General features: G+C 39.2%; 85 protein-coding genes, 7 tRNA genes, 1 pseudogene and 1 riboswitch. Of the genes and pseudogenes, 52 read left to right on the top strand and 41 right to left on the bottom strand.

Going from position 1 to position 102,744, the window contains the following annotated elements; translation table 11 throughout:
* Positions 1 to 377: 377 nt before the first annotated feature.
* From H6A61_RS02135 to H6A61_RS02115, 5 genes are all read right to left on the bottom strand, one after another.
* Entirely contained in the window at positions 378 to 686 is a 309-nt protein-coding gene (locus tag H6A61_RS02135) for a hypothetical protein (RefSeq protein ID WP_154043262.1), read from the bottom strand.
* Positions 687 to 958: 272 nt separating this feature from the next.
* The gene (locus tag H6A61_RS02130; protein ID WP_204390584.1) at positions 959 to 2,527 is read right to left on the bottom strand and encodes a peptide chain release factor 3; all 1,569 of its coding nucleotides are present in this window, start codon (positions 2,525 to 2,527) and stop codon (positions 959 to 961) included.
* Positions 2,528 to 2,612: 85 nt separating this feature from the next.
* Positions 2,613 to 3,470 carry a dTDP-4-dehydrorhamnose reductase gene (gene rfbD / locus H6A61_RS02125; RefSeq protein WP_204390583.1) on the bottom strand — a complete coding sequence of 286 codons (858 nt, stop codon included), beginning with the start codon at positions 3,468 to 3,470 and terminating at the stop codon, positions 2,613 to 2,615.
* Positions 3,467 to 4,009: a DUF4924 family protein gene (locus H6A61_RS02120; protein WP_154043259.1), complete on the bottom strand. Its 543-nt coding sequence runs from the start codon at positions 4,007 to 4,009 to the stop codon at positions 3,467 to 3,469. Before H6A61_RS02120 ends, rfbD begins: the two co-directional genes overlap by 4 nt.
* A gap of 3 nt (positions 4,010 to 4,012) precedes the next feature.
* Complete coding sequence (locus H6A61_RS02115) at positions 4,013 to 4,672, bottom strand: LysE family translocator (RefSeq protein ID WP_204390582.1); 660 nt, start codon at positions 4,670 to 4,672, stop codon at positions 4,013 to 4,015.
* Between the two features lie 158 nt (positions 4,673 to 4,830).
* Here H6A61_RS02115 and purL point away from each other — a divergent pair, with 158 nt between their 5' ends.
* From purL to H6A61_RS02070, 9 genes are all read left to right on the top strand, one after another.
* On the top strand, positions 4,831 to 8,535 hold the full coding sequence (purL, locus tag H6A61_RS02110) for a phosphoribosylformylglycinamidine synthase (protein WP_154043257.1): 3,705 nt from the start codon (positions 4,831 to 4,833) through the stop codon (positions 8,533 to 8,535).
* A gap of 213 nt (positions 8,536 to 8,748) precedes the next feature.
* Positions 8,749 to 12,711, top strand: a complete 3,963-nt coding sequence (locus H6A61_RS02105; RefSeq protein WP_239469061.1) for a hybrid sensor histidine kinase/response regulator transcription factor — start codon at positions 8,749 to 8,751, stop codon at positions 12,709 to 12,711.
* A gap of 34 nt (positions 12,712 to 12,745) precedes the next feature.
* Entirely contained in the window at positions 12,746 to 13,297 is a 552-nt protein-coding gene (locus H6A61_RS02100; RefSeq protein ID WP_154043255.1) for a chromate transporter, read from the top strand.
* Between the two features lie 71 nt (positions 13,298 to 13,368).
* The gene (locus H6A61_RS02095; RefSeq protein WP_154043254.1) at positions 13,369 to 13,932 is read left to right on the top strand and encodes a chromate transporter; all 564 of its coding nucleotides are present in this window, start codon (positions 13,369 to 13,371) and stop codon (positions 13,930 to 13,932) included.
* A gap of 96 nt (positions 13,933 to 14,028) precedes the next feature.
* Positions 14,029 to 14,236, top strand: a riboswitch (cobalamin riboswitch).
* Positions 14,237 to 14,303: 67 nt separating this feature from the next.
* Complete coding sequence (locus H6A61_RS02090; RefSeq protein WP_204390580.1) at positions 14,304 to 16,316, top strand: TonB-dependent receptor domain-containing protein; 2,013 nt, start codon at positions 14,304 to 14,306, stop codon at positions 16,314 to 16,316.
* 64 nt (positions 16,317 to 16,380) lie between these two features.
* Positions 16,381 to 17,463: a YncE family protein gene (locus H6A61_RS02085; protein WP_204390579.1), complete on the top strand. Its 1,083-nt coding sequence runs from the start codon at positions 16,381 to 16,383 to the stop codon at positions 17,461 to 17,463.
* Between the two features lie 35 nt (positions 17,464 to 17,498).
* On the top strand, positions 17,499 to 18,641 hold the full coding sequence (locus H6A61_RS02080; protein ID WP_154043251.1) for an ABC transporter substrate-binding protein: 1,143 nt from the start codon (positions 17,499 to 17,501) through the stop codon (positions 18,639 to 18,641).
* A 39-nt stretch (positions 18,642 to 18,680) separates the two neighbouring features.
* Positions 18,681 to 19,712 (top strand): iron ABC transporter permease, encoded by a 1,032-nt coding sequence (locus H6A61_RS02075; protein ID WP_204390578.1) that lies wholly within the window; start codon positions 18,681 to 18,683, stop codon positions 19,710 to 19,712.
* Positions 19,712 to 20,725, top strand: a complete 1,014-nt coding sequence (locus H6A61_RS02070; RefSeq protein ID WP_204390577.1) for an ABC transporter ATP-binding protein — start codon at positions 19,712 to 19,714, stop codon at positions 20,723 to 20,725. Before H6A61_RS02075 ends, H6A61_RS02070 begins: the two co-directional genes overlap by 1 nt.
* A gap of 6 nt (positions 20,726 to 20,731) precedes the next feature.
* On the opposite strand, the gene H6A61_RS02065 is transcribed toward H6A61_RS02070, so the two are convergent.
* Together H6A61_RS02065 and H6A61_RS02060 are read right to left on the bottom strand one after the other, a co-directional pair.
* Positions 20,732 to 21,241 carry a nitroreductase family protein gene (locus tag H6A61_RS02065; RefSeq protein WP_154043248.1) on the bottom strand — a complete coding sequence of 170 codons (510 nt, stop codon included), beginning with the start codon at positions 21,239 to 21,241 and terminating at the stop codon, positions 20,732 to 20,734.
* A gap of 53 nt (positions 21,242 to 21,294) precedes the next feature.
* The gene (locus H6A61_RS02060; RefSeq protein ID WP_204390576.1) at positions 21,295 to 21,954 is read right to left on the bottom strand and encodes a DUF2490 domain-containing protein; all 660 of its coding nucleotides are present in this window, start codon (positions 21,952 to 21,954) and stop codon (positions 21,295 to 21,297) included.
* Between the two features lie 112 nt (positions 21,955 to 22,066).
* On the opposite strand from H6A61_RS02060, the gene H6A61_RS02055 reads away from it, so the two are divergent.
* Positions 22,067 to 22,720, top strand: coding sequence for an HAD family hydrolase (locus H6A61_RS02055; RefSeq protein WP_204390575.1), 654 nt, complete (start codon positions 22,067 to 22,069; stop codon positions 22,718 to 22,720).
* 159 nt (positions 22,721 to 22,879) lie between these two features.
* Here H6A61_RS02055 and H6A61_RS02050 read toward each other — a convergent pair whose 3' ends face one another.
* From H6A61_RS02050 to H6A61_RS02035, 4 genes are all read right to left on the bottom strand, one after another.
* A complete protein-coding gene (locus tag H6A61_RS02050) occupies positions 22,880 to 25,063 on the bottom strand; it encodes a glutamine synthetase III (RefSeq protein WP_239469060.1) in 2,184 nt (727 codons plus the stop codon).
* A gap of 119 nt (positions 25,064 to 25,182) precedes the next feature.
* On the bottom strand, positions 25,183 to 26,487 hold the full coding sequence (locus H6A61_RS02045; protein ID WP_239469063.1) for an ammonium transporter: 1,305 nt from the start codon (positions 26,485 to 26,487) through the stop codon (positions 25,183 to 25,185).
* Between the two features lie 115 nt (positions 26,488 to 26,602).
* Positions 26,603 to 26,959, bottom strand: a complete 357-nt coding sequence (locus H6A61_RS02040) for a P-II family nitrogen regulator (RefSeq protein WP_204390573.1) — start codon at positions 26,957 to 26,959, stop codon at positions 26,603 to 26,605.
* A gap of 66 nt (positions 26,960 to 27,025) precedes the next feature.
* The gene (locus H6A61_RS02035) at positions 27,026 to 27,730 is read right to left on the bottom strand and encodes a hypothetical protein (RefSeq protein ID WP_375338106.1); all 705 of its coding nucleotides are present in this window, start codon (positions 27,728 to 27,730) and stop codon (positions 27,026 to 27,028) included.
* A 399-nt stretch (positions 27,731 to 28,129) separates the two neighbouring features.
* Here H6A61_RS02035 and H6A61_RS02030 point away from each other — a divergent pair, with 399 nt between their 5' ends.
* Positions 28,130 to 28,702, top strand: a complete 573-nt coding sequence (locus H6A61_RS02030; protein WP_204390572.1) for a superoxide dismutase — start codon at positions 28,130 to 28,132, stop codon at positions 28,700 to 28,702.
* Between the two features lie 76 nt (positions 28,703 to 28,778).
* On the opposite strand, the gene H6A61_RS02025 is transcribed toward H6A61_RS02030, so the two are convergent.
* Complete coding sequence (locus H6A61_RS02025) at positions 28,779 to 29,603, bottom strand: hypothetical protein (protein WP_204390571.1); 825 nt, start codon at positions 29,601 to 29,603, stop codon at positions 28,779 to 28,781.
* A gap of 265 nt (positions 29,604 to 29,868) precedes the next feature.
* On the opposite strand from H6A61_RS02025, the gene H6A61_RS02020 reads away from it, so the two are divergent.
* Positions 29,869 to 29,941: transfer RNA gene (locus H6A61_RS02020), tRNA-Lys, on the top strand.
* Positions 29,942 to 30,497: 556 nt separating this feature from the next.
* On the opposite strand, the gene H6A61_RS02015 is transcribed toward H6A61_RS02020, so the two are convergent.
* The 12 genes from H6A61_RS02015 to H6A61_RS01960 form a co-directional block, all read right to left on the bottom strand.
* Positions 30,498 to 31,955 (bottom strand): glycoside hydrolase family 125 protein, encoded by a 1,458-nt coding sequence (locus H6A61_RS02015; protein WP_204390570.1) that lies wholly within the window; start codon positions 31,953 to 31,955, stop codon positions 30,498 to 30,500.
* A 74-nt stretch (positions 31,956 to 32,029) separates the two neighbouring features.
* Positions 32,030 to 34,318, bottom strand: a complete 2,289-nt coding sequence (locus tag H6A61_RS02010) for a GH92 family glycosyl hydrolase (protein WP_204390569.1) — start codon at positions 34,316 to 34,318, stop codon at positions 32,030 to 32,032.
* A gap of 94 nt (positions 34,319 to 34,412) precedes the next feature.
* Positions 34,413 to 36,917: a glutaminase domain-containing protein gene (locus H6A61_RS02005; protein ID WP_204390568.1), complete on the bottom strand. Its 2,505-nt coding sequence runs from the start codon at positions 36,915 to 36,917 to the stop codon at positions 34,413 to 34,415.
* Positions 36,918 to 36,954: 37 nt separating this feature from the next.
* Positions 36,955 to 39,126: a hypothetical protein gene (locus H6A61_RS02000; protein WP_204390567.1), complete on the bottom strand. Its 2,172-nt coding sequence runs from the start codon at positions 39,124 to 39,126 to the stop codon at positions 36,955 to 36,957.
* A gap of 89 nt (positions 39,127 to 39,215) precedes the next feature.
* Entirely contained in the window at positions 39,216 to 40,031 is an 816-nt protein-coding gene (locus tag H6A61_RS01995; protein WP_204390566.1) for a DUF3823 domain-containing protein, read from the bottom strand.
* Positions 40,032 to 40,059: 28 nt separating this feature from the next.
* Positions 40,060 to 42,117 (bottom strand): RagB/SusD family nutrient uptake outer membrane protein, encoded by a 2,058-nt coding sequence (locus H6A61_RS01990; RefSeq protein WP_204390565.1) that lies wholly within the window; start codon positions 42,115 to 42,117, stop codon positions 40,060 to 40,062.
* 29 nt (positions 42,118 to 42,146) lie between these two features.
* Positions 42,147 to 45,317, bottom strand: a complete 3,171-nt coding sequence (locus H6A61_RS01985) for a SusC/RagA family TonB-linked outer membrane protein (protein WP_204390564.1) — start codon at positions 45,315 to 45,317, stop codon at positions 42,147 to 42,149.
* Between the two features lie 7 nt (positions 45,318 to 45,324).
* Entirely contained in the window at positions 45,325 to 46,758 is a 1,434-nt protein-coding gene (locus tag H6A61_RS01980; protein ID WP_239469059.1) for a glycoside hydrolase family 76 protein, read from the bottom strand.
* Between the two features lie 79 nt (positions 46,759 to 46,837).
* On the bottom strand, positions 46,838 to 48,679 hold the full coding sequence (locus H6A61_RS01975; protein ID WP_204390563.1) for a carboxypeptidase-like regulatory domain-containing protein: 1,842 nt from the start codon (positions 48,677 to 48,679) through the stop codon (positions 46,838 to 46,840).
* Between the two features lie 233 nt (positions 48,680 to 48,912).
* Positions 48,913 to 51,462, bottom strand: a complete 2,550-nt coding sequence (locus tag H6A61_RS01970; protein WP_204390562.1) for a hypothetical protein — start codon at positions 51,460 to 51,462, stop codon at positions 48,913 to 48,915.
* Between the two features lie 394 nt (positions 51,463 to 51,856).
* Positions 51,857 to 52,291: a nucleoside deaminase gene (locus H6A61_RS01965; RefSeq protein ID WP_204390561.1), complete on the bottom strand. Its 435-nt coding sequence runs from the start codon at positions 52,289 to 52,291 to the stop codon at positions 51,857 to 51,859.
* A 3-nt stretch (positions 52,292 to 52,294) separates the two neighbouring features.
* A complete protein-coding gene (locus H6A61_RS01960; RefSeq protein WP_154043236.1) occupies positions 52,295 to 52,528 on the bottom strand; it encodes a hypothetical protein in 234 nt (77 codons plus the stop codon).
* 73 nt (positions 52,529 to 52,601) lie between these two features.
* Here H6A61_RS01960 and H6A61_RS01955 point away from each other — a divergent pair, with 73 nt between their 5' ends.
* From H6A61_RS01955 to H6A61_RS01945, 3 genes are read left to right on the top strand one after another with little or no spacing between them, the layout of a single operon-like run.
* Complete coding sequence (locus H6A61_RS01955; RefSeq protein WP_204390560.1) at positions 52,602 to 52,967, top strand: YraN family protein; 366 nt, start codon at positions 52,602 to 52,604, stop codon at positions 52,965 to 52,967.
* A gap of 27 nt (positions 52,968 to 52,994) precedes the next feature.
* Positions 52,995 to 53,732 carry a biotin--[acetyl-CoA-carboxylase] ligase gene (locus H6A61_RS01950; protein ID WP_204390559.1) on the top strand — a complete coding sequence of 246 codons (738 nt, stop codon included), beginning with the start codon at positions 52,995 to 52,997 and terminating at the stop codon, positions 53,730 to 53,732.
* An 18-nt stretch (positions 53,733 to 53,750) separates the two neighbouring features.
* Positions 53,751 to 55,064 carry an MATE family efflux transporter gene (locus H6A61_RS01945; protein ID WP_204390558.1) on the top strand — a complete coding sequence of 438 codons (1,314 nt, stop codon included), beginning with the start codon at positions 53,751 to 53,753 and terminating at the stop codon, positions 55,062 to 55,064.
* Here the strand turns inward: H6A61_RS01945 and H6A61_RS01940 are convergent.
* Positions 55,036 to 56,454 (bottom strand): ATP-dependent DNA helicase, encoded by a 1,419-nt coding sequence (locus H6A61_RS01940; RefSeq protein WP_204390557.1) that lies wholly within the window; start codon positions 56,452 to 56,454, stop codon positions 55,036 to 55,038. The two genes, H6A61_RS01945 and H6A61_RS01940, sit on opposite strands and share 29 nt — an antisense overlap.
* A gap of 94 nt (positions 56,455 to 56,548) precedes the next feature.
* On the opposite strand from H6A61_RS01940, the gene H6A61_RS01935 reads away from it, so the two are divergent.
* From H6A61_RS01935 to H6A61_RS01925, 3 genes are read left to right on the top strand one after another with little or no spacing between them, the layout of a single operon-like run.
* Complete coding sequence (locus tag H6A61_RS01935) at positions 56,549 to 57,235, top strand: hypothetical protein (protein WP_154043231.1); 687 nt, start codon at positions 56,549 to 56,551, stop codon at positions 57,233 to 57,235.
* Between the two features lie 10 nt (positions 57,236 to 57,245).
* Entirely contained in the window at positions 57,246 to 58,064 is an 819-nt protein-coding gene (locus H6A61_RS01930) for a DUF3822 family protein (protein ID WP_204390556.1), read from the top strand.
* The gene (locus H6A61_RS01925) at positions 58,055 to 58,654 is read left to right on the top strand and encodes an RsmD family RNA methyltransferase (RefSeq protein ID WP_204390555.1); all 600 of its coding nucleotides are present in this window, start codon (positions 58,055 to 58,057) and stop codon (positions 58,652 to 58,654) included. Before H6A61_RS01930 ends, H6A61_RS01925 begins: the two co-directional genes overlap by 10 nt.
* On the opposite strand, the gene cls is transcribed toward H6A61_RS01925, so the two are convergent.
* From cls to H6A61_RS01910, 3 genes are all read right to left on the bottom strand, one after another.
* Complete coding sequence (cls, locus tag H6A61_RS01920; RefSeq protein WP_204390554.1) at positions 58,626 to 60,062, bottom strand: cardiolipin synthase; 1,437 nt, start codon at positions 60,060 to 60,062, stop codon at positions 58,626 to 58,628. The two genes, H6A61_RS01925 and cls, sit on opposite strands and share 29 nt — an antisense overlap.
* A 129-nt stretch (positions 60,063 to 60,191) precedes the next feature.
* Positions 60,192 to 63,068, bottom strand: coding sequence for a TonB-dependent receptor (locus H6A61_RS01915; RefSeq protein WP_154043227.1), 2,877 nt, complete (start codon positions 63,066 to 63,068; stop codon positions 60,192 to 60,194).
* 94 nt (positions 63,069 to 63,162) lie between these two features.
* On the bottom strand, positions 63,163 to 63,576 hold the full coding sequence (locus tag H6A61_RS01910; RefSeq protein ID WP_204390553.1) for a hypothetical protein: 414 nt from the start codon (positions 63,574 to 63,576) through the stop codon (positions 63,163 to 63,165).
* Between the two features lie 109 nt (positions 63,577 to 63,685).
* On the opposite strand from H6A61_RS01910, the gene aroB reads away from it, so the two are divergent.
* The 26 genes and pseudogenes from aroB to H6A61_RS01780 all read left to right on the top strand — a co-directional run bounded on the left by aroB (position 63,686) and on the right by H6A61_RS01780 (position 85,647).
* The gene (gene aroB / locus H6A61_RS01905; protein WP_204390552.1) at positions 63,686 to 64,750 is read left to right on the top strand and encodes a 3-dehydroquinate synthase; all 1,065 of its coding nucleotides are present in this window, start codon (positions 63,686 to 63,688) and stop codon (positions 64,748 to 64,750) included.
* A gap of 90 nt (positions 64,751 to 64,840) precedes the next feature.
* A tRNA-Pro gene (locus H6A61_RS01900) sits at positions 64,841 to 64,915 on the top strand.
* A 315-nt stretch (positions 64,916 to 65,230) separates the two neighbouring features.
* Complete coding sequence (nagA, locus tag H6A61_RS01895; RefSeq protein ID WP_154043224.1) at positions 65,231 to 66,397, top strand: N-acetylglucosamine-6-phosphate deacetylase; 1,167 nt, start codon at positions 65,231 to 65,233, stop codon at positions 66,395 to 66,397.
* A gap of 27 nt (positions 66,398 to 66,424) precedes the next feature.
* Positions 66,425 to 67,588, top strand: coding sequence for an N-acetylglucosamine-6-phosphate deacetylase (gene nagA, locus H6A61_RS01890; RefSeq protein WP_154043223.1), 1,164 nt, complete (start codon positions 66,425 to 66,427; stop codon positions 67,586 to 67,588).
* Positions 67,589 to 67,798: 210 nt separating this feature from the next.
* Positions 67,799 to 67,871 (top strand) — tRNA-Lys (locus H6A61_RS01885).
* A 244-nt stretch (positions 67,872 to 68,115) separates the two neighbouring features.
* A complete protein-coding gene (locus H6A61_RS01880) occupies positions 68,116 to 69,336 on the top strand; it encodes a site-specific integrase (RefSeq protein ID WP_204390551.1) in 1,221 nt (406 codons plus the stop codon).
* 225 nt (positions 69,337 to 69,561) lie between these two features.
* Positions 69,562 to 70,731: a hypothetical protein gene (locus tag H6A61_RS01875; RefSeq protein ID WP_204390550.1), complete on the top strand. Its 1,170-nt coding sequence runs from the start codon at positions 69,562 to 69,564 to the stop codon at positions 70,729 to 70,731.
* Between the two features lie 3 nt (positions 70,732 to 70,734).
* On the top strand, positions 70,735 to 71,625 hold the full coding sequence (locus tag H6A61_RS01870) for a hypothetical protein (RefSeq protein ID WP_204390549.1): 891 nt from the start codon (positions 70,735 to 70,737) through the stop codon (positions 71,623 to 71,625).
* Between the two features lie 58 nt (positions 71,626 to 71,683).
* Entirely contained in the window at positions 71,684 to 72,301 is a 618-nt protein-coding gene (locus H6A61_RS01865) for a DUF4313 domain-containing protein (RefSeq protein WP_239469058.1), read from the top strand.
* A 15-nt stretch (positions 72,302 to 72,316) separates the two neighbouring features.
* Positions 72,317 to 72,472, top strand: a complete 156-nt coding sequence (locus H6A61_RS01860; RefSeq protein WP_204390547.1) for a hypothetical protein — start codon at positions 72,317 to 72,319, stop codon at positions 72,470 to 72,472.
* A gap of 15 nt (positions 72,473 to 72,487) precedes the next feature.
* Positions 72,488 to 72,832, top strand: coding sequence for a hypothetical protein (locus H6A61_RS01855; protein ID WP_204390546.1), 345 nt, complete (start codon positions 72,488 to 72,490; stop codon positions 72,830 to 72,832).
* An 18-nt stretch (positions 72,833 to 72,850) separates the two neighbouring features.
* Positions 72,851 to 73,828, top strand: coding sequence for a hypothetical protein (locus H6A61_RS01850; RefSeq protein WP_204390545.1), 978 nt, complete (start codon positions 72,851 to 72,853; stop codon positions 73,826 to 73,828).
* Positions 73,829 to 73,861: 33 nt separating this feature from the next.
* Positions 73,862 to 74,155: a DUF4120 family protein gene (locus H6A61_RS01845; protein ID WP_071150656.1), complete on the top strand. Its 294-nt coding sequence runs from the start codon at positions 73,862 to 73,864 to the stop codon at positions 74,153 to 74,155.
* A gap of 570 nt (positions 74,156 to 74,725) precedes the next feature.
* A complete protein-coding gene (locus H6A61_RS01840; RefSeq protein ID WP_204390544.1) occupies positions 74,726 to 75,097 on the top strand; it encodes a hypothetical protein in 372 nt (123 codons plus the stop codon).
* 151 nt (positions 75,098 to 75,248) lie between these two features.
* Positions 75,249 to 76,055 (top strand): annotated as a pseudogene (locus H6A61_RS01835) (MotA/TolQ/ExbB proton channel family protein).
* Between the two features lie 63 nt (positions 76,056 to 76,118).
* Positions 76,119 to 76,724 (top strand): ExbD/TolR family protein, encoded by a 606-nt coding sequence (locus H6A61_RS01830; RefSeq protein ID WP_071150658.1) that lies wholly within the window; start codon positions 76,119 to 76,121, stop codon positions 76,722 to 76,724.
* Positions 76,725 to 76,736: 12 nt separating this feature from the next.
* Positions 76,737 to 77,396 carry an ExbD/TolR family protein gene (locus tag H6A61_RS01825; RefSeq protein WP_204390543.1) on the top strand — a complete coding sequence of 220 codons (660 nt, stop codon included), beginning with the start codon at positions 76,737 to 76,739 and terminating at the stop codon, positions 77,394 to 77,396.
* Between the two features lie 17 nt (positions 77,397 to 77,413).
* The gene (locus tag H6A61_RS01820; protein ID WP_022054408.1) at positions 77,414 to 78,232 is read left to right on the top strand and encodes an energy transducer TonB; all 819 of its coding nucleotides are present in this window, start codon (positions 77,414 to 77,416) and stop codon (positions 78,230 to 78,232) included.
* Positions 78,233 to 78,243: 11 nt separating this feature from the next.
* A complete protein-coding gene (locus tag H6A61_RS01815; RefSeq protein WP_204390542.1) occupies positions 78,244 to 79,185 on the top strand; it encodes a PstS family phosphate ABC transporter substrate-binding protein in 942 nt (313 codons plus the stop codon).
* A 15-nt stretch (positions 79,186 to 79,200) separates the two neighbouring features.
* Complete coding sequence (locus H6A61_RS01810) at positions 79,201 to 80,646, top strand: tetratricopeptide repeat protein (protein WP_239469057.1); 1,446 nt, start codon at positions 79,201 to 79,203, stop codon at positions 80,644 to 80,646.
* Positions 80,647 to 80,682: 36 nt separating this feature from the next.
* A complete protein-coding gene (locus H6A61_RS01805) occupies positions 80,683 to 81,204 on the top strand; it encodes a hypothetical protein (protein ID WP_204390541.1) in 522 nt (173 codons plus the stop codon).
* Positions 81,188 to 81,832: a DedA family protein gene (locus tag H6A61_RS01800; protein WP_071150660.1), complete on the top strand. Its 645-nt coding sequence runs from the start codon at positions 81,188 to 81,190 to the stop codon at positions 81,830 to 81,832. The genes H6A61_RS01805 and H6A61_RS01800 overlap by 17 nt, the downstream gene beginning before the upstream one ends.
* Positions 81,829 to 82,476: a DUF47 domain-containing protein gene (locus tag H6A61_RS01795; RefSeq protein WP_071150661.1), complete on the top strand. Its 648-nt coding sequence runs from the start codon at positions 81,829 to 81,831 to the stop codon at positions 82,474 to 82,476. Before H6A61_RS01800 ends, H6A61_RS01795 begins: the two co-directional genes overlap by 4 nt.
* Before the next feature lie 15 nt (positions 82,477 to 82,491).
* Positions 82,492 to 83,508 carry an inorganic phosphate transporter gene (locus tag H6A61_RS01790; RefSeq protein ID WP_071150662.1) on the top strand — a complete coding sequence of 339 codons (1,017 nt, stop codon included), beginning with the start codon at positions 82,492 to 82,494 and terminating at the stop codon, positions 83,506 to 83,508.
* Between the two features lie 860 nt (positions 83,509 to 84,368).
* Positions 84,369 to 84,668, top strand: a complete 300-nt coding sequence (locus tag H6A61_RS01785) for an ISAon1 family transposase N-terminal region protein (protein ID WP_204390586.1) — start codon at positions 84,369 to 84,371, stop codon at positions 84,666 to 84,668.
* A gap of 25 nt (positions 84,669 to 84,693) precedes the next feature.
* A complete protein-coding gene (locus tag H6A61_RS01780) occupies positions 84,694 to 85,647 on the top strand; it encodes an ISAon1 family transposase (protein WP_239469056.1) in 954 nt (317 codons plus the stop codon).
* A 117-nt stretch (positions 85,648 to 85,764) separates the two neighbouring features.
* On the opposite strand, the gene H6A61_RS01775 is transcribed toward H6A61_RS01780, so the two are convergent.
* The 13 genes from H6A61_RS01775 to cmk form a co-directional block, all read right to left on the bottom strand.
* A tRNA-Leu gene (locus H6A61_RS01775) sits at positions 85,765 to 85,846 on the bottom strand.
* Positions 85,847 to 85,910: 64 nt separating this feature from the next.
* Complete coding sequence (locus H6A61_RS01770) at positions 85,911 to 86,942, bottom strand: S41 family peptidase (RefSeq protein WP_204390540.1); 1,032 nt, start codon at positions 86,940 to 86,942, stop codon at positions 85,911 to 85,913.
* Between the two features lie 16 nt (positions 86,943 to 86,958).
* Positions 86,959 to 87,813 (bottom strand): DUF3316 domain-containing protein, encoded by an 855-nt coding sequence (locus H6A61_RS01765; protein ID WP_204390539.1) that lies wholly within the window; start codon positions 87,811 to 87,813, stop codon positions 86,959 to 86,961.
* A gap of 4 nt (positions 87,814 to 87,817) precedes the next feature.
* On the bottom strand, positions 87,818 to 90,451 hold the full coding sequence (locus tag H6A61_RS01760) for a DNA gyrase/topoisomerase IV subunit A (protein ID WP_204390538.1): 2,634 nt from the start codon (positions 90,449 to 90,451) through the stop codon (positions 87,818 to 87,820).
* A gap of 109 nt (positions 90,452 to 90,560) precedes the next feature.
* Positions 90,561 to 92,114 carry a peptide MFS transporter gene (locus H6A61_RS01755; protein WP_204390537.1) on the bottom strand — a complete coding sequence of 518 codons (1,554 nt, stop codon included), beginning with the start codon at positions 92,112 to 92,114 and terminating at the stop codon, positions 90,561 to 90,563.
* Positions 92,115 to 92,283: 169 nt separating this feature from the next.
* A tRNA-Met gene (locus tag H6A61_RS01750) sits at positions 92,284 to 92,356 on the bottom strand.
* Positions 92,357 to 92,371: 15 nt separating this feature from the next.
* Positions 92,372 to 92,444: transfer RNA gene (locus H6A61_RS01745), tRNA-Met, on the bottom strand.
* 228 nt (positions 92,445 to 92,672) lie between these two features.
* Positions 92,673 to 92,924, bottom strand: a complete 252-nt coding sequence (locus H6A61_RS01740) for a DUF4834 family protein (protein WP_204390536.1) — start codon at positions 92,922 to 92,924, stop codon at positions 92,673 to 92,675.
* Between the two features lie 53 nt (positions 92,925 to 92,977).
* Positions 92,978 to 93,688 carry a CDP-diacylglycerol--serine O-phosphatidyltransferase gene (gene pssA, locus H6A61_RS01735; RefSeq protein WP_204390535.1) on the bottom strand — a complete coding sequence of 237 codons (711 nt, stop codon included), beginning with the start codon at positions 93,686 to 93,688 and terminating at the stop codon, positions 92,978 to 92,980.
* An 11-nt stretch (positions 93,689 to 93,699) separates the two neighbouring features.
* Positions 93,700 to 94,386 carry a phosphatidylserine decarboxylase family protein gene (locus tag H6A61_RS01730; RefSeq protein ID WP_204390534.1) on the bottom strand — a complete coding sequence of 229 codons (687 nt, stop codon included), beginning with the start codon at positions 94,384 to 94,386 and terminating at the stop codon, positions 93,700 to 93,702.
* Between the two features lie 234 nt (positions 94,387 to 94,620).
* Positions 94,621 to 95,601: a 6-phosphofructokinase gene (gene pfkA, locus H6A61_RS01725; RefSeq protein ID WP_204390533.1), complete on the bottom strand. Its 981-nt coding sequence runs from the start codon at positions 95,599 to 95,601 to the stop codon at positions 94,621 to 94,623.
* 106 nt (positions 95,602 to 95,707) lie between these two features.
* On the bottom strand, positions 95,708 to 96,574 hold the full coding sequence (locus H6A61_RS01720; RefSeq protein ID WP_204390532.1) for a 4-hydroxy-3-methylbut-2-enyl diphosphate reductase: 867 nt from the start codon (positions 96,572 to 96,574) through the stop codon (positions 95,708 to 95,710).
* On the bottom strand, positions 96,567 to 97,259 hold the full coding sequence (gene cmk / locus H6A61_RS01715; RefSeq protein WP_154043357.1) for a (d)CMP kinase: 693 nt from the start codon (positions 97,257 to 97,259) through the stop codon (positions 96,567 to 96,569). Before cmk ends, H6A61_RS01720 begins: the two co-directional genes overlap by 8 nt.
* A 195-nt stretch (positions 97,260 to 97,454) precedes the next feature.
* On the opposite strand from cmk, the gene H6A61_RS01710 reads away from it, so the two are divergent.
* From H6A61_RS01710 to H6A61_RS01675, 8 genes are all read left to right on the top strand, one after another.
* Complete coding sequence (locus H6A61_RS01710) at positions 97,455 to 98,141, top strand: energy transducer TonB (protein ID WP_204390531.1); 687 nt, start codon at positions 97,455 to 97,457, stop codon at positions 98,139 to 98,141.
* Positions 98,142 to 98,215: 74 nt separating this feature from the next.
* The gene (locus tag H6A61_RS01705; RefSeq protein WP_204390530.1) at positions 98,216 to 99,199 is read left to right on the top strand and encodes a polyprenyl synthetase family protein; all 984 of its coding nucleotides are present in this window, start codon (positions 98,216 to 98,218) and stop codon (positions 99,197 to 99,199) included.
* On the top strand, positions 99,196 to 99,975 hold the full coding sequence (locus tag H6A61_RS01700) for a TatD family hydrolase (RefSeq protein WP_204390529.1): 780 nt from the start codon (positions 99,196 to 99,198) through the stop codon (positions 99,973 to 99,975). The genes H6A61_RS01705 and H6A61_RS01700 overlap by 4 nt, the downstream gene beginning before the upstream one ends.
* 159 nt (positions 99,976 to 100,134) lie before the next feature.
* A tRNA-Ser gene (locus H6A61_RS01695) sits at positions 100,135 to 100,222 on the top strand.
* Between the two features lie 80 nt (positions 100,223 to 100,302).
* Positions 100,303 to 101,058, top strand: coding sequence for a MotA/TolQ/ExbB proton channel family protein (locus tag H6A61_RS01690; RefSeq protein ID WP_204390528.1), 756 nt, complete (start codon positions 100,303 to 100,305; stop codon positions 101,056 to 101,058).
* An 8-nt stretch (positions 101,059 to 101,066) separates the two neighbouring features.
* Positions 101,067 to 101,534, top strand: a complete 468-nt coding sequence (locus tag H6A61_RS01685) for a hypothetical protein (protein WP_154043202.1) — start codon at positions 101,067 to 101,069, stop codon at positions 101,532 to 101,534.
* 30 nt (positions 101,535 to 101,564) lie between these two features.
* Positions 101,565 to 102,155, top strand: a complete 591-nt coding sequence (locus tag H6A61_RS01680) for an ExbD/TolR family protein (RefSeq protein WP_154043201.1) — start codon at positions 101,565 to 101,567, stop codon at positions 102,153 to 102,155.
* Between the two features lie 2 nt (positions 102,156 to 102,157).
* The gene (locus H6A61_RS01675; RefSeq protein ID WP_204390527.1) at positions 102,158 to 102,622 is read left to right on the top strand and encodes an ExbD/TolR family protein; all 465 of its coding nucleotides are present in this window, start codon (positions 102,158 to 102,160) and stop codon (positions 102,620 to 102,622) included.
* The last annotated feature ends 122 nt before the right edge of the window (positions 102,623 to 102,744 follow it).

The raw sequence follows: 102,744 nt of genomic DNA, 5'->3' as shown, positions 1-102,744 counted from the left end.
TTGTTGTACTTTTGCATAACTGACAACCTTGTTAGGAATATAATGTTTAACCAGTCAACTTGGTCAGGAGTTACAACACAAACTGACAACCAAATTCAGTACACTTCAGCTACCCAAAAAGCATATTTTCAAGCGTGCGCACGTTTCACTTAAAACGGGCGTTCATTCGAAACAAAACGTGCGCACGTTTTAGATCAAATGTGCGCACGTTTTTTTCAGTGCTTTCTAAAAGGAAATAAACAGCAAAAAAAAATAAGTACAAAAAATGAAAATGGCGACGCAGTTACGCATCGCCATTCTATTAATAAAGATGAGACAATTTAATTCACATCATAAAAAAGTTCATCAATCAAAACTGATTTATAACTCTACCAAGGTTATTCAAGTACTTCTCCTTTTTCATTGAACAAAACAACACCTTCTTCACCTTCGGCATCAACCAAAGTTACCTGATAAACAGCTGTTCCGTCTTCTGAAACTTCAACTGCTGCAGATTTAACAGTAAAGTCCTTATAACTTTTTGCCAATACTTCCTGAACTGCTTTAGGAAGATCCTTGATTTCTATAGGTTTAAAATCGTTTACATTTGTTACTACAGTAACTTCAGGTGATGAAAAACTTGAAGCGAATGCAACTGTTGTTCCTAATCCCATTACCAATGCTAATGCAAAAAATACTTTTTTCATAATTCAATAGTTTTAAATGTTAGACAATTAGTTTAGTTTTCGTAGAATTAAGTGCAAAGTGCATGCCACAAAGTTTACACCATACATAACCGGTTAATAATCAATATATTAAATCAAAATCCAGATTTTCAGATTTTAAACCGGAATAAATATAGATGTGTAATTTTATACACAATATTGTGGAATAGGATTGTTTATGGGTAAAAATTACTCACAAGAACAGATATAAAAAAAGCCGCTTCAAAAGCGGCTTTTCCATATTAGAATCTTAATCAGAATTCAGAAGTAAAGTGGAACTTGATGTGTTTGAAATCCATCTGTGCCATCTGCAGTACATATCCACTGTCTGCCAGGAACACATCTCTTCCATCACGGTCTTTTGCCATATACTGGTATTTACGTTTCTTGAATGCTTCAAGCTCTTCCGGATCATCACTTTCTATCCAGCAAGCCTTATAAAGACTTACAGGCTCCCAACGACATTTGGCATTATATTCATTTTCCAAACGATACTGGATTACCTCAAACTGCAACTGACCTACAGTACCAATAATCTTGCGGCCGTTGAACTGGTTGACAAAAAGCTGTGCCACACCTTCGTCCATAAGCTGGTCGATACCCTTGTTGAGCTGTTTTGTCTTCATCGGATCGGCATTCTCTATATATTTGAACATCTCAGGAGAGAAGCTTGGGAGACCTTTGAAATGAAGGTTTTCACCTTCAGTCAGTGTGTCACCAATCTTGAATGTTCCGTTGTCCGGCAAACCAATGATATCTCCTGCCCAAGCCTCATCCACTGTAGTCTTACGCTGTGCCATGAACTGTGTAGGCGAAGAGAAACGCATTGTCTTGTTGTGACGTACATGCAGATAAGGGGTGTTACGGGTAAACTTGCCTGAACATACCTTACAGAATGCCACACAAGAACGGTGGTTAGGGTCGATATTGGCCGTTATCTTGAAAATAAATCCTGTAAACTTAGGCTCATCCGGATTTACAGTACGTTCTACAGCTGTAACAGGACGAGGACTAGGAGCAATCTCTACGAAGCAGTCGAGCAATTCCTGAACACCGAAGTTGTTGAGTGCAGAACCGAAGAACACAGGAGCTACATCACCTTTAAGATATTCTTCTACATTGAATTCAGGATATACTCCATCAATCAGTTCAAGCTCGCCGCGGAGTTTGTCTGCAAGATCATGACCTATATGATTGTCCAGTTCCTCTGTATTGATATCTACCTCTACCTTCTCTGTTACAACCTGCTTTGAAGGCTGGAAAAGGTTCAGTTTCTGTTCATATATATTATATACACCGCGGAAACGTGGTCCACTCTCGATAGGCCATGTAAGAGGACGTACCTGGATAACAAGTTCTTCTTCAAGCTCGTCAAGCAAATCGAACGGGTCCTTGGCTTCGCGGTCCATCTTGTTGACAAAGATGATAACCGGAGTGTTACGCATACGGCACACTTCCATCAGTTTTCTTGTCTGGGTTTCCACACCTTTCGCACCATCAACAACGATGATTACACTATCCACAGCAGTAAGTGTACGGTAAGTGTCTTCGGCAAAGTCCTGGTGACCCGGAGTATCAAGGATATTAACCTTATAGTCGTTATAGTCGAACTCCATCACAGATGTGGTAACGGAAATACCACGCTGCTTTTCGATGTCCATCCAGTCGGATGTAGCTGTTTTCTTGATTTTGTTTGATTTTACCGCACCGGCTACCTGAATCTGACCTCCGAAAAGCAAGAGTTTTTCTGTCAACGATGTCTTTCCGGCATCAGGATGGGCGATAATGGCAAACGTACGTCTTCTTTCTATTTCCTGATTCATATATTATTTAGTTGTTAGTCGTTGGTTGTCAGTTGTTAGATCTAAAAACTAAGAACTAATATCTAACAACTCGTCTTTTAAATCTTTATTTCATTAATATCTCCATACATTCCTTGAGACTGTCCATCCAGTATGGTATCTCTATTCCGTAAGTCTCCTTAATCTTGGTCTTGTCAAGCACAGAATAATGAGGACGTGTAGCCTTTGTAGGATAATCCTCTGTATGAAGCGGTTTAACATTGCATCCCTGAATGCCTGCAATAGCATGAATTGCCTTGGTAAAATCATACCATGAGCATACACCTTCGTTGCTGAAATGATACACTCCAGGAACGATTCCCTTGTTTATGGCTGCAAATATTGCCACAGCTAGGTCGCGGGCATATGTAGGAGTTCCTATCTGGTCGAATATAACGCCCAGTGTATCTCTTTCTCTTCCCAAACGCATCATTGTCTTTACGAAATTATTGCCGAAAGAAGAATACAGCCATGCGGTCCTTATAACCATTGTTTCAGGACAATACTTGAATGCTTCCTGTTCTCCGCCGAGTTTGGTCACACCGTAAACAGAGTTCGGGCATGTCTCTTCATCCTCACGGTATGGGATATGTGCCGTTCCGTCGAATACATAATCGGTTGACACCTGAATAAGGTATCCGTTTCTTGCTTTTGCAGCCTTGGCAAGGAAGCCCGGAGCCTGCTGGTTAAGCATCTTGCAAAGTTCAACATTATCTTCTGCCTTATCCACTGCAGTATATGCCGCACAATTGACAATGATATCTATATTGTTCGACATTGCATAATTCATTACAGCCTGCTCATTGCAAATGTCAAGTTCTGCCACATCAGTGAAAAAGTATCTGTACTGTGGATATGATTCCGACAGGATACGCATTTCATTTCCAAGCTGACCGTTGGCGCCTGTCACGAGTATATTTTTCATAACTCCAATTCTCCTTTCTTATCTTTTATATAATAATCGGCAAGAATAGCCAGAAGGTCGCTTATCACTTTAATGGCTTTCTGTGTTTCCTCGCTTATTTCCTTTTTCTGAAGTTTCAGCATAAGTACGCCATACATGGCATCAAAACATGTTTCCAGCTCCGGAACATCCTTATCCGCACCTTTTGCCCTAAGTTCTACAATAAAAGGAAGGGCCTTATAATATGCTGCACTATAATATGGATATTTAGGAGAGCGGAGCAATTGCAAATGCAGGTCTGTAAGCCAGACTATTATATTCTTGTTTATCTGGACATGACCTTTCTCCATCACACCCTCGTCGTGCATCATGTTTGCAAGATCCTTATACCATTGGAACAGTGTCGCTTTCTGTTCTTCCGACACAGGATATGGATCGACTATATCCTTCTTTATCCTGTCCATATCAAAATGATACGCACGAAGCAAATCTTCTATCTGCCACATATAAAGCAGATATTCAGCTATATTCTGCTGTTTTAACTGTTGAGATATATACATATATCAATATAATGAATTTCCTAATAATGCCAAAACCAAGCCCACTATAGAGGCTACTATTACAATGATACCAATAACACGGTTTAAAATCCAAATGCCACGGACATTGAAATGATTACGAACTTTATTAACGAAATATGTAATGCTGAACCACCATGTCAGAGCACCTAACACGATAGCCAGATATCCAACCAACTGAAAACCGACAGGACTTCCTGGCATGACAAATGAAAATCTTGCAAAAAGACCTACAAAAAGAAATATAATCAGAGGATTGGATAATGTAACAAAAAATGCTGTGATGAAATTATGAAGATATGAACCGCGTTTACCGGAAACCGGACGCAAAGCTTTTACAGGGTTACTTCTGAATGTATAGATACCGAAAGCCAGAAGCATTATACTACCTACTATCTGCAACAAAGTCTGGTGCTTGATAATAAGATCATCCATAAAGCTCATGCCGTAACCCGTTATCAATGAATAGCCTATATCGCTCAATGCAGCGCCAAGACCAGTTACAAAACCGAACCAACGTCCCTTATTCAGTGTTCGCTGAATACAAAGAACGCCAACGGGTCCGAGTGGTGCCGAAACCACTACCCCAATAACAAAACCCTTTACCAATAAATCCAGTATAGTAACTTGCTCTAACCAATTCATAGTGCAAAGATGTGACTTTTTTGCGAAAGTACCTATAATTCATGTAGATTTTCTTTCGTAAAAACAGGCTTTTATGTACCTTTGCAACATATTATATATGTTTTTTATTTGTTTTACAATTACAGAATGTCTTTAAACTCAAAAACAATATAAATGTTATGATTCTATTTTTCAGAACCCCTAGTAAAAGCGTGATTGCTACTTCATGCAGTCAGGAATTGAATGCTGAAGACATCAAAAAGTTATGCTGGCTTTACAGTGACGCAACTGTAGAGACTGAAGATAACCTGAAAGGATGCTTCATCGGTCCACGCCGAGAAATGATTACTCCATGGAGTACGAATGCCGTAGAGATCACTCAGAACATGGGTATAAGCGGAATACGCCGTATAGAGGAATATTTCCCTGTAAAAGATGAAAACGCTGAATACGACCCTATGCTTCAGCGTATGTACAAAGGCTTGAATCAGGAAATATTTGATGTGAATATCAAACCGCAACCTATTATTTACATAGAAAACCTGGAAGAATATAACGAGCAGGAAGGTCTGGCTCTCTCACGCGAGGAAATGGACTATCTGCTTAAAGTGGAAAAAGACCTGGGACGCAAGCTTACCGACTCAGAGGTGTTCGGTTTCGCACAAATCAACTCAGAACACTGCCGTCACAAAATATTCGGTGGTACTTTCATCATCGACGGACAGGAAATGGAATCATCACTCTTCCAGATGATCAAGAAAACAACAAACGAAAATCCTAACAAGATTATTTCAGCATATAAGGATAATGTAGCATTCGCTGAAGGTCCTGTTGTGGAACAGTTCGCTCCGAAAGATCACTCTACTTCTGATTATTTCGTAATCAAAGATATCAAGACTGTTATCTCACTGAAAGCTGAGACTCATAACTTCCCTACTACTGTAGAACCGTTCAACGGTGCATCAACTGGTACAGGTGGTGAAATCCGCGACCGTATGGGTGGTGGTAAAGGTTCATGGCCTATCGCCGGTACAGCCGTTTACATGACTTCTTATCCTCGTTCGGAAGAAGGACGCGAATGGGAAAACATTCTTCCTGTACGCCAGTGGTTGTATCAGACTCCGGAACAGATTCTTATCAAGGCTTCAAACGGTGCTTCTGACTTCGGTAACAAGTTCGGTCAGCCGCTTATCTGTGGTTCTGTACTTACATTCGAACATCAGGAAAACAACGAAAAGTATGCTTACGACAAGGTTATCATGCTTGCCGGTGGTGTAGGTTACGGTACTCAGCGTGACTGCTTGAAGGGTAGCCCTGAAGCTGGTAACGAAGTTGTGGTTCTTGGTGGTGACAACTATCGTATCGGTCTTGGTGGTGGTTCTGTATCTTCTGTTGAGACAGGACGTTATTCTTCTGGAATCGAGCTTAACGCCGTACAGCGTGCAAACGCGGAAATGCAGAAACGTGCTTACAACGTGGTTCGTTCACTTTGTGAAGAAGATGAAAACCCTATCGTTTCTATCCACGACCACGGTTCGGCAGGTCACGTGAACTGTCTGTCTGAGCTTGTAGAAGATTGCGGTGGTCTTATCCACATGGACAAGCTTCCTATCGGTGACGAAACTCTTTCTGCTAAGGAAATCATCGCAAACGAATCTCAGGAACGTATGGGATTGCTTATCGATGAAAAGGCTATTGACCACGTAAGAAAGATTGCTGAACGCGAACGTGCTCCTATGTACGTTGTAGGTGAAACTACAGGCGACCACCGTTTCGTATTCGAACAGGCTGACGGCGTCCGTCCATTCGACCTGGCTGTTGACCAAATGTTCGGTTCTTCTCCTAAGACATATATGGTTGACAAGACCGTAGAACGTAAATATGAAAATGTATCATACGATGCGGCAAAACTGAACGAATACGTTAGAACTGTTCTTCAGCTTGAAGCTGTAGCTTGTAAGGACTGGTTGACAAATAAGGTTGACCGTTCGGTAACAGGTAAGATTGCACGTCAGCAGTGTCAGGGTGAACTTCAGTTGCCATTGAGTGACTGTGGTGTGGTAGCTCTCGACTATCGTGGAAATGCCGGTATCGCAACAGCTATCGGTCACGCTCCTCAGGCTGCACTTGCAGATCCTGCTGCAGGTTCTGTTCTTGCCGTTTCTGAAGCTCTGACAAACCTTGTATGGGCTCCTTTGGCAGACGGTATGGACAGCATTTCTCTTTCTGCCAACTGGATGTGGCCTTGCCGCTCACAGGAAGGTGAAGATGCAAGACTTTATACAGCAGTGAAGGCTTTATCTGACTTCTGCTGCTCACTTCAGATAAACGTTCCTACAGGTAAGGACTCATTGTCAATGACTCAAAAATATCCTAACGGAGAAAAGATTATCAGCCCGGGAACAGTAATCGTTTCTGCAGGTGGTGAAGTAAGCGACGTCAAGAAGGTGGTTTCTCCTGTTATGGTTAATAAGGAAAAATCTACATTCTATCATATAGACTTCAGTTTCGACCAGTTGCGTCTTGGAGGTTCTGCTTTTGCTCAAAGCCTCAACAAGGTAGGTAGCGATGTTCCTACAGTACAGAACCCAGAATACTTCCGCGATGCATTCCTCGCAGTTCAGGAACTTATCAACAAGGGACTGATTCTTGCAGGTCACGATATTTCTGCCGGTGGTCTTATCACTACATTGCTTGAAATGTGTTTCGCTAACACAGAAGGCGGTATGGAAATCGAACTTGACAAGATTAAATGTGATGATATTGTCAAGATTCTGTTTGCAGAAAATCCGGGTATCGTTATACAGGTAGCAGATAAGAACAAAGCTGAAGTCAAGAAGATTCTTGAAGATGCAGGCGTTGGTTTCGTGAAACTTGGTAAACCGACAGAAGAACGTCATATCCTCGTTTCTAAGGATGGTGCAACTTACCAGTTCGGTATCGACTATCTGCGCGACGTATGGTATTCTACTTCATACCTGATGGATCGTCATCAGAGCATGAACGGATGTGCCAAGAAGCGTTTCGAAAACTACAAACAGCAGCCTGTTGAATTTGCATTCAACCCTTCATTCACAGGTAAGCTTTCTCAGTTCGGACTTGATCCTGACCGTCGTACTCCAAGCGGTATCAAGGCTGCTATCATCCGCGAGAAAGGTACTAACGGTGAACGTGAAATGGCATACATGCTTTACCTTGCAGGATTCGACGTTAAGGACGTTACAATGACTGACCTTGTAAGTGGTCGCGAAACATTGGAAGACATCAACATGATTGTATTCTGCGGTGGTTTCTCTAACTCTGACGTTCTTGGTTCTGCTAAGGGATGGGCCGGTAGCTTCCTGTTCAATCCTAAAGCTAAAGCAGCTCTTGACAACTTCTACGCACGCCAGGATACATTGTCACTCGGTGTATGTAACGGTTGCCAGCTGATGATGGAACTCGGACTTATCACTCCTGAAGACAAGAAGAAAGGCAAGATGCTTCATAACGACTCACACAAGTTTGAATCTAACTTCCTTGGCGTGACAGTTCCTATGAACCGCAGCGTAATGTTCGGCTCATTGAGCGGTTCTAAGCTCGGTATCTGGGTAGCTCACGGAGAAGGTAAGTTCTCATTGCCTTATCCTGAAGACCACTATAATGTAGTTCTGAAGTATTCATACGATGAATATCCTGGTAATCCTAACGGTTCAGACTACAGCGTAGCAGGTATCGCTTCACAGGACGGACGTCATCTTGCAATGATGCCACACCTTGAAAGAGCTTGCTTCCCATGGGAAAATGCTTATTATCCAGCAGAACGTCTTGGTGAAGACCAGATTACTCCATGGATGGAGGCATTCGTAAATGCTCGCAAATGGGTTGAAGCAAACAAGAAATAATACGTAACATTTTGTTATTAATAATATCAAAAAGGTTTTCCCGGGTAAAATCGGGAAAACCTTTTTTTCGTTTTATTTTGATTTCCAATCATTTTTAGCGACATTTGCAATGTATAACTTCATAATGCCATGTTTTATAGAATTGTCCTTACATTTATCATATTATTCTCATGTATATTAAATTCATACACTCAAATATACAAATACATTGACATGAAAGACGGCCTCAGCAGCCGACGTGTCCTATCTATATGCCAAGGAAATCAGGGATATATGTGGATTCTGACACACAAAGGTGTGGACAGATTCGACGGAAAGAATTTCAAGCACTACCAACTGACGAGAAATAACAATACAGTAAACTTCTATCCAAACCTTAATCAACTTGCCACCGACGCCGAGAACAAACTATGGGAAGCGGGAAAAGATGGATACATATATAAATACGAGGAGATGAGAGATTCATTTCGTCTTGTATTCGACATGAAACAGACATATCCGCAATACAAGGATCTACCCGTATCTGCCATATATTTTGGTCATAATGAAATATTAATGACTTGCGATAAAGATATTGTTATTTACAATACGGAGAAAGACAGCACTTCATGTATTACCAATCTGCTAAATGAGGATATTTCATACATAGCACAGGATGAAAATCCCGGTGAATACTTTCTGGCATCAAAAAGACATATTTACAAAATCAAGAGAACACTTTCCGGCACATATTCTAAAGAAAACTATGGCTTGGATGAGGTTGGATTGATAGATTACATTTATTACCACAAAGAAACCGGATATCTGATTATAAACTCCCTTATAAATGGATTATACCTTTATGATACGGATAAAGCCATTCTACATAATGTAGGTAAAGTATTGACAGACGTAAGCATAAATACAATAAAGCCGTATGGCAATTCAGGATGCGAGGTTCTGATAGCAACAGACGGAGACGGAGTTTATAAGCTGAACCTGAAGGACAGAACTTTCGCCAGCTTCCTTACAGAGGACTATTCCAGACAGAATAGAATGAATGGAAGCATTGTCAAGGACTTATGCATTGATCATGACGGACGTATATGGAATGTAATTTACCCTACCGGTATCACTGTATATACAGAAAAATATCAGCCATACGAATGGATCAGACACTCCAAAGACAATAGTAATTCACTAATAGACAACAGAATTAATGCCATTATGACCGATTCGGATGGCGATGTATGGTTTGCTACCAGCAATGGTATAAGCTGTTTTGACCGCTCGGCAAAGAAATGGATAAACTATCTGTCATCATTTGCTAAAGATTCGAAGAATGATAACCATATATTTACGTCTTTATGCGAATACAAAACGGGAGAGATACTGGCTGGAGGATATATGTCTGGAATATACCGCATAAACAAAAATAGCCAAACAGCCAACTATGCAATCAGACTTGCACCAGATAATGATGAAACACCTGACAAATATATAAGAAGCATAATCCGCGACTCTGACAATATACTTTGGGGAGGAGGCTTCCAAAGCTTAAGGATGTATGATCCCCAAAATAAACGTACAAGCATCTATCCATCAACATATCCGATAACATGCATAAAGGAAAAAGACAAAAAATCATTATGGATAGGAACAATAGACGGACTGTACATTTTCAGTAAGCCTGAAGAAAAGCTGGAAAAATTCAGAACTGAAGAAGAAACCGGGTGTGTAAATTCCATATGCATTACTCGGGATGGGAGCTATACATTCGTAGGAACGTACGGCAACGGACTTTTCATCATAGACAATATTTCAGGAGAGGTAAAACATTATACTACTGCAAACTGTAGCCTTATTACAAACAACATTTACAGTCTGGTAGAAAACAAATATGGCGACATAGTTCTGGGAACAGAAAACGGAATTTCCCTATTCAGCATCAAGGACAAAATGTTTACAAACTGGACAGGGGAACAGGGCCTTTCAGCATATAACTTCAACCAAGGGGCTGCCGTAAATACTGGATATGGAGAGATTATATTAGGTAGTAATGACGGAGCAATTGTACTTGCTGACAGTATGAAACTGCCTGAGAAATTTTCTTCTCATATGGTTCTTGACAACCTTAGCATAATGTACAAGCCTGCATACCCGGGCGAAAAAGGTTCGCCATTGAAAAAACTGCTTGACGAGACATCGATCCTGGAGTTGGAATTCAATCAGAATACCTTCTCCATAAACGTATCTTCTGTCAACTACGACAATCCGTCAAATATATATTATACTTGGAAACTGGAAGGCTTCTTCGACGAGTGGAGCAGTCCCAGTGAAGATGGAATGATAAGATATACTAACATATCACCGGGAGAATACAGACTAAGAATAAGAGCAATACTTCTGGACAACAACCAATTGCTGGAAGAGAGAAACATCAGTATTATCATCAAAAGTCCTATATGGCTTACTTCATGGGCCATAATGCTTTATATAGTATTAATATTCGGAGCGGCATTTTCACTTTACAGATATAAGATGATAAAGAAAGACAGACGTATATCGCAGGAGAAAATAAATTTCTTTATACATACGGCTCACGACATACGTACACCACTTACACTTATAAAAGCGCCTTTGGGAGAAATTCTGAAAAAAGAGAAGCTTTCGTCCGAAAGTACCATGAACATAAACCTGGCTCTACAAAACACTGACAACCTTTCGGAACTGGCGAACAAACTGATGAACTTCCAGAAAGAAGAGCTTTACAGTCCGCAAGTCAGCGTAAAAAAATATGAACTTAATTCATATCTTAAAGAATATCTTCAACAGTTCAAAAACTATGCTGAGCAACAGGAGGTTACTTTGAAATACGAAAGCGATTTCAATGAGCTGGAAGTGTGGATAGACCGTAACAAAATGGATTCGATATTAAGGAATCTTATATCGAACGCCATTAAATATACTCCCAAGGGTGGATATGTGGATATAAACGCATCACATAATAAAAAGAACTGGAATATCGACATAACCGACACCGGTATAGGAATACCTAAAAAAGACAGGAAGAAGATGTTCAGATATATGTTCAGAGGACAGAACGCAACAAACCAGCTTATCACCGGTTCAGGTATCGGAATGCTTCTGACATGGAGGCTAATACGCAACCATGAAGGACGCATATCGTTCACCAGTGAAGAGAATTCCGGTACAAGCTTCCATTTGTCGTTCCCTATCAGAAGCAGAAAATATATATACCGTGATGAAAATCCGGAAGAATGGAATGAAGCAAACATACAGGAAGGATGGGCATACACCATAGCTTCACAAGAAGACCAGCAGACAGAATCCACTGTCACACAAACGGAGAATAACATCCCGGAAAATGCTCCACACATTCTAATTGTAGAAGATAACGATGTGTTGAGAAACTTCCTGATGCAATCGTTGGCAGACACATACCACACATTCGGTGCAGAGAACGGAAAAGAGGCCCTTGACACAATAAGAAAGAAACAACCGGATCTGATTATATCGGATGTAATGATGCCTATAATGAACGGATACGAACTATGTAAAGCCGTAAAAGGTAATATGGCAACCAGTCATATACCGTTTATTATGCTTACTGCCCTTGGCGAAAAGAAGGATATTATTGACGGTCTGAAGACTAAAGCAGACCTGTATATAGTAAAACCGTTCGACATAACCCTTCTTAAAGCCAATATCAGCAATGTTCTTGAAAACAGAGACCTGATAAGGAAAAGGCTTCAGGAACTTATAGTATCCCTGCCACAACAAAAAGAAGATACGGACGAGAATTCTATATCATCAGAAGAAAATGACGTGCCGGAAATGATCTCCACACTTGACGAAGAGTTTATCCGTAAAGTGACCGGACTTATAAAAGAAGGACTTGGAAAAGGTCTGAATGTGGATACCTTATGTGCAGCCGTAAACATGAGCCGTACAAGTTTCTACAACAAGATCAAAGCACTTACAGGTGAACCTCCAGCCGAGCTTATCAGGAACATACGTATGCAGGAAGCTGCCATATTACTGAAAACAAAGGAATATACCGTATCAGAGGTTTCAGACATGCTCGGATTTGCCGACCCGAAATATTTTGCAGATACATTCAAAAAATATTACGGTGTTCCTCCTAGAGATTATATGAAATCAGTTAATAACTAAAAACAGAGAAAGAAGCTAGTTCTTAATTAACGACATGATATATCTAAATTATTTTACAATATTCTTCCGAATAGGACTATTCACTATAGGAGGCGGTTATGCCATGGTTCCACTTATTGAAGCGGAAATAGTTGATAAAAGGAAATGGATAAAAAAAGAAGAATTCCTTGACCTCATGGCATTGTCGCAAACAGTTCCGGGAATATTCGCCGTCAACATCGCAATCTTCATAGGATATAAACTGCGTAAATTCTGGGGAGCATTCTTCATGGCTTTAGGAACAATCATGCCATCATTTCTGATAATACTGGCCATTGCACTCTTCTTCAGGCAGTTCCAGCATCTGGAACCTGTTGAAAGAGTATTCAAGGGCATACGTCCCGGAGTAGTGGCATTAATTGCAGCACCTACTTTCAAAATGGCTAAAACCGCACGTATCAACAGATACAATATATGGATTCCGGCAGTATCTGCACTGCTTATATGGCTGCTCGGCTTCTCGCCTATCTACGTAATTATTCTGTCAGGACTTGGCGGATATATTTACGGGCGATATAAAAGAAAAACTGAGGATAAAAGCAAATGACAGAGAGTTGAAAGTCAGTAAAAGCCACACCCAAATTCTTAATTATTAACTTTTAATTTTTAATTTACAACATGATATTCCTACAACTATTCTATACATTCTTCAAGATAGGTCTCTTCGGATTCGGCGGAGGCTATGCAATGTTGTCCATGATACAAGGTGAAGTTGTGACACGTCATGACTGGCTCAGTTCTTCTGAATTCACAGATATAGTTGCCATCAGCCAGATGACACCCGGTCCTATCGGTATAAACTCTGCAACATACGTTGGTTATACAGCTGTAGTTAATGCCGGCTACTCTCATGGAATAGGCGTTTTAGGTTCTGCCATAGCAACATGTTCTGTAGTCTTGCCTTCATTCATCCTGATGATATTGATAAGCAAATTCTTTTTGAAATATCAGAAACACCCTGTAGTGGCTTCTGTATTCGACGGGCTACGCCCAGGAGTAGTGGGACTTTTAGCATCTGCTGCCCTTGTACTGATGAATACCGAGAATTTTGGTTCGGACACTTACAGCATAATAACGAGCATAGCGATTTTCGCTTCAGTGTTCATTGCTTCACACAAATATAAAGTCAATCCTATACTTCTTATCATACTCTGCGGCATCGCCGGATTTATATTATATTGACACATCATCTAATTACTCATAGTATCTGAAGATTGCATTTCATATATAGTAAAAATGCGAAAATAAAATAAATGATTTTCAATTTTCCGTTTTTTTCATATATTTGCAATGTTTTGTTCCAATATGCCTATTTACAGGATGAGGATGAAAAGGGAATCGGGTGAAAATCCCGGACAGTCCCGCTGCTGTAATCTCCACAGAATAAGGATAGCTTAATATCTGTTTAACCACTGTCAAACTTGATGACGGGAAGGTAAAGCCATCCGGAGTAAGTCAGAAGACCTGCAAAACAAGAAATCATACCACAGCATTCTCGAGGAAAGAATGATGCGGATACATGTAATTTTTGTAAGACACTTATTGAGTAAGAAATGGGCAAACTGAATTATGTTGTCCACAGGTACGCTGTAACTGTACTGTTTTTATGTCCGATAATGGTATCTATGGCACAGAAGAACAACACAGACAGCATCACCGGTAGGATACACCAAATTCCGGACGTTACTATCAGTGCGAGAAAGACTCCATCAGCCTTAATGGCAACGTCACCGCTTCAGATACTGAAAAAATCAGAGCTGGAGCGTATGGGAGTGTATGATGTAGCCGAAGCCGTAAAACACTTTTCGGGAGTTAATGTAAAAGACTACGGAGGTATAGGAGGACTGAAAACTGTTTCCATAAGAAGTATGGGAGCACAGCATACAGGAGTTATATACGATGGAGTAAGCATAAGCGACTGCCAGTCTGGACAAGTTGATATTTCAAGGTACTCTCTGAGTAATGTATCAGAACTTTCTCTTACAATTGGTCAGACTGATGATATATATCAAAGTGCAAAAGCTTTTGCCTCGGCAGGAGTTATCAACATAAAGACTATAACACCTGACATAGAAAAAGGTAAATACAGTATTAACGCTTCCTTCAAAACCGGCTCATATGGTTTGATTAATCCCTCTGTAATGTATAGCCATAAAATAACCAATAAAACTGGTCTTTCATTTTATGGAGATTATCTGCAAGCCGACGGTAACTACAGATTTAAATTATGGAACGGAAACCAACTGATTGATGCAAAAAGGAACAACAGCGACATACGTTCTTACAGAGCAGAAGCAAATCTGTACTCATCCATTACCTCCAAACAAGACCTACAAGTAAAAGCATACCTATTTGACTCTGAAAGAGGACTGCCGGGAAGTGTGGTTTACGACAATCCTTATTCTGCTGAAAGACTGTACGATAGAAACTACTTCGGACAAGTGCGTTACGAAAACAGATGGAATAAACGGTTGAAAATGCAGGTACTTGGAAAATTCAACTACAGTTGGAACAGAGACTATAACGACAAGTCATCCGGAATAACAGACGACCGATACAGACAGACAGAGACCTATCTGTCAGCCACTGTAATGGGCAGTCCGGTAAAGAATCTTTCTTTCTCATTTGCACAGGATTTTGCATATAATTATCTGCACACCAACCTGAGAGACTGCCAGTTTCCCGAAAGATTTACTGTACTCAGTGCTTTAGCTGCCAGATATGAACGGACTAATTTCTCAGCTTCGGCTTCACTGCTCAACACATACATAACAGAGAATGTGAAGATAGGGAAAGCTGCAGATGACAGGAAACGTCTGTCTCCTGCCGTCAGTATATCGTGGAAACCTTTACGTCAGCACGGATTAAGGATAAGAGCCTCGTATAAGGATATATTCAGAACTCCTACATTCAACGACCTGTATTATCTCCTTATAGGGAATACCAATCTTCGTCCGGAAACCACACGACAGGGAAACTTCGGAGTGACATACAATAGATCGGACTCTAACAGACGATTCAGATTCCTTAGCCTTTCAGCTGATGTATATTATAATAAGGTCAACGACAAGATTGTTGCAGTTCCCACCATGTTTGTGTGGAAAATGATGAATGTCGGTAAAGTTGAGACTATAGGAACAGACATAAACATATCGTCGGAATACAGTCTGACAGACAAAATAAACCTTTATCTCACAGCTAACTATAACTTTATCCAGGCAGAGGATATAACCGACCCTGAATCAAAAACATGGAGAAACCAGATTATATATACTCCAAAACATTCAGGAGGAGGAAGTCTCACAATAGAGAACCCATGGGTGAATATTACATATAATGTAACCTTTGCTTCTGAGAGATATACTCTGGCACAAAACCTTCCTTCGTACCGTATTGAGCCATATTCCGATCATAGCTTATCGGCATACAGATTTTTTTCCTGGAAAAAGCACAAATTCAAGATTCAGCTGGATGCATTAAACCTGAGCGGAAAAAACTATGAGGTCATAAGATTTTATCCTATGCCGGGAAGAAACTATAAAGTATCACTGAGTTATATTCTATAACAGATAAAACTCTATGAATAAGAATATTAAATCATTAAACAACAACAAATAAAAACAGAACATTATGAAATTGAAATTCATTTATCTTACAGCAACTATGTTTCTTATCACTGCAATGACATCATGTAATAACGATGAACCGGGAATTGATGGTGGAACAGAAAAACCTGTAATCACCACAGGAGCATACATAATTAACACTGGCAACTGGGGTGCCAATGACGGTTCAATACAATGGTACGATATAGACAAAGGCACAGCGTCATCTGATATTTATGCAGCAAGTAACGGCAAAGGAATAGGTGACCTTCAGGACTTATGTGTTTATGGCTCTAAACTATATGCAGTAAGCACCACTTCTTCAAAAATAGAGATACTGGACAAGGAAGGAAAAATAATAAAAAGCATGCCACTTACAACGTCCGACAATAAACCTCTGCAACCAAGATTTGCCACAGCAGGCGACGGATTTGTATTCTTTACTGCATACGACGGTACTGTTTCCAAACTTGATACCCTGTCTCAAGAAATAGTTTCTTCTGTAAATGTAGGGGATTATCCGGAGGGATTGTCATACACCAAGGGAAAAATCTTCGTAAATATCTCCGGATATGGTATGGGAAATACAGTTGCGGTAGTAGATGCAAAGACCATGACCAAAGTCGAGGATATTACAGTTTTGCTTAATCCTTATACGCAAAGCATTGTGGGTAGCGACGGATTTGTGTATATTGTATCAAATGGTAACTATGCCGGATCTGAAGGACTAGAAGAGGAGGATTATATCTACGGAACTATGCAACGTATAAATCCAGATACATATCAGGTTGAGGAACTATGCAACGCTTCATACATAGCCAACAATGGCGACAAGATGTATATTCTCTACTCTGAGTACCATCTGCCGGAAAGAGCAAAGTGTTTCGTATATGATATCAAGACCAGTAAAGAGACAGAATTCGTAAAATTCAGCGACATACCAAACCCAGGCGGTATAGCTGTTGACCCTGAGACAGAAGATGTGTACATAATAAACCAGCCATACGGAGCGTTGAACGACGTATATGTGTACGACAAAAACGGCAACAAAAAATCTCAATTTGAAGCCGGTCAATACACTACAGGAATACGTTTTGTAACAGAATAACAGCCAAAAGAAGAAATATCTGCATCATTATTATAATGAAGAAATCATTTTTACTATCTGCCAATATAGTAACATTAGTCCTGCTTCTCTCTGCATGCAGCGGAGGAAGCAGGACTTCCTCGCATTCTGAAACTCCTGTCGATACAGTAAAATTCAGTTATGCGGAAAACATCAGAATTCTGAAATTCAAGGATTATACCAAAGTGGAACTGCGCAATCCATGGGATACACTGAAAACTCTGCATACGTACATACTGACAGACAGAGACAATACCAACACCGGCAATCTGCCCGAAGGAACTATAGTTCGTACTCCTTTAAATAATGCCATTGTTTACTCATCTGTTCACAACTCCCTCTTGGCCGAAACAGGAGCTATCAAATCCATAGCCGGAGTGTGCGACATTCAGTATATCAAGCATCCACAGATAAAGGAGATGTACGAAGGTGGCTTCATAGCCGACTGCGGCTCTTCAATGAGTCCCGACATAGAAAAGATTATCGACCTCAATGCCGATGCGGTACTGCTCTCTCCTTTTGAGAATAGCGGCGGGTACGGAAGAATAGAAAGTATAGGAATACCCATCATAGAATGTGCCGACTATATGGAGACATCTCCCCTAGGCAGAGCAGAATGGATGAAGTTTTATGGACTCCTTACAGGTAAAGAGGAAGAGACTGACTCACTGTTCAGAAAAATAGAGAAACAATATCTCACTCTGAAACATATGACAAAAGATGTCCACGACCGCCCTACTGTGATTACTGAATTGAAATATTCATCTGCATGGTATGTTCCCGGAGGAAGAAGCACCATGGCCAGGATGATAAACGATGCCGGAGGAGACTACATATTCAGCTATACAAAGGAAAGCGGCTCAGTGCCTATGTCGTTTGAGACAGTTCTGGACAAAGGTCAGAAAGCTGACTTCTGGCTCATAAAGTATAATCAGAAACAGGATAAGACATACTCCGAACTGAAAAACGACTACTCTCCATATACCAATTTTGACGCGTGGAAAAATAAACGTATCTTTGGATGCAATACCTCGTACGTAAACTTCTACGAAGAGACGCCTTTTCATCCGGAGACTCTGCTCAGAGACCTGATTATAATCTTCCATCCGGAAATTATGAAAAATGAAAAGACACAGTATTATACAGAATTGAAGTTTTAACTGTTGATTTTGATTACTCGTCTATTAAAGAATAAAATTTTGAGAAACAAGAATACCATATATATCGCACTGCTTGCCATCCTGACTGTAACCCTTGCCGCCATAAGTCTGTATTATGGTTCAGTCAGTATTCCGGCATCTGTGGTTACCGATATACTTTCAGGTGGAGAGGCGGAAAAAGCCAGCTGGACTTACATTGTCCTACAGTCGCGTGTGCCACAGACCATTACAGCTATACTAACCGGAGCCGCACTTGCCGTGTCCGGACTTATGCTGCAGACTGTATTCAACAATCCTCTGGCAGATTCCTCCATACTGGGAATAAGTTCCGGCTCCAGTCTCGGAGCCGCACTGGTAATACTTGGTATGGGAGGAAGCATAACGGTATCTACCATCAGTCTCGGCGGATTTCTGTCCGTCATCGCTGGAGCCATGGCAGGCGCATTCGCCATAATGGCATTCATACTGTTTCTATCCACACTGATAAAGAACAACGTCATGCTTCTGATAGCCGGAATTATGACAGGGTACGTCACTTCATCGGCAATATCACTTCTAAACTTCTTCTCTACAGCCGAAGGAGTACACTCCTACGTCACATGGGGAATGGGAAATTTCGGAGGTGTATCGCTCACTCAACTTCCCGCCTTCTCTTCAATGATACTAATAGGGCTGGCAATATCCGTAATGCTCATAAAGCCTATGAATGCTCTTTTGCTGGGAACTAGATATGCGGAAAATCTTGGCGTAAATATCCGCCGAACAAGGAATATGCTCCTGCTGTCAACAGGAATACTGACTGCCGTAACAACTGCGTTCTGCGGACCGATTTCGTTTATCGGGCTGGCTGTACCTCATATTGCACGGCTTCTGCTAGGAACATCAAACCATAACTCACTTCTCCCCACAACCGCACTCTGTGGAGCAGCAATGGCTCTGTTATGTTCGATAGTGAGCATACTTCCGGGAGAGAATGGTATCATACCGATAAATGCCGTAACACCGGTACTCGGAGCTCCGGTAATAATATATGTAATTATAAACCAGAAGAAAATACAATACTTTAACTGATGGAAAACAACGATGTGATTACAGCTTCCAATCTGAGTATCGGCTACCACACGAAAAACAGGAAAACTACCGTACAGTCCAACCTCAACTTCACACTGAAGGGAGGCAACCTGACATGTCTGCTTGGTCCGAACGGTGCGGGAAAGTCAACTCTCCTGCGCACAATCTCCGCATCGCAACCTATATTGGACGGTAGCCTCAACATTATGGACAAACCTGTAGAAAGATATTCAGAAAAGGAACTGTCGCGCACCATCGGACTTGTACTGACGGAAAGGATTTTTGCAGGAGCATTGACGGTACGACAGCTTGTAGCCCTTGGACGCCAGCCGCACACCGGTTTCTTCGGACGCTTGTCTGCTTACGACAAAGAAATAATAGACCATGCGCTGCATCTTACAGGAATAAGCCATAAAGCAGAAACTTATACGGCTAACCTCTCTGACGGAGAACGCCAAAAGGCCATGATAGCCAAAGCCATAGTACAGGAATGTCCGATAATACTTCTTGATGAACCGACCGCATTCCTTGATGCAGTAAGTAGAATAGAAATACTCACATTGCTCCACCGGCTGGCGCATGAAGAAAACAAAGCCATATTACTCTCCACCCACGACATAGAGCAGGCACTGGTTACAGCCGACTATCTATGGCTACTCACTCCTAAAAACGGAATACATTCCGGAGTGACGGAAGACATAATATTATCCGGACTGATGGACAGGCTTTTTCCTGAAGCAGAAATTAAATTCGACCTTATGCACGGAGGATACTCCCCTACCGTGAAAGCCGACCGTTCCATCATACTATATACAGACGACCAGATACTTAAACACTGGACACAGAACGCACTGAACCGCCACGGATTTCTGTGTCTGGACAAACAGGCAGCACAGGAAGACAAAAAACTGCCGGAACTTAAAGTTCTGTCATCATCAGAAATGCAATTACATATTGATGAAAAGAACTATAGTTGCGGCAGTTTCGGCGAGCTTATATCTATACTAAGTTAAGATATATCAGATATATACACAGATTTCATCCATATCCTTTCTTTTCTTCTCCGGTATTTCAGTATCAGGTGTATAGCCCACAGGAATTAGAGCAACCGGCTCCATCTCCTCAGGCAAGGACATCAACTGATGGCAGAGTGCAGCATCGAAATTACATACCCAGCAAGTACCTAGCCCCTGTTCCGCAGCAGCAAGACACAGATGCTCGATAGCTATTGCCAGATCAATATCTGCATGATCCTTATTGTCCGAGCGACGATGCCATGACTCATCATGTTTGGCACATGCCACAATAATACATGGAGCAGACATTATCCATTCACGCTTATAAGTTGATTTTATATCATTCAGCTTATCTTTGTCCGTTACAATATAGAATTTCCACGGCTGGAAATTCACAGCTGACGGAGCCATACGAACACATTCCATGATATAATCTATCTTCTCTTTCTCAATCTGACGTTCTTCGTATGAACGTACAGAATAACGCTTATTTACCAAATCAAGAAAACTCATAAATTAAAGTATTATTTTAGTTGTTAGTATGATACTAAATGTTTTTTAATCTATCACAAATTGATTATAAACTCCACACCGGCAATATTGGTCTTTGTGGAAATATCATCCTGCCTGCAATAAAAAACCGATAATGAATACATATCAGTAAGATTCATCCTTAATCCCGGCATATAGCGGATTCTTTCAGCTTTGAAAGCATCATTATTCTCCAAATCATTGAAGGTCTCAATTGAAAAATACGGGACCAATATAGTTGATGGTATATTATAGTCAAACATCAGTCTGGAACGAATTATCATCTCATCATCGCCTAAAGCGAATGTATGTTGAAACCTCTCCCTCCAGCGGATTCTGAAATCGCCCTTCTTCCAGAATGCTTCCGAGCCCAGATGATACCTGTAGGCATTGAAGTTACCCTTCGAAGCACTACTCCTGCGATGATAGGCAAAGACACCTTTCAGTTCCCATTTAGGCAGAACCTTGTAACCCAATCCGGCATTTATAAAAAATCTCTCAAAAGCACTGAAATTATCCCTTGACCTGACTTGCACTTTCGACATAAGTCTAAGATTCTTATTAAACTTATGATTTACAGCTACAGATGTCCATGAACTCCAGTCAGCCCCGTCCTGCGCCATCAATGGAAAATTTCCCAATGCAAGAAGCCCACAAATTACCAACAATAATATACCCGACCTATGTGTTTTCATAATTTTATAACTTTTTACAGTCACAAAGATATAACAAATCAAACGATTTAACTAAGTTTGCAGTCGATTTATAAACTATAGGATAATCAAACAAAAAGAAAATTCTTTATTCATGAAACTTGTAATATTCGATTTAGACGGCACATTACTGAACACAATAGCCGACCTGGCTGCGGCTACCAACTATGCACTTGAGCAATATGGACTTCCTACACATAATGAAGAGGAATATAAGTTTTTCGTAGGAAACGGAATAAACAAGCTATTCGAACGTGCATTGCCGGAAGATAAGAAAAACGATGAATATGTTATGAAAATACGCTCTGAGTTTGTGCCTTATTACGATGCGCACAATTCAGATCTGAGCAAACCTTATCCTGGAATGAACAGTCTTCTGGCAGATTTGCAGAAAAACAACATACAGATAGCAGTAGCTTCAAATAAATATCAGGCAGCAGCCGTAAAGCTGGTAAGACAGTATTTTCCTGACATAAACTTCTGCGAAATACTCGGGCAGCGTGATGGAGTTCCATCAAAACCGGACCCAACAATAGTAAATGAGATATCAGAACATGCAGGCATATGCAAAGAAGAAATCGTGTACGTTGGCGATTCATGCGTTGACATGGAAACTGGTAAAAATGCAGGAGTAAAAACTGTTGGAGTAAGCTGGGGATTCCGTCCTAGAACAGAACTTGAAGCATACCAACCGGATTTCATTGCCGATGATGCGAATGAGTTGAAAAGTTTCTTATTGGAACAATAAATAAAACAGTAAAGGAGATAAAGAAGTTAAAGGAGATAAAGCTCAACACTTTATCTCCTTTAATACTTTTATATATCATAACAACAGAGCCGATACACCATCACGGCGTACCGGCTCTTTCTCTGAATTAAACAACCAATAAATAGAGAATCGTATATGTTATCGTATGAACAATAACTCACGATACTTAGGTAAAGTCCACATCTGGTCATCGACAATCAGTTCCAACTTATCTATATGATAACGGATAAGTTCAAGCATTGGAGCGATGTTATCGTGATAAGCTATGGCTTTCTCGCGTTCGGAAGTAATCTTATTAGCCACCTTACGAGCCTCTACCATAGAGTCAACGTGTTCTTTTATATATGCAGTGCGTTCTGAAATTTCCTTAATGATAGCCACATTTCCAGCAGACAGTCTTTCTGCTTCTTCAGCTGGGAACAAACTTTTCATCTTGAATACATTATCAATAAGTTTTGTCTGATAGCTGATAGCTACAGGCACTACATGATTCATAACCAAGTCTCCCAGAACACGTGCCTCAATTTGAATTTTCTTGGTATAAGTCTCCCATTTTACCTCATTGCGTGCTTCAAGTTCCTTACGTGTCATTACGCCTGTTGACTCAAACATCGCTACACTTTCAGGTTTCAGATAGTTATCGAAGATAACCGGACAGCTGGTTTCGCAGTCCAATCCACGCTTGAGAGCTTCTTCTTTCCATTCGTCACTGTAACCATTACCGTCGAAACGGATAGGTTTACTTTCTTTTATGTATTTACGCAATACCTGTAACAAAGCAGAAACTTTCGGTTCGCCTTTTTCAATCAGGTCATCCACTTCTTTCTTGAATATGACAAGCTGTTCTGCAACTGCTGTATTCAATGCAATCATGGCACTTGCACAGTTGGCTTCAGAACCTACTGCACGGAATTCAAATCTGTTTCCGGTAAACGCAAATGGTGAAGTACGGTTACGGTCTGTATTATCAATCAGCAATTCCGGAATCTGAGGTATGTCAAGTTTCATTCCTTGCTTTCCTCCCAATGATACTAAATCTTCATTGGCATTTTCCTCTATATGGTCAAGAACTTTGCTTAACTGTGAGCCAAGGAAAGAAGAAATGATTGCTGGAGGTGCCTCGTTTGCTCCCAGACGATGAGCGTTAGTAGCACTCATGATAGAAGCCTTAAGCAGTCCGTTATGTCTGTAAACAGCCATCAATGTATTGACTACGAATGTAACGAAACGCAAGTTTTCTTCTGTTGTCTTTCCTGGAGCCATCAGTAGAACGCCGGTATCAGTTCCTAAAGACCAGTTGTTATGCTTACCGGAACCATTAACACCCTTAAAAGGTTTTTCGTGAAGCAACACTCTGAAACCATGTGCACGTGCCACTTTACGCATAAGTGACATAACCAGCATATTATGGTCAACAGCCAGATTACATTCCTCATATATCGGAGCAAGCTCAAACTGGTTAGGAGCAACTTCATTATGACGTGTCTTTACAGGAATACCAAGTTCAAGTGCCTGTATCTCCAAATCCTTCATAAATGCTGCGACTCTGGTAGGAATTGCTCCGAAATAATGGTCTTCAAGCTGCTGGTTTTTAGAAGCCTCATGTCCCATCAGTGTACGTCCTGTAAGCAACAGGTCCGGACGAGCTGCATACAAACCTTCGTCAACAAGGAAATATTCTTGTTCCCATCCCAAGAAAGCTGTAACCTTCTTTACGTTAGTGTCAAAATAATGACATACAGCCACCGCCGCTTTATCTACTGCACTAAGAGCCTTAAGCAGTGGAGCCTTATAGTCAAGCGACTCGCCTGTATATGCTATAAACACAGTAGGAATGCACAATGTATCGTCAACGACAAATACAGGAGACGAAGGATCCCATGCGCTATATCCACGAGCCTCGAATGTATTTCTTATACCTCCGTTTGGAAAAGATGACGCATCAGGTTCCTGCTGTACAAGAAGTTTACCGGAGAATTCTTCCATCATGCCACCTTTACCATCATGTTCCACAAACGCATCATGCTTCTCGGCTGTTCCTTCCGTCAGAGGCTGGAACCAGTGTGTATAATGTGTTGCACCAAGTTCGCTTGCCCAACGTTTCATACCTGCTGCCACTTCGTCTGCAGTCTGTCTGTCAAGTGTCGCTCCATGATCCATCGCATCTACCAACTTTGCATAAACCGTACTTGGAAGATACTTGAACATTTTCTCCCTGTTGAATACATATTTGCCAAAATACTCACTCGGACGGCAGCTCGGAACGCTTACCTCCATAGGCTTTGTCTGGAAAGCCTTTTCCACTACATTAAAACGAATCATATTTATTTAGTTGTTAGGTTATTCAATGAATAATTAATAATTAAAAACGAGTTGATGTCTTCATTATTCACTATTAATTATTCATTGTTCATTATCAATTATTAATTGTTAATTATTAATTATCTGTTGTATGCCGATTCACCATGTTCATAGATATCAAGTCCTTCTTCTTCCACGCGCTTGTCAACACGCAAGCCAACAGTCGCGTCAGCAATCTTGAACAGGATAAAAGTAACTACCGCACTATATACAATAGAAACTACCGTAGCCAGAATCTGTATCCACAACTGATGCCAGTCTCCATACAAAGCACCCTGCACGCCGTCCTCTCCGGAAATAAAACGCGTAGCAAACACACCTGTCAGGACAGAACCAATTATACCACCCACTCCATGCACTCCAAAAGCGTCGAGGGCATCATCGTATTTAAACTTAGGCTTTACAGCGGCAACCATGAAAAAGCATACCACGGAAGTAATGACGCCGATACACAATGCGCCAAGCAAATCAACCGTGCCGGCTGCGGGAGTGATAGCCACAAGTCCGGCCACAGCTCCTGTACACGAGCCGATAATGGTAGGTTTCTTATTGCAAAACCAATCTATCACCATCCATGTTATGGCAGCGGCGGCTGTGGCAATATGCGTCACCATAAAAGCGTTCGCCGCCAGTCCGTCGGCCGCCAGCCCACTTCCGGCATTGAATCCGAACCAGCCTAACCACAAGAAAGAAGTTCCCATAAAAACGAAAGTCACGTTGTGTGGCGTAATGGGGTGTCCTACCCTATAATCCATTCGCTTGCCAAGCATGATAGCCATAACCAATGCGGAAATTCCGGCGTTAATATGCACGACCGTACCTCCGGCAAAGTCGATAGCACCCATTTCCTGCAGGAATCCTCCACCCCACACCCAATGGGCCATAGGGAAATAAGCTACAATCACCCACAAAGTAATAAACAATACATATCCGGAAAACTTTATACGCTCGGCAAAAGCACCGAGTATCAATGCCGGCGTAATAATTGCGAACATGCATTGAAACATCGCAAAAAGCAGTTCGGGAATATCGCCTGCTGTAAGGGTGCCGATGCTGATGCCGTGAAGGAAAGCCTTGTCGAAGCCTCCTATTATACACGCCAGCGGATTGCCTGTTTCGGCAAAACTGGTATCGAACGCCCAACTATAGCCGAACGCCACCCACAAAATACTGACTACACCAACAATAAACAGCGTCTGCATGATGACACTCAACACATTTTTCCGTCGAACTAGACCGCCATAAAATAAAGCGATACCGGGAATACTCATAAACAACACCAATATTGAGGCAACCAACAGCCAAGCCGTATTGCCGGAATTCAAAACCGGCTCGGTTACAACAGTTTCTTCACTCGCACACACATCAGGCACCCAACAAAACATAATCAGAAGCATTACGGCATACCGCAACATACACATGCCGCCTTTTATATATTTGTCCATAATTTATCTCGTTTATTTAGTTATTTTATTATATATTAAGGAATGACGAACAAGGTTATTTCTCCTGTTCCGCATTATAGAGTGCGATGTCTCCACGTTCTCCGGTACGAATGCGGACAGCATCTTCCACCGGGATTACGAAAATACGCCCGTCGCCTATCTCGCCTGTATGCGCAGCCTTCATCACGGCTTCTACAGTTTTATCCACATTCTTGTTTCTCACAACAATAGATATCAGAATGCGCTCTATGGAACTGGTATCATATACCACTCCTCGGTATATGCGTCCCTCGCGTGTCTTCCCGACCCCTCTCACATCGTAATAAGAAAACCATTCTATATCGGCTTTCAGAAGAGCCTCCTTTACATCGTCGAACTTCGTCCGGCGAATAATAGCTTCAATCTTTTTCATAATCTCATTCGTTATTGTATTTGTATATTGTATGTATATTGTATTTGTATATGCTATACCCGGATATCAGAAACTTATTCCGGCTACGAAGTATGCGCCTTTTGTTGTAGGATTCCAGATAGCCTGTGCCCAAAGCGGAAGAGAAAAACTGTCTGTTATCTTTATCTCTTTTGATGCCTGAAGACTTATGGCAGAAACTTTAAAACCGTTGGAATAACCATTATAGAAATCATTAGCCCAAGGAGTGGCTCCAATCTCTGCTGTCCAATCAATGCCTCCCAATGAGAAAGGTGCCGAAACAGAAAAATATGAAGCATATGCATCTTTACCATCTTCGTTTACACCTACCGAACCAGCAAAATTAGTAAACCAATTGACCGCTACAGGTCCGAAATCGTAACCCAAGGCAACTTCAAATGTATGAGCATCCTTATAATCGGAATAACGTGCAGGCGAATCCGCACTTGTAAACCAATAGTCGGTCACTCCGACACTAAAACCACCATACTCATATCCCAGTGTCAAATCAAGTTCTTTAGTATCTGTGCCTTCAAAACCTACAGAACCCCAGGCCGACAAAGAGAAACCTTTGTAAGAAAGTCCTGCTCCCGGCTGAATGCTTACACCACCCAGATCCTGACCACGCCAGATGTAACCACTGACCAAGTCAGCTCCTACCGACGCTTCAACCTTGTCCTGCGCCTTAACACCCGATGCTGATGCCAATCCAATAATAGCAAAAAGCAACATCATTTTTCTACCTTTAATCATTTTCATATCTCTTTACCTTTTTAAAATGAACTTTTGTCTTATTTAAACCAATATCCATGGATTATTGCTATCTATTAGAAAGTATTAAAGTTATATTTATATCTTTATGTCTTTCTTTACTGCAAAAGTACAGCTTTTTGAAAGAAAAAATTCAATTTACCTATACTTTGTGTAAATCAAAATACATATATAACAATCCCAAAGAAAATAAGATATTTTTAATTACAGTTTTTAATTATTATCCACTTCATTTTTACTATTTAATACATCGCTAAAATGTAAGAGAAAAATATATACCGGATTTATGCCATACAACATATAAATAACTTCTTCTTTTGACAACATATAATACTAAAGTTTATAACTTTGCAATATAATGATTTTAAAAACATTTTTACTATGATTCACGAAATGCCAAAGCTTCCCTACGACATGGAAGCATTAGCTCCTAAAATGAGCAAAGAAACTTTTGATTACCACTATGGCAAGCATCTGCAAACCTATGTGAACAATTTGAACAAGTTTATAGCAGGTACAGAATTTGAGAACATGAACCTGGAAGACATCATCCGTAACGCCCAAGGACCAACATTCAACAATGCTGCACAGACATGGAACCATACATTTTTCTTTATGTCGCTCACTCCTGAACAAAAAGAAATACCATCAACATTATCCGACAAAATAAACTCCACATTTGGTTCCATAGAAAAATTCAAAGAAGAATTTACCAAATCAGCATTAGGTGTATTCGGCTCAGGATGGACTTGGCTAGTAAAAGATAATGAAAACAATCTGAAAATAATGAATACTGCCAATGCCGGCAACCCTATCACCGAAGGTTTTACACCACTTATGGTTATAGACGTTTGGGAACACGCCTATTACATTGACTATAGAAACAACCGTGCAGCTTTCATTCATGCTTTCTGGTCAATTGTCAACTGGAATAAAGTGGCAGAAAGATTATAAACTCCCAATACCCATAAAAAAACGCTTCGATGTTTTACAAAGCATTCTTATCTAAAACATCGAAGCGTTTTTATTTTTACTCTATCACAGTTTCAGCTATCTTCTTATTAAGGAACTGCATCTTTAAATTAGCCTCTTTCTGTTCCTTTCTTATTTTTTCCATCGAAGCCAATACCTGAGCCAGTTTGCTAACCTCTACTATTGCCTTGATGTCCGGCGAGTACATAACAGTTCTGTAAGTTCTATCACCAATAAATTCAAGCTTCAATGACTTGGCATCCTTATTCGCTATTATAAACCCAACGACACCACCGTCTGCACCAACCTTATAATCTGCCTTTTCAATCTTTCGTCCCAAGTCCGAAGTGACATACATATCTGGCGATTCAGGTGTTTGAGCAAAAGCATCAGCAGAACTAACCTTTACAGATGTATGATTTAAAGAACCGCCTGCACAATAAATGGAAGTAAGTGACATTTCTCCCTTTTCACTTACACAAGCCCTCAAAAATGTTCTTCCTATATTTTTTTCAACAACTTGCGACGGATAAAAGTAATTTCCTATTTCCTGATATGCCGTATCTTTTTCAAGTACAAATGCAACTTTCATGGAATCCAAAACAGCCTGCTTTACCGCCATCATACTGTCAAGATATTCTAGGGATGTTTTCTGTTCTTCCAATTCAACCTGCTGCATAAGTCTTACAGCTTTCTTGCGGACTTCAAACACTTTAGGATATAAATTCCTTATACTATCTATCTGAAGTTTAGCCTCACTATAATTAGCCGACTTAAAAGACTCCTCTGCTCTATTGAACAGCTCTGTGGCTTTTTTTTCTTCCTGCCCACATGAAGCAAGAAATAAAATCATAAATGGAACAAGAAATTTTCTGACTTTCATATATACATTATTATATTATAATAGTACGACAAAAATACATAATATTACATCAAACATATCTATGTTATACGAAAAAAAATAATTTTTGCTCCCGGTTATGTAGAGTTTATCACACAACCCATTTAATTTTATCATTTTTTTCATCCTGATTTACAGGACTTTTTAAAATTTCATTATAAAAAAATCATTCAAATATTTTGCAGTTTCAAAAATAAGTCATACCTTTGCACTCGCAATCGGGAAATAACGATAGCAAAACAGGATTGATTCGCTAGCTCAGCAGGTAGAGCACAACACTTTTAATGTTGGGGTCTTGGGTTCGAGCCCCAAGCGGATCACTCAAAAAGAATACCGCTGATAACTAATCGTTATCGGCGGTTTCTTTTTTATCAATACTGAAAATTGGAACAGAATACGGAGTTCGGATGAAACCGCCAAAATATTGTGCACACGTTCAACTTTAAACGTGCGCACATTCAATACAAAACGTGCGCACGTTTTAGATAAAATGTGCGCACGTTTTTTTCGGACTATTAGAAAGGTGGAAATTCATACAACAGCGGTCACACTGTCAATTCTATATATTTCCATTTGTTTACACCTCAAATATCTTACGATTCAGCCCAAGTAGTTCTTTTTTCCTTTTATTGTCATTTGTTTTGCAAGCCAGTTTGCAGGCATTCATAACCATATTCCAATATATTGATTGATACCATATTGCTGCCGTACCATTCTATCTGTCCTTAGCTTCTGTATAAGATGTGTTCGTTTTATAGATATACTTGTTCCTGTCAATAGAATCATTGTTTTTATGTAAACAACAAATCATAAACATTATAGCAGTAAAACGCATCAATATTTTTACCTACACCTTATTATTCAATAAGATACAGACTACTTTATACTATTCAAAAGCTTCAATTTACCTTCATCAACCATTTTTATTATAAGTTCTCCAAAAAGAGAATTTTGCCAAGCAAACCATGCTCTAGTGAAATTAGATGCATCGTCCTTATGAAAAGATTCATGAATGAAACCTGTTCCGGCGTCAGTATTCATAAGCATTTCTATACAATCTTTTATTTCATCATCATCTGTACTAGTAAAAGCTTTCATCATTATACTCATAGGCCATACCATGTCATAACCTATATGAGGACCTCCAATACCTTCTCCTGCCTTACCTTTAAAAAAGTACGGATTATCCTCACTCCAAACAAAACGGCGTGTATTCTGATAAATTGGATCATCAAGCTTTACATCTCCTAAATAAGGCATTGCCAAAAGACTTGGAACATTGGCATCATCCATAAGCATATGATTACCAAAGCCATCAACCTCAAAAGCATATATTTTACCATATTTAGGATGATTATAAATAGCGTATTTATTTAATGCTTCTTCTACCTCATTGGCCAAAACCTTACATTTTTTAGACAAAATCTTTTCATCGTTTACCTTATCCAGTATCTCTGCAGCCTTACGAAGTGATGAAACAGCAAAGAAATTTGAAGGTACAAGAAACTGGAAAGTAGTTGCATCGTCTGAAGGTCTAAATGATGACGCTATAAGGCCTATTGGCTTAACAGGATTACCAAGGCCATTATTTGTCATTGTATCCAATGCTCTTTCTGTTTTACGCTGAAATTTATATGAGCCTTTTCCATCTGTTCTTTGCTGATCTCTGAATGTCTCAATAATCTTCTCCACAGCGCTTAACCATTTATCACCAAATACACTCGTATCACCTGTGATTTTCCAATAATGATAGGCCAAACGAATTGGATAGCATAAAGAATCAATCTCCCATTTTCTTTCATGTACATCAGGACACATATCAGTATTGTCACTCATCCATTCCCCACCTGTAGGACCATCATTAAATGCATTGGCATAAGGGTCAATACATATACATTCCATCTGCCTGTTTATAACTCCGGCTATAAGCTCTTTCAGTTTTGGATCTTCATTTGCAAATTGGACATAAGGCCACACTTGTGCACCAGAATCCCTTAACCACATTGCATGTATGTCACCTGTATATACAAAGGTATCAGGTCTGCCATCATCAAAATATCTAAAATGAACTGTTGTATCTAGAGTATTTGGAAAACAATTAGTAAACATCCAAGCAAGTTTGGTATTTGCCAAAAGTTTCTGCATTTGCTTTATCTTATTCTCTATAACCTGCGACGTAAAAAGTCTTTGACCGACTTCGGGACGGTTATCCTTATATATAGCATCATTTAAACATACATATCCTGATGATACAGTTTCAAAAGCAGATGTATCAGCAATAGCATAACCTCCTAAACTTAACAAAAATGAAGTTATAAATACTTTGTGTTTCATGATCTTATTTTTACTTCTAAATTACATTATATCTTACAAATATACAATAAAGAATAAACATCTTTATTAAAATCTTATTTTTCTAAACTCTTAGAGAAAGAATATGGGGCGTCTTCTATATCTATACCTCTAAGTTTATTAGGAGTTTCACTCATTTTAAATTCAAGCATAGCACCTTCTTGCAGTTGCTCATGAGTAACGTAATTATGATTATATTCATTTCCATCAATATATAACTTCTGTACATATTTTGAGGAATGAGTATTTTCTGGAGCAGATATCGTTACAGTTTTACCATTCTCCAAATGTAATTTTATTGAACGGAATAGTGGAGAACCTAAAACATATTGGTTTGAACCAGGACAAACCGGATAGAAGCCCATTGCAGAGAATACATACCAAGCAGAAGTCTGACCATTATCTTCGTCTCCACAATATCCATCTGGATTTGCATTATACATTCTATCCATAACCTCACGTACCCAATATTGAGATTTCCATGGCTGCGCTGAATAATTATAAAGATATATCATGTGTTGTATAGGCTGATTACCATGTGCATAATTTCCCATATTCATTATCTGCATTTCACGTATTTCATGAATAACGCTACCATAATAGCTATCATCAAAGACAGGAGGTAAAATAAATACGGAATCCAGCATTTCATTGAATGCATCTTTTCCTCCCATAAGATCAATCAAGCCTTGAGGGTCATGGAAAACAGACCAGGTATAATGCCAACTGTTTCCTTCGGTAAACGCATCTCCCCATTTCAAAGGATTAAAAGGAGTTTGAAACTTACCATCCTCATTTTTTCCACGCATAAGTTTATGTTCTTTATCAAACAAATTTCTATAATTCAATGCTCTTTTTGCAAATGGTTCCAATTCTTTCTTTGATTTTCCTAAAGACAACCCTAACTGATAAATACACCAATCATCATAAGAATACTCTAATGTGCGGGCTGCATTTTCATTAATCCCGACATTATAAGGGACATATCCTAATTTATTATAGTATTCATATCCCAAACGTCCTGTAGAAGGAACATCCGGATGAACATTTACAGCACCATGCTTAACGGCTTCCCACAAAGTTTCTATATCATATCCACGTAGGCCTTTTATCCATGCATCAGAAACTACAGAAGCTGAATTATTTCCTACCATGCAGCCACGATGTCCTGGACTTGCCCACTCAGGCAAGAAACCACTCTCTTTATATGCATTAACAAGACCTTCCTGAATTTTTAAATTCATCGAAGGATACATAAGGTTAAGAAAAGGGAACAAACAACGGAAAGTATCCCAAAAGCCAGTATCAGTAAACATATAGCCTGGTAGCACCTTACCATTGTAAGGACTATAATGCACTATGTCACCTTTTGAATCAATCTCATAGAAACTTCTTGGGAACAATACCGAACGATAAAGACATGAATAGAAAGTACGTAGTTTGTCTATATTATTATCTTTCACCTCAATACGACCCAATACTTTATTCCATTCTTCCTTGGCATCTTGAGAAACCTGTTCCAAGGTACGGTTTCCAATCTCTCTCAGGTTCAACTCAGCCTGTTCAAAACTGATAAACGATGATGCCACTTTTACATTAACATGCTCTCCGCGGACAGTTTCAAATCCAATAATTCCACCTGCATGATTGGTTGTCTGCTCTGTATTCTGGGTATCAATCACTCCATCCTTAACCGTAGCAACATAGCTGAAAGGCTTGTCAAACTTTAAAACAAAATAGTTTTTAAAATTCTCTGGCACCCCTCCACTATTTTTAGTAGTATAGCCTATAATCTTATTTTCGGATGGAATTACCTTGATATACGAACCATTATCAAAAGCATCTATAACTACATAAGAATCTTTTGATTCAGGAAACGTGAAACGAAATATTGCAGCACGTTCCGTAGGAGAAAACTCCGCCGTTACATCATGATCAGCCAAATATACTTTATAATAATATGGAGTAGCAATTTCTGCTTTATGAGAAAACCAACTTGCACGTTCATCCTGATTAAAGACAACAGCACCGGTAACCGGCATAATTGAAAATTGTCCATAATCATTAATCCACGGACTAGGCTGATGAGTCTGTTTGAATCCCCTTATTTTATCTGAATCATAAGTATAAGCCCAGCCATCGCCCATTACACCTGTCTGTGGCGACCAGAAGTTCATTCCCCAAGGTAATGCAACCGCCGGATAAGTATTACCCGTAGAAAGTGAATGCTTAGACTTTGTTCCAACAAGAGTATTTACATAATCAACAGGAGTAAGACTCTCCCCCAACACAATCAAACTATTTAACGCAAGAACAGTCGTAAAAAATATTTGTTTAATTCCCATGATAATATTAAATGTTAAAAATATTAGAAATAAAAAGCATTCTTCCTGTCCATATAACTTCTGAACAGGAAGAACTGCTTATATTTTACTCAAATCAGTTGTTATCTTTCGTTTTGCCAAGCAGTCTGTTCTCAAGCATTCTCATATAGTATCCACCTACCACTGAACGAGCTTTAAAACCTCTATAATTTGGTTTATCAGTAAATACCCAGTCAGACATAGGAACTCTGTCTATGGTTTCGTTCATAAACTTATACATAGGTGTTATGAACTTGCGGAAGGTGGACTGATCATTAGATAAAGCTGCTGTCCACATAACCCAGTCTGTCTTGGTATAAGTTTCACGACTGTCAAGTGGCAAGCCATACACATTCATTTTATTCAGATAATAAGCGACTTCTGTTTCGGCTATTTGAGGATTGAAGATTCCAAGCTTCAATATTTTATCCCATACCAGATTGTACTTCTGGCTCCACGTTCCAGATTTGTCAAAAGTAAGCTTATAATGGTCACCATCATTAGCCATTTTTTCCCACTCGCCAGCCATCTCGCGTGCTTTTGCCATATAATGTTTTGCAATATCATTTTTACCAAGCATTTCAGCCAAACGTCCATAAGAAGCAATACCCAAAATAGCCTTAATAGACAGATTTGCATTATGAGCAAAGTGTCCGGCAAAATCATCAGTACAAAGTTGATTCTCAGGGTCCAGACCTTTTTCTACCAAATAATCAGTCCAAGTAGTCAATACATCCCAGTGTTTAGCTGCATAATCAGCATTTCCTTCTACAGCAGCTATTGCTGCAGCTACAATAAGCATATTTCCGCTCTCTTCTACAGGCATGTCACCGCCATATACCTGACCGTTGGCCAAAGGATAAGTTCCCAAATCATGAGCCGCAAAAGGTTTTTGATGTTTTCCGCTTTCACTATAATAAAAAATGCCATTCATCATACCCTTCATCAAGTCCGGATTATAAATAAGGAATAATGGTGCAGACGGATAAGTCAAGTCAACAGTATTTATACATCCGTTACTGTTATTTTCTTTTGAAAGCCACAACAAATCACCATTCGGTGCTTCAACAAGTTTATGAGCAGCAATTGACTGACGGTAAGCTAATGCACAAAGTTCAGCATACTCTTTTCCTCCTACATTTGCTGCTTCTTCAATCAACTCTTTATCAAAAGCGTAACAACGTGAAATCAGTTTATCATAATCTCTGAAAGCGGCCAGGAACTCAGATTCAATTTTTTTATCACCTTTTTTATTCCAATAAGGGCGAAGATTGGTATTAAAATACTGTATAGAGTAAATATCATCATATCCAATCATAATCTTGTCTGCCACTTCCTTTACCTTTCCATAATCACGTACCAAAGCCATATTAGCCATATTGCCTTCACCTGAAGCACTAGTCTGAGCAAAAGTACCGTCTGCAAAACTCTGTCGTAAAGCGTCTGTATTTCCAATATTATATATTGTATTTTTCTTGTCACCAACAAGATAGAAATAGCCCCAATCTATACGCAAGTCATCACCGGATTTTGCAAGAATATTTTGCTCCTTACTGCCACTCTTAATAAAAATCAGTCCGTCCTGTTCATATACGTTGCTTACAGAAGGTTGGTGAGGCTGGTCCAAAGCCCAACGAGGCGATGCCTCAAAATATATATCTATATCATGTTCTTTTCCATCTAAAGATGTAACATTATATGTAATATAATTTACAGGACGGCTCACTAATGATAAATCTTCCAAAAACAATGGTGCTGCAAATGATAGCTTTAAGTCAACATTGCCACAATTAAAAGAATAATGAGTCTGAGTAGCTTGCACATCAACAGAAGTCTGAACAGCAGTCTGAGCAAACGAAGTTTTAAGATCTTTAGGAATAAGTAATCCGAAATCCAACAATCCATTACCAACCGGATTTACACATTCTGCAGCAATAATATTTAATCCAGGTTTCAACGCCGATTTTGCTTCTTCCGACAATTTTATCTGTTTATTCTTATAACATGTAGAACCTGTACTATGAACTTTTACTCCATTTATATAGAAAACAGCATCATCATCATTCGAAAATTCCAAATATACAGGATAGTCATCAAGGTCACGTTCTATATTTACAGAACGACGTACCCAAATATTTTTTGTTCCCCATTGTGTCTTGGCTGTAGGTTCATACTCCATAGTACCGAATGCACCTTTATCAACTTTCCAGCTAGAATCATTGAAGTTCTCTGAAGTCCAATCCCCTTTTGGTCTTTCAGTGGTATAACGACCACTCCAATCTCCCTGCAAGGAAGTTGGTACAACAGGTATCATCTCTTTATCTTCTGTTCCCATAAATCTATATGATACACCATCTACCTTGATTACTCCGACAAAAGGAAAACTTTTGCCTGTCCAGTGACATACAGGGCTATCATATAAATTATCGCTCATTGACCATGCACTGGTATAAGGATCTATTGTTACCAACGGATAGGCAGGAGCACGTAAATCATTTTTTACAATCTCATAATTAGCTTTTTCAATGCTGCACGAAATGAAAAATGGAGCAAGCAAAGCTGACAATAAAATTTTTTTCATAAATATTTTTATAAAGCAAAGAATTAAATATTAAAAATCACCATTCAAATGTCACATTGACTCCGTCAGGATTATTCTCGAACGCAATCAAATAAGTACTGCTTTGCTTGTCCCAATTTCGCAAATCGATTTTTTCCTTACCATCAATCTTTACACTTTTTGGACATGCAGGCAGCAGGACACGAGATATATTCGATGTTTCGGAAGGAGATTTTGCTACGTACGAATAATATCTTTTACCACGCTCTTCATTTTCCTCACGACTTGCAGATGCCAATACTTGAGGTAACTTTTTATTAGCTATTCGATTTACATCGAGCAAAAAAGCTTGTTCTCCAGTATTTACCTTCTTATTGGTTATAACCGGTAAACTAGGATCAAAAAGATCTATCAAACAACCTTTTACAACATAAGAATCACTACTTACGCTTTCATCAAGAACAGCTACCAAATCGTATGCCCCACGTTCCAGATAAAAATTATTCTTAAACTCAAGTTCTCCAGCCTTAGCATTCTGTCGGTACATACGTGAAAGCAATTTCAGGAATTCCTTATCGCCGTTTTTGTTTAATATATAATCTTTAGGATCTGTACGTAAAACACATACCGTACCTTTTCCACAACGATACTCACCCTGGGCAGAATCCGGAATATCTAGTAACTCAAATAAATGAGCTGACGGAGTTGCATATTTCTTTTCACCTGTATTCCACCATTCTCTAACGCTTTGGAAAGGATCCTTATCTGTTCCACTATATATCAAAATGCCACCATCTTTTACCCATTGAGCCAAATATCTGTGCGCTTCCGGTTCCAATGGTTTCATATTCGAATAAGTCATCAATAATATCTTAGTATCAGCCAAAGTTTCTTTATACCCCAAATTCTCAATATGAGCTGTTTTTACAGGAACTCCACGTTTCAGTAAAGGCAATGCCAGGCCATAAAAATTAGCCAACTGAGGATCTTCATATCCATCATGCGTAGGGAAACGCTGGAACATGAGAGAATTTGACATCAATACACTGATTCCGTGGCTGCCATTCAATTTATTCTCAGACAAAGGCATTTTATTCAGAGTATTTATCATGACCTGCATTTGAGTAGAATAAAACCGGGGAATACGTTCTTTTTTGTCACTGTTCGCACTAGTGCGATAAAGTCCTTCATAGATTCGTTCCGGCCAAGGCATTACTTCAAAATCAGCGATATTAGGATATAACAGCTGAGCTGTAAAAGTAGCCTGATAATTCTTCTTATAATCAGCCCAGTCACGAGGCCAATCCTCAATAGGGTCAGTCAAAAAAAACATTTTACGCCCCGTAGGTGCTGTCATCGACTCCATAGAGCCATATTCCAGATAAGCGTTTTCAAAAACACGTTCACGCTTAATACCATCAAAATAATTTGGTTCACGTGATGTTCCAGTCCATACCTGAGCTATGTAGCCATCCACACATGGCAATGAAGCCAAACTAGCCTCAGGACTTACAATCTGCCATTGCGAATAATTAACCAAAGAATGGGTAGGTACATAACATTTTACATCCATTCCCTTGCTTTTACCATATTCCTTAGCATAAGTAAAGACTTCATTAAGAGCTCTGTAGTACAAATGGTATTTCAGTTTATTTGCTAGATAAGTATTCTCTGGAGATTCATGTTGAGGTCTCCAGTCGAACCCATAATACTCTTTCCATTCTTTCTTGAAAGCATCACTATATCCAGCTCTTGCCCAAAATTCAGGTTCTTCCATAAAAATAGCATCAATTCCGGCATCAATAACTCTTTTCACATGTTTTTCCTTCATGTACTTCAGAAAGTTATTTGATGGAACTATATATGGAACCAAATGTCCATGCCAAATTGTATCCCCCGCCATTGTAACCTGACCTTCGTCAAGATGAGATTTTCCATCCCATGCTCCAGTAAAATAGTCTTGATATTCCCCCCAGGCAATACCTGTCATAAAATGTACGGTATAACCTTTTTCTCTCCATGACCGTACTCTGTCTTCAAATGAAAGTTTTTTAGAATTATCAGATGGATTACCGCCTACCCCATATACCATAACAGCGTCAGCGCGATTGTCTATTGTTGACTTCCATTCTCTTGAAGTTTGAAAAGTTGTTTTAACATTCTTGTTTGTCTGAGCCATAACTGGAATACTCATGGCAAGAATGCTTATTAGAAAATAATTGCGTTTCATAATTAAAAATTATTTTTCAGGTATTAAATCCAATAAATTTATCGGCAAGAAGATATATTATAAGACTATATTTTCTTGCCGACAAAAAATTATGGTATAAGAACCTCTACAGGTTCACTATAATTCCAACGACGAGTTCCACTACCAACAGGAGTGTCATAATTTATACGAGCTGCAGCACGAATAAATACTTTTCTTCCTGAAGGGATATTACCAATTGAACTTATTTGAACAGGTTGACCTAAAAGTTCATTAAATTCATCCCCAGAATACTCTATCTTATTCGACCAGCGATCATCACGGGCACGATATCCAACCGTACTTGAATAACTTACAAACAGTTGTATATCTGTAACATTTAAATATTCATCTTTCCAATTACCCATTGGCTCAATTTTTTCACGAAATATTTCATTCGTAACTCCTCGTGTAACCTTAACCTTTGCACTTATTACACCATTACTAACTTGCGGATCGCCCACAAACTCTACATTAAGAAAAGGCTGTACCTCAAATTTCACTTTAGTAGTACCACTTATCCTTGTATTTTGAGAACCATCGAATAATAATGTGCCATCAGTATTTTCACGCACTAACGGAATAAAAGGACCATCGATACGAATATTATAATCACCTTCAAAAATTTTTGTATTGCGGAAAGTACCGTCAAGCATACAATAGAAATCAGGGTTATGCTGAACATTTTCTCCCCAACTTAACTCAGTAAGGCGTACTCTTATTCCTTCACTTCCTTGATCTGTAAGAACTCTTTTACCTGTTGCCTCATCAACGACCTCTCCCCAAATTGTTTCACTTGGTTCATCATAATTATCCATCTCAAACATTTGGCACGATGTCATAAGAAATACTGCACAAAGCAAGCTGTAAAATTTTATTTTTTTCATATCGTTTACTTTTTTATGATTTTATTTTTTATCTATTAGGTTGCTGATCTATTACAAGACTCTTAGAAACCTCACCACTAGGTATTTCAAAATAATAATCCAAAGGAGTATATCCAAATGTTTTTTCACTTACATATTGGAAACGAACATCAAAGAACCATTTTTTATCCTTAGTTGAATAAAACGGATAAATACCACGGAAACGATAGTTAACGTTATTACTGAAAAGGTTCTTATCACGCTTAATACCCCAAAAACCATCTCTACCTTCATCATGATTAACACGCCAACGACGCAAATCCCATTTGGTCTTATTTTCAAACGCCAATTCTTTTCTACGCTCTTTACGAACGATATCACGGCTCTCATTTGATGCAGTTAAATTTCCATTAAGAGGTTCCGCACCGGCACGTTCACGAATATCCTTTATAGCTTGAGTAGCAACAGCCAACATATCTGTACCGTCAGGTGATGGAACACCAGCCAAAGATAGTTCTACAGCTGCTTCTGCCGCATTAAGCAGAACTTCGGCATATCTCATCAAGACAAATGGCTGCGCACTATTACCTTCACGAGGTTCAAATGACGGATCAGGATTAAGCCATTTACGCAATAATAAACCTGTTAGAGCAGAACCACCTTCATCATAAAATGGACCATTAAATCCAGAAGCAGTCATTGTTGTTCCGTCCTCCAGTTGTACTATTTCCTGGCTACCTTCAGGCTTTGGACTTAACCAAAGTGTCTTTGGAGTATCCTTATAAGCTGACAAATGTTGATATTTTGTTGTTCCTGTTGCATAAGAATAGTCATCGAAAAGAGGTTTAATTGGAGTATTACCTGTATAAACTCCTGCATAAATTTCTATAGTCTGACCTTTAAAAACATCACCAGGGAAAATAACATAAGCACGTAAACGTGGTTCGGCATTCTTAAAATAATCCATTGGCTTATCATACATAATATAATTGCCATCTGCATTAGAATTACCATCAGTAACCTTCAGTGTACCGTCAGCATAATGTTCAAAGCCATCAAACAACTCTACAAAATCTGCAGTCGGACAAGTTCCACAGTTTAATGGAGCCTTAAATGTACGTGGCAAATTATATGAGTCAAAAGCGTGTGTACTAGTTGGATATGAATATTCTTTCACATAGATATTTTCCGGATTATCAAGATCTGAGAACATATCAACCATATTCTGATATTGTGCTTCAGGATCATTTGCAAGCCATTTCTTCTTATATAGTTCATATCCACCGTCTTTTATAACTTCTGAAGCGGCTTTGTAAGCTTCTGTAAAATATTTCTTCGACGCTTCTTGCCAACGGTCCTCAGCAAAACCAATAACACGTACACCAGTCTTCGCACCCAGACCAGTAAGTCTACCACTTACAGTTTCATTATACTTAGCAACGCAACCTGCATACAACATTGCTTCTGACTTAAATGCCAATGCAACATACCTGTTACTGTATCCGCTTTTAGGACTTGTAGGCATCATTAGTTCTATTGCTGTATCATAATCAGACAATATCTGGTCCCACGTTTCTTCTTCGCTAGCTCTAGGAACTTCGAGATTATCATTTCCAGGATACTGCAATACTTTTGTAACCAATGGTACTCCACCAAACCTACGAGCCATTGCATAAAAAACAGTAGCTCGTACATAATAAGCTTCTCCCAGATAATGATTGTAAGTAACACTAGCGAAAGAATCTTTGTACTTAGGAAGATTCTCAATCAAATAATTTGCATCGCGTATCAATTCAAATGCCTTTCCCCAATATGGATTATCTTCACCTGTAAAGGATTTACAAATACCATCTCGGTTCAAAGCTTCACCGGTACCATCAATACCTACCGCATTTAACCATCCATTAAAATTTATACCCCATTGACCTAAATACTTGAAATCCTCCCATGGCATATTACTATACATACGAGCCATGTATATATCCATACCGGACTCATTGGATATCAAAGATTCAGAAGTAATAATATTTTTAGGATCAATATCTAAATCCAAGCACGAAGTAGCAAGTGTCAAACACAATGCTGCGGATATCAATTTATGTTTCATATCAATCGTTTTTATTTTTACACTACTTATTAAAATGAAAGTGACAGACCAACTGTGTATGTCTTATTCAAAGGATACATACGTCCAAGTTCATCATCAGGATGTTCAGGATCTACAAATTTTACTCCTGTAAATGTTAACAGATTATATGCATTTGCATAAACTCTTAAGCTTGCATTAGGTATTTGTTTTAACTTAGGGAATGTATAACCTAATTCAATACTCTTAAGGCGAAGATATGCAGTACTTACACGATTAAAAGAAGAATTATTCTTAGTCCATCGTCCTGTATATGCATAATATCCAGAAACCCACTCAGCAGAAGGATCATATGGATCTATTTTTGGATCAACTGGATGCCAACGATCGAGGAACTGCTCTAGGGCACCTCCACCATTCTTACCCCATATTTCATGTAATGGTTCCTTATATTCCATTGATCCAAGTGCAGAACCCTGGAACAACATACTGAAATCAATGTTCTTCCACTGTATTCCTGCATTCAAACTGAACTGAACCCATGGTGTTTGGTCAAAAGCATATGGATGTTCATCCTGACTGTTTATCTCACCGTCACCATTCCAGTCTTCATATTTGTAATCACCTGGCAAGATGTCTCTTTCCTTAAAGATCTGATAACTCCAAATATCTTCCCAACCTGTATATCGTCCTGCAGATGTATAACCGAACTGCACACCTTGATAGCGGTTTGTCAGGTTATCATTTCTCCAACGGTCATAAGAATTAGCCCATGGTCCTTTTTCTGATGCTGTAAGATATTTCCTACGTGTTATTGTTGCAATACCTTTTAAGTTATAGGCTACATCACCAATTCTATTGCGATGAGAAAGTTCCAACTCCATACCAAACTGTCGGTCACTATCCAGATTTTCACGTGGAGCAGTAGCACCAACTACAGTAGGTAAAGCTCCTGTACGACGAGCGAACAAACCTGAACGACGTCTATCAAAATAATCGAATGAAGCTCCAAGTTTACCGTCCCATGCTTCAAAATCAAAACCTATATCAAAAGTCTTAGATTTAAACCAAGTAATACTTTCGTTTGGCAAAGCCATTGGAGTTGCTGCTGATATAAATTTACCTCCAAATATATATCCTGGAGAATACTGATTATAGTCTCCATTTGCCATATTACCACTAGTAGCCGGATAAGTATATCCCATAGCCCAATCATAGTTCAAATCTCCGTCATCTCCTAATACTCCATAACTTGCACGAAGTTTTAACATATTTACAAACTTCAGCCAATCAGTGTTCTTAAAGAAAGGTTCTTCAGACATTCTCCATCCGGCTGAAACAGAAGGGAAGAATCCCCATTGATGACCTTTAGCGAACTTACTTGAACCATCATATCTGAATTGTGCTTCAAACAGATAACGATCAGCATAAGAGTAGTTTACACGTCCGATCAAAGCCTCGCTAGCTTGTTCATAAAGATCATTACTTCCTGTATTCATACCACCAATCTGACCTTCATCTACTCCTGCCAATAGATATGGTATTGAAAATGCCAAATCCCTATAAGCATAGAAATTGTCACCGTTGCGTTTTTGCAACTCCCATCCTATCATGGCACCAACATTATGTACCTCTTTAAATGTACGATTATAATTTAATACAAATTGACCCAATGCTTGTGATTTGTCATAAAATTCACGACGCATACTACTTGGAGAGCTTTCGCTATATATTACCTGACTGTACGAGTCTGTTGTCTTATCATAAGCATACAAAGAATATTCTTTACGAAAAGCTTCATTATTGTCTGAACGATAATCATAGCTGAACATAGCCTTAGCAGTCAATCCCTCCAAAACGGATGTATATTTACCAAAATCTACAGATAAAGTTGCTGATGACTGGAAATATTTCTGTTTGTATTTCTTATAACCAGAAATATCAGATGTCATCATTGCAACAGTATTTCTTTGCATATCAAGACCCTCATAGTTCAACATTGTATTTTCCGGATCAGCATATGCAGGGAAAAGTACACCTTGACTCCAATAGTTCTTAATAATTTCTTGCGAGTTTGTATAAGGAGTATTTCTCTCATCAGAAACACCGCTGAGATTAAGTTCAAATTTAACACCCTTTGCTACTTCAGTTGAAATATTTGAACGTACATTGAATTTATTATAGTTCAAATCTCCAGATTTAAAAATACCTTCTTGATAAAAATAACCCATACTGATATAGTATTTGGTTTTATCATTTCCTCCAGAGATGCTAATATCATGCTGTGTCTGTGGAGCAGTTTTAGCAATAATCAAATCATTCCAATCTGTTGTCCTACGTGAGCCATTGCGGAAAGCCTCAAAATCATCCTCATTATAGACCCAATTACCACCATTGATATTATTCATGGCCATTTCGTTATAGAGAGTCATTGTTTCATAAGGATCTGCAAGCTTTGGCATACGAGATGGCTGCTGCACTGTATAAGAGCCATTATAAGTAACCTCAGTTTTTCCAGAGTTTCCTTTTTTAGTTGTTACCAGAACAACACCATTAGCAGCACGTACACCATATATTGCAGCCGAAGCATCCTTCAATACGGAAATATCTTCGATATCTGTTGCATTCAAACGTTGAAACTCTTCAACACTACGTGGAATACCATCGATAACAACCAAAGGACTACCCATACCACGAACATCAAAGCTATTGCTATATGTACCTGGCTCTGAACTTTTTTGCCATACACGCAATCCTGGGATACGTCCGGTAAGCATGTTTTGAGGGTTCTCACTCTTTGTCTTAATTAAATCCTGTCCTTTAACTCCTGATACAGCACCAGTCAATGACCCTCTACGTTGTGTACCATATCCAACAACAACGACTTCATCAATCATCTTTGCATCAGTCATCATGGTAACATTCACAGTGGTACGTCCATTGACTTTTTCTTCTACACTTTTAAGACCTACATAGCTAAAACAAAGTATAGCATCATCAGCTGCATTGATTATATAACGTCCATCAATGTCTGTTATAACTCCAGTGTCCGTGTTTTTAACTTGTACGGCTGCACCGATAATCGGATCATTATTTTCATCAATGACTACTCCCGATACTGAAATTGTTTTCTGAGCAAACATATCAACAGGAATCAGCACTAACAGAAATGCTAAAGCCAAATAAGATAAGTTGCATTGTAATTTACCTAAATTCTTCATAGTTCATTTATTTGTTTTTAAAGTTCCATTCTATATTTGCTAATACAGCATATTCAGCCGCAAATGCAAAAGTGAACATGCCTTCTACATTATTCTTTGTCGTTTCTGACTTATTCCAACCTACTAGCAAATTAGTAGGAAGCATATGTTCATAGTTAAAATTCTCGTAAGCATAATCCAGATTATCTTGAAATGCATTAAGATAATCTGCTGCTTTAGGATAACTAGCTCTTACATCAGCATAACCTCTCATAAGGACACCGTTAAACCAATTGTTGAAACCACTTATTTCAAAATAATAGTACCCTTTGACAACAGCGTCAAGCTTTGCAAAATAAGAAAAACTATTGTCGGACAATGAAATCATGTCATCACTATAAACTTTATCACCAGTTACTCTATATAAATCTGACGCACCAGAAAGCATTGTACCGGAATTATATGAAATAGCTGGTCCTACACGGTCTGGCAGAGGCGTATTATCACGATATCTTTCACCGTCAACTATTATATACTTTATTTCATCTCCTCCACCCATCATATCATCATAAACACCTATTCCTGGATTCATAAGATGTCCCTTCTGATAATCATATACTGCTTTTGCGAAATTCAAGTAATAATCAGCCTTTTTCTCCGTCTTAACTTTGCGGCTGTTATTCTCAGCTACATATCCATATGTTACTTCATCTGCTTTGCCTTTATATATCTCATGCAACCAGACCAAAGGGCTTACCAAAGGACCGTTACTACAAGAATGCTTAGTGAAATACCCAGGTCCCCATGTAATACCTCCATTTTGCTTTCCGCTATTATCTAAAGTACAATCCCATCCATCCAAGACATATGAAGTTAAGTATTCGGCTTTTTCCAAATACTTTTGCTCGCCAGTCAGATGATAAGACTCTATCAGCTCACGTATAAGCCACATCTGGTCATCATAGACATTAAGAACTCCTTCTACGTCGGCTGCTCCCTTGTCCCTACCTCTGTTCACTCCATACACAGTCCATTCCTTTGTTTGGGTATAAGAAGTTAAAGTATAAGTTCCGGCATAATACTCAAGATTATCATATAACGTCTTCAAGAGCTCCTTGTAACGCTCGAAGTTTTCGTCATATAAAGACGCTGAACCGTTATCTTTCCCAGTTTTCATAGCTTTCATGGCCGCATTTACTGCCTCTATAGAACTGGTATACATCCATACACTAGCTATTTCTGTAGAATTCGTTTTTGTGTAAGGATTATAATAGCGAGTCATACTCGTTCCAGATTCCGGGAAATAACATTTTATTGCATTATCTATAATTTCAATAGCACGGGCAGTGTTCTGTTCAGCTACATTTTCAATAAAAATTCCTCCATCTTTGTCAGGAGTATTCACTTCTTCGGAATTACATGCACATGTAACAAGTGTCAACATCGAACTTGTCACTAACATAAAAAACGTTTTCATCATATTGTGGATTTGATTTTGTTTCTGCATTCCATTTAAGGAATACAGAAACAAGTTTCTTTAATTATTCTAAGGTTAAACTGTGAAGAACTAACTTATTCTCATCACCATTAGACTCACCTTTATAAACACCTATTGCAATCAGAACATTTTGTCCGTTAAATTCAGACAAATCATATTCAAAAGTAGCATACTTGTCCGGGCTTCCGGCTCCACCATCCTGATGTACAAACTTCCAGCATCCATCATTATCAGAAGAAGCACTATTGGCTATATGAGATACAGGTGACAAATGTTTGATATTTATATCTTCAGTAATAGCTGTAATTTTAAAGAATGTAGGATTATCACTAAAATTGCGTGTACTAAACTTCAGTTTATTCGAACCATCAGCAATAGAGAATTTGGCATAGAAATATGACTGAGGTTTTGTAGTACTTACTTGAGCATCAGATCCTTTTGTCTTTATCAAATAACCTTCACTAGGGAATACTTCCGGGTCCTTTTGTACAGGCATAAAAGACCATTCTGCAGCAAAATGTCCTGTTCCACGCCATGCTCTATAAGCATCAACATAATTATCACGATCGCCAGTAACACTGCTTATTCCTGTAAATGAAGATTTTGTTTGAGGCATTGTAGAACGTACCATTTCCTCGGTCATTTCCCAACCGTCCAACGCGGCTATTTTTGTACCAGGGAGCCAACCCCAACCTTCTACCTTTTCTTTTGCAAAAGCTATTCTACGCAAAACCAACTGTTTCCAATAATCTCCTGTCTGCGCACGGAAAGTACCTATTGCAATGATTACTTCCTTACCTATATATGCACTTAAATCAAAATCAAACGAAACATAGTCCTCAGATGCAAGAGTCTTTATGCCACCTATCAATTGTGCCATCGGAGTAGATTCAGACAAATCAACTACCTGAACACCAAATGTTGTTGGAGAATCATTATCTGCATTATGAGTACGAACCTGAAGTGTCATGATATTATTGTCAGAGGTTATCAGCTTACTACCGAAAACAAATGAATCAAACATCTCCAGATCTGCAGGATTTTGCCTGTCGCTTTCATCATTTCGTATTCTGAGTGTTGTACCTTCGTTCTGTTCTTCCCAATCTCCGCGGAAATCTAATGTGCACATATAATCACAAGCCCAGTCCCAATGAGGATATTGTTCTGAATTACGGCCTCCTCTATACTCATTGTAATACCATTTTTCAGCATTCTGCAAATCCTCAGCAGTTAACCCACGTAAAATTTCGGTTGCTCCCATTCGTGCATCAGCCACAGCAATACCGTCATTAAAATCAGCTATAGTTACATTTTTAGTAATTGAAGTAAAACCGTCCTTAGCAAAAGTAACCGTATAATCTGATAAAGGCAAATTATCTATTACGTATGTACCATTATCATCTGTCAATACAGAGACAGTAGGACTTATACTTACTTTAACACCCGACAATGGAGAATCTGCATTCGAAGCATCAGTAACTGTTCCACGAATTTCTGCTGCAGCATATTGCATAACTGCTGAAATATTTGCAACATTTTCACTATTAAACTTGCCAGGCACTACAGTAATACTTACTGTCTGATAATCATTTTTCTTAAATGTAATTATATGTGTACCTATTGAAACATTTTCGAGTATAAACTCTCCCTTAGAATCTGTAACGGCTGTTGGACCACCTTCAGTTGCGTTCAACCCTGATTCATCAACAACCACAGCAACCCCTTCTATCGGCATAGAAGAAACATCCGTTACTACACCTTTCACCTTACCATAAAACATAGATTCATTGTCGGAAACATCATCCGTACAAGAACCAAACATAAACACCATACATAAAAGTACAGCTATAAAACTGAAAAAAGTCCGCATTTTTGTAAGTTCCATAGTTTAAATTTGATTAATAATAAATGAATAATCACATTAACGAACAAGCGCGCCACTTAATCATTAAGCTGACACAAAGTTTAGAAATTAGGGTTAAATTTAGGGTTAAAATCAGGTTAGAAGATACATAAAAGTTCTAATCTACAGCAAATTAACCCTTAATTTAATAATTCTAATATGGAAACTTAGAAAAATGGGATTAGTTATACTAGTTACTATGCAAAAACAAAAGATCAACACCAGAAATCGGTAAACGGACGTGGATATTCTTCTCCTGTTCCTTTTAAATATTCTGCCATAAATCTCTGATATTCTACTATCGCCAGGTTTTCGCGTTTTAGATTAAAATACGATTTAATGCAGCATGACAAAGCCTCTTCATTTATAGGATCAATATTAAACTCAGACTTAGCAAAATTTATTGTCATATGATAATCATTATTATTAAAAGCACTTCTCATCTGCTCCAATATTACAACCTCAAGCTTACATTCTACGTCATCTTTAAAATGATCGAATAATGGATTGTCCAAAAAGGTCATAAACTTACCACGACTTATTATTTTAATAAATTCTTCTCTAAAGGGATTTTCTAATTTATTGGAAATAAGTTCCATGCAGCGTAAATAATCACAATAAAAAGTATCACTCAATACAAATCTAAAAAAACCTTTTTCATATACCAACATGATACCATCCAATTCATTAAGCAAAGACCTTAAATGATTTAATGCTACACCTCTTGAGTTTTTCACCTTATCTTTAGGCTTGTCAGGCCATAGTCTGTCGCTCAGTTCTTTCGAAGAAATACCTTCAAAAGAACTATAATATAATATCAGAAAAAAACATTGTTTTATCTGTAAAGAAAACATATAAGAAATATCACGTCCCTTATTGTCGTACACTGTAAAGTTTCCAAAAATATATATAGCATTAGTTCTACGAGCCTCTTTTTCTTCTATTTCTTTTTTCACAACAGACTTTGAGGATTTCAATTCGTCGATACAGCTTTCCTCATTCAAATATTTTTTGGGTTTTCTTTTATTCCTTATTATATAGCCTAAACCAAATACACAGAGAATACCCAAAGCCCCTCCAATTAAAGTATAAGGAAGATTATTTCTACTTTTTACCTTTTCATATGTCGAATAGGAGACTGGGGGATAAAGTAATGAATAAATTGTAAACGTTGATGAAATATCATCAAAAGATTCCTGAACTGTGGCAAAAAAGCGTTTTCTTCGTTCATTATAATACAGATGAGCATTTGTTGTAATTTTATCAGAAATTATAGGAATAGAATCTCCTAAAACATTATAAATACCATCATTAATAGAAAATTTATATAAATGCAAATGTGAACGTGAAACACTTTCACGATATTGAAGAACATAAAAGACAGAATCCGCCAATATTGTCATGCCATGTGCGGGAACAATATTAGGTTCGCCATTGAGTTCCCATAATTTATTTATTTGATTATCTTTTAAATTAACCCTATACAAATCATGTAAATAGCGTTTCCCAACAATCTGCTCACCAGTTTCATTTCCCATCCCCCCAAAAATATAAATAGAATTATTCTCTGGAGAATACCCTACAGATGAAAAATAACGTGGACATATTCTATCACCCGACAAACCGGTTATTTCATTCCATTTTAAATTTAAAGAGCTATCCCTAACACCTGTTCTTAAATTATAGAACCTGTTACTGTAATACATATTTCCGAATCCGCCAAAAATGGTATAAGAACCATTCTGTACATCATAATAGGAATCATGATGATGCAACTGCATATCCAGATGATGCATTCCTTCTATCTTCCACTCTAAAGTTTTTAAATCCAGACTAACTATAGAAGGGTTATTATCATATGGTGGTTCATGATAAACCTCATACACATATAATTTTTCATTAACCGAGTCAAAAAAGCCACTAGCAAGAAACAATTTCATAGGGCAACTTCCATTTGTTTTCTTAACTTCATAGCTACCGTTCTCTATATTATAGGAAAAAATAGAATCTCTATTAAAATAATATATAATACTATTATTTTCATCATAGCAAGAACCAGCCTCAGACGATGAGCTGAATATATATTCTTTTTTCCAGTGAAAAGCCTCGTTTATAAGCCATTCCGGATTTTCAACTTTTCCATAACTCTTACCTACAGAATCATATACAGATTCACCTTCTGCCTCATTCAATGGGAAAATATATTTTTTATCTCCATTAACAGATAAACTGTTTATGGCAAAAGAAGGTATATCTATAATATGCTCACTTCTGCCAAAAACGATAGAGGGCTTGAAACTATTGGACAAATAAACACCCGAACAAGTTTTTTCACGGTTATGTATTTTTAATGTAACCTCATTATGCTTTAAATCAAATGCAATCTTAACTTTAAACCAGTGGTTCTTTGTCATATCTTCTTTATTGACCGGCAAAGCTATTAAAACACTTTTACCTTCCTGATTCAAACGAAACAACACATCTTCTCCACGTATATCAAAAAAAAGATTAAATGCCTGCTCATTATAATCACCTCTTATATCTACAATATAACCTATTTCAACGGCAGGATATAATGCCATATCAAACTGTACATCAAAATAATCATTATAAACAGGCACCTTTTTATCAAAAACACGATACGATGTTCTTTTATCAATAGGATAGTTTGATCCTTTAAATCTCAGTCCATAAGAATAGGAAGAAACTGGAAATAAAAAAAAGTAAGTGAGTAAAAATATATATTTTTTGTATACGGACATCATAAATTCAAACTTAAGCTTTAATCTTCATTGTGCATAATTATGGCAAAAATAATTATTTTTCTACATAAAACAAATTAAGGTAAAACTTTAGATATGCTATCAATTAAAGAACTAAGAGTAAAATAACGGATTGCTCAACATATTTATTAAAAATCTTTAGTTGACAACATCTATTTATTTCATGTTATCAGATAGAAAAATATATGTTTTAAAAGCGGGCGCACGTTCCACTTTAAACGGGCGCACATCCAATTCCAAACGTGCGCACGTTTTAGATGAAATGTGCGCACGCTTTTTTCTGACCATTAGAAAGGTTGAAATCCGTACAACAGCGGTCACTTTTTACTATATTAAAAGAATTTGCGCTAATCGCTAAATCAAATAAAGAAACGAATTATCTGCGTTTTTTAAAGAAATCCTTCATCAACTGCCCACACTCATCAGCCATAACGCCTGAAAGAAGAACAGTCTTGGGATGAAGAGCATCAGGAGCATATTTCATGAAACCACGCTTATCGTCAGAAGCTCCATAAACCAATTTTCCGAGTTGCGACCATGCTATAGCACCGGCACACATCACACACGGTTCAACAGTGACATACAGTGTACAGTCATTCAGATACTTTGCTCCCAAAGCATTCTCTGCAGCCGTTATAGCCTGCATCTCGGCATGAGCAGTAACATCATTCAGTGTTTCAGTCAAGTTATGCGCACGGGCTATTATACGGTCACGACAAACCACTACGGCTCCCACCGGAACCTCTCCCCTCTCTGCCGCGCGTTCAGCCTCAGCAAGGGCCTGCTTCATATAGAATTTATCGTCTGCCATATACTATCTGCGCATTTCGTGTTCATTGAAAAGAGTAGGATAATCATCGTCCAACTGCTGATGGATATGAGACAATACGGTCTCACGAAGCCATCTCGCCTTGTTTGTTATCTTATATTTCTTGAGATAACAATCTACTATGCGGATTTCTTCTTCACTCATCAGACATACCATACGCTGCTTGCGTGGTGGAACAGATGACGGGACTCTCTTTCTTGTTTTACCTTTTGCTATCATTCAATGTGCAAAATTAATCTACTTCCGGTTAATTAAGAAAAAATAAATAAGTATTTTTGCAAAAAATGACAAAATGGCTCAACATAATATTTTAGGAAAAACAGGAGAAGACATAGCATGCCATTTCCTTCAGGAAAAAGGATATGAAATATTGGAAAGAAACTGGACATGGAGAAAACTGGAACTGGACATAATAGCCAGAAAAGACAACTGCCTGATTATTGCTGAAATAAGGACAAGAAGTACCGATGCCTATGGTGAGCCTGAATATACAGTGTCCGACAAAAAGATAAGGAGAATCATCAATGCCGCGGATGTGTATATAAAGAAGAATATGATTGACCTTAATGTAAGGTTCGACATTATATCCATAACCGGACAAGACGGAAATTTCAAGATAAAACATATTGAGGACGCCTTTATTTCTCCTGTATGGTAAAAACAATACATTAATTAAAGATTTAAAATGAATTATCCTAAACCTATATATATACCACAGACGATTTCTACTAATGTAAGCCTGGCTGATATTTGTTCAAAAGGTTACACAGAAGACCTTACATCTGTATATTCATCTTTTCAGACCGACGGCAGGGGACAGCGAGGGAACAAGTGGGAATCGGAAGACGGAAAGAATCTGCTGTTCAGCTTTGTGGTTTTCCCGAAGGAACTGCCTGCCAGAGAACATTTCATACTGCTGCAGATTACCGCTCTTGCGTTGTTCGACACTCTGTCGGAATTCACTGACGGAATAAGCATAAAATGGCCCAACGACATTTATTGGATGGACAAGAAGATTTGCGGAACATTAATAGAAAACGACTTGAGCGGTATGAACATAGAACGATCCATTTCGGGAACAGGTGTAAATCTGAATCAGAAAATTTTCAGAAGTGACGCCCCTAATCCTGTCTCTCTATCACAGATTACAGGACAGGAATATGATATTGAGGCCGTGCTTCACAAAATAATGAATTCGGCAAGCGGTTACTATCATATGTACGAGAATGGAGAAAGTGATATTATCCGAAAAAAATATTTTGATGCCATATACAGAAAAGACGGTTTCCATAAATATAAAGATGACAACGGAACATTTGACGCTACCATAGAGGATATAGAGAAAGACGGACGCTTCGTACTTAAAGACAGAGAAGGAAACGTTAGGAAATATCTGTTTAAGGAAGTGTCATATATTATATAATATACCAAACACAGGAACATGAACCAGACAAACAAGGAAATTCTGCAGATAGCCATACCATCAATTATCTCGAACATCACAGTACCGCTGCTGGGACTGGTAGATGTAACCATAACCGGGCATTTGGGTGATGTGGCATACATAGGTGCCATAGCCGTGGGAGGTATGCTGTTCAATATGATTTACTGGATTTTCGGATTTCTGAGAATGGGAACCGGAGGCATGACTTCACAGGCATATGGAAGCAGGAATGATAATGAATGCCGTAATATACTGCTGCGTTCGATGGGGATAAGCGTTCTGCTGGCATCCATACTTATTATGCTACAAACACTCATTGTCAGCATAGCATTTCTTTTTATCGACACCAGCACTGAGGTAAAGACATATGCGTCGGAATATTTCCATATATGTATCTGGGGAGCTCCGGCTGTATTGGGACTATACAGTTTCACAGGATGGTTTCTTGGAATGCAGAACTCCAAGTACCCAATGTTCATAGCCATAACACAGAACATCATAAACATTGCAGCAAGTCTTTTCTTTGTAAAAGAAATGGGAATGAAAATTGAGGGTGTGGCATACGGAACACTGATTGCCCAATATGCCGGATTGTTGATGGCTATACTCTTGGGATTAAAATACACTCAAAAATATACATGGAACATATCTCCAGCCAATGTATTCAACAGGAAGAGCATGTCGGTTTTCTTTAAAGTAAACAGAGATATATTTTTCCGAACATTATGCATAGTGGCTGTTACAGTATTTTTCACATCGTCCGGAGCGGCATACGGAGATACTACTCTGGCAGTAAACACTCTGCAGATGCAGCTGTTTACAATTTTCTCGTACATAATGGACGGATTTGCATATGCAGGAGAAGCTTTGGTAGGCAAGCATGTAGGCAGCCGCAACAACGCACTTCTACGACAGACTATAAAACACCTAATTTACTGGGGAACAGGTGTTGCAGTATTCTTTACATTATTATATAGTATAGGTGGAAAAGATTTCCTGCAGCTACTCACTGACGACACGGATGTAATAAAAAACTCATCCGAATATTACTATTGGGTACTGGCAATACCTTTTGCCGGATTTATGGCGTTCATCCTCGACGGTATATGTATAGGAGCCACGGCAACAGGCATAATGCTGCGCTCTATATTCGTGGCTTCCGTTGCATTTTTCTCTACTTATTATATATCGGACAGTACGCTTGGAAATCATTCACTATGGATGGCATTCATATTATATCTGTTCGTAAGAGGAAGCGTGCAGGCAGCACTCACCTACCGTCTTATTCAGTCTGACTTTCGGGCCAGTTGACAAGATAAAGCTTCTCACTTGCTCTGGTCAAGGCTGTATATAGCCAACGGTAATAATCGGGGGTAAAAGTATCTTCGGTGATATATCCCTGGTCGATAAAGATTCTTTTCCACTGTCCACCCTGCGCCTTATGACATGTCACGGCATAAGCATATTTCACCTGAAGAGCATTATAGAAACTGTCTTCTTTGAGTTTCTTCATACGTTCCTTCTTGTTGGTTATGTCCGAATAATCTTCCATTACGGCATTGAACAGACGGTCACTGTCTTCTTTCGACAGCGACGGATAGTCCGAATGAAGTGTGTCAAGCAATATCTTCAGCTCGAACTCTATATCATTATGATCTGGGAAAGAGAGTACTACATCGGCAAACCTGAACCCGTACATTTCTTGAGTCCTGCGTACGCGGCGCACAACGGCTATATCTCCATTTGCAATGAAGTCCATCTCCTTACAGTCCGCAGTCCAGTGATAATTATTCTTGGCTATCATAAGTATATCGCCTGTACTTAGTTCTTCTTCTCTATAAAGAATGGTATTCCTTATTCCTTTATTATAAAGATAAGCCCTCTTGTTTGAACGACATATTACCATAGTTTCATCCATACCTACTTCATTATAGGATGAGTTTATAGCCTCAATCAGTTCACTGCCTGGTATGGAAGAAATATCTTCGTATCCCTTAAGCGTAAGCACCGGAAGATCGTAAATATCATCGGCTGCCATTCTTTCGCGAAGCATGGTTGCGTTTGACAGAATACCGTTTCTGCCAGAATATCGGATTACTTCCGTCAGGATACATTCCGTAACGTCAAGTCCGTATCCGCTCAACACTTCGGCAGATAAAGCCGGACTTTCATCTTCACCAACTGGCGGCAGCTGGGCATCATCACCTATTATAAGAAGGCGGCATCCCTGTCCGGCATATACATATTCTATCAGGTCATCTAGAAGCCTTCCGCTTCCAAAAGATGCTCCCGTCAGCCCGTCATTAGAAATCATGGAAGCCTCATCCACTATGAACAGTGTATTCTTGTGAAGATTGTCATTCAAAGAAAAATTATCAAGATCATTGGAAAAGGATTTCTGACGATATATTTTCTTGTGTATTGTATAAGCTGAAAATCCCGAATAACGGGAAAAGACCTTGGCGGCCCTTCCGGTAGAAGCCATAAGTACATAGCCGGCCCGCATCTCGGACAAAGTCCTGACGACAGCCCCAATCAGAGTTGTCTTACCGGTTCCTGCATATCCTTTCAGTAATAACAAAGTATCATTTTCAGGCTTAAACAAGAAATCTGCTATACATTCTATAGCTTTTTCTTGCTCTTCTGTTGGTTGGTAACAAAAATTTCGCTTAATTTGTTGCGTTAAATAGTTATTTAACATAAAAGTAAATAAAAAGATTGAGTAATATTTACGTTGTTCAAGTTATTTATCTTATTTTTGCGCTACGAATATAAACTAAAAAAATAATATTATCATGAAAACAGTTATTAATCTTGTTTTAGCAGCCTGCGTTGTAGGTTTGGTTTACATCTGCTATGGCAGTGTAATGGGTCCAATAAATTTTGACAAAGAAAGAGGAATTAGAGAAAAAGCTATCATTGCTCGTCTTATCGACATCCGTAAAGCACAGCAGGAATACCGCGGTATGCACCAGGGTGCTTACACAGCTGACTTCGACTCTTTGATAGACTTCGTAAAAACAGCAAAACTTCCATTCATCCTTAAAGTTGGATCTCTGACTGACGCTCAGCTTGAAGCCGGTATGACTGAAAAGAAAGCTATGGCTATCATCAACAAGGCTAAGAAAACTGGTAACTATAAAGAAGTAGAAAAAGAAGGACTTCAGAACTTCCGTCGTGATACTATGTGGGTAGCTGTACTTGACACTATCTTCTCAAAAGGATTTAACCCTGATTCACTTTGCTATGTTCCTTACGGTAACGGTGCTAAATTCGAAATGGCAGTACGTAAAGACACTATGAAATCTGGTGCTCCTCTTAACTTGTTCCAGGCACAGGTTGCATACGATGTATATTTGGACGGTATCAACAGACAGGAACTTGCAAACCTTAAAGATATGCAGTCTAAACTTGGCAAATATTGCGGTTTGAGAGTAGGTGATATCGAACAGCCAAACAACAATGCCGGAAACTGGGAATAATCATTTATACATGACAGAAACTTTAGATTTTAACAAATCAGAACAATATACATTATCCATCCGTCTCAGTACGGATGGATTTTCTTTTTCTATCTATAACCCTATAAACGGGAATGACTTCTATTATCGCGCATTTCCTGTAAACACACAGCGTTCGATGGCCGCAAACGTAAAAGCTTTCCTTGCAGCCACAGAAGAGCTGAAATACACATTCAAACAAACCAACATTCTGATACACTCACCACGCTATACGATAGTACCTTTGGAATTTTTTGAGGATGACTCCATGGAAAATATTTTCTATCATAACGTAAGGGAAAAGAAGAATGAAATCATATTGTGCAATATATTAAGTAACAGCAGCTCTGTTGTTATATTTTCACTGGACAAACTTACGCACGTGTTCTTGTCCGAACATTTTCCTGATGCAAGATTCTTTTCTTCAATAAGTCCACAGATTGAATATCTGACTATAAAAAGCCAACTTGGTAACAGCAAGAAACTATACACCAATATTCACCACAACAGTATTGATGTAGTAGCACTGGATAAAGGCAGACTTATGCTTGTAAATACGTATTCAAGCACATCAACAAATGACATCAATTACTTTATACTCAACATATGGCAACAGGCCGGATTTGATCAGGAAAGAGACGAGTTGTATTTAACAGGACTATCCGATATAAAAAAAATCATTATCCCGGAGCTTAAAAAGTATATAAGCCACATTTACAGTATTAACCCACAAGCGGAATTCAATAATTCATCAATAAGTGAAATAGAGAATATCCCGTTCGACGTTCAATCACTAATATTATGCGAGTAATAAGCGGTATATATAAAAGAAGAAGATTTGATGTTCCTCATACATTCAAGGCACGCCCTACAACGGATTTTGCAAAAGAAAATCTGTTCAATGTACTGAACAACTATATTGATTTTGAAGATGGCGTTTCAGCGCTTGATTTGTTTGCCGGAACAGGAAGCATAAGCATAGAACTTCTGTCGAGAGGATGCGACAGAGTTATTTCTGTAGAAAAGGACGCCCAACATCTGTCATTCATCAGCAAGATAATGAAAGAAGTGAAGACAGACAAATGTTTCATGTTAAAGGCTGACGTTTTCAAGTATATAGAAAGATGTCAGGAGAAGTTTGATTTTATTTTTGCCGACCCACCTTATGCACTTGAAAGGCTGTCGGAAATACCTGATTTGATTTTCAAATACGGATTACTGAAAGAAGGAGGGCTGTTCGTTCTTGAACATGGAAAAGACTTGAGCTTTGAATCACACCCATACTTCATAGAACACAGATACTATGGAAGTGTCAACTTCTCATTTTTCGGATATCCGTCTGATGCGGAAGCAAACGACGAAAATAATGACATTACAGAAGAGGAGACAACAGTCTCATGACAGACTCGGAAATCTTATTCTTTCCTGAACGGGAATTCCATATCTTTTGTGTCAGCAACATACTTGATTTTATATCATTATAAAATATATTTTTCAGAGCCAATGCCGTTTCTTTGTCATAAAAGAAGGCATTGGCTTCAAAATTATGTTCAAAACTCCTGAAATCCATATTTGTTGAGCCAACAGTGGATATCTCATCGTCACTGACCATGAGTTTGGAATGTAAAAATCCTGCCTTATACAGATAAACCTTCACCCCGGCCTCGAGCATATCGTCAATATATGACATAGTTCCTTTATGTATAAGCCACGAATCGCCTCTCTTAGGAATCATGACCCTTACATCTACACCAGCCAAAGCTGCTGTCTGTAAAGCTGTAAGCACAGGCTCGGTAGGAAGTAAATATGGAGTCTGTATATATATATAGCTTCTGGCATTATTTATTGCCATAACATAACCTTGCATGATATCCCTCCATTCACCTACCGGATCAGAAGTTACTATCTGAACCAATGAATTGGACTTCCTATCATTTTCAGGTTGTTCCGACATTTTAGGAAAATATTCAGGAGCGGTAATCAGAGATCTTTCCACAGTAAACCAGTCTGTCAGGAAACTTGTCTGCAATCCATATACAGCTTTTCCTTTAATCCTTACATGAGTATCTCTCCATCTTCCCCAATCAAATCCATACAAATATCTATAGGCTATATTCATACCTCCGACATAACCCACTTTACCATCAATAACAACAATCTTCCTATGATTTCTATAATTGACCTTTGAGGTAAAAATAGGATATCTCACTTTCAGAAAACCTTGCACCTCTATGCCTTCGCACAACATCTGTTCATAAAATCCGTTATCAACCTTCCAACATCCTACATCGTCATAAAGCAATCTAACCTTTACCCCTTGTCTCGACTTGTCTATCAGAGCATCTCTCAGCATACGGCCAACGGGATCATTTTCTATTATGTAGAACTCAATATGAATATGATGCTTTGCATTATAAACAGACCTCAATAATGAAAGAAACATGGAAAAACCGTCTGTGTATATCTCAACCTCATTTCCATCAAAAGGCAAAGCTTTGTTGACATTTTTAAAGAATGATATTATCCTGTATTTTCCTGTACTGATATTTAATGTTTCCTGTGCCTGATATTCAGCCATAGGCCTTTTTATAAGCCTGGAATATCCTTTTTTACTTATCAGCCTTTCCTTTCTATTACTTCTCCCCAAAAAGAAATATAGTACAAGTCCTACCAATGGAAGGAAAAACAGAACCAGTATCCAAGCCATTGCCTTAACCGGGTTTCTATTATCAAGTACAACAAATACCACAGTTGAAAAAACAACCAGGATATAAGTAAAATAAAACAGCGAGAAGAAAACATCATTCATAATAGTTCCATTTCAGGTCAAAAACAAAAATACATGTTTTTCATGAAAAACATATTACTTTTCAGCCTTTATATTATAAAAAAACGCATGAAATCATTTCTGACTTCATGCGTTTTTCTAACGTTATCATTATCTCCTGTGACCAAATCCAGGTCCATGTCCCGGAGGTCCGAATCCCGGGCCGCCCATAGGACGTCCACCCTGTTTTCCACCAAATAAATTAAGACGATATATAAAATGAACCATACAATAACTGTAGATGGCATTATACTCTGTATCAGAACGCATGGCAGCCGAAATTACACGACTTATATTGCTCTGATTGCGTAATATATCGTAGAACTGTACACTTACTGTTGCTGCATTTCCCTTGAGGAAATTCTGTGAAATCTGTGCATTCCATAAAAGTTCGTCACGATTCATGGAAGCATCCGTGTAACCACGTCTGGAATTCTGTGACAAATCAGTAGAGATGGACATATTCCACGGAAGATTGATATTTGTACTTGCACCGTAAGAGAACTGGTAAGTGTCCATATTGCTGGACTCCTGATAGCTGTTTCTTGAATGAGTATAATTGATAGATCCATTCAATGAAACTTCCCACCAGTCTGATCTGTATGTACCTCTCAAGCGCTCGCCAAGGCTTAACTGCTTGGTTATATTCTTATCTGAATTTGTGGTAACCTCCTTACTGCTGATATAACTAACCATATTACTATATCTGGTATTAGTAAACGTGTTAATTGTATATTTCTTGTTCTTCAAGGCAATGTTACCACCTACCATACCGAATATATTCCAGTTTCCGTTAATATTTTCAGGTCTGGTAGTATATCCTCCGGTATTTTCATCATAAGTTCGGCGGTTACTGATACTGTTAAGTGTATTGTTGTATGTAAAGAATGTCATACAACCTCTCTGAGTATCAACATTGAACGTATTATAATGAACACGCAATGTATTTGTAAAGGAAGGCTTCAGATTAGGATTTCCCTGTTTTACATTAAGCGGATCCGTATTGTCCTCAATAGGTAACAGATCTGTCATGCTTGGCTGTGAACTACGTCCTCTATAGTCAACCCTGAGCTGACTTGTTTTCGAAAACTTATATCTGAAGTCCAATGTAGGAGTGAAGTTAAACACCTTACGCACACTTACAGTATCCAAATCACCTTTCTTATAATCAAGTTTTGTGTTCTGTGGCTGTAATGAGACACCCAAGTTAAACTGAGACTTTTGGGTTATCCATTTATAAGACACATCAACCTGATGATTATAATAGTCATATGCTGCACTTTTACTTAAATCATCATTATAAGTACCATTTATATCTCCTGCTATGCCTTGAGGTACTGTCCATCCTTCGGGCATATCATAAGTGGAATTATCCGAGGTGTTTCTCTTATACTGGAAATTATAGCTGAACTGCAAGAACATATTCTTGAGTATAGGTTCGCTATATGAAACACGGGCACTGTAGCTGTAACTTTTTGTCGGTGTAGATATATAACGGTTCAATATTTCCAGTTGCTCTTCCGGTGTCTTCTGGAAATAATTGGTTTCAGATGTAGAGAATTGCTCTGATGTACTGTTTGTTACATTATAGTATCCTCTCAATGTTATATTTCTTCCAGCTTTACCAAGACGTCTGTTATACATCAATGAGGCTCCATGAGTAAGCGAATTTGAACGCGACAGACTGTTACGTATAATGGTGTTGATGATGTTCTCTTCAGGAACAAGTTCTGTCAAATCATCAGCATTGATAAGTTCGTCTGTAGAGAACACCGGATCCTGATTAAAGGTATATGTCTTGGAGTCAGTTCCGTTGTCAGTATCTCCCAACTGAAATCTTGGACGGAAAAGCACCATAGTCATAGTGTCAGGATTCCATTCAATCCTAAAATCAGCCGTAAGATTAAGATTCTTATTATCTTGGATATTCATCGCATTTGTAAAAGAGCTTGAAGAACTGGACACAAATGTTTCAGAAGCACTTTTACTTCTTATATCCGAATTTTTCAGATTAAAGTTTACACTTCCGTTATTATGCCACTTCTCTGTTTCTGTAGCGAAGTTGAAACCTGCCATATGAATGGTGTTCAAACCATTCTGACGTCTCCAACCGCCACCTCCCCCACCGCCGGGAAAGCCGTTGTCATTTACATTGTTTGACGAACCGATGACAGTAAACTGATTTCCACCATAAAAACGGTTTAAAAGGACTTTTGCACTATACCTATCCTGAGTACCACCAGCAACATCGGCATTACCAAACCAACCTTTGTTCATACCCGGCTTTACAGTAAGGTCAAGTACTGTTTCTTCTTCTCCATCCTGAATACCTGTAGCCTTTGCCATATCCGACTGCTTATCGTACGCACGGAGTTTATCAATAATGTTTACCGGCAAATTCTTCAGGGCAATATTAGGATCGTCGGCAAAGAACTCCTTACCGTCAATCATAATTTTGCTTATTTCTTTTCCGTTAATGGTTATTTTTCCGTCATCATCTATCTCTGCTCCAGGAAGTTTCTTAACCAGTTCCTCCAGTGCTGATCCCTCCGGCACTCTGTATGCAGAAGAATTATACACCAAAGTATCCGCCACTGCAGTTACTTCGGGAGCCTGTGCAACTATCACAGCTTCCTCAAGCATAATAGCATCAGAAGAAAGTTCTATATTTCCAACCGAAGCCTTCGGCTTTTGTCTGGTTATTTCGAAATCTTTAAAAACCGGCTTATATCCCACAAAGGACACTTTCAGCAAATACTTTCCTAACTTTGCATTTAGCGAAAATTTACCGTCCAGATCTGTAATATTACCGATTATCATAGTACTGTCCTTTGGTGACAACACTTGCACCGTAGCCTGCATTACCGGCATCTTATCATCAGCATCTACTACTGTTCCGGAAACAGTACCCCGAGGAGTCCTTCCTTGTGAGAAGATTAACGAAGGGGTGAAAGCCCCCAACAAAAAACACAAAACCCAACTTTTCATAGTCCCAAAACTATCATTCCATATTTTAACAAATTATATTCAATACGCTTTTGATAGAGAAACTAAGAAAAGGTTTAATCCAGTAAACGTCATTTTAATTTTTCCTACCAAATTTTTTCTCTATTTTACGTTTTTGCACCAAAAACTCAAAGCATATAACATTCATTACCATATAATATATACCTACAGAATTATCGGCACTTTGATAATTCAAATCTGCAGCAGCCATTCCTAACGCTATCAGATAGTATATTCCCCACAGAAACAAAGCAAATTTTGCAGCTTTTGCACGCAAAGACGATGTCATCTCATCCTCATCGACAGTCTTCGCAAAAAATATGAAAAACAATGAAATCCATATGACTGCTTTTGCTGCAAGTTTAGAATATATAAAACCTGCATCTGATGTTATCATTCCAAACATATACATAAGCATTGGAACAAATACAGACAATATAAGAAGTGTGTATCCCGCCACACGAAAACAAGTTGGAAAAAGTCCTTTCATAACTCTTATCATTTAGTTTTTAATTAGTGGTACAAAAATAATTATTTGTAAACGTTATAAAGTGATTTTCTAACTTTTTTTCTATTTTTGCCGTCAAATATGTAAAATCATGAGCAAACAAAAAATTATTATTTGCAAAGAGCTGGAAGAAGATCTGAAAACAGTAATATCTTCTCATAAATTCGATAAACTGTTCATATTAACAGATAACCATACTTCACGTCACTGCCTGCCTTTGACCAAGAACATAGATTTCATACATAAAGCCTCGGAAATCACCATAGGAGTTGAAGACACAAACAAGAATCTGGACACCTTAGCTTACGTATGGTCTGAATTAAGCCAAAGAGGAGCCACAAGACATTCCCTATTAATAAACCTTGGAGGAGGAATGGTTACAGATCTGGGTGGTTTTGCTGCCGCAACATTTAAAAGAGGAATACAATTCATAAATATACCTACCACGCTTCTATCAATGGTAGATGCAGCAGTCGGTGGAAAAACAGGAATAAATTTCAACGGTCTGAAGAACGAAATCGGAGCTTTCGCGCCTGCATCTGAAGTAATCATTGACAGTGAGTTTCTGAAAACGCTTGACTATGAGAACATAATGTCAGGATATGCAGAAATGTTGAAACATGGTCTTATAAGCAATTATGACAATTGGAAAGAACTCATACAATTCGATTTTTCAAAAGATATAGACTATAAATCATTACAGACACTAATAGGAAAATCAGTAGGAATAAAAGAGAACGTGGTTGAACAAGACCCGTTTGAAAAAGGAATTCGCAAGTCTTTGAACTTAGGACACACGGTGGGACATGCTTTTGAAAGTTATTCTTTGCGTGGAAAAAATCATTCACTGCACGGATATGCAGTAGCATGGGGGTTGGTATGCGAATTATATCTATCGCACATCAGAGTCGGTTTTCCTAGTGACAGGCTTCGACAAACGGTGACATTTGTAAAAGAACACTACGGAAAACTGGGATTCACATGTAAAGACTACGAAACTTTATATGAACTCATGACTCACGACAAGAAGAACGAATCTGCCAATTCCGTAAACTTCACACTTTTGAGCGATGTTGGCGAAATAAAAATAAACCAGATAGTTTCAAAACAAGAAATTTTCGAAAGCCTTGACTTCTATTCCGAAACAATGGGATAATTGATTAACATAGTATAGACCATGGCATGGGCAAAACCAAGGATATAATTTGGTGTTTATAAAAAAAACACTAATTTTGCATCCGCAATTCGGGGTGTAGCTCAGCCCGGTTAGAGTACGCGTCTGGGGGGCGTGTGGTCGCTGGTTCGAATCCAGTCATCCCGACTGAGGATAAAGCATTGATAATCTGATGATTGTCAATGCTTTTATTGTTTTATATAGTTTATACATCTACAACAATCGAATAAAGAAAATTGCAAACTAAATAAAAAACAAAGGAAAGTAAAATAGAACAATTATTTACTTTAAAGAAGTTTGAAATACTTGAATTTATAATATTATACAATTAAAAATTTTAAACATTCATATAATATATCATATATATAATAAAAAAAATCCAAGTTAATGAGTATAAACTAATTTTTATTGATTAAATTTGCGTCATTAAAAAAATATATCAGAAACTAATCACTATCTATCATGTTAACCCAAATAATTAACGCTCGTATTTTAACGCCACAAGGATGGCTTAAAGACGGTTCTGTAATAATTTGTGACAATAAAATCCTTGAAGTTACTAATTGCGATCTGGCTATTGTCGGCGCAAAAATAATTGACGCAAAAGGTATGTATATAGTACCTGGCGGTGTAGAAATCCACGTACACGGTGGTGGAGGTAGAGATTTTATGGAAGGATCGGAAGATGCATTTAGAGCTGCAATCAAAGCACACATGCAACATGGTACGACTAGTATCTTCCCTACTCTGTCATCATCAACAATCCCAATGATACGTGCTGCTGCTGCAACTACAGAAAAATTAATGCAAGAACATAACAGCCCTGTCCTCGGATTACACTTGGAAGGTCATTATTTTAACATGAAGATGGCAGGAGGACAAATGCCTGAAAACATAAAAAATCCAGACCCTGAAGAATATATCCCTCTGCTGGAAGAAACAAATTGTATAAAAAGATGGGATGCTGCTCCTGAACTGCCTGGAGCAATGCAATTCGCAAAATATATCACATCTAAAGGTATCCTAGCATCTGTGGGACATACTCAAGCTGAATATGAAGACATATTGACAGGTTATGAGGCCGGATATACACATGCAACACACTTCTATAATGCAATGCCTGGATTCCATAAACGCAGAGAGTACAAGTATGAAGGTACCGTAGAAAGTATATATTTGATTGATGATATGACTGTTGAAGTTGTAGCCGACGGTATCCATGTTCCACCGACAATTCTCCGCCTGGTACACAAGATAAAAGGTGTTGAAAGAACTGCATTAATCACAGATGCTCTTGCCTGCGCAGCCAGCGACAGTCAGGAAGCTTTCGACCCAAGAGTTATAATCGAAGACGGTGTATGCAAATTAGCAGACCGATCTGCATTGGCTGGAAGTATCGCAACAATGGACAGACTGATACAGACTATGGTACAGAAAGCCGAAATACCTTTAGAAGATACAATAAGAATGGTTTCTGAAACACCGGCCAGAATTATGGGAGTATTAGACCGCAAAGGTACACTGGAAAGAGGCAAAGACGCCGATATCCTGGCTTTAGACAGAGATCTCAACGTACGTGCCGTTTGGTCTATGGGAGAAATAGTAGAAGGTACAAATAAATTATTCTAAGAATCATACAAACTAATAATATCGATTATGCTTACTCAATTAATAAACGGACGTATCCTTACTCCACAAGGATGGATTATGGATGGCTCTGTACTCATTAGTAATGGTAAAATACTGGAAGTTACCAATAGCGATTTGGCTGTAATAGGTGCTAAAGTTATTGATGTAAAAGGAATGAATATTGTTCCAGGATTTGTAGGTATGCATATACACGGAGGAGGAGGCCACGATTATAACGAATGTACAGCTGAAGGATTTAACGCTGCCACTCACGCACATTTAATTCATGGAGCAACAACAGTGTTCCCTACATTGACTTCCACTTCATTCGATAATATCACAAAAGCAGCCGCTTTATGTGAGGAAATGATGAAAACCAACAAAGTAATACAAGGTTTACACATTGAAGGTCCTTACTTGAATCCTAAAATGGCAGGTGCCCAGTGGGGAGAATACTTATCAGAACCTAACAAAGACGAATATACACAAGTAATAAACTCAACTTCATGTATAAAAAGATGGGATATAAGTCCAGAAGTTCCAGGTGGTTTTGATTTCGGCAGATTCACTTCCTCAAATGGTATATTAACAGCAATCACACATACAGAAGCGGAATATGACGATATTAAAAAGGCATTCTCTGCCGGTTTCACTCATGCTGCACATTTTTATAATGCAATGCCGGGATTCCATAAACGTAGAGAATACAAATATGAAGGAACCGTTGAAAGTGTGTATCTGACAGACGGCATGTCTGTAGAAGTTATAGCTGATGGAAGACATCTTCCTGCTACAATATTAAAGCTAGTATATAAGCTAAAAGGTGTAGAACAAACCTGTCTGGTAACAGACGCATTAAAATACGCTGCATTTGACGGAGAAATTAATGACCCGCAATATGTTATCGAAAACGACGTATGTAAGCTGGCAGATCATTCATCATTGGCCGGAAGCCTTGCTACCATGGATAAACTGGTATGGACTATGGTTAAAAAGGCAGGAATTCCATTAGAAGATGCAGTAAGAATGGCTTCTGAGACACCGGCAAAGATTATAGGTATAGACGACAGAAAAGGAACTCTTCAAAAAGGCAAAGATGCCGACATCGTTATTTTGGACAAGGATACTAATGTCAGATGTGTATTTTCTTATGGAGAAATCGTTGAAGGCACAAACACATTAATACATTAATAGTTTTACATTCAACTATTTAATAAAATCTTTATTAGTATAGATAAACACACATTTGTAATATCTGGGATACACACTTCAAAGGTGATTATCCCAGATTTCTTTTTTTATTAATATTTTCCGATAAAAAAGTCTCAAATATTTTGCAGATTAAAAAAAAAGTCATACCTTTGCACTCGCAATCGGGAAACAACGATAGCAAATAGGATTGATTCGCTAGCTCAGCAGGTAGAGCACAACACTTTTAATGTTGGGGTCTTGGGTTCGAGCCCCAAGCGGATCACTCAAACAAAAAGCAAAACAATGAAAACCGCTGATAATCAATCATTATTAGCGGTTTTTCTTTTTATCCATACTGCAAATTGAGGCAGAATACGCCATCCCAAAGGAGGTGAAATAGGTGGACTTGATTTTCACTTAAAAAAAAGTCCACCTATATGTATCATATTTCACTGATTCTCTGTGTTTTGCATGATGCAAACTCTTTTCAAAACATGTAATTTTACACCAACTAAAAAACAAAGAGTATGGCAATGCAAAGAAACTATTTTACGGTATTGTTTTTCCTGAAAAAATCAAAGTTACTTAAAAATGGAGAAGCACCAATCTGTATGCGTATTACAATAAACGGGAAACGTGCGGAGATCCAAATCAAGAGAGGCATAGATGTCGCGAAGTGGAATGCGCAAAAGGAATGTGCGATTGGCAAGGAAAGAAAGTATCAAGAAATAAACCATTATCTTGATACAATAAGAACTAAAATCCTTCAAATACACCGTGAACTTGAGCAGGATGGTAAACCAATTACAGCAGATATTATAAAAAATATCTACTATGGAGGACACTCTACTCCCAAAATGCTGCTTGAAGTATTCCAGGAACACAATCTGGAGTACCGGGAATTAATGAACAAGGAATATGCCGAGGGAACTGTACTCAGATATGAACGTACTGCAAGATATTTGAAGGAATTTATCAGTGAACAGTATAACTTGACTGATATTCCATTAAAATCAATCAATTATGAATTTATAACCAAGTTTGAACATTTCATTAAGATACAGAAAAACTGTGCGCAAAATGCGACAGTGAAGTATCTGAAGAATTTAAAGAAAATCATCAAAACTGCATTGATTAAAAAGTGGATAACTGATGATCCGTTTGCTGAAATACATTTCAAACAAACTAAATGTAACCGTAAATTTTTAAACGAGACTGAACTACGTAAGATTATCAACAAAGATTTTGATATTCAGCGGTTACAAACGGTAAGGGACATTTTTATCTTCTGCTGTTTCACAGGCTTGGCCTTCACAGACGTAAAGAATCTGAAAAAGGAACACCTTGTACAGGCAGATAATGGTGAGTGGTGGATAAGAAAAGCAAGGGAAAAGACCGATAATATGTGCGACATTCCATTGTTGGATATACCAAGACTTATTTTAGAAAAATATCAGTCAAATCCAATCTGCAATGAAAAAGGATTATTACTTCCTGTTCCCAGCAACCAACGAATGAACAGTTATTTGAAAGAAATAGCTGATGTATGTGGCATTCAAAAGAATCTTTCCACACATATTGCAAGACATACATTTGCATCACTGGCTATTGCAAATAAGGTGTCATTGGAATCCATTGCCAAAATGTTAGGACATACGGACATTCGTACAACTCGTATTTATGCCAAAATCATGAATTCTACCATTGCCAATGAAATGAAAGTATTGCAAAACAAGTTCGCGATATAATTTTCAACCATTATTTCATTTCTTACAGCAAATATCGCCCTTTGCCACTGACTGTGCAAGGCGGCCCTGTCGGGCTGGTTGGCTGGAAAAAAATCATCCTCGCTTCGCTCCGGTATTTTTTTCCGCCAAGCCTTGCACCGGTCATTGGCAAAGAACAGCCGGGCCAGTAAGAAATTGAAATACTGGCTCCACGGAGCCGGTCATGTCTAATTTAAATAAAAGAATATGACTGAAGAAGTTGGAAAGAAGGTATGTGAAGGTACAGTAGCAGACCTCATGAAGGACAAGACCGGAAAACAGACGGTTATCACGTTGACAAGAAAGAATGCTTACCGAGTGAAGAAAATCAGGAAACAAGGGACGGATGACGAAGCCGTCCTTTTTCATTTCCGTAAACGCTGTACGGGAATGGGCTCCTATGTACACACAATCGAAGCGGCAGACGGAGAAACAGAACTTCATCCGTCTGAATTTGAAAAATGGGAAGCTGTGGAATTCCTGTATCCCGGCTATCTGGAAGACCTGCTTGATACTGCATACAACGCATACAGATGGAGTTCCTTCGAACCTGAAGCAAGGGCGGAAACAGACATCATGCAATATGAAAAACAACTTGTAGAGGATCTGAAACAGATTCCGGAAAAAAAGCAGAACGAGTATGTCAGTGCATACCACAGTAAGTTCTCCGCCCTTTTGGGCAGTCTCTCACGATGTGCCAGTCCGATGGTGACAGGGCCTGCCAAGTTCAACTGCCAGCGCAACAACAAGGCCTTGGACGCATACCAGAACAGATTTGATGAATTTCATGACTGGCGTAACCGCTTCAAGGCTGCCATGAAAAGGATAAAAGAGGCTGCCAAACCGGAAGAACAGAAGCAGGAGGAGGCATGGAACCGCCTGAAGCGTGACATTGCAAGTAGCGCACAGACCATTCATGATATTGATACCGGTAAAGCAAGAGGATACAGCCGTGCCCTGTTCGTCAGCAGCATCCTTAATAAGGTAAGCACCTATGCAGGAAAAGGAGAAGTGGAAATCGTACAGAAAGCGGTGGACTTCATTACAGACTTCAATACGCAATGCAAAAAACCGGTTATCACTCCACGGAACCGTTTCTTTCAACTGCCGGAAATGGCACGGCAGGCCAGACTGAAACTTCAGGAAATCAGAGAACGGGAAAACCGTGAATTGAAATTTGAAGGCGGAACGCTGGTATGGAACTATGAGGCAGACCGCCTGCAAATCCTGTTTGACAGTATTCCGGATGACCAGAAGCGAAAAGAACTGAAATCATACGGTTTCAAATGGTCACCGAGATACCAGGCATGGCAACGGCAGCTTACGCAGAATGCTGTATATGCCGTCAAAAGAGTGTTGAACCTTCAAAACCTATAAGACATGAAAGACCAATTGAAATATGTAATCGATTCCCGCTACTTCAACGGAAAATGCCTGACTCGCATGGCCGATGGAATCCACAATGACCATGGCGGTGAAACTCTTGAGGAGCTGCGAATACGGGAGAATAACCCTTTTCTGATTGCCATTCCCCGATTTAGAATTGAAAAGATGTTACGTATTTATCGTGAATCTTTGGAGAGGCCATTCAAGGAAATCACTGAAGAAGACTTCTTTTACTTTACAGATGATACACCTTTGTTATATTTAAGGGACGGTTCATTTTTTGTTGATGAACCGCACTATGTAAATATATATCCTTTCCACTTTGAGCGAGACGGGCGCTATTTTCATGGACTGCGCTCTATAAAAACTCCGAAAAATGAATTAGACAGACAAATTGACCGATGCATGAAAATCATGAATAGAAAAGCAACAATTCTAAAAGTCAATCCTTTACATTCTGTTTCAAGTAAATCGGATTGCCTTAAACTTATTCCTTATTACTTTTCTGTGGATGGAAAACAGCCTGCATTCATCTGTAATCTTGTCATCCAGTCAGACTCCAAACAGACAAGGATGGACATGGCGAATATTCTGAGAAGTCTTCGCAGTAACCATTTCCAGTTCTATAAAGGAAAAGGACGGTACGAAACTCCGGACGAACTGATAGACTATGTATCTCGTAAGAAACTCACTCTTATTTCAGACGGACACTTCCTTCAATATCCTCCCAACCGGGAATCAGTAACTTTCATTGGACATATCAAGGAGACATCAGAGGAATTTCTTTTCCGGATCTATGACCGTGAATATTTCCTGTATCTCCTAAAAAGATTGAGGATTGTGAAAAAGGAGTTCGCACAGGAACAAATAAATATCAAATCATAACATTCGGGGGGAATGCGGTATAATGACTACCGTATTCTCTCATAAAGACAATACAAGTATGAACAAATCGAACACTCTATACTGGAAAACAGCCACAGATCCGGCTGAACGCATTGAGGTCAGACTCATCCTGAACAGTTATATCGACAATGACAATCTGTATGTAGGACTTGAATCCCGGTCTAAGGAGAATCCGGAATGCTGGGAATCCTACACGGACATCACCGTCAACCTCAATTCCCTTCCCCCGTTCCATGCCTATGTGGACAGCCGGGACTGCAACAGACACGTACATGATTTCCTGACCAGTAACAGAATAGCGGAGCCTGCCGGATTTGAATATCAGGGATTCAGAATGTTCCGCTTCAATCCTGACAGGTTGAAGGAACTCGCACCCGAACAGTTCAAGACAATCAGCGCCAAACTGCCACCACAGGATGACATGATAAAGGACATCATCTACCAGGAAAGACGTTTCCCTTTGAGAACTGTTCAGGACAATCACGGAATATATCTTGTTTCGAGCAAGGAACTGGAAGAATCTTTAATCGAAGGAGTACGAAAGCAGGATGTCGCGGCAAATGAATTGCTGGATGGCATCTGCCTGTTCTGCTCCACACTGGAACTGCGCTATCTTACGGATGCAGAACTTATAGAAACAATCTACGCACAATAAAAAGGAGGAACAAATATGAAAACCGGAGACATTGTATTTCTGAAACGTCCCTATAAGAGATACCGTGCCGTTGAACTGATGGAAAGACTGGAATGCCGCTGGCTGGTTAGGATTGTCGAGAGCGGTCTTGAACTGGAGGTATATGAAGATGAACTTATATCAGAATTTTAATACGGATAAAGTGTTATGGAAAAATATCAGTTTGCATTCCATTCGGAAATAATCGGCTATACCTCTCCTCATATCGGCGAGGTCAGAAAAGCCATACACAGAAAAGTGGAAAAGGAAAAGTCTGCCGCCATAAAGAATGATATTGAGCTGCACATGTACAAGGTGCATGACGGCATACCGGTTCTCCTTAACACCTGCTACCTGTACGATGAAAAGGGATGTATGGTACACGGAAGTATCAAGGGAACCAAGGATTATCTGCTTGAGACATGGAGATACCATACAAACAGACATTCCAAAGATTTCAGTTCCACAAGAATCAGGCCCTGCACGACAAGCAGGGCTTTTTCGTTTGTATAACTCTTAAAATCAGGAATCATGAACCAGACATTACAACTTACAGACTATATTCCACAGTATGTAAGCCTCTACTACGTGGACTACCGGGATGATCTTGATGAGCATGAAGACATCCAGGAGGAATGCATCCGTTCCAACAATATGGAAAAACTCTATGAAAAGGCATACGAATGGTATGAGGAACAGGAAAGCTCAAACATGCACGACTATTTGGAGGAGACAAGAAAGAATATGGAAGCGGACAATCTTGCCGGAGAGTTTGAAGAGCATGAAGATGAAATCAGGGAACTTATTTACGACCGGAACGATTCCGACCCGGTAAAGGACCTGATACGCAACTCGTCCGTTACTAATTTTTTCTATTCGCTTGGAGTGGAAATCATCGGATATCTGACTGGTTGTTCATTGCGGGGAGAATCGGTCGCCATGGCTTGCCATAAGGTACGCCGCGCACTGCATCTGAAAAAGGGGCAGTTTGACGAGAAGATTGAAGAACTGGTAGAGAATGCCACGTACGGTGGAGAACTGCGCATCTACTTCAACGCCATGTTTGACAGGCTCATCAGTGAAGACCCTGAGAAGGATTTCAAGAGCATCCGTTTCCACGGGAATGTAGTGGTGGCCATTGCCGACAGCCGGAACGGTTCCGGACATCATGTACGGATTCCATTGGACATCACTTTCCCTTTCCGAAGGGAGAACCTGTTTGTCGATTCACAGGTACATTATTCTTATGCCAATGAAGTCTGCGGTATGACCAATGATTGGTGTGATTCCACAAAATGGGCAACGGGCATGAAACCTTTTACCGGATCAGTCCGAAAAAGCCGGATGGCTGAATACAAGAAACAGGAAGCCGCTTACGAGCAGACATTCCGAAGCGGGAAATGCACCTTCGGTGACATGAACTACAAACGCCACCGTGACGTGCGATATTCGAATGAGTATCCTGCCGAATGCAGATGCCCTCATTGCGGTACTTTCTGGATTGACTAAAAAAACATTTACTAACCAATAAATTCAAATTATATGAAAATCTGCTGTTCACAAGAGTATTACGACAAGGTCGTACAGTATGCAAAATCCATCAATGACAAGACCCTAGAAAACTGTCTTGAACGTCTCAAACAATGGGAGAAGAACGAGAACCGTCCATGCGAAATCGAACTTTATTACGACCATGCACCATATTCGTTCGGATTCTGCGAACGCTATCCGGACGGAAATACAGGCATTGTCGGAGGACTGTTGTATCATGGAAATCCGGACGAGTCCTTTGCCGTCATCATGGAACGTTTCCACGGATGGAGCATACATACATAGATCCTAAGTTTTACAATAACTGATATCAATCCGATAATGTACCTTAAAGTCTAGAAATTTATAAAGAAAACAAAACCTTGGAAATATAGGCATCACTGAATCTAGTATGCTTACATTGTCAACGACAGGAATTTTTCAAGATTATAGTCTTTTGTATATAAAACTTTCACGTTTTTCCATCCTATAAATACTTCATCCATGTAATTACATCGATAAACTCACTTCAAAATCAATTAGAATATTGATATATTTAAACTACAAATATTTTATGCAGGAATTAGGCAGATATACCTTATAAAATGAAGTATAACAATTCCAAGGAATCGTATTATATTATTCCTTTTATTACTTACAAAGTAAAAGTCCGGAAAAACTTACGATGCTATTATTACAAACCCGATATTTTTATGCTAATTACAGTTTAAAATTAGAAGAAACGGAAAATAGTTCATTAATATTTTGCCCAGATTAAGAATATTATCTATTTTTGCCGGAGTTTTAGTAAAAATAGAAATTGAATATATGAAACAGACCATATTTAAAATAATGCTGTTACTGGCGGTCATCTTTATGAGAGTAGAGATGGCAGGGGCTGTTTCATGTAACCATGCGTTCCATGATGCCCAGACCTCATCTGCGGTATCAAACCAGACGGATGCAGACGAAACCTTCCATTTTATCTATGCGACTCTGGATAAAACGCATGATTTGTTCAGCACGCTTACCCACGACCATTCATTCAACAAATTGCTAGATAAACGTGTGATGCGCAATGATGAACAAAACATCAAGTTTTCCTTACGTTTATTATTATTCTATCATTCCCTACGTGAGGTAGGTTTATTGAAGGACAAGGAGAGCCTTTACCCTTCAACAAACATTCATTGTGTGATTCCTTCATGCGAATACTATGTATTTGCCATGAGGAAAATCATTATTTAGCCGTTTTATAGGTTAGTTGTTTTTCACTGCTCCGGCACCCTTGCAAAGTGTCGGAGTGGATATGGATTTCTTGCTTCACATGCTTGACGCAAGCCAGTTACTTATTGTCTAAACTTTTCAAAAAAACAAAACTCTATAAAACGATTAAATTATGAAAACGAATAACTCAAAACAATCTTTCAAAGGAATAGAAGCCGCAGGTTTAATCATCATCGCATGTTTCATCGTAGCCATTTGCATTTATCATTTTGTGTTTGGAAACCCGGCCAACTTCATGAACAATGACCCTAACAATCATCCGCTTCCAGGAAACATGTTGGGAACTATCTATAAAGGAGGTATCATTGTGCCTGTTATCCAAACTCTTTTGTTGACTGTGCTCACCTTAAGCGTAGAACGTTATTTTACCCTTCGCGCCTCTTTCGGAAGAAGCAAGCTCTCCAAATTCGTGGCGCAGATTAAAGATGCCTTGAATAAAGGAGACATGGAGAAAGCACAAGAATTATGTGACAAGCAGCGCGGCTCAGTGGCCAATGTAGTGAGCTCCACTCTCCGTAAATACCGCGAAATGGAGCAGAACAATGAACTGGCGAAAGACCAGAAAATTCTTGCCATACAAAAAGAGCTGGAAGAAGCCACCGCACTTGAGCTTCCCATGATGCAGCAGAACTTGCCTATCATCGCTACCATCACTACCTTAGGCACCTTGATGGGATAGCTGGGAACCGTAATCGGTATGATCCGTTCATTTGCCGCGCTTTCTGCCGGAGGAGGTACTGACTCAGTTGCATTGTCTACAGGTATCTCTGAAGCCTTGATTAACACCGCATTTGGTATCTTGACCGGTGCACTGGCCGTTATTTCCTATAACTATTACACCAACAAGATAGACAAGCTGACGTACAGCCTTGACGAAGTGGGCTTCTCCATTGTACAGACTTTCGCAGCTACTCATTAATTCTGCCAGCCGAGGTTTTCCTCATGCAGACAGAAACAGAAGTTTGATTTAAAATTTTCAATTATGAGTAGAGCTAAAATTCAGAAGAAAAGCATGTTCATCGACATGACAGCCATGAGCGATGTAACCGTACTGCTGCTTACTTTTTTCATGCTGACAGCCAGTTTTGTGAAAAAAGAGCCTGTGCAGGTTGTCACTCCCGCATCAATTTCTGAAATAAAGATACCCGAAACAAACATCATGTCCATCCTGGTAGGCCCTGATGGAAAAATCTTTATGAGTCTTGACAAGCAAAGTGACATGGCAGCCACATTAGAAGCAATGGGAAAGGAATACGGGCTTTCATTTACCCCGCAAGAAATAAAGAAATTTTCTTTGTGCCAGACTTTCGGAGTACCAATAAGCCACATGAAATCTTTCCTGGCCCTTAGCACAGAACAGCAGGACCGCACCTTAAAAAACCAGGGAATCCCTTGTGACAGTATCGACAACCAGTTCAAAGCATGGGTGCGCAATGCACGTGCCACGAACCATGACTTGCGCATTGCCATCAAGGCCGACCAGCAAACACCCTACGCGGTCATAAAAAAAGTGATGAACTCTCTTCAAGACCTCAAGGAAAACAGATACAATCTGATTACCTCCTTAAAATCGGGTCCGGAAGAATAAAGAAAAAGAAATATGGCTGAAATTCAAGAAAACAACAATAAAGAAAAGAAAGGTAACAAGCAGAAAAAAATGAATATCCGCGTGGATTTCACTCCCATGGTCGACATGAATATGCTGCTGATTACTTTTTTCATGCTGTGTACTTCATTGAGCAAGCCGCAAACAATGGAAATCAGCATGCCATCCAATGATAAAAACATCACCGAAGAGCAACAGAATAAAGTCAAGGCCTCTCAGGCACTGACTTTATTGCTGGGCGAGGACGGAAAACTCTATTATTACGAAGGCGAACCGGACTACAAGAACTATGCTTCACTAAAAGAAACCACCTACGAAGCCAGCGGATTGCGTAAACTATTGCTCAGCAAAAACTACGAAGCAGTCAAGAAAGTACGTGAGCTTAAGGATAAGAAAGCAAGGCTTGAAATCACCGAAGAGGAATGTAAGAAGGAAATTGCCAGCGTGAAATCGGGAAAAAACACTCCTACCGTCATCATTAAGGCAATGGACAAGTCGTCTTATAAGAATCTGATAGATGCGCTGGACGAAATGCAGATTTGCAGCATAGGGAAATACGTAATTGTCGACATTACGGACGGCGACCGTTTCCTGATAGACAACTACCTCTCTCATGGTGAGTTAAGTCAAAAAGCGACAGATAGGAATGTATAACTTCAAAAAAGGGAAAAATGTCAAAGGTTGATTTAACTTCTTTGGAATGGTGCGAACTCATTTTCAAAGACAGAAATAAAAATTACGGTGCCTATAAAATGCGCCGTGACCTGGGAAGACGGCAGACGGCCTCTCTGGTTATTGTCACAGTTGTGGCATTTGCCGGATTCACCTTACCCCGTCTTGTCAAAATGGCTATGCCGGAACAGAAAGAAGAAATGGTGGAAGTGACACAGCTTTCTGCCCTGGAGGAGCCGGAAGTGAAAGAAGAAACATTGAAAAAGGTAGAACCCATTGCCCCACCCCCTCCGGCTCTCAAGAGTACCATCAAATTCACGGCACCGGTCATCAAGAAAGACGAGGAAGTGCACGATGACGATGAGCTCAAGAGCCAGGATGAGCTGACAGAGACCAAGGTACAAATATCCATCGCCGACGTGAAAGGCAATGACGAACTGAACGGAAAAGACATTGCCGACTTGCAGGAAGTCATTACCCAGGCACCAGAAGCTCAAGAAGAAGAGCCTTACATGATGGTAGAACAGATGCCACAATTTCCGGGAGGGCCTGCAGAGCTTCTTAAATACATAGCCAAAAACCTGAAGTATCCGGTCATTGCACAAGAGAATGGCATACAAGGAAAAGTCATTCTGCGTTTTGTTGTCAATGCACAAGGCCATGTGGAAAATGTCAAGGTGCTCCGTTCACTGGATCCTTATTGCGACAAAGAAGCGATACGCGTGGTAAAATCGCTGCCACAATGGATTCCCGGGAAACAGAACGGCCGTAACGTACCGGTTTATTATACCTGCCCTATTGTTTTTAAATTACAGTAATCACCAAGTGTATGAAAAAGAAATTAATGCTATATCTGTTGTGCATGCTCACGTTCTCGGCTTGTAATTCCTCCGGGAAAAACGGTAAAGAGGAAACCTTGTATTCGGGAGAAATCCGCATTGCCGTAGACGAATCGTTCAAGCCTATCATGGAAGAAGAGCTGCAAGTATATCAGGCACTGACTCCCGAGGCTTCAATCACCCCGGTTTATTGCAGTGAGGTAGAAGCTGTCAACCTGTTGCTGAAAGACAGCGTACGTCTGGCAATCACCAACCGCCGGCTGACAGAAAAGGAATTAATTTCTTTTCATACACGCAAATTCTTTCCGGAATCCATTCAAATGGCTTCCAGCGGAATCGCACTGATTACCCACCATTGCAATCCCGACTCACTCATTACAGTGGAAGACTTCCGGCGTATCGCCACCGGAGAAATCACGGAATGGAAAGAGTTAAACCCAAAGTCAAGGCTGGGACGCATGCAAGTAGTGTTCGACAATCCGAACTCAGGAACCGTACATTATGTCATCGACTCCATCTGCCAAGGGAAACCTCTTTCTTCCTCATTAAAGGCACGGAAAAGCAATGAAGAAGTAATTGATTATGTAGCTGCCACACCGGATGCCATTGGCATTATCGGTGCCAACTGGATAGGCAACAAGGCAGATACGACACGGCTCTCCTTCAACCAAAGAGTCAGGGTCATGTCGGTTTCAGAAAGCAGTGAAGCTACTCCAGAAAACAGTTACAGACCTTATCAGGCTTATCTGGCGTTAAAACAATATCCGCTGACGAATGAGGTGTACATCCTTATCAATGACCCCAAAGGAGCACTCCCTACCGGACTGATGACGTTTCTGACAGGAGAGCGCGGACAACGGATTATCCTCAAGTCAGGACTGATACCGGCTACACAGCCAGTCCGGATTGTAAACGTAAAAGATAATTTCTAATTTAATGAGCAATTTATGATGAAAAATAAAATTTTATGCTTTGTATGCAGCGGAATGATATTTTCTGCCTCATACTGCTATGCCCAGGAAACTCTTACAGCTGAAACCCACAGGCTAATTACACAGATAGCTTCCGGTATCAATGAAACACCGGAAACAGCCGCCAAAGAATTCAGCGAGTTACTAAAGGGGAAAAACAAGAAAAACATCTCCTTGCTGGTTGCCATAGGCAACGCCTATCTGGATCATAACCGCCCGGCTGAAGCACAAGTTTATGCTGACCGTGCCATGAAAACAGACTCCAAATCGGCTCCGGTATATATGCTGGCAGGTGACATTGCCCTGGCACAGAAAAATGTAGGCACGGCATGCGGATATTACGAACAGGCCATTTTGTTCGATGCAGATTGCTACGATGCCTATTACAAATACGCACGTGCCTACATCGGGGTGAACCCTCAGCTCTCTATTGACATGCTGACAAAATTGAAGGCAAACCATCCTGAACTGCTGGAAGTAAACCGTGAATTAGCCAATGCGTACTATCAGGCAGGGTACTATGGCAAAGCAAAATCTGCTTACGACGAATTCATGCAACAAGGAACTCCTGATGCGCAAGACTACGGGTATTACGCCATGCTGCTATATTTGAACAAAGACTATGCGCAATCACTGAAGGCCGTAGAGAAAGGGCTTGCTACAGACAAGGACAACCATCTCCTGAAACGTCTGCGTATGTACGATTTGTATGAAATTGCCGCCTATAAAGAAGGGCTTGAAGCTGCTGACGCTTTTTTTGACCGTCCGGACGGAAGCGACTACGTCTACCTGGACTTTCTATACCGTGGACGTCTGTCATTGGCAGACCAGAGGAACGACGAGGCAATGCAATGGTTTGAAAAAGCCCTCGAAGCGGATGCGGCATATGAGCATCCGGAAATAGCCAAGGAAGCGTCTGCCGCCCACGAAAAATTGCAAAATTACCCTGAAGCCATCCGCCTGTACCAAGTGTATCTGGACGGGCTGAAAGGAAAGGCCGAGGTGAGCGACATGTTCTTGATGGGAAGACTGTATTACATAGCGGCCGGAAGCAGTACCGCCAATGAAACCGAAAAAGAAGCTTATTTGAAGAAAGCCGACGAAATCTTTGCAGAAGTATCTCAACGTGTACCCGACAATTACCTGGGCTATTTCTGGAGAGCCCGCACCAATGCCATGGCCGACCCTGAAAGTACGGAAGGACTGGCCAAGCCTTATTACGAATCGGCTCTGGCCTTGCTGGAAAAGAAAGCAGACGCGTCCAAATCACTCCTCATCGAATGTGAAAGTTACCTGGGATACTATTATTTCCTGCAAAAGGACTATGAAAAGTCTAAAGCATACTGGAACAAAATTCTGGAACTTGATCCGGAAAACGCTACGGCCAGACAGGCCCTGCAAGGGCTTCAGGCTACCCAATAGTTCTCTTTAATTTTCAACTACAAAAACAAGAAATTCATGGAAACATTTAATCTATCACAGTCATATCCCACACAGGATATACGGAAACGCACCAGTTTCCTCACCATAGGCCTTTCAATTTGTTTGCTGGCTGCCGGTATCAGTCTGTTTTTCTTACCGGAAAGCACCTCAGAATCCAATATTAATGCCCTGAAAATCGCTGCCGGAAGCTTGCTGGCAGTCATTTCATTCTATTTTCTGATTTTCCGTGCCCGCTATCAGGCCTATGCAGGAACAGGCAGCATGGTATGCAAAAAAAGCCTGACATTCAGCAAAGAACAGTTCCAAGGCTTGAAAAAATACCTGGCAGATTATTGTGACCTGCCTGCCACGTCAAGAGAAGAGCCGCAGCTGTATTTGCTGATTGTTCACTCAAAAGACAACCAATATGCCGCATTTCAACTGCTGACCTATAGTTCTTTCTTGTATAAACCAGTCACAGAACTGTGCTGCCTGAAAGGAGAAAAAGCCAGTACATTCATAAAAAACCTGCATACGTCACATGGATTTCTTCATTGATATTTTCCTACATATAGACCAGCATCTGATTACACTCGTGCAGGAATACCATGAATGGACATATGCCTTGTTGTTTTTAATCATTTTCTGTGAAACCGGACTTGTAGTCACCCCCTTTCTGCCCGGAGACTCCCTTCTGTTTGTCTCCGGTGCAGTGGCATCCCTTCCGGGGATGCCACTGGAAATAAGCCTGCTGATGATGGTTATTTTCATCGCAGCCGTGCTTGGTGATTCCTGCAACTACCTGATTGGACATTATTTCGGGAAAAAACTGTTCTCCCAACCAGACTCAAAGATCTTCAAGCAAAGTCATTTGGAGAAAACCCATCATTTCTTCCAGAAATATGGCGGAAAAACCATAATCATTGCCCGTTTTGTCCCCATTGTCCGCACTTTTGCACCGTTTGTCGCCGGAATGGGACACATGAATTATTACTTGTTTATGATTTACAACCTTGTCGGGGCAGCTGTCTGGGTCTTACTTTTTTGCATGACAGGCTATTTCTTTGGGAACATCCCTTTTGTGCAGCAAAACCTCAAAATACTTTTGATGGGCATCGTACTGGTTTCACTCTGCCCTGCCCTCATTGAATATATACGAATAAAAAATAAACGAACAACAGTATGAAAAATTCCCTGTTAAACCGATTTGTACCCAAAGAAAGCAAATTCTTTCCTTTATTAAACCAATTGTCACAAACCGTACTCAATGCTTCTGAACTTCTGATTGACAGCATGAACCATGACACACCAGAGACATGGCAGGAGTATTATCACAAAGTGAAGGAGGCTGAAAGAAAAGGCGACCAGATAACCCAGCAGATTTTCATGGAGCTAGGCCAGACCTTTATCACCCCCTTTGACCGGGAAGACATACATGACCTGGCCTTTTCCATCGATGACGTGACCGACCGCATTCACAGTGCCTCGAAGCGGATTGCCATCTACAAGCCGCACGCCATTTCAGACAGCGGAAAAGAGCTGGCTGTCCTCATACAACAAGGAGCCTCCATCATCTGCAAGGCCATGGATGAGCTGGAAACCTTCAGCAAAAATCCGTCCAGACTGAAAGATTACTGTCAGAAGCTCCATGAGATAGAAAACCATGCGGATGAGGTCTATGACCTTTTCATCATGCAACTGTTTAATGAAGAAACAGACTGCATTGAACTGATCAAGACAAAAGAAATCATGCAGGAACTGGAAAAGACGACAGATGCCGCCGACCATGTAGGAAAGCTCCTGAGAAACATTATCGTAAAATATGCCTGAAAAAAAGAATTGCACATGGAATTACTCATCACCATCATTGTACTGGCCCTGATTTTTGACTATATCAACGGTTTTCATGATGCAGCCAACGCAATAGCTACCATTGTTTCTACCAAGGTGCTGACTCCGCTCCAGGCTGTAATCTGGGCTGCCTTTTTCAATTTTCTGGCGTTTTTCATCGCTAAATACCTTATCGGTGATTTCGGCATTGCCAACACTGTGTCAAAAACAGTCTATGAGCAATACATTACTTTGCCAGTCATCTTGTCTGGAGTGATTGCAGCCATCATCTGGAACCTGTGGACCTGGTGGAGAGGAATTCCTTCTTCTTCATCCCATACACTTATCGGCGGGTTTGCGGGAGCCGCCATTGCAGCTTATGGATTTGGTGCCATTCAAAGTTCGGTTATCCTGAAAATCGTGCTTTTCATTTTTCTGGCTCCAGTCATAGGTATGCTTGTAGCCTTCCTCTTCACTCTGATAGTGCTGAATCTGTGCCGTAAGGCCCATCCCCACACCGCAGAGAAATGGTTTAAAAGACTACAGTTGCTCTCATCCGCCCTGTTCAGCATCGGGCATGGACTTAACGACTCGCAAAAGGTAATGGGTATCATTGCAGCTGCCCTGATAGCAGCCCATTCGCAAGGCATTGGCATGGGGGTAAACAACGTAGGCGATTTACCCGACTGGGTCGCTTTTTCCTGCTTTACCGCAATCTCACTGGGAACCATGTCGGGAGGATGGAAAATAGTGCGCACCATGGGAAATCGAATTACCAAAGTTACCCCTTTAGAAGGTGTCATTGCTGAGACTGCGGGTGCATTCACTCTTTATCTCACAGAATACCTAAAGATTCCGGTAAGTACTACCCATACCATATCAGGAGCCATTATAGGAGTAGGTGCTACCCGTCGTTTATCAGCTGTTCGTTGGGGAATTACCAAAAGCTTAATGACGGCTTGGACCCTTACGATTCCAATAAGTGCGATACTCGCTGCAACTGTTTATAGTCTTATATTATTAATAACTTGATCTTACTGAAACATCAACACTAAATTCTAATAAAGTAAAAGTTAAAACTATATTGAATATTTCATCCAAATTATAAAAGGGTGAATATGAAAAGTATCCTATCAGACTCCCTATTGAGGAACTGATAGGATTTTTTTATTATAGCTAATATTGTGTTTTTTCACCCTATAAAATTTGAAGTTTTTCACAAGGCAATCTTTTGTTTTTTACGATAATGAACATTTGCCAAAAGGCAACAATCATCTTTAAGTTTCTAATTGTTTCAGTTTTTGTATAAAGACTTCATGTGTTTTATAGTCCTAATATGATTATTTATAAGAGTTTATAGGTACATAAATTAATATATGTAAGCAAAGCTAATCTTAGCAAAGATACATTTATCGGGAAAATCTAAGGCGTTAGTTTATAAGTCTTCAGTGTTATATGTAGACAAAGCCTACAACATCATTTTAGCCATATTTGCAGGCTTCATAATTCGGCATATGTGCATGTTATTACTATAATCATAATCATTAAATTCCCAGTTTTTACAAGGATAAAATGACTGCATCCTCATTTCTTGCTGCAAAAATAGCTGTTTGCCGCGCAACTCCCGCAAGGCGGCCCTGCCGGGCTGGTTGGCGGGAAAAAATCATCCTCGCTTCGCTCCGGTATTTTTTCCCGCCAAGCCTTGCAAGGATGCGGGCAAACAGACAACAGGGACAACAAGAAATAAGAATGCCTGTACCTTACAGGCAGACGATATATAACAATAAATATCAGAAGTCATGATTACAGACCAGAAGACACAGAACAGGCTTCACGCGGATACCGGAACGGCACTGTTCTCCATCAGAAAAAGGAAGGAAGCCGTCACAAGGATGGATTACTTCAACATATCAGATGTAAAGGAAAGCAGTACTGAAATAGTAATTTATCTTGAAGAGAAGAATGAAGTTCCCAAAGAGTACTCTGATAGTAAAGTTGAGAGTAAGGGCTTTTATGATCCGGTAGTTGTACAAGACTTTCCAATCCGCGGGAAGAAGGTATTTCTAAACATCCGTCGTCGCAGATGGGTCTTAAAGGATGAGAACCGCTATGTAAGCCGTAACTGGAAACTGGTTGCCCAAGGCAGCCGTACGACGCAAGAATTTGCGTCTTTTTTAAAAGAGTTATATTGATACGCTTCCCGTCAGCTGTAAGCTTTTGGGAACACTGTTCGGTATTGACGGTGAACTTCTTGAAAGGCAGTACCGCAATCATCTGAGCGGATATTTGAAATGGAACCAACTCCCGCATGCAGAAGAATGGGTACTGTTTGAGAAAAACATCGGAGCATACGTAGGGATAGACGAAGTGTGTCTTTCGCGCGGTGAATTATATACCATATTGATTAACAAGGAGAAAAGAGGAGGTGCCGGAAGTATTATCGCCATCATAAAAGGTACTGACGTAAAGACTGTCACATCCATCCTTCTAAAACTTCCCAGACGCAGACGTTTCCAGGTAAGGGAAATAACACTTGATATGGCTCCCAATATGGAACAGACGGCACGTATATGCTTTCCTGCTGCGCGTCGGGTTACAGACCGTTTCCATGTACAGAAGCTTGCTTATGAAGCCGTTCAGGACATGAGAGTTAAAGCCCGTTGGGAAGCACTTGATGAAGAGTACATACAAATAGCACATGCAAAGGCATGTGGAAAGACATATCATGCTCCGGTATTTGAGAACGGAGATTCAAGAAAACAGCTGTTGGCCAGAAGTATATATCTTCTGTATAAGAAAGAATCATTATGGACCGAATCACAACGTGTTCGTGCCGGTATCCTGTTCAGAGAGTATCCAAATATAAAGAAAGCGTACTATTTTTCCATGAGATTAGGATTGATTTATCATCAGTGCAGACATAAGGATGTAGCCTTGACAAGGCTTGCCAGGTGGTATGACGAGGTGGACAAATCAGGATTCCTTGCATTTGGAAGAGTGGCAAGGTCAATACAGACACATTATCTTGAAATAATAAACTACTTCGAAAGACGTTCTACGAACGCTGCATCAGAATCTTTTAATGCGAAAATAAAGAACTTTCGATCACAATTCAGGGGAGTGAAGGATAAGGCTTTCTTTCTGTTCAGACTATCGAAAATTTATGCCTAATTTCAGAATCCCTCAGGTTTTTACGTTGATCCATTTTTACGTTGATCCATCAAATACACCAATAAAAAATAGAGGAACTAACTTAATCATAAAACTAAAGTTAATTCCTCTATTTCGTGCGCCTGATAGGACTCGAACCTACACGTCTCACGACACCAGATCCTAAGTCTGGCGCGGCTACCAATTACGCCACAGGCGCGTGAGAAGCTTTATTTCTCATTTGCGTTGCAAAGGTACGCATTTTTTTTACACTTACAAATTTTTCAACTATTTTTTTTCAAGAAATTGCATGCAGCTTCTATTATAGTGTCTTTTCCACGCAAAATATCTTCTTCAGTCATATCAACATGTATGTCCGGCTCAATACCAAATTCTATCTGATTCATTTCAGCATCATACATTGGGGCCGCAGAAAATCTTATAGACCATCCGTTAGGAATTTCCGATGAAAATGGTAACCCCGAACCACCACCGGTTTTATCTCCTATTATTGTTACAAGAGGCATATTCTTCATGCAATTAACAAAATCGTTTGTCGAACTATATGAACGCCTGTTGGTTAAAACAACAGCTTTTCTTTGCCATCTGACTCCATTGGAAGGTTCAATATACACCGGTTGGGGCGATGAAAACTCATTATGCCCGGGCCCAGTTTTATGAGACATATATCCGACATGAATTTTCTCATTGGTAAATCTTGAAGCTAATTTCTGAGCCGTTGTAAGATTTCCTCCCCCATTATTTCTGACATCAATTATCAATCCGTCGCACAATTCCATCTCCTTCAACATGTAATCAAGATTACCATCTCCTATTCCGTTAGAAAAACTTGAGCAATACACATAGCCTATATTGTTCTCCAAAATCTGATATGTAAGTCCGGAAGTATTTACATAATCTTTTCCCAGGTAATTACTCTGAATACTGTCGCTGAAATTACGTGGATAAGAATCAAACCATTCTCTGTATTGAGAAGTTCCATAAGCACTACTAAGATTAACATGACCATCGCGCAACTCGTTTACCATTTCTGACAGCACTTCAAAAAGATTATAGCTGGACATATCGGATGTTATCCGTTTGGAATATCTCGAATAAACCTCATCCCAGTCCAATCCATACACATCATTCTTATAGTCAAGAAAACAGTACTGTTCATCAATAATTCTCCACAAAGATTCAAAGTTTGCCTGTGGGGTGTTGCCAGAAACATCTTCTCTGATACACGAAGAATACAACACTGATAAAAAGACACAAAGCAATATTATAAACAAAGAATTATTCCTGCTATTCATACCAAAAATCATTTAATCAAAATGGAGTAACCTTGGATGGAAGACTGATTTTGTTCTTTCCCCGTATAATAGAGAAATTTCTTACAAATCCAATCATAAAATTGTGCGAATAGAAATGGCTTTTTAGGTTATTTACCTTGGCTTGCTGTATATCGCACAAATATCCTGCACGCATTATTGTCTTGCCTATAGGAAAATCTAATGTCAACATTTGTCTAAACGTGGGAGCGTTATGAAATGAAGTAAACAAGACATTGCTGCCACCATGTTTCAGCGAAAATATTTCATAATAGGACTGACCATATTCAGGTGAAAACATAATACCTATAAAAGGTAAATTAACCTGATATCTTAAAGTCATAGGATATCTGAAAATCCTGAATTTATATATCACCATAGCAGAAGCATCAATACTTCCATATGCTTTGGCTTGTGCCGGATTATTTGAATTACGTGTGTTGTATATAAAACCGCAATTCAAATCCAACATCGGTCCAAACAAAATCTTCAGATTTTCATCAACATTATACTGATAATGAAGAGCATAAGTCCAATTAAACATTCCTGAATATGATTTCGAGGATTTTGAGATATTCTCTGCAGATGAACAGTTGACCTGTATCACACGTTGGGCAGATACCTTACCTCCCATAAGCCTGGTCATGCGCATATTCTCGTGCATAAACCTCAGTTCAGGTCCACGATATTCCAAAGGGGAAAGATATGTATCATATACATTGGATATTCCCGCACCTATCATTACGGAACGTACTATGTATTTCTGATGAGATAAAGTATCCTGCGCCAATACTTCGGCGCAAGACACAAATAATATAATCAGAGTTGATATATAACCATATATTCTATTCATAATTTTAGAACAGTTTCATCTGACCATCATCTTCATTTGACAGATCCACATCATCTGTATTCACATCATCTGCTTCCGTTTGTGATTCAGGTTCTTCCTTTATGACAGGTTCGAGTTCTTCTATTTTGTCTATAGTAAACGTAGTAAGACGTTTTCCTTTGGCCTTAAAACTCTTCACACCGACAAAATCATCTGCATCGACTATCATTGGCTCTCTGAAACTGTCATGTCCACCAAACAGTACATTAATACGCGGATAAGTTTCGGATGTAAGCAACAATAATACATTCTGCTTGTTTTCACCAAGGAAGTTCTGTCGTTTGGCACTTTGTTCTAAACAGAATCTTTTAAGATATGGATAATTCTGCTGGTCTGCATCATAAAGAACTGCAGTCCAAACCTTTTCTGGATCATATTTTTCAAGAATCATTATATCCGAATCATAATGGTTGTTCAAATCAAAATCAGTCGTATAGAACTCACCATTCTTCATGATTACCAATATACTGTCTTCGCTTTGGAATTCTCCCAGATACTCACCGCGTCCATCATAATTAAGACGAAGCACATCATGATCAAACCACACTTTTCGTCCTCCCAATGTAGAACCTCCCTTATGCTTCAGACTTATCTTATGCACTTCAAGACGTGTAAGAAGGTTACCCATAGACTGTCTTCCCTTAATGGAAATCTCACTGAAATCGCGTTCCAAAATCAATTTCTTTATTCTAGGATTAGGTCTTAGAGTTACTTTCACCACTTCAGCCTCACCATTTGGATTTGCTGTAAAATACATTATCTTAGACCCAGGATTTCCTTGTGTTACATCATACTCACGGTCACGTATCATCGAAGTGACATTAAAACGTTTGATAAAATACGCACCGTCTTTACCGTCACGATATATCACATTATAAATAGTACGCTTGTCGTTCTTCTTGAAAATATTTACATACAATATATTCTTACCGACAAAAAGTTTATCACTTATTCTTACTATCTTATATTTTCCGTCCTTATAGAATATAATGACATCATCTATATCAGAACAGTTGCAGACATATTCATCTTTCTTCAGTCCCGTTCCGATAAAGCCTTCCTCTCTGTTTATATACAGCTTCTCGTTTGCTTCTGCCACCTTAGTAGCCACTATGACATCAAAATTTCTTATTTCTGTTTTTCGTTCGAAATTCTTGCCATACTTGGCCTTCAAACCTTCGTACCAGTTTATAGTATATTCAGTAATATGGGCAAGATGATTATCTATTTCCCCTATTTCACTTTTCAGACGTGCCATCAATTCATCCGCCTTATCTTTATTAAACTTCAGGATACGTGCCATCTTTATCTCCATCAGTTTCAATATATCTTCCTTGGTGACTTCACGCACCATTTGCGGATAGAAAGGCGTAAGACGTTCATCAATATGTTCGCATGCAGCATCCATATTCTCTGCCTGCTCAAATTTCGCATCTTTATAGATACGTTCTTCTATAAAGATTTTCTCCAGCGAAGCAAAATGCAGAGCTTCTAGTTTTTCTTCACGTTCGATATTCAATTCCTGTCTTAGCAGATCCAAGGTATTGTCCGCAGACTTCTTCAACACATCACTTACAGATAAGAAATGAGGTTTCTTGTTGTCTATCACGCAACAGTTAGGCGATATATTGACCTCACAGTCAGTAAATGCATAAAGTGCATCCAAGGTCTTGTCTGAAGAAACTCCAGGAGCAAGATGCACAAGTATTTCCACTTTATCAGCTGTGTTGTCCTCTACCTTCTTTACTTTGATTTTGCCTTTTTCTACAGCCTTTAATATAGAATCGATAAGTGACGAAGTAGTTTTTCCATACGGGATCTCACTGATACATAAAGTTTTGTTATCCAATTTGGAAATTTTTGCTCTTACACGTACCACTCCACCTCGCTCACCATCGTTATATCTTGATACGTCAATAGATCCACCTGTTTGGAAATCAGGATAAAGCTGGAACGACTCACCTTTTAGATAAGCGATGGCAGCATCACATAGTTCATTGAAATTGTGAGGAAGTATTTTTGATGACAATCCGACAGCAATACCTTCAACACCCTGCGCCAATAGCAAAGGGAATTTAACAGGCAATGTAACAGGCTCTCTGTTACGTCCGTCATAAGACGACTGCCATTCAGTGGTCTTCGGATTGAAAACCACATCAAGAGCGAATTTAGATAAACGTGCCTCGATATAACGCGGAGCGGCAGCACTGTCACCGGTAAGGATATTTCCCCAGTTACCCTGACAGTCGATAAGCAATTCTTTTTGGCCCAACTGTACCAGAGCATCACCTATTGAAGCATCTCCATGAGGATGAAACTGCATAGTATGACCTACAATGTTCGCAACTTTATTATACCTTCCGTCGTCAAGACGTTTCATAGAGTGCAATATTCTCCTCTGCACTGGTTTCAATCCATCATTAATATGAGGGACAGCTCTTTCAAGTATTACATAAGATGCATAATCAAGAAACCAATTCTGATACATTCCACTCAACTGATGTCTTACCGCATCATCGGACGTATCTGCCGGTTTGTAATCAGAATGGCCTTCACTCCCCTGTAAATCGTTTTCCTTATCAAATGTATCTTCGCTCATTTTTAGTATATTAATCAAGAATAAAACAGTCTTTGCAAATTTAATAAAAAAGAGGATATACCATGAAAAGATATATCCTCTTATTTAACTTATTTTATTCTACAGTATATTACTTGGCAACTTTTTCAAGCCAATTTACCATAAACAACATTACTCCCATCGAAATAAGACATACTATCATAAATATAGCCCAGCAATAACCGATAGGAATTGCATTATACATAAGTGGACCAATCCACAAGAGAAGATTTCCTACGGCAGTAGCTCCGAGCCACAATCCCTGACAAAGTCCTAAAAGATGTTTTGGTGCAACTTTCGAAACGAACGACAATCCAAGAGGAGATATAAACAACTCTGCAACTGTAAGAAGGAAATAAAGTACTATCAATACCCAAGCACCTGCTTTCACCTGTTGATCTATAGGAAGCTCTCTATATTCAGCAGCCGAAGGATAACCCATCACAAGTGAATATGCAGAAAGGAACAGATAAGCCAGACCTGCTATAAACATACCTATAGCAATCTTACGCGGAGTAGATATCTCTTTTCCTCTTCTGGAAAGTGATCCGAAAATCATCATTATAATAGGAGTCAGAGTTATCACGAAGAACGGATTAACAGCCTGCCATATTTCAGGAGCTATTGTTGTTGTATCGACAAAATCTCTCGCAAACAGAGACAAAGAAGTTCCGTTCTGATGGAATGAGAACCAGAAGAATATTACAACACCAAGCACAGCAAACAATGCATAAAGACGTTGCTTGATTTCTTTTGCCATAGCAGCCTTTTCTTCAGCTGTATATGTAACAGATGCTGCCGATTCTTTCTTTCCCGGATTTGGGAACTGACGTTTTGTCGCAAAGAAAATTACAAGCGAAATAAGCATGGCAGCAACAGAAGCGAGGAATGAATAATGGATACCCTCGTTGAAAATCTGCAAATACCGCGAGCATGATGCAGCCAAATCAGATGTTTCACCTACGCACTGAGACATCAGCTGATTTAAATTTCCCATAGCCTCAGCAGACATTCCATCTGCCTTATTTATATAGTCATGACATAGAGCAGGAAGACTGGCGTTGTAAACCATATTATGCGCACTCAGCCACCAACTTCTCAACAAAGGAGCAACAAATGGTGCTATAAGTCCACCAATATTTATAAACACATAAAAAATCTGGAATCCGGAATCTCTCTTTCCTTTAACCATTGCCAATTCCTTTTCACCCTTTACGGCTGCTTCAGCTTCCAGGTCATCATACATCTGACCAACAATAGCCTGAAGATTTCCTTTAAACAAGCCATTACCAAATGCGATAAAAAACAAAGCCACACAAGTTAAAGAAAGCAACCATGTAGTGTTGCTTGAATTTGCAGTAATCGGAATAGATAATGCAATATATCCTATAGCCATAACGACCAAACCTGCCATGATGGTACCTTTATAATTCTGTTTTCTGTCGGCTATCAAACCACCAACAAGACTTAAAAGATAGATACCTGCATAAAAGAAAGAATAGATAAGTGTGCTTTTCTCCTCACTTATACCAAATTTCGAACAAAGGAACAATACCAGTACAGCGTTCATAATATAGTAGCCAAAACGCTCACCCATATTAGACAAAGCCGCAGGAATTAATCCTTTCGGATGCTTTTTAAACATAAATAATGAAGATTTAAATGATTAATGATAATTTTTTATGCAAAAATATAGAAAAAACAAATAACAAACAACTTTACTTATTCCATTATTTTACAGTTGCACTGCTTTCAGCAAAACAACTTGCGATAAAACAAAAAAGAGAAGCCTAAAAAGACTTCTCATATTTTAGTTGCGGAGGCCTGACTCGAACAGACGACCTTTGGGTTATGAGCCCAACGAGCTACCAACTGCTCCACTCCGCGATGTTCATATTTTAGTTGCGGAGGCCTGACTCGAACAGACGACCTTTGGGTTATGAGCCCAACGAGCTACCAACTGCTCCACTCCGCGATGTTATTTCTCATTTGCGAGTGCAAAGGTACAGCTTTAAATTGTAAAAAACAAATCTTTAAACAGAAAAATCAGACCAATGAGGTTAAAGAAGTTAAACGCATCATGAAAAATCTACTCAAAAGTCTTCATAAAGTGAAAAAACGGATACAACCTAACATTTTTCCATACATTTCTTCAGTTTACCCACACAAAGCAGAATTTGATAAAACAAAAAAGAGATAAAGGTTAATCCTTTATCTCCTCGAATTCTATATATTCACCCTCATTTTTATCAAACACTTTATTCTTAGTCTTTGGAGTATCTTTTCGCTTATACTCCGAATAACCTTGATTATTGCTGTTATCAAAGCTTTCCGTCTGTTTTTGGGTATTTTTTCTTATACCTAATACTGTTCTAACCACTTTATATAGGATTGTAAATCCTATAATCAATACAAAAAATATTATAAAAAATATCAGTCCTAATATTTGAAACATAGTTATTGCGTTTTTAATATTTTAAATACAATAACCGTGCCACGATTATTATATTATGATTTTTTGAATGTAAATGCAGACAATATTATATACCATATTATTACCGCGGCAAGACCATTTATGGCATAAACCAACAGCAGGGCTACACTGACTGCCAGAAATATATATTTTATTTTATTATCTTTCCACGTAAGATTCTTGAACTTCAATGAAAACATTGGCAGCTCAGACACCAACAACAAAGACATAATGACAACCAGCAGCAGCAAATAAAATGCATTAAAATACTGCAACATATACTGATTTCCATCTATACAAATAGCCAAAGAACTCCAGAAAAGAGCATTTGCCGGCGTAGGCATACCTATAAAAGAAGTTGTCTGACGCTCATCCAGATTAAATTTTGCAAGCCTTAATGCAGAAAATACAGATATAATAAATGCTGTATAAGGCAGATACTCAGATACACCTGACATAAAATCAGGAATATGAATTTCTTTAAACAAGGAAAAAACAATAGCAGAAGGCGCCAAGCCAAAAGTAATATTATCAGCCAAGGAATCCAATTCTTTTCCAATAGGCGATGAAACTTTCAAAAGCCTTGCACTCATACCATCAAAGAAATCGAAAACTGCACCTAACACTATGAACAGCATTGCCAGACGGAAATCTGACTGAAATGCCATATACGATGCTATACATCCACAAAATAGATTACAGCTTGTTATACCATTTGGAATATTCCTGATTATAATATTAGGCATAATATCTCTGATTATTTAAGTTTTGCTATAACAGTTGCGTTTCCTGTAGTTTTCTGATTCATTTCAACACAAACTTCTGTTCCAAGAGGCAAGTAAACATCAACTCTTGAACCGAATTTTATGAATCCCATATGTTCATCTATATAACAGTCCTCACCCGGAGTAGCATAGGTCACAATTCTTCTGGCCACTGCACCAGCAATCTGACGAGTCATGATAGTTTCACCTTCCGGTGTTTCTATAATTATAGTAGAACGCTCATTTTCCGTACTGGCTTTCGGAAGCCAAGCTTTCATAAATCTTCCATTATGATGCTTTACCATTTTCACAACCCCATCAACAGGATACCAATTGGCATGAACATTGGTTATATCCATAAAAATGGAAATCATCAGCCTGCGGTCATGAAAATACTCATGTTCTTCCACCTCTTCTATTACTACCACCCTTCCGTCAGCAGGAGCCACAACTGTCTTTTCCGTTTCTCCTTTAAACAGTCTTATAGGACAGCGAAAGAAATTCACCATCAAAAGATACAAGACTATACTTACTACAGCTAATATATAGAAGAATACATTAGTACCCAAAAGATAATAAGAAGCAAGATTTATAGCCAAAAGGACTATAGCACTTGTGATAAGTATATTGGTTCCCTCATGGTGTATGCGGATTTTCTTCAATTTTTTTATTCTATTCATGATGGTAAAAGTAATGATATAGGTATTTTAACATGCAAAAGTAAGCGTATTTTAATTACTCTGCAAATAAAATATAAGAAAAAACTCTTTGTAATGATTTTGCAACAGCTTTGCAAACATTTTAAATACAAAAATTTCTTCTATTACAATTACGATGAAGAACAATGAAGAACAAAAAAAATCCCGGATAGCGCAAAGACTAATCCGGGAATATATATATTTTTTTCAGTTCTATCAGATTGACAATTCGTTCAAGACATTGACAAGTTCTCTATCGATAGGCTTATCATTCTTGATAGCTTTAGCAAACGGTACATATACGATCTTGTCGTTTTCTATACCTATCATAACGTTTCTCTGACCTTCCATCAAAGCCTGAATACTTGCAACACCCATACGGCTGGCAATAATTCTATCGTGAGCAGTCGGTCGTCCACCACGCTGCAAGTGTCCAAGAATAGTCACACGCACATCATACTGAGGATATTCGTTTTTAACACGCTCTGCATAATGCATTGCACCACCTGTAATTTCACTTTCAGCCACAAGAACGATTGAACTACTCTTTGACTTGCGGAATCCGTTTTTGATAAATTCTTCCAACTGGTCAACTTCAGTATTGAATTCAGGTATAATAGCAGCTTCAGCTCCTGCCGCTATAGCTCCGTTCAACGCAAGGAAACCTGCATCACGTCCCATAACTTCAACAAAGAACAGACGTTCGTGAGAAGTTGCAGTATCCCTGATTTTATCTACAGCATCAAGAATTGTATTCAAGGCAGTATCATAACCTATTGTAGTATCAGTTCCATAAAGGTCGTTATCAATAGTTCCCGGAAGTCCGATACAAGGAACATCATATTCTTCTGCCAACAATCTGGCACCAGTGAGCGAACCATCACCACCTATTACGATAAGAGCATCAATACCCTCACGCACCATAGCTTCATGAGCCACCTGACGTCCCTCCGGAGTTTTGAACTCCATACATCTCGCAGTCTTCAGGATTGTACCTCCCAGCTGTATGATATTGCTTACATTCTGAGTTTTAAATTCCTGTATTTCTCCAGTTATAAGTCCTTTATAGCCTCTATAAATTCCCTTAACTTTCAATCCGTTGTATATTGCTGCACGAGTCACGGCGCGAATAGCCGCATTCATACCCGGAGCATCTCCTCCAGAAGTGAGGATACCAACACATTTAATACTTGCCATATTGTTGAATATTATTAGTTTGTTTCAATGCCGCAAATTTACAAATTCCGTCGTAAAGTTGTATTAAATAGATATGTATTTTAAGTTAACTTGAATTATGAATTCTTTAACATGACTCCGATATCACATTCTTACATTTATCCATAAGCCATTTAGGTGTTGAAGTAGCACCACATATTCCTATAGACTTTGCATCCCTGAACCACTCCATGTCAATATCTTCCGGTTTATCAACCTGATATGTATTTGGATTAATTTCCTTACATTCGTGAAACAGTATTTTCCCGTTAGAGCTTTTCTGCCCACACACAAATAGGATCACATCATGTGAAGCAGCAAACTTTCTGATATTAGGCATTCTGTTTGCCACCTGACGGCATATTGTATCAAAATACTGAAAAGTGGCAGACTTTGAAATATTCTGTTCTATATACGAAACGATACTTCTGAACTCATCCAGCGATTTTGTCGTCTGCGAATACAGCCTTACATCTTTATTCAAGTCTATCTTATCTACTTCCTCTATTTTTTCAATAACTATAGCCTCACCATTTGTCTGTCCTACCAGCCCAAGCACCTCCGCATGACCGTTCTTTCCATATATTACTATCTGCTTTTCTTTTTCAGGTTCTTTACTGGTATATTCCTGCTTAATTCTTTTTTGCAACCGTAATACTACAGGACAGGTGGCATCAATTATTTCTATATTATTCTCTGCAGCTATCCTATAAGTTTCCGGAGGTTCACCATGCGCACGTAGCAACACTTTTACGTTTTTAAGCTTTGCATACTCCTCATGGTTAATAGTTATAAGCCCCAGTTTTTTCAAACGTTCGCATTCCTGACCATTATGCACTATATCTCCTAGGCAATACAGAGGAGTTCCTTTTGCCAACTCTTCCTCAGCCTTTTTTATAGCAGTGGTCACGCCGAAACAAAACCCTGATTCACTATCAATTTCTATATTATACATTAGCCGCCTTTTGGTATTCATTAATTAACCATGCTTTCTGTTCTTCTACTGTCATATTGCTATTATCCAATACAATAGCATCATCAGCCTTTCTCAAAGGACTTACAGCTCTAGTCTGGTCTATCCTGTCTCTTTCTTCAACATTTTTGAGGATCTCATCAAATGATACTTCCTGTCCTTTTGCCATCAGTTCATCATATCTTCTTTTTGCCCTGATTTCAGCCGAAGCTGTGACAAATATCTTTAACTCCGCATCAGGAAATACCACCGTTCCTATATCGCGTCCGTCCATAACAATACCTTTACTTTTTCCCATTTCCTGCTGCAATTTCACCAAGGCTTCCCTTACAAATCCCAATGCAGCAACAAGGCTTACCCTGGATGAAACCTCCATAGTCCTTATCTTAGACTCTACGTTTACGCCATTCAGGAATGTTTCCGGTTTCAAAGTCGCTTCATTAAGACAGAACGATACCGAAATATCATTTATATGTTTTTCCAGCTCTTCCGAATTCACGCTTCCATCAGAGGTAAAAAGCGAGTTTTCAAGGCAATACAAAGTAACTGCCCTATACATCGCGCCGCTGTCTATATATATATATCCAATTTCTTTTGCCAGATCTTTGGCCATCGTGCTTTTTCCGCAAGAAGAAAAACCATCTATCGCTATGGTTATTTTTTTCATCATAAGATATCTATATTATATAATGTGTATTCTTTTCCGTTCGAAAGTCAAAGATATGGAAAAGTTTTTACTGTTTTATCCGCATGTGCAGAAATATTTCCGTTTTAATCTATTTTTATCTTTTTGATATTGCTTTTTAAAATAAATATACTACATTTGCACACAGAGAATTATTAACAATTTATCAAATCATTTATGGAAGTTAAAAAATCGCCCAAAGCAGACCTCGAGGGAAAGAAATCCACGTGGATGCTGATTGGTTACGTGCTGATATTGGCAGCAGTGTTTGTGGCTTTCGAATGGACAGAACGCGACAAACAGGTGACTACCGATACTGGTGTCGTTGAACCGATTTTTGAGGAGGAAATGATTCCTATCACAGAAGAAGCGGAGCAAAAGCAAGCACCTCCTCCACCAGAAGCTCCGAAAGTTGAAGAAGTAATTCAGATTGCAGAGAACGATGCGGATGTAGAGGAAACTACTATCAAATCTAGTGAAGATGACAATACAGCCGTAGAAATCAAGTACATCGAACCTGTAGTTGAAGAAGAAGAACCTGTAGAAGAAGAAATCTTCATGGTTGTAGAACAAATGCCTGAATTCCCTGGTGGTATGGCAGAATTGATGAAATTCCTCAGCAAGAACATCAAATATCCTACTATCGCTCAGGAAAACGGTATTCAGGGACGTGTAATCGTTCAGTTTGTCGTTAATCAGGACGGTTCTATCGTTGACCCTGTAGTTATGCGCTCTGTCGATCCATATCTTGACAAGGAAGCTCTTCGAGTTATCAGCTCCATGCCAAAATGGAAACCAGGTATGCAGCGTGGTAAAGCTGTACGTGTAAAATACACAGTGCCTGTAACATTCAGATTGCAGTAATAACTTTATAACATTAAAAAGGCTGTCCGCAAAAGGGCAGCCTTTTTGTTTTTTTATCCCAAAGACAAAAAACTATGAAGCAGTACGAAGACAAAGAACTATTAGAAAAGATTCAGAAGTATATCGGAGAATTGTCATATACTCACGAACCGGAAAATCTATACAAGCCAATAGAATATGTACTTGGATTAGGCGGTAAGCGTATCCGTCCGGTTTTGATGCTAATGGCCTACAACCTATACAAGGATGACGTTGAAAAAATCTATCAACAAGCTGCGGCACTGGAAACATACCATAATTTTACACTGTTACACGATGACCTCATGGACAAAGCCGACATGAGAAGAAACAGACCAACCGTACATAAGAAATGGGATGAAAATACCGCAATTCTTTCCGGTGATGCCATGCTCATACTTTCGTTCAAAATGATGATGGAATCATGTCCTGCCGAATACATATCAGAAGTCACATCCACTTTCAGCAAGGCTGCTCTGGAAGTTTGCGACGGACAACAGTGGGATATGGATTTCGAAAAAAGACTCGATGTGACAGTTGACGAATACATGAACATGATTTGCCTGAAGACATCAGTCCTACTTGCCGCCTCACTGAAAATAGGCGCGATACTAAGTGGAGCAAGCGCAGAAGATGCAAATCTGCTTTACGATTTCGGTATAAAAATGGGGGTTGCCTTCCAGCTCCAGGACGACTATCTTGATGTGTATGCCGACTCTTCCGTTTTCGGTAAAAATATCGGTGGTGACATCTGCTCAAACAAAAAGACATTCATGCTTATCACAGCTCTTGAGAAGTCATCGGGAAAAGACAAAAAAGAGCTTGAGAATTGGATAAATGCCGAAACTTTTATTCCTGAAGAAAAGATTAAAGCTGTTACTGAAATATATAACAACACCGGAGTTCCAGACATATGTATGGATAAAATCAACACCCTATACGATGAAGGGCTTGCCATACTTGATAAGGTATCGGTAGATGCATCATTAAAGACCAATCTTAAAAACTTCACGAAACAATTAATGAAAAGAGTACTATGATTGGATTGATTGACACCCATACACACCTCTTTTGCGAGGAGTTTGACAGTGACAGAGAACTGGCCATCATAAGAGCAAAGGAAGCTGGAGTCACAAGAATGTTTATGCCCAATATCGACGATGAGAGCATAGACGCACTACTCAAACTTTGCGACAAAACATCAGGATGCTATCCTCTTATGGGGTTGCATCCCACTTCGGTTGCTGACGACTGGAAAATCAGGCTTGAAAAAGTAGAAAAAGTCTTGAATTCAGGAAGAAAATTCTACGGTATTGGAGAAGTCGGTTTGGATCTTTATTGGGACAAGACATACGTAGAAGAACAAAAAGAAGTATTCAGAATACAATTGGAATGGGCCCTGAACCTCAATTTACCCCTGATTATACATTGCAGGAATGCACACAAAGAAATGATGGAAGTAATGTCTGCATACAGAGATACCACTTTAAGAGGAATATTCCATAGCTTTGGCGGAACACTGGAAGAGGCAAACGATATGTTGTCCTACAAGAATTTCATGCTGGGAATAAACGGTATTGTAACATTCAAGAAAAGTACCCTTCCGGAAACACTAAAACAACTGCCAATCGATAGAATAGTACTTGAAACAGATTCGCCATACCTTGCACCTGTACCATACAGAGGAAAAAGAAACGAAAGTGCATACATCACATCAATAGCAAACAAACTTGCCGAAATTTTTAATACATCAATAGACGATATTGCACGCCATACAACAAGAAATGCACTAAAAGTGTTCCAAAATGCCGACTAAAGTCTTTAAATAATATTAATTTTATGCGTTATCGCAAACTTTTTCGTCTTTTAGGCTATGTAAGAAAAAAAAAAAGAATACATTTGTGACTGAAAAAGGACAAATGAGTACCGATTACGGATATAATTAAATATGTAAGAAGGGAAAAATAGGTGCTGAGGAGAGGTGCTCGAGTGGTTGAAGAGGCACGCCTGGAAAGCGTGTATACGCCAAAAGCGTATCACGGGTTCGAATCCCGTTCTCTCCGCGATAGTCAAAGAGAAAAAATAACAAATAAGAATAAACAATAAACTATTAATTAATTAATCTTAAAAAATTAGACACACAATGAAAAAGTTATTTGCAATTCTTGCAGTAATGGGAGTTCTCTCATTCGGAATGACTCAGTCTGTTATCGCACAGGACGCTCCTGCGGCAACTGAAACAGTAGTAGTTGAAGAAGGTGGTATGCACAAAGAACTTAAGACTAAGTTCATCGAAGGTGACGCCGGTTTCATGTCTTTGGTTGCTATCGCATTGGTACTTGGTTTGGCTTTCTGTATCGAACGTATCATTTACTTGAGCCTTGCTGAAGTTGACACTAAGAAATTGATGGCAAAACTTGAAGAAGCTTTGGAAAAAGGTGATGTAGAAGGTGCAAAAACTATCTGCCGTAACACTCGCGGACCTGTTGCCTCTATCTGCTACCAAGGTTTGATGAGAATTGATGAAGGTTTGGATGTCGTAGAACGTTCGGTTGTATCTTACGGTGGAGTTCAGGCCGGTTACCTTGAAAAAGGATGTTCATGGATTACACTGTTTATCGCGATGGCTCCGTCACTCGGATTCTTGGGTACTGTGATTGGTATGGTCATGGCGTTCGACCAAATCCAGATGGCAGGTGATATTTCTCCGACAGTCGTAGCAGGTGGTATGAAAGTGGCCTTGATTACTACTATCTTCGGTCTTATCGTTGCTTTGATTCTTCAAACTTTCTACAACTACATCTTGTCTAAGATTGAAGCTATCACAAGCCAGATGGAAGACTCTTCAATCACTTTGCTTGATATGATTATGAAGTACAACTTGAAATACAAAAAATAATAAGAACGATGACTAAATTATCATATAAAGTATCATACTACGTGTTTTATGCATGTATTGCCGTAATCTTGGTAGTACTAGGCATGTTCTACGGAGTAGGATACAGCGAAACAAACGCAGCAGGTTTGACAGAACCTGCCAATACTCCGGCTTTGATGTATTTAATGTACGGATTGTTTGCATTATGCGTGGCTGTGACTATCATAGCAGCGGTTATCCAATTCGGTGCCGCACTAAAGGATGACCCAAAAGCTGCATTGAAATCATTCTTGGGATTTATTCTTTTGGTAGTTCTACTGATCGTAACTTATAATATGGGTTCTGACGAAACCGTAGTTTTAGGTGGTGGCGTAACCTATGACAATAAGTTCTTGATTAAGGTTACTGATATGTTCTTGTATTCAACCTATGTACTGCTCGTAATAGCAGCAATAGGTACTTTGCTGAATTTATTAGGCGTATTCAAGAAAAGATAAAGTTTTAATTTTATTATAAGATAAAAAGATATGGCAAAAACAAAAAGAAAAGTGCCAGGAATCAATGCAAGTTCCACGGCCGATATTTCTTTTATGTTGCTTATTTTCTTCCTTATAACGACATCAATGGACACCGACCGTGGTTTGGCAAGGCGTCTGCCCCCACCACCGGAAAGTGAAGAACAAAAAAATGACATTATCATTAAGGAAAGAAACATTCTCCAGGTTAAAATTAACAAAGATGACAATTTGATGGTTAACGGAGAAATTGGTTTTGACATAAGACAACTTAAAGACAAAGCAAAAGAATTCATTGCCAATCCGAATGATGACCCTAATATGCCGGAAAAGCATAGAAAGAATCTACCATTCTTTGGCGATGTTATGATAACTGAAAAGCATGTAATTTCTGTACAGAACGACGTTGGTACAAGCTATGATGTTTATATCCAGGTTCAGAACGAATTGGTAGCTGCTTATAATGAATTGCGTAACGAATTAGCGATGTCACAATTCGGCAAATCATTTGCAAACTGTTCAGAAGAACAAAAAGAAGCTATCATAGATTACTATCCACAGAAGATTTCTGAAGCAGAACCTAAAAAATATGGAGGAAAATAATAATGGGAAAGTTTAATAAAACAGGTAAGCGAGAAATGCCGGAGTTGAATACTTCGTCTCTGCCTGACCTTATTTTTACCATTTTGTTCTTCTTCATGATTGTGACTACTCTTCGTGAGGTTACATTAAAGGTTCAATTTAGGGTCCCACAGGCAACAGAATTGGAAAAGCTTGAAAAGAAGTCATTGGTTTCCTTCATCTACATCGGTAAACCATTACCTGAGTTCCAGAAAAAGATGGGTACTACAGACCGTATCCAGCTGAACGATAAATTCTCTGAAGCAAACGAAGTTCAGGATTATATCTATCAGGAACGTGAAAATATGAAAGAAGAGGACAAACCATTCATGACTGTATCACTGAAAGTTGATGCAAAAACTAAGATGGGTATTGTTCAGGAAGTAAAACAAGCACTTCGTCAAGCATACGCTTTGAAGATCAACTATTCTGCAACACAACGTCAGTAATAGTATCAAAGATAAAAAAAGAGGGTGTGTCAAAATGCATGCCCTCTTTTTTTTATGACAAAGCCTCGACTTTCCCAAGCCGAGGCTTTGTTATGTCCTAAAGATTTTGTATCTTTAAGCAT

Origin of the sequence: Bacteroides caecigallinarum, assembly GCF_016901995.1 — a bacterium.
GTDB lineage: Bacteria > Bacteroidota > Bacteroidia > Bacteroidales > Bacteroidaceae > Phocaeicola > Phocaeicola cellulolyticus.
This window is presented reverse-complemented; position numbering and strand designations above follow the sequence as displayed.

Coding starts and splice junctions, on each gene's coding strand:
- H6A61_RS02135 (WP_154043262.1), bottom strand. CDS start 686: ATGAAAAAAGTATTTTTTGCATTAGCATTGGTAATGGGATTAGGAACA.
- H6A61_RS02130 (WP_204390584.1), bottom strand. CDS start 2,527: ATGAATCAGGAAATAGAAAGAAGACGTACGTTTGCCATTATCGCCCAT.
- rfbD (WP_204390583.1), bottom strand. CDS start 3,470: ATGAAAAATATACTCGTGACAGGCGCCAACGGTCAGCTTGGAAATGAA.
- H6A61_RS02120 (WP_154043259.1), bottom strand. CDS start 4,009: ATGTATATATCTCAACAGTTAAAACAGCAGAATATAGCTGAATATCTG.
- H6A61_RS02115 (WP_204390582.1), bottom strand. CDS start 4,672: ATGAATTGGTTAGAGCAAGTTACTATACTGGATTTATTGGTAAAGGGT.
- purL (WP_154043257.1), top strand. CDS start 4,831: ATGATTCTATTTTTCAGAACCCCTAGTAAAAGCGTGATTGCTACTTCA.
- H6A61_RS02105 (WP_239469061.1), top strand. CDS start 8,749: ATGAAAGACGGCCTCAGCAGCCGACGTGTCCTATCTATATGCCAAGGA.
- H6A61_RS02100 (WP_154043255.1), top strand. CDS start 12,746: ATGATATATCTAAATTATTTTACAATATTCTTCCGAATAGGACTATTC.
- H6A61_RS02095 (WP_154043254.1), top strand. CDS start 13,369: ATGATATTCCTACAACTATTCTATACATTCTTCAAGATAGGTCTCTTC.
- H6A61_RS02090 (WP_204390580.1), top strand. CDS start 14,304: ATGGGCAAACTGAATTATGTTGTCCACAGGTACGCTGTAACTGTACTG.
- H6A61_RS02085 (WP_204390579.1), top strand. CDS start 16,381: ATGAAATTGAAATTCATTTATCTTACAGCAACTATGTTTCTTATCACT.
- H6A61_RS02080 (WP_154043251.1), top strand. CDS start 17,499: ATGAAGAAATCATTTTTACTATCTGCCAATATAGTAACATTAGTCCTG.
- H6A61_RS02070 (WP_204390577.1), top strand. CDS start 19,712: ATGGAAAACAACGATGTGATTACAGCTTCCAATCTGAGTATCGGCTAC.
- H6A61_RS02065 (WP_154043248.1), bottom strand. CDS start 21,241: ATGAGTTTTCTTGATTTGGTAAATAAGCGTTATTCTGTACGTTCATAC.
- H6A61_RS02060 (WP_204390576.1), bottom strand. CDS start 21,954: ATGAAAACACATAGGTCGGGTATATTATTGTTGGTAATTTGTGGGCTT.
- H6A61_RS02055 (WP_204390575.1), top strand. CDS start 22,067: ATGAAACTTGTAATATTCGATTTAGACGGCACATTACTGAACACAATA.
- H6A61_RS02050 (WP_239469060.1), bottom strand. CDS start 25,063: ATGATTCGTTTTAATGTAGTGGAAAAGGCTTTCCAGACAAAGCCTATG.
- H6A61_RS02045 (WP_239469063.1), bottom strand. CDS start 26,487: ATGTTTTGTTGGGTGCCTGATGTGTGTGCGAGTGAAGAAACTGTTGTA.
- H6A61_RS02040 (WP_204390573.1), bottom strand. CDS start 26,959: ATGAAAAAGATTGAAGCTATTATTCGCCGGACGAAGTTCGACGATGTA.
- H6A61_RS02035 (WP_375338106.1), bottom strand. CDS start 27,730: ATGATTAAAGGTAGAAAAATGATGTTGCTTTTTGCTATTATTGGATTG.
- H6A61_RS02030 (WP_204390572.1), top strand. CDS start 28,130: ATGATTCACGAAATGCCAAAGCTTCCCTACGACATGGAAGCATTAGCT.
- H6A61_RS02025 (WP_204390571.1), bottom strand. CDS start 29,603: ATGAAAGTCAGAAAATTTCTTGTTCCATTTATGATTTTATTTCTTGCT.
- H6A61_RS02015 (WP_204390570.1), bottom strand. CDS start 31,955: ATGAAACACAAAGTATTTATAACTTCATTTTTGTTAAGTTTAGGAGGT.
- H6A61_RS02010 (WP_204390569.1), bottom strand. CDS start 34,318: ATGGGAATTAAACAAATATTTTTTACGACTGTTCTTGCGTTAAATAGT.
- H6A61_RS02005 (WP_204390568.1), bottom strand. CDS start 36,917: ATGAAAAAAATTTTATTGTCAGCTTTGCTTGCTCCATTTTTCATTTCG.
- H6A61_RS02000 (WP_204390567.1), bottom strand. CDS start 39,126: ATGAAACGCAATTATTTTCTAATAAGCATTCTTGCCATGAGTATTCCA.
- H6A61_RS01995 (WP_204390566.1), bottom strand. CDS start 40,031: ATGAAAAAAATAAAATTTTACAGCTTGCTTTGTGCAGTATTTCTTATG.
- H6A61_RS01990 (WP_204390565.1), bottom strand. CDS start 42,117: ATGAAACATAAATTGATATCCGCAGCATTGTGTTTGACACTTGCTACT.
- H6A61_RS01985 (WP_204390564.1), bottom strand. CDS start 45,317: ATGAAGAATTTAGGTAAATTACAATGCAACTTATCTTATTTGGCTTTA.
- H6A61_RS01980 (WP_239469059.1), bottom strand. CDS start 46,758: ATGTTAGTGACAAGTTCGATGTTGACACTTGTTACATGTGCATGTAAT.
- H6A61_RS01975 (WP_204390563.1), bottom strand. CDS start 48,679: ATGGAACTTACAAAAATGCGGACTTTTTTCAGTTTTATAGCTGTACTT.
- H6A61_RS01970 (WP_204390562.1), bottom strand. CDS start 51,462: ATGATGTCCGTATACAAAAAATATATATTTTTACTCACTTACTTTTTT.
- H6A61_RS01965 (WP_204390561.1), bottom strand. CDS start 52,291: ATGGCAGACGATAAATTCTATATGAAGCAGGCCCTTGCTGAGGCTGAA.
- H6A61_RS01960 (WP_154043236.1), bottom strand. CDS start 52,528: ATGATAGCAAAAGGTAAAACAAGAAAGAGAGTCCCGTCATCTGTTCCA.
- H6A61_RS01955 (WP_204390560.1), top strand. CDS start 52,602: ATGGCTCAACATAATATTTTAGGAAAAACAGGAGAAGACATAGCATGC.
- H6A61_RS01950 (WP_204390559.1), top strand. CDS start 52,995: ATGAATTATCCTAAACCTATATATATACCACAGACGATTTCTACTAAT.
- H6A61_RS01945 (WP_204390558.1), top strand. CDS start 53,751: ATGAACCAGACAAACAAGGAAATTCTGCAGATAGCCATACCATCAATT.
- H6A61_RS01940 (WP_204390557.1), bottom strand. CDS start 56,454: ATGTTAAATAACTATTTAACGCAACAAATTAAGCGAAATTTTTGTTAC.
- H6A61_RS01935 (WP_154043231.1), top strand. CDS start 56,549: ATGAAAACAGTTATTAATCTTGTTTTAGCAGCCTGCGTTGTAGGTTTG.
- H6A61_RS01930 (WP_204390556.1), top strand. CDS start 57,246: ATGACAGAAACTTTAGATTTTAACAAATCAGAACAATATACATTATCC.
- H6A61_RS01925 (WP_204390555.1), top strand. CDS start 58,055: ATGCGAGTAATAAGCGGTATATATAAAAGAAGAAGATTTGATGTTCCT.
- cls (WP_204390554.1), bottom strand. CDS start 60,062: ATGAATGATGTTTTCTTCTCGCTGTTTTATTTTACTTATATCCTGGTT.
- H6A61_RS01915 (WP_154043227.1), bottom strand. CDS start 63,068: ATGAAAAGTTGGGTTTTGTGTTTTTTGTTGGGGGCTTTCACCCCTTCG.
- H6A61_RS01910 (WP_204390553.1), bottom strand. CDS start 63,576: ATGAAAGGACTTTTTCCAACTTGTTTTCGTGTGGCGGGATACACACTT.
- aroB (WP_204390552.1), top strand. CDS start 63,686: ATGAGCAAACAAAAAATTATTATTTGCAAAGAGCTGGAAGAAGATCTG.
- nagA (WP_154043224.1), top strand. CDS start 65,231: ATGTTAACCCAAATAATTAACGCTCGTATTTTAACGCCACAAGGATGG.
- nagA (WP_154043223.1), top strand. CDS start 66,425: ATGCTTACTCAATTAATAAACGGACGTATCCTTACTCCACAAGGATGG.
- H6A61_RS01880 (WP_204390551.1), top strand. CDS start 68,116: ATGGCAATGCAAAGAAACTATTTTACGGTATTGTTTTTCCTGAAAAAA.
- H6A61_RS01875 (WP_204390550.1), top strand. CDS start 69,562: ATGACTGAAGAAGTTGGAAAGAAGGTATGTGAAGGTACAGTAGCAGAC.
- H6A61_RS01870 (WP_204390549.1), top strand. CDS start 70,735: ATGAAAGACCAATTGAAATATGTAATCGATTCCCGCTACTTCAACGGA.
- H6A61_RS01865 (WP_239469058.1), top strand. CDS start 71,684: ATGAACAAATCGAACACTCTATACTGGAAAACAGCCACAGATCCGGCT.
- H6A61_RS01860 (WP_204390547.1), top strand. CDS start 72,317: ATGAAAACCGGAGACATTGTATTTCTGAAACGTCCCTATAAGAGATAC.
- H6A61_RS01855 (WP_204390546.1), top strand. CDS start 72,488: ATGGAAAAATATCAGTTTGCATTCCATTCGGAAATAATCGGCTATACC.
- H6A61_RS01850 (WP_204390545.1), top strand. CDS start 72,851: ATGAACCAGACATTACAACTTACAGACTATATTCCACAGTATGTAAGC.
- H6A61_RS01845 (WP_071150656.1), top strand. CDS start 73,862: ATGAAAATCTGCTGTTCACAAGAGTATTACGACAAGGTCGTACAGTAT.
- H6A61_RS01840 (WP_204390544.1), top strand. CDS start 74,726: ATGAGAGTAGAGATGGCAGGGGCTGTTTCATGTAACCATGCGTTCCAT.
- H6A61_RS01830 (WP_071150658.1), top strand. CDS start 76,119: ATGAGTAGAGCTAAAATTCAGAAGAAAAGCATGTTCATCGACATGACA.
- H6A61_RS01825 (WP_204390543.1), top strand. CDS start 76,737: ATGGCTGAAATTCAAGAAAACAACAATAAAGAAAAGAAAGGTAACAAG.
- H6A61_RS01820 (WP_022054408.1), top strand. CDS start 77,414: ATGTCAAAGGTTGATTTAACTTCTTTGGAATGGTGCGAACTCATTTTC.
- H6A61_RS01815 (WP_204390542.1), top strand. CDS start 78,244: ATGAAAAAGAAATTAATGCTATATCTGTTGTGCATGCTCACGTTCTCG.
- H6A61_RS01810 (WP_239469057.1), top strand. CDS start 79,201: ATGATGAAAAATAAAATTTTATGCTTTGTATGCAGCGGAATGATATTT.
- H6A61_RS01805 (WP_204390541.1), top strand. CDS start 80,683: ATGGAAACATTTAATCTATCACAGTCATATCCCACACAGGATATACGG.
- H6A61_RS01800 (WP_071150660.1), top strand. CDS start 81,188: ATGGATTTCTTCATTGATATTTTCCTACATATAGACCAGCATCTGATT.
- H6A61_RS01795 (WP_071150661.1), top strand. CDS start 81,829: ATGAAAAATTCCCTGTTAAACCGATTTGTACCCAAAGAAAGCAAATTC.
- H6A61_RS01790 (WP_071150662.1), top strand. CDS start 82,492: ATGGAATTACTCATCACCATCATTGTACTGGCCCTGATTTTTGACTAT.
- H6A61_RS01785 (WP_204390586.1), top strand. CDS start 84,369: ATGGATTACTTCAACATATCAGATGTAAAGGAAAGCAGTACTGAAATA.
- H6A61_RS01770 (WP_204390540.1), bottom strand. CDS start 86,942: ATGAATAGCAGGAATAATTCTTTGTTTATAATATTGCTTTGTGTCTTT.
- H6A61_RS01765 (WP_204390539.1), bottom strand. CDS start 87,813: ATGAATAGAATATATGGTTATATATCAACTCTGATTATATTATTTGTG.
- H6A61_RS01760 (WP_204390538.1), bottom strand. CDS start 90,451: ATGAGCGAAGATACATTTGATAAGGAAAACGATTTACAGGGGAGTGAA.
- H6A61_RS01755 (WP_204390537.1), bottom strand. CDS start 92,114: ATGTTTAAAAAGCATCCGAAAGGATTAATTCCTGCGGCTTTGTCTAAT.
- H6A61_RS01740 (WP_204390536.1), bottom strand. CDS start 92,924: ATGTTTCAAATATTAGGACTGATATTTTTTATAATATTTTTTGTATTG.
- pssA (WP_204390535.1), bottom strand. CDS start 93,688: ATGCCTAATATTATAATCAGGAATATTCCAAATGGTATAACAAGCTGT.
- H6A61_RS01730 (WP_204390534.1), bottom strand. CDS start 94,386: ATGAATAGAATAAAAAAATTGAAGAAAATCCGCATACACCATGAGGGA.
- pfkA (WP_204390533.1), bottom strand. CDS start 95,601: ATGGCAAGTATTAAATGTGTTGGTATCCTCACTTCTGGAGGAGATGCT.
- H6A61_RS01720 (WP_204390532.1), bottom strand. CDS start 96,574: ATGTATAATATAGAAATTGATAGTGAATCAGGGTTTTGTTTCGGCGTG.
- cmk (WP_154043357.1), bottom strand. CDS start 97,259: ATGAAAAAAATAACCATAGCGATAGATGGTTTTTCTTCTTGCGGAAAA.
- H6A61_RS01710 (WP_204390531.1), top strand. CDS start 97,455: ATGGAAGTTAAAAAATCGCCCAAAGCAGACCTCGAGGGAAAGAAATCC.
- H6A61_RS01705 (WP_204390530.1), top strand. CDS start 98,216: ATGAAGCAGTACGAAGACAAAGAACTATTAGAAAAGATTCAGAAGTAT.
- H6A61_RS01700 (WP_204390529.1), top strand. CDS start 99,196: ATGATTGGATTGATTGACACCCATACACACCTCTTTTGCGAGGAGTTT.
- H6A61_RS01690 (WP_204390528.1), top strand. CDS start 100,303: ATGAAAAAGTTATTTGCAATTCTTGCAGTAATGGGAGTTCTCTCATTC.
- H6A61_RS01685 (WP_154043202.1), top strand. CDS start 101,067: ATGACTAAATTATCATATAAAGTATCATACTACGTGTTTTATGCATGT.
- H6A61_RS01680 (WP_154043201.1), top strand. CDS start 101,565: ATGGCAAAAACAAAAAGAAAAGTGCCAGGAATCAATGCAAGTTCCACG.
- H6A61_RS01675 (WP_204390527.1), top strand. CDS start 102,158: ATGGGAAAGTTTAATAAAACAGGTAAGCGAGAAATGCCGGAGTTGAAT.